This is a genomic window from Roseovarius indicus, from assembly GCF_008728195.1.
GTDB classification, from domain to species: Bacteria; Pseudomonadota; Alphaproteobacteria; order Rhodobacterales; family Rhodobacteraceae; genus Roseovarius; species Roseovarius indicus.
Map to the genome: position 1 here is coordinate 1,118,972 of NZ_CP031598.1, position 113,481 is coordinate 1,232,452.

Annotated in this window: 106 protein-coding genes and 1 pseudogene (1 of these 107 running past the window's edge); 42 read left to right on the plus strand and 65 right to left on the minus strand. The window is 64.5% G+C overall.

Annotated elements, in window-relative coordinates:
• The 4 genes in view from RIdsm_RS05265 to RIdsm_RS05280 are tightly spaced (each overlapping or abutting the next) and all read right to left on the minus strand, a layout consistent with a single transcriptional unit that may run on beyond the window.
• Positions 1-60 carry the beginning of a carboxymuconolactone decarboxylase family protein gene (locus RIdsm_RS05265; RefSeq protein WP_244955849.1) on the minus strand. Its footprint begins 291 nt before the window's first position, so only the first 60 of its 351 coding nucleotides appear in the window; the start codon lies at positions 58-60; its stop codon lies beyond the left edge, outside the window.
• Complete coding sequence (locus RIdsm_RS05270; RefSeq protein ID WP_057820069.1) at positions 57-1,223, minus strand: dihydrolipoamide acetyltransferase family protein; 1,167 nt, start codon at positions 1,221-1,223, stop codon at positions 57-59. Before RIdsm_RS05270 ends, RIdsm_RS05265 begins: the two co-directional genes overlap by 4 nt.
• Complete coding sequence (locus RIdsm_RS05275) at positions 1,220-2,212, minus strand: alpha-ketoacid dehydrogenase subunit beta (protein WP_057820067.1); 993 nt, start codon at positions 2,210-2,212, stop codon at positions 1,220-1,222. The genes RIdsm_RS05270 and RIdsm_RS05275 overlap by 4 nt, the downstream gene beginning before the upstream one ends.
• Positions 2,209-3,369 carry a thiamine pyrophosphate-dependent dehydrogenase E1 component subunit alpha gene (locus RIdsm_RS05280; protein WP_057820065.1) on the minus strand — a complete coding sequence of 387 codons (1,161 nt, stop codon included), beginning with the start codon at positions 3,367-3,369 and terminating at the stop codon, positions 2,209-2,211. The genes RIdsm_RS05275 and RIdsm_RS05280 overlap by 4 nt, the downstream gene beginning before the upstream one ends.
• A gap of 134 nt (positions 3,370-3,503) precedes the next feature.
• Between RIdsm_RS05280 and RIdsm_RS05285 the strand changes: the two genes are divergently transcribed.
• The 4 genes from RIdsm_RS05285 (at position 3,504) to RIdsm_RS05300 (ending at position 7,434) form a co-directional block, all read left to right on the plus strand.
• On the plus strand, positions 3,504-3,935 hold the full coding sequence (locus RIdsm_RS05285) for a cobalamin B12-binding domain-containing protein (protein WP_057820063.1): 432 nt from the start codon (positions 3,504-3,506) through the stop codon (positions 3,933-3,935).
• Positions 3,932-5,611, plus strand: coding sequence for an acyl-CoA mutase large subunit family protein (locus tag RIdsm_RS05290; RefSeq protein WP_057820061.1), 1,680 nt, complete (start codon positions 3,932-3,934; stop codon positions 5,609-5,611). The genes RIdsm_RS05285 and RIdsm_RS05290 overlap by 4 nt, the downstream gene beginning before the upstream one ends.
• Entirely contained in the window at positions 5,611-6,558 is a 948-nt protein-coding gene (meaB, locus tag RIdsm_RS05295; protein WP_057820060.1) for a methylmalonyl Co-A mutase-associated GTPase MeaB, read from the plus strand. Before RIdsm_RS05290 ends, meaB begins: the two co-directional genes overlap by 1 nt.
• 117 nt (positions 6,559-6,675) lie before the next feature.
• Complete coding sequence (locus RIdsm_RS05300; RefSeq protein WP_057820059.1) at positions 6,676-7,434, plus strand: GntR family transcriptional regulator; 759 nt, start codon at positions 6,676-6,678, stop codon at positions 7,432-7,434.
• A 125-nt stretch (positions 7,435-7,559) separates the two neighbouring features.
• Here RIdsm_RS05300 and RIdsm_RS05305 read toward each other — a convergent pair whose 3' ends face one another.
• The 9 genes from RIdsm_RS05305 to RIdsm_RS05345 form a co-directional block, all read right to left on the minus strand.
• Positions 7,560-8,360, minus strand: coding sequence for an alpha/beta fold hydrolase (locus RIdsm_RS05305; protein ID WP_057820058.1), 801 nt, complete (start codon positions 8,358-8,360; stop codon positions 7,560-7,562).
• Positions 8,353-9,873: a class I adenylate-forming enzyme family protein gene (locus tag RIdsm_RS05310; protein WP_057820057.1), complete on the minus strand. Its 1,521-nt coding sequence runs from the start codon at positions 9,871-9,873 to the stop codon at positions 8,353-8,355. The genes RIdsm_RS05305 and RIdsm_RS05310 overlap by 8 nt, the downstream gene beginning before the upstream one ends.
• On the minus strand, positions 9,870-11,054 hold the full coding sequence (locus tag RIdsm_RS05315; RefSeq protein ID WP_057820056.1) for an acyl-CoA dehydrogenase family protein: 1,185 nt from the start codon (positions 11,052-11,054) through the stop codon (positions 9,870-9,872). Before RIdsm_RS05315 ends, RIdsm_RS05310 begins: the two co-directional genes overlap by 4 nt.
• 5 nt (positions 11,055-11,059) lie before the next feature.
• Positions 11,060-12,337 carry a TRAP transporter large permease gene (locus tag RIdsm_RS05320; protein WP_057820055.1) on the minus strand — a complete coding sequence of 426 codons (1,278 nt, stop codon included), beginning with the start codon at positions 12,335-12,337 and terminating at the stop codon, positions 11,060-11,062.
• Positions 12,337-12,879: a TRAP transporter small permease gene (locus RIdsm_RS05325; protein WP_057820054.1), complete on the minus strand. Its 543-nt coding sequence runs from the start codon at positions 12,877-12,879 to the stop codon at positions 12,337-12,339. The genes RIdsm_RS05320 and RIdsm_RS05325 overlap by 1 nt, the downstream gene beginning before the upstream one ends.
• Positions 12,880-12,883: 4 nt before the next feature.
• Entirely contained in the window at positions 12,884-13,876 is a 993-nt protein-coding gene (locus RIdsm_RS05330) for a TRAP transporter substrate-binding protein (RefSeq protein ID WP_057820053.1), read from the minus strand.
• Positions 13,877-13,935: 59 nt separating this feature from the next.
• Positions 13,936-14,418, minus strand: a complete 483-nt coding sequence (locus tag RIdsm_RS05335) for a MaoC/PaaZ C-terminal domain-containing protein (RefSeq protein WP_057820052.1) — start codon at positions 14,416-14,418, stop codon at positions 13,936-13,938.
• A gap of 96 nt (positions 14,419-14,514) precedes the next feature.
• A complete protein-coding gene (locus tag RIdsm_RS05340) occupies positions 14,515-15,246 on the minus strand; it encodes an IclR family transcriptional regulator (protein WP_057820051.1) in 732 nt (243 codons plus the stop codon).
• A 326-nt stretch (positions 15,247-15,572) separates the two neighbouring features.
• Complete coding sequence (locus RIdsm_RS05345) at positions 15,573-16,337, minus strand: DeoR/GlpR family DNA-binding transcription regulator (protein ID WP_057820050.1); 765 nt, start codon at positions 16,335-16,337, stop codon at positions 15,573-15,575.
• A 157-nt stretch (positions 16,338-16,494) separates the two neighbouring features.
• Between RIdsm_RS05345 and RIdsm_RS05350 the strand changes: the two genes are divergently transcribed.
• Positions 16,495-18,918 (plus strand): GcvT family protein, encoded by a 2,424-nt coding sequence (locus RIdsm_RS05350; RefSeq protein ID WP_057820049.1) that lies wholly within the window; start codon positions 16,495-16,497, stop codon positions 18,916-18,918.
• A 27-nt stretch (positions 18,919-18,945) separates the two neighbouring features.
• On the plus strand, positions 18,946-19,878 hold the full coding sequence (locus RIdsm_RS05355; protein WP_057820048.1) for a choline/ethanolamine kinase family protein: 933 nt from the start codon (positions 18,946-18,948) through the stop codon (positions 19,876-19,878).
• A gap of 49 nt (positions 19,879-19,927) precedes the next feature.
• Here RIdsm_RS05355 and RIdsm_RS05360 read toward each other — a convergent pair whose 3' ends face one another.
• Both RIdsm_RS05360 and RIdsm_RS05365 read right to left on the minus strand, forming a co-directional pair.
• A complete protein-coding gene (locus tag RIdsm_RS05360; RefSeq protein ID WP_057820172.1) occupies positions 19,928-20,707 on the minus strand; it encodes an inositol monophosphatase family protein in 780 nt (259 codons plus the stop codon).
• Between the two features lie 16 nt (positions 20,708-20,723).
• On the minus strand, positions 20,724-21,530 hold the full coding sequence (locus tag RIdsm_RS05365; protein ID WP_057820047.1) for a DeoR/GlpR family DNA-binding transcription regulator: 807 nt from the start codon (positions 21,528-21,530) through the stop codon (positions 20,724-20,726).
• Positions 21,531-21,751: 221 nt separating this feature from the next.
• On the opposite strand from RIdsm_RS05365, the gene RIdsm_RS05370 reads away from it, so the two are divergent.
• The 11 genes from RIdsm_RS05370 to RIdsm_RS05420 all read left to right on the plus strand — a co-directional run bounded on the left by RIdsm_RS05370 (position 21,752) and on the right by RIdsm_RS05420 (position 35,579).
• On the plus strand, positions 21,752-22,690 hold the full coding sequence (locus RIdsm_RS05370) for an ABC transporter substrate-binding protein (RefSeq protein WP_143100483.1): 939 nt from the start codon (positions 21,752-21,754) through the stop codon (positions 22,688-22,690).
• Between the two features lie 115 nt (positions 22,691-22,805).
• A complete protein-coding gene (locus RIdsm_RS05375; RefSeq protein ID WP_057820045.1) occupies positions 22,806-23,837 on the plus strand; it encodes a quaternary amine ABC transporter ATP-binding protein in 1,032 nt (343 codons plus the stop codon).
• On the plus strand, positions 23,834-25,843 hold the full coding sequence (locus tag RIdsm_RS05380) for an ABC transporter permease (protein ID WP_057820043.1): 2,010 nt from the start codon (positions 23,834-23,836) through the stop codon (positions 25,841-25,843). Before RIdsm_RS05375 ends, RIdsm_RS05380 begins: the two co-directional genes overlap by 4 nt.
• Positions 25,840-26,727: a phosphotransferase gene (locus tag RIdsm_RS05385; RefSeq protein WP_057820041.1), complete on the plus strand. Its 888-nt coding sequence runs from the start codon at positions 25,840-25,842 to the stop codon at positions 26,725-26,727. The genes RIdsm_RS05380 and RIdsm_RS05385 overlap by 4 nt, the downstream gene beginning before the upstream one ends.
• Before the next feature lie 7 nt (positions 26,728-26,734).
• On the plus strand, positions 26,735-29,176 hold the full coding sequence (locus RIdsm_RS05390; protein WP_057820039.1) for a GcvT family protein: 2,442 nt from the start codon (positions 26,735-26,737) through the stop codon (positions 29,174-29,176).
• Positions 29,170-29,925, plus strand: coding sequence for an N-formylglutamate amidohydrolase (locus tag RIdsm_RS05395; protein WP_057820037.1), 756 nt, complete (start codon positions 29,170-29,172; stop codon positions 29,923-29,925). The genes RIdsm_RS05390 and RIdsm_RS05395 overlap by 7 nt, the downstream gene beginning before the upstream one ends.
• A complete protein-coding gene (locus RIdsm_RS05400; protein ID WP_057820170.1) occupies positions 29,922-31,283 on the plus strand; it encodes a glutamine synthetase family protein in 1,362 nt (453 codons plus the stop codon). Before RIdsm_RS05395 ends, RIdsm_RS05400 begins: the two co-directional genes overlap by 4 nt.
• A gap of 21 nt (positions 31,284-31,304) precedes the next feature.
• Positions 31,305-32,696, plus strand: a complete 1,392-nt coding sequence (locus RIdsm_RS05405) for an aldehyde dehydrogenase family protein (RefSeq protein WP_057820035.1) — start codon at positions 31,305-31,307, stop codon at positions 32,694-32,696.
• Between the two features lie 12 nt (positions 32,697-32,708).
• Positions 32,709-33,872, plus strand: a complete 1,164-nt coding sequence (locus RIdsm_RS05410; protein WP_057820033.1) for an iron-containing alcohol dehydrogenase — start codon at positions 32,709-32,711, stop codon at positions 33,870-33,872.
• Between the two features lie 68 nt (positions 33,873-33,940).
• The gene (locus RIdsm_RS05415) at positions 33,941-34,942 is read left to right on the plus strand and encodes a GlxA family transcriptional regulator (protein WP_160325885.1); all 1,002 of its coding nucleotides are present in this window, start codon (positions 33,941-33,943) and stop codon (positions 34,940-34,942) included.
• Positions 34,929-35,579, plus strand: a complete 651-nt coding sequence (locus RIdsm_RS05420; RefSeq protein ID WP_160325884.1) for an HAD family hydrolase — start codon at positions 34,929-34,931, stop codon at positions 35,577-35,579. Before RIdsm_RS05415 ends, RIdsm_RS05420 begins: the two co-directional genes overlap by 14 nt.
• Positions 35,580-35,588: 9 nt before the next feature.
• Here RIdsm_RS05420 and ggt read toward each other — a convergent pair whose 3' ends face one another.
• The 14 genes from ggt to RIdsm_RS05490 all read right to left on the minus strand — a co-directional run bounded on the left by ggt (position 35,589) and on the right by RIdsm_RS05490 (position 51,530).
• Complete coding sequence (gene ggt / locus RIdsm_RS05425) at positions 35,589-37,208, minus strand: gamma-glutamyltransferase (RefSeq protein ID WP_201455595.1); 1,620 nt, start codon at positions 37,206-37,208, stop codon at positions 35,589-35,591.
• A gap of 1 nt (position 37,209) precedes the next feature.
• Positions 37,210-38,229: an ABC transporter ATP-binding protein gene (locus tag RIdsm_RS05430; RefSeq protein WP_057820025.1), complete on the minus strand. Its 1,020-nt coding sequence runs from the start codon at positions 38,227-38,229 to the stop codon at positions 37,210-37,212.
• Entirely contained in the window at positions 38,226-39,257 is a 1,032-nt protein-coding gene (locus RIdsm_RS05435; RefSeq protein WP_057820023.1) for an ABC transporter ATP-binding protein, read from the minus strand. The genes RIdsm_RS05430 and RIdsm_RS05435 overlap by 4 nt, the downstream gene beginning before the upstream one ends.
• Positions 39,254-40,177, minus strand: coding sequence for an ABC transporter permease (locus RIdsm_RS05440; protein ID WP_057820022.1), 924 nt, complete (start codon positions 40,175-40,177; stop codon positions 39,254-39,256). The genes RIdsm_RS05435 and RIdsm_RS05440 overlap by 4 nt, the downstream gene beginning before the upstream one ends.
• A gap of 4 nt (positions 40,178-40,181) precedes the next feature.
• Positions 40,182-41,099, minus strand: coding sequence for an ABC transporter permease (locus tag RIdsm_RS05445; protein WP_057820021.1), 918 nt, complete (start codon positions 41,097-41,099; stop codon positions 40,182-40,184).
• Between the two features lie 21 nt (positions 41,100-41,120).
• Positions 41,121-42,638, minus strand: coding sequence for an ABC transporter substrate-binding protein (locus RIdsm_RS05450; protein WP_057820020.1), 1,518 nt, complete (start codon positions 42,636-42,638; stop codon positions 41,121-41,123).
• A 45-nt stretch (positions 42,639-42,683) separates the two neighbouring features.
• Entirely contained in the window at positions 42,684-43,388 is a 705-nt protein-coding gene (locus tag RIdsm_RS05455) for an IclR family transcriptional regulator (RefSeq protein ID WP_057820019.1), read from the minus strand.
• Between the two features lie 405 nt (positions 43,389-43,793).
• Positions 43,794-45,293 (minus strand): aldehyde dehydrogenase family protein, encoded by a 1,500-nt coding sequence (locus RIdsm_RS05460; RefSeq protein WP_057820018.1) that lies wholly within the window; start codon positions 45,291-45,293, stop codon positions 43,794-43,796.
• A gap of 88 nt (positions 45,294-45,381) precedes the next feature.
• Complete coding sequence (locus RIdsm_RS05465) at positions 45,382-46,113, minus strand: cupin domain-containing protein (protein ID WP_143100485.1); 732 nt, start codon at positions 46,111-46,113, stop codon at positions 45,382-45,384.
• Between the two features lie 79 nt (positions 46,114-46,192).
• Positions 46,193-47,221, minus strand: coding sequence for a flavin reductase (locus RIdsm_RS05470; protein ID WP_057820014.1), 1,029 nt, complete (start codon positions 47,219-47,221; stop codon positions 46,193-46,195).
• Positions 47,222-47,634: 413 nt separating this feature from the next.
• Positions 47,635-48,252: a TetR/AcrR family transcriptional regulator gene (locus tag RIdsm_RS05475; protein ID WP_082647506.1), complete on the minus strand. Its 618-nt coding sequence runs from the start codon at positions 48,250-48,252 to the stop codon at positions 47,635-47,637.
• A gap of 138 nt (positions 48,253-48,390) precedes the next feature.
• Positions 48,391-48,966, minus strand: a complete 576-nt coding sequence (locus tag RIdsm_RS05480) for a nuclear transport factor 2 family protein (RefSeq protein ID WP_057820010.1) — start codon at positions 48,964-48,966, stop codon at positions 48,391-48,393.
• A 39-nt stretch (positions 48,967-49,005) separates the two neighbouring features.
• Positions 49,006-49,971: an SMP-30/gluconolactonase/LRE family protein gene (locus RIdsm_RS05485; RefSeq protein ID WP_057820008.1), complete on the minus strand. Its 966-nt coding sequence runs from the start codon at positions 49,969-49,971 to the stop codon at positions 49,006-49,008.
• Positions 49,968-51,530, minus strand: a complete 1,563-nt coding sequence (locus tag RIdsm_RS05490; RefSeq protein ID WP_057820006.1) for a class I adenylate-forming enzyme family protein — start codon at positions 51,528-51,530, stop codon at positions 49,968-49,970. Before RIdsm_RS05490 ends, RIdsm_RS05485 begins: the two co-directional genes overlap by 4 nt.
• Before the next feature lie 250 nt (positions 51,531-51,780).
• Here RIdsm_RS05490 and RIdsm_RS05495 point away from each other — a divergent pair, with 250 nt between their 5' ends.
• Positions 51,781-52,578: a crotonase/enoyl-CoA hydratase family protein gene (locus RIdsm_RS05495; protein ID WP_057820004.1), complete on the plus strand. Its 798-nt coding sequence runs from the start codon at positions 51,781-51,783 to the stop codon at positions 52,576-52,578.
• A gap of 73 nt (positions 52,579-52,651) precedes the next feature.
• Here RIdsm_RS05495 and RIdsm_RS05500 read toward each other — a convergent pair whose 3' ends face one another.
• The 4 genes from RIdsm_RS05500 to RIdsm_RS05515 form a co-directional block, all read right to left on the minus strand.
• On the minus strand, positions 52,652-54,616 hold the full coding sequence (locus RIdsm_RS05500; RefSeq protein ID WP_057820002.1) for a flavin-containing monooxygenase: 1,965 nt from the start codon (positions 54,614-54,616) through the stop codon (positions 52,652-52,654).
• A 227-nt stretch (positions 54,617-54,843) separates the two neighbouring features.
• The gene (locus tag RIdsm_RS05505) at positions 54,844-56,028 is read right to left on the minus strand and encodes an acetyl-CoA C-acyltransferase (RefSeq protein WP_074940319.1); all 1,185 of its coding nucleotides are present in this window, start codon (positions 56,026-56,028) and stop codon (positions 54,844-54,846) included.
• The gene (locus RIdsm_RS05510; RefSeq protein ID WP_057821043.1) at positions 56,025-58,142 is read right to left on the minus strand and encodes a 3-hydroxyacyl-CoA dehydrogenase NAD-binding domain-containing protein; all 2,118 of its coding nucleotides are present in this window, start codon (positions 58,140-58,142) and stop codon (positions 56,025-56,027) included. Before RIdsm_RS05510 ends, RIdsm_RS05505 begins: the two co-directional genes overlap by 4 nt.
• 182 nt (positions 58,143-58,324) lie before the next feature.
• Entirely contained in the window at positions 58,325-59,182 is an 858-nt protein-coding gene (locus tag RIdsm_RS05515) for a LysR family transcriptional regulator (protein ID WP_057821045.1), read from the minus strand.
• A gap of 147 nt (positions 59,183-59,329) precedes the next feature.
• Between RIdsm_RS05515 and RIdsm_RS05520 the strand changes: the two genes are divergently transcribed.
• Positions 59,330-60,376, plus strand: a complete 1,047-nt coding sequence (locus tag RIdsm_RS05520) for an LLM class flavin-dependent oxidoreductase (protein WP_064261860.1) — start codon at positions 59,330-59,332, stop codon at positions 60,374-60,376.
• Positions 60,377-60,400: 24 nt separating this feature from the next.
• Here the strand turns inward: RIdsm_RS05520 and RIdsm_RS05525 are convergent, their stop codons facing one another.
• The 3 genes from RIdsm_RS05525 to RIdsm_RS05535 form a co-directional block, all read right to left on the minus strand.
• Entirely contained in the window at positions 60,401-61,423 is a 1,023-nt protein-coding gene (locus RIdsm_RS05525; RefSeq protein ID WP_057821049.1) for a hypothetical protein, read from the minus strand.
• A gap of 83 nt (positions 61,424-61,506) precedes the next feature.
• Positions 61,507-62,046 (minus strand): NYN domain-containing protein, encoded by a 540-nt coding sequence (locus RIdsm_RS05530; protein ID WP_057821051.1) that lies wholly within the window; start codon positions 62,044-62,046, stop codon positions 61,507-61,509.
• 42 nt (positions 62,047-62,088) lie between these two features.
• The gene (locus tag RIdsm_RS05535; protein WP_082647550.1) at positions 62,089-62,970 is read right to left on the minus strand and encodes an alpha/beta hydrolase; all 882 of its coding nucleotides are present in this window, start codon (positions 62,968-62,970) and stop codon (positions 62,089-62,091) included.
• 403 nt (positions 62,971-63,373) lie between these two features.
• Here RIdsm_RS05535 and RIdsm_RS05540 point away from each other — a divergent pair, with 403 nt between their 5' ends.
• The 5 genes from RIdsm_RS05540 (at position 63,374) to RIdsm_RS05560 (ending at position 67,946) form a co-directional block, all read left to right on the plus strand.
• Positions 63,374-63,982 (plus strand): NAD(P)H oxidoreductase, encoded by a 609-nt coding sequence (locus RIdsm_RS05540; protein WP_057821055.1) that lies wholly within the window; start codon positions 63,374-63,376, stop codon positions 63,980-63,982.
• A gap of 138 nt (positions 63,983-64,120) precedes the next feature.
• Complete coding sequence (locus RIdsm_RS05545) at positions 64,121-65,212, plus strand: acyl-CoA dehydrogenase family protein (protein WP_057821057.1); 1,092 nt, start codon at positions 64,121-64,123, stop codon at positions 65,210-65,212.
• Between the two features lie 42 nt (positions 65,213-65,254).
• The gene (locus tag RIdsm_RS05550) at positions 65,255-66,406 is read left to right on the plus strand and encodes an acyl-CoA dehydrogenase family protein (protein ID WP_057821059.1); all 1,152 of its coding nucleotides are present in this window, start codon (positions 65,255-65,257) and stop codon (positions 66,404-66,406) included.
• Positions 66,407-66,441: 35 nt separating this feature from the next.
• Positions 66,442-67,164, plus strand: a complete 723-nt coding sequence (locus RIdsm_RS05555; protein WP_057821061.1) for an NAD(P)H-dependent oxidoreductase — start codon at positions 66,442-66,444, stop codon at positions 67,162-67,164.
• Positions 67,161-67,946 carry an enoyl-CoA hydratase/isomerase family protein gene (locus tag RIdsm_RS05560; RefSeq protein ID WP_057821063.1) on the plus strand — a complete coding sequence of 262 codons (786 nt, stop codon included), beginning with the start codon at positions 67,161-67,163 and terminating at the stop codon, positions 67,944-67,946. Before RIdsm_RS05555 ends, RIdsm_RS05560 begins: the two co-directional genes overlap by 4 nt.
• Positions 67,947-67,975: 29 nt before the next feature.
• Here the strand turns inward: RIdsm_RS05560 and RIdsm_RS05565 are convergent, their stop codons facing one another.
• Entirely contained in the window at positions 67,976-68,248 is a 273-nt protein-coding gene (locus RIdsm_RS05565) for a hypothetical protein (RefSeq protein WP_143100486.1), read from the minus strand.
• Between the two features lie 189 nt (positions 68,249-68,437).
• On the opposite strand from RIdsm_RS05565, the gene RIdsm_RS05570 reads away from it, so the two are divergent.
• The 4 genes from RIdsm_RS05570 (at position 68,438) to ehuA (ending at position 71,810) form a co-directional block, all read left to right on the plus strand.
• Positions 68,438-69,343, plus strand: coding sequence for a transporter substrate-binding domain-containing protein (locus RIdsm_RS05570; protein ID WP_160325903.1), 906 nt, complete (start codon positions 68,438-68,440; stop codon positions 69,341-69,343).
• A 283-nt stretch (positions 69,344-69,626) separates the two neighbouring features.
• Complete coding sequence (gene ehuC / locus RIdsm_RS05575) at positions 69,627-70,301, plus strand: ectoine/hydroxyectoine ABC transporter permease subunit EhuC (RefSeq protein ID WP_057821067.1); 675 nt, start codon at positions 69,627-69,629, stop codon at positions 70,299-70,301.
• A gap of 1 nt (position 70,302) precedes the next feature.
• The gene (gene ehuD, locus RIdsm_RS05580) at positions 70,303-70,977 is read left to right on the plus strand and encodes an ectoine/hydroxyectoine ABC transporter permease subunit EhuD (RefSeq protein ID WP_057821069.1); all 675 of its coding nucleotides are present in this window, start codon (positions 70,303-70,305) and stop codon (positions 70,975-70,977) included.
• Positions 70,978-70,985: 8 nt separating this feature from the next.
• Positions 70,986-71,810, plus strand: coding sequence for an ectoine/hydroxyectoine ABC transporter ATP-binding protein EhuA (gene ehuA / locus RIdsm_RS05585; protein WP_057821071.1), 825 nt, complete (start codon positions 70,986-70,988; stop codon positions 71,808-71,810).
• 95 nt (positions 71,811-71,905) lie between these two features.
• Here ehuA and RIdsm_RS05590 read toward each other — a convergent pair whose 3' ends face one another.
• From RIdsm_RS05590 to RIdsm_RS05615, 6 genes are all read right to left on the minus strand, one after another.
• Positions 71,906-72,946 (minus strand): alcohol dehydrogenase family protein, encoded by a 1,041-nt coding sequence (locus RIdsm_RS05590; protein ID WP_057821073.1) that lies wholly within the window; start codon positions 72,944-72,946, stop codon positions 71,906-71,908.
• 65 nt (positions 72,947-73,011) lie between these two features.
• A complete protein-coding gene (locus tag RIdsm_RS05595; RefSeq protein ID WP_074940346.1) occupies positions 73,012-73,926 on the minus strand; it encodes an NAD(P)-dependent oxidoreductase in 915 nt (304 codons plus the stop codon).
• Positions 73,927-73,951: 25 nt separating this feature from the next.
• A complete protein-coding gene (locus tag RIdsm_RS05600) occupies positions 73,952-74,704 on the minus strand; it encodes an SDR family NAD(P)-dependent oxidoreductase (protein ID WP_074940321.1) in 753 nt (250 codons plus the stop codon).
• A gap of 65 nt (positions 74,705-74,769) precedes the next feature.
• Positions 74,770-75,309, minus strand: coding sequence for an NYN domain-containing protein (locus tag RIdsm_RS05605; RefSeq protein WP_160325904.1), 540 nt, complete (start codon positions 75,307-75,309; stop codon positions 74,770-74,772).
• Positions 75,310-75,338: 29 nt separating this feature from the next.
• Entirely contained in the window at positions 75,339-76,265 is a 927-nt protein-coding gene (locus RIdsm_RS05610; protein WP_057821079.1) for an alpha/beta hydrolase, read from the minus strand.
• A 305-nt stretch (positions 76,266-76,570) separates the two neighbouring features.
• A complete protein-coding gene (locus tag RIdsm_RS05615) occupies positions 76,571-77,431 on the minus strand; it encodes a LysR family transcriptional regulator (RefSeq protein WP_057821082.1) in 861 nt (286 codons plus the stop codon).
• Between the two features lie 234 nt (positions 77,432-77,665).
• On the opposite strand from RIdsm_RS05615, the gene RIdsm_RS05620 reads away from it, so the two are divergent.
• The 8 genes and pseudogenes from RIdsm_RS05620 (at position 77,666) to RIdsm_RS05655 (ending at position 86,162) form a co-directional block, all read left to right on the plus strand.
• A complete protein-coding gene (locus tag RIdsm_RS05620; protein ID WP_160325905.1) occupies positions 77,666-78,721 on the plus strand; it encodes an LLM class flavin-dependent oxidoreductase in 1,056 nt (351 codons plus the stop codon).
• 353 nt (positions 78,722-79,074) lie between these two features.
• Positions 79,075-80,177, plus strand: a pseudogene (locus RIdsm_RS05625) (ABC transporter substrate-binding protein); the annotation flags it as partial.
• Positions 80,178-80,204: 27 nt separating this feature from the next.
• The gene (locus RIdsm_RS30035; RefSeq protein ID WP_191908991.1) at positions 80,205-80,489 is read left to right on the plus strand and encodes a hypothetical protein; all 285 of its coding nucleotides are present in this window, start codon (positions 80,205-80,207) and stop codon (positions 80,487-80,489) included.
• Positions 80,490-80,636: 147 nt separating this feature from the next.
• Complete coding sequence (locus tag RIdsm_RS05635) at positions 80,637-81,581, plus strand: ABC transporter permease (protein WP_057821088.1); 945 nt, start codon at positions 80,637-80,639, stop codon at positions 81,579-81,581.
• Positions 81,582-81,583: 2 nt separating this feature from the next.
• Positions 81,584-82,474: an ABC transporter permease gene (locus RIdsm_RS05640; protein ID WP_057821090.1), complete on the plus strand. Its 891-nt coding sequence runs from the start codon at positions 81,584-81,586 to the stop codon at positions 82,472-82,474.
• On the plus strand, positions 82,471-83,460 hold the full coding sequence (locus tag RIdsm_RS05645) for an ABC transporter ATP-binding protein (protein ID WP_057821092.1): 990 nt from the start codon (positions 82,471-82,473) through the stop codon (positions 83,458-83,460). Before RIdsm_RS05640 ends, RIdsm_RS05645 begins: the two co-directional genes overlap by 4 nt.
• Complete coding sequence (locus RIdsm_RS05650) at positions 83,457-84,437, plus strand: ABC transporter ATP-binding protein (RefSeq protein ID WP_082647555.1); 981 nt, start codon at positions 83,457-83,459, stop codon at positions 84,435-84,437. The genes RIdsm_RS05645 and RIdsm_RS05650 overlap by 4 nt, the downstream gene beginning before the upstream one ends.
• 87 nt (positions 84,438-84,524) lie before the next feature.
• A complete protein-coding gene (locus tag RIdsm_RS05655) occupies positions 84,525-86,162 on the plus strand; it encodes a choline dehydrogenase (protein ID WP_057821094.1) in 1,638 nt (545 codons plus the stop codon).
• Positions 86,163-86,184: 22 nt separating this feature from the next.
• On the opposite strand, the gene RIdsm_RS05660 is transcribed toward RIdsm_RS05655, so the two are convergent.
• The gene (locus tag RIdsm_RS05660; protein ID WP_057821096.1) at positions 86,185-86,493 is read right to left on the minus strand and encodes a hypothetical protein; all 309 of its coding nucleotides are present in this window, start codon (positions 86,491-86,493) and stop codon (positions 86,185-86,187) included.
• 194 nt (positions 86,494-86,687) lie between these two features.
• On the opposite strand from RIdsm_RS05660, the gene RIdsm_RS05665 reads away from it, so the two are divergent.
• Both RIdsm_RS05665 and RIdsm_RS05670 read left to right on the plus strand, forming a co-directional pair.
• On the plus strand, positions 86,688-87,071 hold the full coding sequence (locus RIdsm_RS05665) for a VOC family protein (RefSeq protein WP_057821097.1): 384 nt from the start codon (positions 86,688-86,690) through the stop codon (positions 87,069-87,071).
• Positions 87,068-88,510 carry an amidase gene (locus RIdsm_RS05670; RefSeq protein ID WP_057821100.1) on the plus strand — a complete coding sequence of 481 codons (1,443 nt, stop codon included), beginning with the start codon at positions 87,068-87,070 and terminating at the stop codon, positions 88,508-88,510. The genes RIdsm_RS05665 and RIdsm_RS05670 overlap by 4 nt, the downstream gene beginning before the upstream one ends.
• A 175-nt stretch (positions 88,511-88,685) precedes the next feature.
• Here the strand turns inward: RIdsm_RS05670 and RIdsm_RS05675 are convergent, their stop codons facing one another.
• Entirely contained in the window at positions 88,686-89,702 is a 1,017-nt protein-coding gene (locus RIdsm_RS05675; RefSeq protein WP_057821102.1) for a zinc-dependent alcohol dehydrogenase family protein, read from the minus strand.
• Positions 89,699-89,869, minus strand: a complete 171-nt coding sequence (locus tag RIdsm_RS30040) for a hypothetical protein (protein WP_160325906.1) — start codon at positions 89,867-89,869, stop codon at positions 89,699-89,701. The genes RIdsm_RS05675 and RIdsm_RS30040 overlap by 4 nt, the downstream gene beginning before the upstream one ends.
• 501 nt (positions 89,870-90,370) lie before the next feature.
• Here RIdsm_RS30040 and RIdsm_RS05680 point away from each other — a divergent pair.
• Positions 90,371-90,712 carry a DUF4286 family protein gene (locus RIdsm_RS05680; protein ID WP_057821104.1) on the plus strand — a complete coding sequence of 114 codons (342 nt, stop codon included), beginning with the start codon at positions 90,371-90,373 and terminating at the stop codon, positions 90,710-90,712.
• A gap of 53 nt (positions 90,713-90,765) precedes the next feature.
• Here RIdsm_RS05680 and RIdsm_RS05685 read toward each other — a convergent pair whose 3' ends face one another.
• The 4 genes from RIdsm_RS05685 to RIdsm_RS05700 all read right to left on the minus strand — a co-directional run bounded on the left by RIdsm_RS05685 (position 90,766) and on the right by RIdsm_RS05700 (position 93,835).
• Positions 90,766-91,401, minus strand: a complete 636-nt coding sequence (locus tag RIdsm_RS05685; protein ID WP_057821105.1) for an NADPH-dependent F420 reductase — start codon at positions 91,399-91,401, stop codon at positions 90,766-90,768.
• A gap of 54 nt (positions 91,402-91,455) precedes the next feature.
• Positions 91,456-92,217: a carboxymuconolactone decarboxylase family protein gene (locus tag RIdsm_RS05690; protein ID WP_057821107.1), complete on the minus strand. Its 762-nt coding sequence runs from the start codon at positions 92,215-92,217 to the stop codon at positions 91,456-91,458.
• A 108-nt stretch (positions 92,218-92,325) separates the two neighbouring features.
• Positions 92,326-93,255: a LysR family transcriptional regulator gene (locus RIdsm_RS05695; RefSeq protein WP_236553398.1), complete on the minus strand. Its 930-nt coding sequence runs from the start codon at positions 93,253-93,255 to the stop codon at positions 92,326-92,328.
• A 115-nt stretch (positions 93,256-93,370) separates the two neighbouring features.
• Positions 93,371-93,835: a (R)-mandelonitrile lyase gene (locus RIdsm_RS05700; RefSeq protein ID WP_057821109.1), complete on the minus strand. Its 465-nt coding sequence runs from the start codon at positions 93,833-93,835 to the stop codon at positions 93,371-93,373.
• Between the two features lie 268 nt (positions 93,836-94,103).
• Between RIdsm_RS05700 and RIdsm_RS05705 the strand changes: the two genes are divergently transcribed.
• Both RIdsm_RS05705 and RIdsm_RS05710 read left to right on the plus strand, forming a co-directional pair.
• The gene (locus tag RIdsm_RS05705) at positions 94,104-94,559 is read left to right on the plus strand and encodes a cyclophilin-like fold protein (RefSeq protein WP_074940324.1); all 456 of its coding nucleotides are present in this window, start codon (positions 94,104-94,106) and stop codon (positions 94,557-94,559) included.
• An 85-nt stretch (positions 94,560-94,644) separates the two neighbouring features.
• A complete protein-coding gene (locus tag RIdsm_RS05710; RefSeq protein WP_057821115.1) occupies positions 94,645-95,508 on the plus strand; it encodes an aldo/keto reductase in 864 nt (287 codons plus the stop codon).
• A gap of 93 nt (positions 95,509-95,601) precedes the next feature.
• Here the strand turns inward: RIdsm_RS05710 and RIdsm_RS05715 are convergent, their stop codons facing one another.
• The 12 genes from RIdsm_RS05715 to RIdsm_RS05770 form a co-directional block, all read right to left on the minus strand.
• On the minus strand, positions 95,602-96,798 hold the full coding sequence (locus tag RIdsm_RS05715; RefSeq protein ID WP_057821117.1) for an acetyl-CoA C-acetyltransferase: 1,197 nt from the start codon (positions 96,796-96,798) through the stop codon (positions 95,602-95,604).
• A 23-nt stretch (positions 96,799-96,821) separates the two neighbouring features.
• Positions 96,822-97,736 (minus strand): SDR family NAD(P)-dependent oxidoreductase, encoded by a 915-nt coding sequence (locus RIdsm_RS05720; protein ID WP_057821119.1) that lies wholly within the window; start codon positions 97,734-97,736, stop codon positions 96,822-96,824.
• Between the two features lie 23 nt (positions 97,737-97,759).
• Positions 97,760-98,923, minus strand: coding sequence for an acyl-CoA dehydrogenase family protein (locus RIdsm_RS05725; protein WP_057821122.1), 1,164 nt, complete (start codon positions 98,921-98,923; stop codon positions 97,760-97,762).
• A 3-nt stretch (positions 98,924-98,926) separates the two neighbouring features.
• Positions 98,927-99,982, minus strand: coding sequence for an acyl-CoA dehydrogenase family protein (locus RIdsm_RS05730; RefSeq protein WP_057821124.1), 1,056 nt, complete (start codon positions 99,980-99,982; stop codon positions 98,927-98,929).
• A gap of 1 nt (position 99,983) precedes the next feature.
• On the minus strand, positions 99,984-100,844 hold the full coding sequence (locus RIdsm_RS05735) for a MaoC/PaaZ C-terminal domain-containing protein (RefSeq protein ID WP_057821126.1): 861 nt from the start codon (positions 100,842-100,844) through the stop codon (positions 99,984-99,986).
• A gap of 9 nt (positions 100,845-100,853) precedes the next feature.
• Positions 100,854-101,702 (minus strand): HTD2 family dehydratase, encoded by an 849-nt coding sequence (locus tag RIdsm_RS05740; protein WP_057821128.1) that lies wholly within the window; start codon positions 101,700-101,702, stop codon positions 100,854-100,856.
• A gap of 49 nt (positions 101,703-101,751) precedes the next feature.
• The gene (locus tag RIdsm_RS05745) at positions 101,752-102,555 is read right to left on the minus strand and encodes an enoyl-CoA hydratase/isomerase family protein (protein WP_057821130.1); all 804 of its coding nucleotides are present in this window, start codon (positions 102,553-102,555) and stop codon (positions 101,752-101,754) included.
• Between the two features lie 11 nt (positions 102,556-102,566).
• Complete coding sequence (locus RIdsm_RS05750) at positions 102,567-104,510, minus strand: AMP-binding protein (RefSeq protein WP_057821132.1); 1,944 nt, start codon at positions 104,508-104,510, stop codon at positions 102,567-102,569.
• Between the two features lie 213 nt (positions 104,511-104,723).
• Positions 104,724-105,719, minus strand: coding sequence for a LysR family transcriptional regulator (locus RIdsm_RS05755; RefSeq protein ID WP_057821134.1), 996 nt, complete (start codon positions 105,717-105,719; stop codon positions 104,724-104,726).
• 226 nt (positions 105,720-105,945) lie between these two features.
• Positions 105,946-107,136, minus strand: coding sequence for a CaiB/BaiF CoA transferase family protein (locus RIdsm_RS05760; protein ID WP_057821136.1), 1,191 nt, complete (start codon positions 107,134-107,136; stop codon positions 105,946-105,948).
• A gap of 190 nt (positions 107,137-107,326) precedes the next feature.
• A complete protein-coding gene (locus RIdsm_RS05765; RefSeq protein ID WP_057821150.1) occupies positions 107,327-108,580 on the minus strand; it encodes an acetyl-CoA hydrolase/transferase family protein in 1,254 nt (417 codons plus the stop codon).
• Between the two features lie 138 nt (positions 108,581-108,718).
• Positions 108,719-109,354 (minus strand): TetR/AcrR family transcriptional regulator, encoded by a 636-nt coding sequence (locus RIdsm_RS05770; RefSeq protein WP_057821138.1) that lies wholly within the window; start codon positions 109,352-109,354, stop codon positions 108,719-108,721.
• A gap of 340 nt (positions 109,355-109,694) precedes the next feature.
• Here RIdsm_RS05770 and RIdsm_RS05775 point away from each other — a divergent pair, with 340 nt between their 5' ends.
• The gene (locus RIdsm_RS05775) at positions 109,695-110,450 is read left to right on the plus strand and encodes an SDR family NAD(P)-dependent oxidoreductase (protein WP_057821140.1); all 756 of its coding nucleotides are present in this window, start codon (positions 109,695-109,697) and stop codon (positions 110,448-110,450) included.
• Between the two features lie 73 nt (positions 110,451-110,523).
• On the opposite strand, the gene RIdsm_RS05780 is transcribed toward RIdsm_RS05775, so the two are convergent.
• Genes RIdsm_RS05780 through RIdsm_RS05790 form a run of 3 tightly spaced genes read right to left on the minus strand, consistent with a single transcriptional unit; the run spans position 110,524 to position 113,390 of the window.
• Positions 110,524-111,450 carry an electron transfer flavoprotein subunit alpha/FixB family protein gene (locus RIdsm_RS05780; RefSeq protein WP_151175211.1) on the minus strand — a complete coding sequence of 309 codons (927 nt, stop codon included), beginning with the start codon at positions 111,448-111,450 and terminating at the stop codon, positions 110,524-110,526.
• The gene (locus tag RIdsm_RS05785; RefSeq protein ID WP_074940193.1) at positions 111,450-112,208 is read right to left on the minus strand and encodes an electron transfer flavoprotein subunit beta/FixA family protein; all 759 of its coding nucleotides are present in this window, start codon (positions 112,206-112,208) and stop codon (positions 111,450-111,452) included. The genes RIdsm_RS05780 and RIdsm_RS05785 overlap by 1 nt, the downstream gene beginning before the upstream one ends.
• An 18-nt stretch (positions 112,209-112,226) precedes the next feature.
• On the minus strand, positions 112,227-113,390 hold the full coding sequence (locus tag RIdsm_RS05790; protein WP_057814396.1) for an acyl-CoA dehydrogenase family protein: 1,164 nt from the start codon (positions 113,388-113,390) through the stop codon (positions 112,227-112,229).
• Between the last annotated feature and the right edge of the window lie 91 nt (positions 113,391-113,481).

The following is a 113,481-nucleotide window of genomic DNA, read 5'->3' on the forward strand; positions in this document are numbered from 1 at the left end:
GTTGCCCTGGTCGACGGTGCGTGCGGTGTCGCGATAGCTGTCCATGCCGGTTCCTTTCACGAGATAAGCGCGGTTTCGGGCGTCTCGACGATACGAGACAGATCGTTGATGAAGGCCATCGCGTCCGCCCCGTCGTGGCAGCGATGATCGAAACTCAGGCTCGCGTTCAGCACCGGCCGCACGACGGCCTGCCCGTCCTCAGCCCAGACCCTGTCACGCAGGCGCGAGACCCACAGGATGCCGGTTTGTGGCGGCACGATGATCGGCGTGCTGTACTCGATCATCGCACTTTCAAGATTGCCCGTGTTCGAGAGCGTGAAACTGCCCTCACGCAATTCCTCGGGCGTGAGAGTGCCATCGCGGCCCCGGTCCGTCATCCCGGCCAGCTCCGATGCGACGGTCGCGCCCGTTTTGCCGGCCACGTCCCTCAGGACCGGCACCAGAAGCCCGCGGTCGCTGGCCAGCGCAATCCCGAGATTCACCCGCTTGTGCAGTGTCAATGTCTGCGCCGCGTCATCGGTGGTCGCGTTCAGCCGTGGATGGCGGGTCAGCGCGGCTGCGAGGCATTTTACCAGAAGCGCCGTCAGCGAAATCTTCGTTCCGGTGAGCTCCACTGCTCCGCCAAGGCGGCGCTGCATCCCGGCAAGCGCGCTGCCATCCATCTGGAAGTGAATCGTCGAATGCACACTCGTACGTATCGATTGCGAAAGCCGGGCAGCCATGGCTTGCCGCAACGGGCTTTGTGGTTCGGTCCGGGTCTCTTCTGACGGGGCAGTGCTGCCGGGCGCAGTGGCCAATTCGACGTCTGGCCGCGTGACCGCACCGTCCGGTCCGCTGCCCACGATCGTGTCGAGGTTGACCCCGGTCTCGGCGGCCAGTTTGCGCGTCGCCGGGCTGGCGACAACGGGGCGTTCGGCGGTTGCAGGCGGTGGCTCGACTGTCTCTTCCACAAGGGCAGGCGCGGCCTGGATAGCGGGATAATGTGCCTCGCCTTCGAAGATCAACAAGACCTCGCCGACCTTCACAAGGTCGCCCGGCGTCCAGCACAGCTGCGCCACCGTACCACTCCTTGGAGACGCCAATTCGACATCGGCCTTGTCTGTGCTGACGACAGCGACGTCGTCGCCTTCCTCGACCGTGTCGCCTACGGCAACCAGCCACTCGACCAGCGACGCCTCGCTTATCCCCTCGCCGATATCCGGCAGTCGAAAATCCGAACTCAAAACGCAAACTCCGTCACGCGGGTGATGCCGGCGCGGATGTTGCTGGCCGTGGGCCGGTACATCTCGTCGCCTATGCTGAAATGATAAGGCACGTCGGGCGCGCCCACGCGGTCTATCGGCGCCCGCAGGTAACCGAACGCCTTCTCCTGAAGGACAGCTGCCAGCTCCGCGCCGAACCCCATCGTCACCGGCGCCTCGTGGGCAATCACAACGCGGCCCGTCTTGCGCACCGAGGCAAGGATCGTTTCGACGTCATAGGGCATGAGACTGCGCAAATCGATCACCTCGACCTCCGCGCCGCCTGAGGCCGCCAGCGTATCGGCCACCCTCTCACACTCATGCACGATCGGCCCGTAGGCCAGAAGCGTCGCATCGGCCCCCGGTCGTACAATTCGCGCCTCGCCGAATTCAGCCGGCACGCCATCCGTATCGAACTCCGCGCTCATCGACCGGTAAAGCGGCACCGGCTCCAGCAACAGCACCGGGTCCGGGTCCTGCACCGCCGCGATCATCATGCGATAGGCGTCCTCCGGCGTTGAAGGGCTCAGCACCTTGATGCCGCCATGATGAAAGAAATAGGCCTCGGCGCTCTGCGAGTGCCAGAACCCGCCCTTGATCCCCCCGAAGGACGGCGAGCGGATGACCAGCGGGCAGGAATACTGGCCACCCGACGCCCAGCGATACCGCGCGGCACAGAACATGATGTGCTCGAACGCGTCGTGGATGAAGCCCGAGAACTGCATCTCCACAATGGGCCGCAACCCGTACAGGGCCATGCCGATCGCATGCGCCACGATCCCCTTCTCGTCGAGCGGCGTGTCGATCACTCGGTTCCCGCCAAATCGCTGCGCCAACCCCGTCGAGGTCCGGAAGATACCGCCCGAACGCCCCACATCCTCGCCCATCAGCACCACGCTGTCGTCGGTCTCCAGCATATGCGCCATGCCCGCGCGCAGCGCCTCGAGCATCGTCAGCGTCTGCGGGCTCATGCGCGGGGCTCCAACTCGTCCAGAAGGCGTCGCTTCTGTTCCTCCAACAACCAGGTCGGCGTCTCGAACGTGTCGTCGAACATCGTCTCCGGGGCGGGGAAGGGCAGGGCCTCTGCCGCCGTGACGGCCTCCGCGATCTCGGCCCGCACGCGCTCCCACAAGGCCGCCTCGCGCGCCTCGTCCCAGAAGCCGCGCGCCTCGAGATATTTTCGTGTCCGAGGCAGCGGGTCCCATTGCTCCCATTCCGCCACGTCCGACCGGTCGCGGTATAGGTCGGGGTCGTCCGAGGTTGTATGCAGCCCCATCCGGTAGGTCACTGCCTCGACCAGGCTGGGGCCTTCCGAGGCGCAAAGGTCGTAGGCCTCCTTGACCACGGAATAGACGGCCAACGGGTCGTTCCCGTCGACACGCCGATTGCGGATGGCATAGGCATCGCCCTTCTCGGCAAAGGTCCGCGTCGCGGTCTGGGTGCTTGTGGGGGTCGACACCGCCCATCCGTTGTTCTCGCACAGGAACACGATGGGCGGGCGGTGTACGCCGGAGAAGTTCAACGCCGAATGAAATTCTCCGCGAGAGGTCGAACCATCGCCGAAAAACACCAGGAACCGCGTGTCATCTCCCCGAAGGCGCGCCGCCCATGCGGCCCCGGCGGCATGGGGAATGTAAGAGCCGACCTGCGTCGTCATCGGAACGACATTGACCCGCCGGTCGCCCATCAGCGTCGGCAGGCGTCGCCCCTTCAGCGGGTCGCCCTCGCGCCCGAAGAACTGCGCAAACATCTGCAGCAGCGGCACCCCACGCAACAGCATGCAGCCCGGATGACGGTAACCGAGGAAGATCCAGTCGCTATCGGCAAATGCCAGCGTCGCGGCGACGTGCACGGCTTCAAGGCCACGGTGCGGGATCCAGAACTCCACCCGGCCCGAGCGCTGAAGCTTGAACCCGCGCTCGTCGATGGCCCGGACAAGCACCAGCATTTCATACAACCGCACAAGCGTCGCCTCATCAAGCCCGGGGTCGGGCAGGGTGCCCGAGACATTCCCATCCCGGTCGAGCACCTGAAGGATGCCGTGTGCCTCCGCCTCTCCCAGCGGGCAGACCGATGACCGGGCCGGGCCCTCCTTCGCCCGACTGGTGCCCTTCGCCGTTCTTGCCATGCCGCCCTCCCATCGCGCAGTATGGAAATCATGATTGTCATGAATAACGTATAGTCGTATACTAATATAGTTATGAGTCAACGTCGGTTTTCCCGGCACCAAACGGCAAGGGCCCCCGGGCCCGGGAGGATTGCATGCCGGACAGCCCCGAACGGGTTCTCGTGACGAAGATCGGCTTCGACGGCCATGACCGTGGAAGCCGCGTGGTCGCCGCCTTCCTGCGCGATGCAGGAATGGAGGTGATCTACACACCCCCCTGGCAACGGATCGAGGCGGTTGTCCGGCTTAGCCAGCAGGAAGATGTCGACGTGATCGGCGTCAGCTCGCTGGCCACCGATCACCTGATCGTGCCCGACCTCATGAAAGCGCTGGCCGAAGCCGGCATGGGCCATGTCCGGGTGATCGTGGGCGGTATCGTGCCCAAACCGGAAGAGGCCGACCTCACCGGGGCCGGCGTCAGCGCGGTCTTCGGGCCGGGCGCCACGAGCGAGGAGATCGTGACGACCGTGCGCAGGCTGGCCGCCGAAGCGCGCGACACACGCGCCGAAATGGAGGAGATGGAATGACCGAAGACGCAAAGCCCGGGATGGATGGCACGCTGGACGCGGCCCTGTCGCGCTGGAAGGAACGCTATGATGGCGAGATCGGTACCGACCGCGACGTCGTCAACCGATCCGGCATCAGGATCAAGCCGATCTACACACCGAAAGACTGGTCGTCCGAGAATTACGACAAGGCGCTCGGCATGCCGGGCGAGGCGCCCTTTACACGCGGCATTTACGCCACCATGCACCGTGGCCGCACCTGGACCCAGCGCCAGCTGATCGGCTTGGGCACACCCTCGGATTACAACGGCCGCGTCCGCATCCTTCTCGACAAGGGCGCCACCGCGATCAGCCTTCTGCCCTGTAACTCCGGCTTCCGCGGCATCGATTGCGATGAAAGCCCCGTGCCACTACTCGGCACCTGCGGCACGGTCATCAACACGGTCGAACACATGGAAACGGCGCTCGACGGTGTGCCCATCGACAAGATTTCCACCGCGATGAACGACCCGACGCCGTTCACGCTCTTTGCCTTCCTTCTGGGCGTGGCCAAACGCCGGGGCGTGCCGCTCGACAAGATCACCGGCACCGCGAACCAGTCGGACTACATCTCGCACTTTGTCGCTAACCACATGTTCTATCGGCTGAGCCAGCCCGGCGCGCGGCGGGTTTTCGTCGATCACGTGAAGTATTGCCGCGACCGGGTGCCGAACTGGAACCCGGTCTCGGTGGTGGGTCAGCACATGCAACAGGCCGGCGCGACCCCGGCCGAAACCATGGGTTTCACGCTCTCGACCGCGATCCAGTACGCCGAAGACTGCATCAACGCCGGAATGGACCCCGATCACGTGCTGCGCCGGTTTACCTTCTTCTTCGACATCTCCATCAGCATGTTCGAGGAGGTGGCCAAATTCCGCGCCGGCCGGCGCATCTGGGCGCGCATCGCCCGCGACCGGTTCGGTTGCAAGGATCCTCGCGCCTGGCGGTTCAAGTTCCACGGGCAGACATCGGGCGTCGACCTCACACGTCAGCAACCTCTCAACAACATCGCTCGGGTCGCGGTGCAGGCCATGGCGGGGGTGATGGGCGGGCTCCAGTCGCTGCACACCGACAGCTATGACGAAGCCATCGCCTGCCCCTCGGAGGAACCCGCCAAGATCGCCGTGGCAACCCAGAACATCCTGCGGGAGGAGGCGCATCTGTGCGACGTTATCGATCCGCTCGGCGGTTCCTTCTACGTCGAATCGCTGACCGACGAGATGGAGGCCAAGATCCTCGAGGTGATGGAGATCATCGAGAACGCGGGCGGCATGTACGCCGCCGTCGACACCGGCCTCGTGCAACGGATGATCGGGCGCTCGGCGCTGGCCTTCCAGAACCGCGTCGAAGCTGGCGAGGAAGGTATCGTCGGTGTGAATGTCTTCACCTCGGCCAATGAAACCGTGGAAGAACCCGAACCCTACCGCCCCGATCGCGCGGCGATGGAAGAGCATGTCAGACGCTTCCGCGCTTTCAAGTCTGACCGCGATCAGCAGCAGGTGTCCCGGGCCCTCTCCGATCTCGCCCGCGCCGCGAACGGTGCCGAGAATGTCTACGAAAAGGTCGTCGATGCGGCGATGGCCGATGTCACCCATGGCGAAATCGTCACCTGCCTCCGCGCCGAGCTGGGTTTCGGACACCCGGTGATGGTGGCCTGATGGATGACGGGATCGCACGGCGCGCCGATCGCATCGCCGAGGCCGTGCGCCGGGGCGAGCCGGCGGCGCTCGGTCGTGCTCTGAGCCTGGTGGAAGGGGGCGGGGCGCTGGGCAACGCCCTGTCGGCCCGGTTCCGCGATAGCGCGGGCAGCGCCCGGCTCGTGGGTGTGACCGGCCCGCCGGGGTCGGGCAAATCCACCCTCGTCGACGCCCTGATCGGCGAATGGCGCAGCCGGGAAAAGCGCGTGGCGGTCCTTGCGGTCGACCCCGTCAGCCCCCGCACCGGCGGTGCAGTCCTGGGCGATCGCACCCGCATGGGTGAGCGCAGCCTCGATGACGACGTCTTCATCCGCTCCGTCTCGGCCCGTGGTCATCTCGGCGGGCTGTGCGCCGCCGCGCGCGGCATGGTTGCCGCGATGGAAGCCGCCGGATGGGACCTGATCGTGCTCGAAACGGTCGGTGCCGGCCAATCCGAAACCGAAGTTGCCGAGATCGCCGACTGCACCCTCGTGGTCTCGGCGCCCGGGCTCGGCGACGAGTTGCAGGCGATCAAGGCGGGCATACTCGAGATCGGCAATATCCTCGTGGTGAACAAGTGCGACCGGCCCGGCGCTGGCGAGACGGCGCGTGACCTGTCCGCCATGCTTAAACTGCGGCAGGGCGAGGCCGCCCGAGTGCCCGTGGTGCAGGTGTCCGCCACCACGGGCGAGGGGATCGGCACGCTCGCAGCCGAGATCGATACCCGTCTCGCCGCCACGCGTCGGGGACCCCCCGGTACAGTTCCGGCCAGACCCTCGCCGGATTTCGGCGGCTACGTCTGCGCGGGCCTCCCCGATACCGAAGACCCCGCGCTCGCCGCTCTTTTCCGCCGCGCCGCGTCAGACCCGGAGCTTGCGCAAAGGCTACTCGAACTTGCGGGCAGCCAGAAGAAGCCAAGCGGACGTTAGGGTACGGGCTTCAACCCTCCTCCCGCCTTGCCCCTGTCGAACCGAAGCGGCATGATGCCGGTCCGGCCACAGGCAGCACCCGGGGCGGCCGCAAAAGCACTACAACACAGGATCGGAATGGACACCCTCAACACATATCCCCAGTTCCGTCAGGTCGCAGATACGCTGCGCCGCCGGATCGAGACGGGTGAGTACCGCAAGGGCGAGACCATTCCCACCGCGGCCCAGCTTGAGGACAGCTTCGATGTCAGCAACATCACCATCCGCAAGGCGCTGTCGATCCTTTCGGGCGAAGGCCTGATCGAAAGCCAGCGGGGTCGCGGCACATTCGTTACCGGCAAGGCCGAGGACGCCCGCGTCCTCGTGGCTATGTCGCACGATTTCTCCGAATGGGCCGACACGGCCGGGGGCGGCAATCTCGAGATCAGCCAGAAGGTCCTCGACATCGCCGTCCGGCCCGGCCCGCCGGCCGTGGCTGCCCGGCTGGGCGTGGCCGCCGACACCGACCTCTGGCGCATGCGCCGCCTCCGCCGGATCAAGAACAACCCGGTCTCCTACCACATCAATTTCGGCACGGTCGCTCTGCTGGGCGGCATCAGCGAAGGCATGATGGACGGCAACCGCAAGTTCGTCGACGTCATCCGACAGGAATGCGGCCTCCGCCTTCACAAGATGGAGCAGACTGTCGAGGCGATCGCCGCCGACCGTGATCTCGCCCGCATTCTCGAAGCGGAGTTCGGCGAACCGACCTTCTTTGTCACCAACGTCTATTCCGATCCCGACGGCGAAGCCGTGGCCGTAAGCCACCTTTACCTTCGCGGACGGCACTATGCATATCAGACAACGATGACGCTCGACGACGAAGCCGGCTCCTAATAGTGTGCGGTCCCTTTCGCGCTCCCGAAAGGCACAACCAATCCTGCGATAGCGGAAAACGCCATATGGCACCGGACCGGGTAGGGTGAATCTACCGCGCAACCGGGCTGGCGCATCACTCGCGCCTAGCCCCCGGCATCGATCCTGCGCAGCCGGTCGCGCATCTGCGCGGCCTCCTGTTCGGCATGGGAATAGGGCAGCCCGTGACGCGTTCCCGGCACGACCTTCAGAGCAATGCGAGGGTTCACGAGGGTGGCGTCCAAGCCATGCGCCACCGGTACGAACGGGCTGCCGTCGGGCAAGACGAGCGTCACCGGAACGGTCAGCCCGGCAAGCCCCTCGGACAGGTCGGTATTCCGCAGCATCGCCCCCAGTGCCGAAGCGGTTGCCGGGTCCGTTTCCCGTTGCGTCCTCTCGAACCACTCCAGCGCCGGCGTCAATGGAATGTCAGGCGCAAACCGGTTCTTCATCATCCGTGCGGCCCACGCATCAACACCACCGGCGAACTGATCCGTCCAATTGCCCACCTCGCCCAGAGCATCGCCCCGGAACCCGGCATTGAACATCTGAACGGATGCAGTTCTTTCCGCGCGCGCAATGGCCGCGGCAAGTACCACTGTTCCGCCCAGCGACTCGCCGGCAAGGTGAACAGGGCCGGTCACGCCAGTTTCGTCGACCACGTCCCAAAGATCTTCCACAAGCAGGTCCAGATCGGCCTGCCCATCGGTCAGCACGTCAGACCGCCCCCAGCCGCGCATATCCAGCCGGATCACGGGGCGGTCTCCGGCCAGCACCGGAACCCAGTCGCCCCACGCATCGGAATGCGTTCCGATGCCATGCATCAGCAGCACGGGCCGGGCCCCCGAACGCCAAGGCGGCGTCAGGTCATCGACGCGATAGGCAATCCCTCGACTCGTTTCATGCATACTCGGTGTCTCCCGCCAGGTCGATCTCGCCATTCCGGTCTGCCTTGAGCGCCTCCCGTCTGATCTTTTCGGTCTCCGTGCGCGGAATTTCCGCAGCGAACTGTACGAAACGCGGGAACATGTGCCGCGCGATACGGCTCTCCAGGAACGCCGGGATCTCGGAGGGCGAAAGGTCATCGGCGACGATCACCGCCTTGATCTCCTCGCCGCGAATGGGGTCGGGCACCCCGAGACAGGCGACATCCCGAATTTTGGGATGATCAAGCAGCACGGTCTCGATCTCGGTGGGGGAGATGTTCTCGCCCCCCCGCCGAATGATTTCGCGCATCCGGCCATGAAATGTCAAAAAGCCATCGGCGTCGAAACTTCCAGCATCGCCCGTGTGAAACCAGAGGTTCCGCACCGATTTCCAGCTGGCCTCTGCATTGTTGAAATAGCCCGAGAAGATCACCTCGCTCTCTTTCGGGCGCACCACGATCTCGCCCCGCGTTCCGGGTGCACAATCGCGGTCGTTCCCGTCGACGACGCGCAACTCCATATCCTTCCGGGGCACGCCACAGGTGCCCCGCCGCATGGCATCGGCGCGGCTGCCGGTCACCCATCCACCGACCTCGGTCATCCCGTAAAGCTCGTGCGCCGTGATCCCGAACCGCGCCTGCAGCGTATCGAACACCTCCGGCGGACAGCCGCCGCCGACGCAGCGCGTGATCGCATGATCCCGGTCCTCTTCCTTCCGCCGCGCGCACAGCATCGACAACACGGTGCCCACATAGGTGAACATCGTGGCACCGAAGCGTTTCGCATCTTCGAAAAGCCGCGAGGCCGAGAATTTCGGCCGTATCACCAGCGCACAGCCTGTCTCCAGCGCCGAGGCGACGGCATACATCTGCGGGTTGGTATGAAACAGCGGCAGGAACACCATGATCCGGTCTTCCCGCGTGATGTCGAGAAACCTCGACATCCAATAGCCCGAAGCCACGAAAACCGACTGGCTGTTTATCACACCCTTCGGAAAACCGGTCGTGCCCGAGGTGAAGATGATCGAGAACGGCTCTGCCACGTCTCCATCGAAAACCGGCGCGCGGGGCAGGGAGGCCGCTTGCGCGGCAAGGTCGGCCTCATCCTCGAACGTGATGAGGCTCCGACCTTCCATCACCGGTTCGAGATCGCCGCGCTTCTCGTCGAAAAGGGCCTGCTCGGCGAGAATGTGATGGGTTTCGGAATTGACGATCGAGTGCCGCAAACCTTCGCCGATCAGCGAGGTGTTTACCGAAACCGCCACGGCACCGAGATTGGCCAGCGCCAGCCAGCAGATCACATAGGCCGGGCGGTTCGGACACAACAAGGCAACCCGGTCGCCGGCCTGCACGCCGGTCTCGCCAAACATCGAGGCACAGCGCAAAGCCTGATCGGCCAGGTCCTGCCAGTTCAGTTCATAGTCTTCGTCTATCAGCGCCGGCGCGTCCGGATGCGCCTCCGCCTGCCGCAAAAGGTTGTCGATGAGGCTTGTCATTTCGGCTTCTTCTTTTCGATGCCGGCCACCGGCATCAGGAACTTCCCGATTGTGTTCTTGAGGATCTCGTTCGAGCCGCCAGCCACTTCATAGGCTTTCGCATCGCGCAGGTATCGGCTGAACGGCGCGTTCTCGGTGATCCCGTAGGCACCGCAGATCTGTGCGGCCTTGACCGCCACCTGCGTGGCGACCTCTCCGGCCTTCAGCTTGGCTTCGCTGCCCCAGCGGATCACCTGGTGATCCTCGTCCAGAGCGCTCGCTGCCCGGAAGACCAGCAGCCTCGCACTGTCGATCTCGGTCAGCATCTCCGAAAAGTACCACTGGATTCCCTGGAACTCCAAAACCCGGCTGTCAAAGGCCCGCCGGTCCCGGGCAAAGGCGAGCGCATCCTCGTAGGCCGCGCGCGACACTCCGTTGCTGATGGCGCCGGCCAGCGTGCGCGAATGGTTCAGCACCGTCGCCGCCTGCCGCACCCCCTTACCTTCGGTCCCGACCATGTGATCGGCGGGCAGGCGCACCTTGTCGTAGACGACGTTCATGTGCGGCCCGTTGCGAAGCCCGAACGTGGCCGAATTCTCGCCGTCATAGATCGACACGCCCGGCGCATCACCCGGCACGGCAAAGACAGTCACACCAGCGTCGGTTTCGGCCAGCGTGATGTAGAACTCCGCCGCCGACCCGGAGGTGATGAAATGCTTCTCACCGTCGATGATCCAGTCGTCGCCGTCGCGCCACGCCTTCGTATCCAGCGTGCGGATGTCGCTGCCATGGTTCGCCTCGGTCAGCGCATAAGAGGCCAGCAGCCCCTCGCCGAACTTCGGCAGCCACTTCTTCTTCAGGCTCTCCTCGCCGTATTTCCGCAGCATGGTCTGCGCCTGGAAGATGGTGATCAGCGAGATCCCCACCGCGGCCGAGGCCACGGCGATCTCCTCGAAGATCGACGCGGCATCGGCATAGGTGCCGCCGCTGCCGCCATATTCCTTCTCGATGAGGTAATTGGTGTAGCCTGCACGCGACAGCTTCCGCACGATCTCAGTGGGGTAGTAATCCTCGCGGTCGATCCGGTCCGCCTCGGGCCGGATCTCCTTTGCCACGAAGTCGCGCAGATCGGCCAGCAGGGTTTCGTCGGAAAACGCCTGCCACAGGGCCTCGCGGTCGATTTCCTCTTTCAATGCGGTCATTCAGGTTACTCCATAGTGTTGGGGAGCCAGGTCGCCAGCCCCTGGAAGTAGGCGACGGCGTACATCATCAGGATCATCAGCAGCACGTAAGGCACGATCGACTTGGCCATCTGCTCGAACCGGATGCCGCCGATCTTGGCGACGGTGAACAGGTTGATGCCGACCGGCGGCGTGATCTGCGCCACTTCGATTGCCAGCACCACGAAGATGCCGAAGGCGATCGGGTCGATCCCGAGCGACATTGCCACCGGGAACAGGATCGGGATGGTGATCAGCATCATCGACAGTGCTTCAAGGAACATGCCCAGAACCAGGAACGCGAGGACCATCAGCGTGATCGTCCCGAAGAAGCCCAGGCCAGAGTCCGCGATCATCTCGGTGATGCCCTGCGGGATGCGCGTGAGCGTCATGAAATGGGTCATCAGCGCGCCGAACGCCACCAGCATCAGGATCATCACGGTTGTCTGCGCCGCATGAAGCCCGGCGCGGTAAAGCTTCTTCAGGCTGAGGTTGCCAAGCCCGTAGCCGAGCACCGTTACGTAAACGACAGCCAGCGCGGCAACCTCGGTGGCCGTGGCGATACCGGTGTAGATCATCACCAGGATCAGCGCGGGCAGTCCGAGAATGGGAAGCGCCAGCACAAATTCCCGCATCAGAGTGCGAAGGTCCGGCGCCTTCGCGGCTGGCGCGTTGCGCTGGGTCACGACCACGAAAAGCGCCATGATGATGACCAGCACCAGTCCGGGCATCAGGCCCGCAATGAACAGCTTGCCGATCGATTGGTCCGTCAGCACACCGTAAAGCAGTAGGCCGATCGACGGCGGGATAAGAATGCCAAGGGTCCCGCCACCTGCGATCAACGCTCCGGCCCGGGGCAGGCTGAACCCGTTCTTCGCCAGTGCCGGGATGGCCACCAGCCCGATCGTGGCGGCCGTGGCAACGCTCGAGCCCGAGATCGCGGCAAAGATCGCGCAGGCCAGGATCGTTGCAATCCCCAGCCCGCCGCGAAGCCCCGAGGTCACGGTCGTTGCAAAGGAAAACAACCGGTCCGAGAGGCCCGACTCTTCCGAAAGCGTGCCGGCGAGAATGTAAAGCGGCACCGCCAGCAGAACGAAACTGTTCAGCGCGTTGTAAGCGCCAAGTGCCATGTCCTGAAGGCCAAGCGTGCCTTCGGCGACCCATGTGCCAAGCATGGCCGTCAGCCCCATGCCGACGAAGACCGGCACGCTGGCCAGAAGACAGAAGGCGAAGAAGGCAAGCGCTGCCGTGGCTGCAACAACCATCAAGCGGTCTCCTCTTCATCGCTTTCGGGCCGTGGCCCCGCCGTTTCGCGCCGTCCATGAACGGCCAGCATGACAAGCTCCTGCAGCGCGGCCAGCGACAAAAATATGCCCCCGAGCAGCACGAAGGATTGCAGGATCCACACGGGGATCTGCAGAAGCGTGGAGGTCTTGAACCCCAGCGAGTAGGAAAAGCTCACCGCATAGAACGCGCCCAGCGTGAACAGCACGGCCAGCAGAAGGGTCATCGCCGCGGCCACCAGGTCGAAGGCAAGGCGCCAGCGCGGCGGGGAAAGGTCCCGCACGAACGTCACCCGGAAATGACCGTCCGCGTTCTGTGTCGCGCCCGCGCCGAGAAAGGCGAGGGCGATCATCGCGTAAACGCTGATCTCCGCGGCCCAGAGGACCGGCACGTTCAGCGTGCGCATGACGACATCATAAAGGATAAGTGCAGCCAGCGCCCACATCACGGCGGTCGTCAGGGCGGCGCTTGCGGCGGCGAGCTTGTCGCCCGTCGCCGCGATTGTTGTCAGGATGCGAGCCATGGCCTCAGTTCGTGACGATTTCCACGATGTCCGGGCTCAGCTGGCCTGTAACATCGTCGAGAAGCGGCTTGGTCGCGCTCTGCCATTGCTCGAATTCCGGCATCTCCGGCTCGAGGAAGGTGACCTCCATGCCGGCGTCCCGGTAATCCGCCGTGATCTCGTCGATCTCACCGACAATGGCCTCGCGGTTGGAATGGCTGGCTTGGTCCATCGCCTCGCTCAGGCCTTCACGCACGTCGTCGGGAAGGCCGTCAAACCATTGCTTGTTGGCCGCCCAGCCCATCATCGTCGTCCCGAGAAACGACGCCGGCACCAGCACGTGATCGCTCACTTCGTATAGCTTCTGGCTTTGAACCCCCTGGAAACCCACGACGGCGGCTTCGATCGTGCCGTACTGCATGGCCGAGTACACGTCGGCAAAGGGCAGGGTGACCGGCGAGCCGCCGAACGACCGAATGGCCGCGGCCTGACCTTCCGAGAATACCCGTACCTTCTTGCCCGCAAGGTCATCGGGTGAAAGGATCTTCTCGTTCGAGACGATGCAGGGCGGTCCAAGATCGGCCAGCCCCAGCAGCACGGTGTTCTTCTCCTCGAACTTGCCGGCCAGCGCGTCGAACAGGCCCTTGTCGTCGAGAAGCGTGTCGAGCTGCGCCATCGTCAGGCCTGTCGGCGCGTCCATCAGCCGGGTGTCGGGCACCGTGCCTGTCCAGCCGTTGACCGTGATCCAGCCCAGTTTCACCTGGCCCGACGGAATGCCCACCGGCATGTCCCGGTCCTGTGCGATCTGGCCGCCGGGGAAGTGCTGAAAATCGACCCGATCGGGGGCTTCTTCCTTCAGAGCCTCTTCGAAGGCCGGTACGAACTGGCGCACGCCGACATGCTCGCTGCCGCCCCAGGTGGCCAGCGGAATGGTGACCGTGTCCTGGGCCACGGCGCTACCGGCGATACTGCCGGCAACCAGCGCGGTAATCGCAAACGTTCTTGCACGAATATTCATGGGGTTCCTCCTCCCTTGGATTTCGGTTCGCCCCTGACAGTGTCAGCGGCCATGGTCGTTCAGTCCGCCTTGCGGGCTTTCACGAGCCTTTGGCAGGTGTAGGTAAGCGCCAGCTCCCCATCCTGCTTGACCACGTCACAGCGTGCCGTGACAATCCCGCGGCCCGGCTTGCTCGTCGGGCGCGTTTCGGTCACCTCGCATTCGACATGGATCGTGTCGCCGGCCAGAACCGGCGACTTCACGGTCAGCTCCATGCCGAGAAAGGCCAGGCCGGTATGTTGCATGACCGATTGCATCAACAGACCCTCGGCCATCGAGTAGACAAGCGCGCCCGGCGCCGGGCGCTGACCGATCAGCGAATTTTCCTTGAGGTATTCCAGATCCGTGAAAAGCACTTCGGTCATGCCGGTGGCGCCTACGAACAGGGTAATATCGGCATCCGTTACCGTGCGCCCGACGGTCTTGAACTTCCGGCCCACCGTCCAGTCCTCGAAGGGAATCCCCAGCCCGACGGTCTCGAGCGCTTGCGTGTCACGTGTCATGATGCCTCCTCCAAATGAGATATATGTGTATGGATCATACATATATATGTCAAACGCAAATGCGCACGGGTTCGGGGGGTATAGGCTGAGGCGATATCAGCTGCCGATGATCCGCTGCCTGCAGTCGCGCAGCATTTCAGCCAGCTCGGCGTGGTTGCCGGACATGCGATAGATCGGCCCGGCCACCAGAAGGCTCAGCTGCCGACCGTCCAGCCGCATGGGTATGGCAACGCCCACAAGGTCCTTGGCGTAACCGTCGCTGTTGACGTAGTAGCCGCGCTCTCGCCCTTCGGCGATCAGGGCCGTTACGGCCTCCGCCGACATCGGCGTGTTTTCGGAATAGCGAATATACTCTGTGCGTTTGAGAAGCGCTTGAAGCTGCTTTTCCGGAATTTGCGACAGCAATGCGCGTCCGGCCGCCGTGGCATGAAGCGGAATGCGCTGCCCGGCCTCGGCGAAATACCTGATCGGGTTTGTCGATTCCGCGGCATTGATGAAGAGGCCATGATTCCCCGCGATAGCCGCCACGGTCGCCGTCTCGCCGCTCTGCGCCGCCACGGCCTGCACGAGCGCGTCGAGATCCGAACCTCGGCTATCAGCCCTCACCAGCTCGCTGGCAAGATCAAGCAACCGCGACGTCGGCAGGTACCCCTGCCGATGCACAGGTTCGTGCATCAGCCCCAGATGGCACAGCGTTTCGACCTGGTTCACCGTACTCGACCTCGGCCAGCCGAAATGCTCGGCAATCTCGCTGATCGTCGCCGGCGCCTGGCGGTCTGCCATGAACTGCAGAAGGTCGAATGCAAACTTCACCTGACGAATGATCAAGAATGCAGCCTCCTCTCAGCCGCCCGCCGGAAAACCGGGTGTGTCTACGTGGGCGATTACGGATATTCGGCATGTCGTATCTTGAAACTCTGTCAATTCGCAAGCGATCTGCGCGACGTCGCCATATCGCGCCTCTTCGATCGCCGCCGCCCCTTATCTGGGAATTTTCATTCCGGCAGAGGGGGTTGCGACCTCACGGTCAAGAGGTAGCGTCAAACTGTTTGCACAGGAAAATGGTGTGATCCGTCAACTGCAACGACCTCGACCGCGGTGGAAATGCATCCGCTCTGTCCTCTGCAGGCGCCGTCTTGGGGCAGCGCTGGTCGTCAAGCGCCCCCGGCCACGACAAACCGCTGCGCATCAAGCAAGTCATCGAACGACTTGTGAGGGCGCTTGTCACATACGACCACGTCTTCCGGGTCAAGGGTCGGCAACCGCAACGACGCATTCCCACCCGATTCGTTGAACTTCGTGTGGTCCACCGCCATCACTGTCCGCGCCGAAACCTCCATCATCGCCTGCGCGATATCCACCTCGCACTGATCGAACGCCAGGAACCCCCGCAGCGGATGCGCCGACGAGGCCGAGAGAATGGAGAACTCCACCGACACGCTCGCGATCACGTCGAACGCCGCGCGGTCGAACGCCGCCCCGTCATGGTTGCGCAACTGCGTGCCGGCCATGAACACCCGGTTCCCCTCAATCAGCGCCAGTTTGCTCGCGATATAGGCCGAGTTAGTGACAACGGTCAGGTTCTGCTTGCTCTCCAGCGCCTGCGCCACAAAGGCCGAGGTCGAACCGGTGTCGATCATCACCGATCCGCCATCCTTGACCATCCCCGCCACCGCGTGGGCAATCGCCACCTTCTTGGCCCGGTTCTCGTTCATCCGCGCCAGGAAGGGTGGGTCGGTCACCTTTTGCGTGCTGATCAGCGCGCCATGCACCTTCCGCACCTCGCCCCGCTCCACCAGCGGCTTCACGATCCGCCGGATCGTCTGGTCGGAAACGTCGAGAATCCGTGCCAGCTCCGCCACCGAGACCGTGCCGCGCAGGTTTACCGTACTGATGATATCGTGCTCGTATTTTGACATGTCCGCCCCAGTCTACGCGGGTTTCTGTCGATGTTTGAGGGGAAATTGGCGATATTAATCAACAAAAAGCAACGCAATGTGTAAATAAATGTTGATTTATGTTGAAATTGGCTGTGTATTTTCGGCCAACGAAACCTCACGGGAAGGGCTGACCGGAATGACGGCGCACGCGGCGAAACATCTCATCATCGGGGGCGGCATCATCGGCTGCTCCGTCGCCTATCACCTGGCCAAGTCCGGCGAGACGGATATCGTCCTGCTCGAGAAAGCTTCCCTCACCGAAGGGGCCACATGGCACGCGGCGGGGCTCGTCGGTCAACTGCGCTCCTCGCGGAACACGACCCGGATGCTGAAGCGCTCCGTCGCCATGTACGATGCGCTCGAAGCCGAAACCGGCATGGCCTTCGACTGGAAGAAGGTCGGCAGTCTCCGCCTCGCCGCCACCCGCGAACGCCTGCTCGAAGCCCGGCGTCTGGCGACCATGGCCCGCGGCTTCGGCCTCGAGATGGAGATCATCACCCCGGCCGAGGCGAAGGAGCTCTTCCCCTATATCGACGCCGACGGGCTCGAAGGCGCGGCCTTCATCCCCTCCGACGGCCATATCGACCCGGCGAGCCTGTGCCAGGCCATCGCCGCCGGTGCGCGCAAACGCGGCGTGCAGATCCGGCAGGGCGTCAAGGTCACCGATTTCGAGATCACCGGCCGCCGCATCACCAAGGTGATGACCACCGAGGGCGATTACGAGGCCGAGAACATCATCCTCGCCGCCGGCATGTGGAGCCGCGAACTCGCCGCCAAGCTGGGCGTCACCGTCCCGGCCTGCGCGGTCGAGCACCAGTACATCGTGACCGAGCCCCTCCCGACGCCTGAGCTGGTCAAGGATCTGCCCACCCTGCGCGACCCCGAGCGGCTGGTCTACTACAAGCCCGACGCCGGCGGCCGGCTCGTCATCGGCGGCTACGAGGAAGGCACGCTGCCCTTCGGCGACAAGGGCATCCCCGGTGAATTCGTCCGCCAGCTCCTGCCCGACAACCTCGACCGTTTCGCGCCCCTGGCCGAAATGGCGGGGCAGGTCACTCCGGTCGTCAACGAGGTCGGCATCCGACAGGTCATCAACGGCCCCATTCCCTATTCCGCCGATGGCGATTTCGTCATGGGCTGGGCGCCCGAGCTCGACAACCTGATGCTCTCCACCGGTTTCCTCTACGGCATCGCCGCCGGGGGCGGCGCGGGCGAAATGATCGCCGAATGGATTCTCGAAGGCCGCCCCAGCCTCGACCTCTGGCCGCTCGACGTGCGCCGCTTCAGCCCGCACCACGCCACCCGCGCCTTCATGTATCCCCGCGCGGTCGAACACTACGCCCACCATTATAAAATGCGCTACCCGGGGCAGGAGGCCGAAACCGCCCGCAACCTCCGGCTCAGCCCGCTCTATGACAGGCTTAAGGAACACGGCGCGGTCTATGGCTCGAAAAACGGTTGGGAACGCCCGCTCTGGTTCGCTCCCGAAGGCGTCGAACCCGTCGACCAGCTCGATTTCATCAACCCCGGCTGGAAGAAATATGCCGCCGAGGAACACAAGACCGTCCGCGAGGGCGTGGCCCTCGTCGACCAGTCAAGCTTTGCCAAGTTCGAACTGATCGGCAAGGGCGCCCTCGACGCGCTTCAGGGCATGGCGGTGTCGAACATGGACAAGCCGGTGGGCAGCGTCATCTACACCCAGCTCTGCAACGAAACCGGGGGCATCGAGGCCGACCTTACCATCACTCGCCTCGCCGAAGACCGCTTCTACATCGTCACCGGCTCCGGCTTTGGCGTCCATGACAGCGACTGGATCCGCCGCGCCCTGCCGAAAGACGGCTCAGTCCACCTGATCGACATGACCTCGGCCCGCGCCGTCATCAACATCTGCGGGCCCAAATCCCGCGATGTGCTGCAATCGGTCAGCGAGATGGACCTCTCGAACGACGCCTTCCCCTTCGGCACCGCCCAGGACATCATCGTCAGCGCGGCCCATGTTCAGGCCGTCCGCATCGGCTATGTCGGCGAGCTCGGGTGGGAGCTTCACATCCCCACCGAATTCGCCCGCCACGTCTATGACTGCCTGTGGGAGGCCGGCCAGCCCCACGGCATCCGCGATGTCGGCTACCGCGCCATCGAGTCGCTCCGCCTCGAAAAGGGCTACCTCTACTGGAGCGCCGACATCACCCCCGATTACACCCCGATCGAGGCCGGCCTCGGCTTCCGCGTTCACCTGAAAAGCAAGGGCGACTACACCGGCCGCGCCGTGCTCGAAAAGCAGAAGCTCAACGGCACCGACCGCCGCCTCTGCACCTTCACCTGCGATGACAAGCTGCCCATCACCGGTGGCGAAACCATCCTGCTCGGCAACGAAACCGTCTCGCTTGCCTCCAGCGCGGGCTACGGCAATACCGTCGGCAAGACCATCATCCTCGGCTACCTGCCTGCCACGCTAGACGAGGAGACCGATTTCGAACTCGAGGTCTTCGGCGAACGCCACCCGATCCGGCGCGCCGACGGGCCACTTTACGACCCGGCCAACGAGCGGCTGAAAGCCTGATAAAAAACCAACAGAGGGGTAGAAAAATTGACAAATGACAACATCGAAAGGGTGCTGGACGTGCTGCGCAATGTCGACGGTTTCGCAGATGTCACGCCCGACACCGTCACCGTGCAACGGCTGGGCGGCCTCACCAACCTCGTCTACCGCGTCGAGTATGCCGGCCAAAGCGTCATCGTCCGCATCCCGGGCGAGGGGACCGAGGCCTATATCGACCGCGCCGTCGAGGTCCACAACACCAATGTCGCCGCCAGAACCGGCGTCGCCCCCCGCGTCCTCTGGGCCGACGCGGCCACGGGCAACCTCGTCTGCGACTGCATCGAGGGCATCGTCACCATGACGCCCGAGCTCTTCCATTCCCGCCCCGGCTCCCCCGCCCGCGCAGGCGCGGCCCTGCGCCAACTCCACGACGCGGGCGAGCCCTTTGAATTTCGGTTCGAGCTCTTCTCGATGATCGACGACTACCTCAAGGTGCTCTCCACCAAGGATATCGACCTGCCCGAAGGCTACGAAAAGGTCGTGGCAGAGGCCGAGCCGATCAAGACCCTCCTGGCCGAGAAAACCGGCGCCCTCGTGCCCAGCCATTGCGATCCGCTTTGCGAGAACTTCCTCGACGACGGCACGCGCATGTGGATCGTCGACTTCGAGTATTCCGGCATGAACGACCCGCTCTGGGATCTCGGCGATCTTTCGGTCGAGGCGGGCCTCACCGACGCGCAGGACATGGAAATGCTGACCGCCTATTTCGGCAGGGCCCCCACCGACGAACAGCTCGGCCGCACCGTGATCTACAAGGCCATGTGCGATCTGCTCTGGACTCTCTGGGGCCTTATCCAGCATGCCGACGACAACCCGGCCGAAGATTTCTGGGCCTACGCCATCAACCGGTTCGAACGTTGCAAGGCGCTGATGACCGATCCGGCCTTCCCCGGCCATATCGAGGCCGTGCGCAAGGGCTGACCCTTTCTCCCCGACTGGCGGGCGTGCGGACCTCCCCACGCCCGTTTTTTCATGCCAGCAGGGCCAGCACCTCGGCATGAAGCTCCGGCGTGGCCGCGCTCACGACCCGCCCGTCTGACTGGAACCCCAGCGGTTTGCCCTCCCAGTCGGTGATCACACCCCCGGCCTCTTCGACAATCGGCACCATCGCCAGAAAGTCATAGGGCTTCAGATCGTAGTCGACCACGGCATCGATCTGCCCGGCCGCCACCAGCGCATGCGGCTGACAATCATAAGCCAACCGCCGCAGCCGCCCGGCCTGCATCAGCCTCCCGAAAACATCGGGTTCCTCGGCATAGATCTTCTCACCCTCGTTCACGAACAGCATGGCCGCGTCCAGCGCCCGGCACCCCGAGGTGGCAATCCGGCTGCCATCCCGCGTCGCCCCCAGGCCCTTCGCGGCGGCATAAACCTGCCCCAGCGCCGGCAGCCGGCAAATCCCCAGCAGCGGTGCCTCCCGTGTGGTCATCGCCAGCAGCATCCCGAACAGCGGCACACCCGCGATGAACGACCGTGTCCCGTCAATCGGGTCCACGACCCAGACGGTCTCTTTCTCAAGCCCCTCGGTCCCGTATTCCTCGCCGAACAACCCATCCTCCGGAAAGGCCGTCTGCAATGCATCCCGGATAGACCGCTCGGTTTCCTGGTCGGCGATCGTCACCGGGCTCTCGTCCTCCTTGGTGACGATATCGAGCGCGCCGTTGAAATGCGCCAGCGAGATCCGGCTTGCGGCCTCCGTGATATCGAGCGCCGTCGCAAGGCGTTCGGAAAGGTCCGTGGGAGAAGGCATCGTCAGTCCATCCATGTCAGTCCGCCACGACAATCTCCGTGCCCCATGTCTGGGCCGCGGTCTGGATATCATCGGGGGGCGGAGCGTTTGTAATCAGAAGGTCAACGGTCGAAGGCGCCCCGATCGCAATCGGCGCCGCGCGCCCGAATTTCGAGCTGTCGGCCGCAAGGATACGGGTTTTCGAATTCGCCATGATGGTGCGGGAATAAACGGCCTCGTCCATGTCGAACAGCATGAACCCGGTCTGCGCATTGATCGCCGCCGCCGACAGCACCGCGAAATCGGTGCGGAACTGGCCCACGAACTCCAGCACCTGCGCGCCGAAGATTCCGGCGTCATGGCTGCGCAACTCGCCACCCGGCATGAACACCCGGTTGTTGTTGCGCGCCGCAAGGCTATGCGCCACGGCGACCGAGTTCGTGACCACCAGCAACTCCTGATGCCCTTTCAACGCCTCGGCAATGAAAGCCGTGGTCGACCCGATATCCAGAAACAAAGACGAGCCGTTCCCGATCAGCGCCGCGACATGCGCCGCGATGCGCTGTTTCGGGGCCGGGTTCTCGGCCATCCGCTGGGTAAAGCTCAGCTCGGTCGACCCGTGCTGAAGCAGAACCCCGCCATGCACCTTCCGCACGAGCCCTTCATCCGACAGCCGCCGCACGTTCCGCCGCACGGTCTCTTCCGACACTTCCAGCGCCTCGGCAATCGACTGGATGCGCATGCTGCCGCCCGACCGGGCGACAAGCTCGATGATCTCGGCCCCGCGCTGCGACAGGGGCAGCGTCTTGCCGTCCGGGGTAGGGGAGGTGGGGTCGTTTGGCATGTGGGATTCTGAGGCATCTCTGTGCGTTTGACTCAAAAAACCACAAAAATTCACAAATATCCATCAGAAAAGCCACAATAAACAAACAAAAATGTTGATTTATGTTGGGGAACGTCGGAAATTCAATGGCGCAAGAGGGCGAATCGAAGGCCGTTTCCGGCATTCGGTCGCAGACCAGATAAACGCGGAACCAAGATCCAACGGGGGATACGAAAATGCGCATGACAACACTTGCAGCGGCCACACTTGCCGGGCTCGGCCTGGCCGGCGCGGCCTTCGCCGAAGCGGAATCGCAGGAGCCGATCAAACTCACCCTGCACGACTGGAGCGGCCAGCTCCTCACCACCACCATCATGGGCAAGGTGCTCGCCGAGGCGGGCTACAACATCGAATACGTCCAGGCCGATTACATCGCTCAGTTCGCCGGCTTGAAAAGCGGCGACCTGCATGTCGCCATGGAAATCTGGGAAACCACCGGCCGCGAGGCGATGGACGAAGCCACCGCCACCGGCAATGTCGTCAACATGGGCGAAACCGGCATGAAGGCGATCGAGGAGTGGTGGTACCCCGCCTACATGGAAGAAACCTGCCCCGGCCTTCCCGACTGGCAGGCGCTCAACGATTGCGCGCGTGAATTCGCAACGCCCGAAACCTCGCCGATGGGCCGGTATCTCGGCGGCCCCGTCACCTGGGGCGGCTTTGACGAGGAGCGGGTCGAGGCGCTGGGCATGGATTTCGAAGTCGTCCACGCTGGCACCGACGCGGCGCTCTTCGCCGAGCTTGAAAGCGCCTACCAGCGCAAGGCGCCCATCGTGTTGTGGATCTATTCGCCGCACTGGGCCCCGGCCAAGTACGAGGGCAGCTTCGTCGAATTCCCGGCCTACACGCCGGAATGCTATGACGATCCCGCCTGGGGCAGCAATCCCGACATGGCCTATGACTGCGGCAAGCCGACCGGCCCGATCTGGAAGGTCGCGTGGTCCGGCCTGGCCGAAACGTGGCCGGGCGCGGCCAAGGCCGTCGAAGCCTTCACCATCAGCAACGAGGACATGGGTGCCATGGTGGGCGAAGTCGACCTCAACGGCAAATCCGTTGACGAGGTCAGCGACGCCTGGCTCGAAGCCAACAAGGACACCTGGTCGGCCTGGATCGTCGACTGACCGGTGCAACCTGACTTGGGGCGGCGCATCCGTCGCCGCCCCTGAACTCTTCCGATAGCTTGAACACACGCAGGCGGGTTTCGACCCGGTTGGCGGCGCAGTGCCCGAGGATGACATGGAAAAACCGATCTTGCTTGATTGCCGGGGCGTCTGGAAGCTCTACGGCGCCCATGCCGAGGATACCTTCGCCCGCAACAACGGCCATCTCACGGCCGAAGACATCCGCACCCACGGCCTCGTCGGCGCCGTCCGTGACGCCAGCGTCCAGATCCGCCAGGGCGAGATCTTCGTCATCATGGGCCTGTCCGGCTCCGGCAAATCCACCCTCGTGCGTTGCCTGTCCCGCCTGATCGAACCCACCGGCGGCGAAATCCTCTTCGAGGGCCGAAACCTCCTGTCGATGTCCGACAAGGAAATGATCGAGATCCGCCGCCGCAAGATGGGCATGGTCTTCCAGCATTTCGCCCTGCTGCCCCACCTCACCGTGCTCCAGAACGCCGCCTTTCCGCTCGAAGTGCAGGGCGTTCCCCGCGCCAAGCGCGAGGCGCGGGCCCGCGAGGTCATCGAACTCGTCGGCCTCAAGGGCCGCGAGGCCTATTACCCCCGCCAGCTTTCCGGCGGCCAGCAACAGCGCGTCGGCATCGCCCGTTCGCTCGCGGTCGAGCCCGACCTGTGGTTCCTCGACGAACCCTTCTCGGCCCTCGACCCCCTGATCCGCCGCGAGATGCAGGACGAATTCCTCCGTCTTCAGGGCATGCTGCACAAAACCATCGTCTTCATCACCCACGACTTCGACGAGGCGATCCGCCTTGCCGACCATATCGCCGTCATGAAGGATGGCGAGGTGGTGCAGGTGGCCACGCCCGAGGAACTTGTCCTCAACCCGGCCACCGACTATGTCGAGGAATTCACCCGCCACATCCCCCGCTCCAAGGTCCTGTCCCTGCGCAGCGTCATGACCCCCGGCGCCCCCTCGGGCGACACCGCGGGCGAGCTTCAGGCCGGCTTCCGGGTCGAGGCCGTCGCCGACCAGATCGAGGCCAGCGCCCTGCCGTTCACCGTCATCGACGACGACGGCAAGCCCATCGGCACCATCGGCCGGCAGGCCGTGATCGACGTTCTCATCGGCCGGAAACTCGCCTCATGAACCGCCTCCACGCCTACATACCGGGGCGGAGCGGCTGGTTCTGGCTCACTCTTTTCGTCGTGACCTGGGCGCTCTCCCACTATTCGTGGGATCTATACAAGGGGCTCGACGCCCGCTGGATCATCAAGTATCCCGCCGCCTACCTCCTCAAGGCGGAAACGGCGATCAGCCAGTTCATGCAATGGCTGGTCGAAGACGCCACGTTCGGCCTCTTCACCTTCCGCGAATTCACCCGCTTCATCGCCTGGCTGATCGAACTGCCCTACGATTTCATGCGCGACCTGCTGATCGACGGCTTCTCCGTCGGGCTCGGCAACCAGGCGGTCGAGATAGCCCCCTCGCTCAGCTGGATCGCCGTCATCGTCACCCTCACGGCGATGGCCCATTACGCCCGCGACTGGAAGCTCGCGGCCCTCGTCGGCGGCTGTTTCCTCTACCTCGCCGTCTTCGGCCAGTGGCAAAGCGCCATGGTCACGCTGGCCTCGGTGCTGATCGCGGTGCCCATCGGCTCGGTCGGCGGCCTGCTGTTGGGCATCCTCGCCTACCGCATGCCCGCCTTCGAGGCGATGCTCCGTCCCATCCTCGACCTGATGCAGACCGTGCCGGTCTTCGCCTATCTCGTGCCGATCCTCTTCCTCTTCGGTTTCGGGCCCGTTGCGGCGCTGGTGGCCACCATCATCTACGCCATGCCGCCCATGGTGCGCGTCACCATCGTCGCCCTCCACGGCGTGCCCTCCGAGATCCGCGACGTCGGCGTCATGGTCGGCTGCACGAAACGCCAGATGATGTGGAAAGTGATCGTCCCCTCTGCGGCCCCGACCCTGATGGTGGGCGTCAACCAGGTCATCATGCTGACCCTCAACATGGTCATTATCGCATCGATGATCGGGGCAGGGGGGCTGGGCTTCGACGTGCTCAGCGCCCTCCGTCGGCTCGACATCGGCGGCGGCATCGAGGCGGGGCTCGCCATCGTCGTCATGGCCATCGCCCTCGATCGCCTCAGCCAGGCCTTCGCCAGCCGCACCGCCGACACCCACCCGGTCGACCCCGACCGCAACGTCGTCGCCCGCCACCCGTGGCTCGCCACCGTGCTGCTGGTCGCGATCTGCACCTACCTGATCTCCGGCATCCTCCCGGCGGTCCAGAGCTACCCCGACGCCGCCACCATCTCGACCGGCTCGATCTGGTCCGATCTGATGGGCTACATCAACGTGCATTTCTTCGACACGTTCGAGGCGGTGAAGACCGTGTTCCTCACCTATCTCCTCCTGCCCATCAAGCGCTTCTTCACCGGCATCCCCTGGGCCTGGGGCATCATCGCCATGACCTTGATCGGCTGGCGCATGGGCGGCATCCGCCTGGCACTCCTCACCGGCGCGATGACCGCGCTCATCGCCGCCGTCGGCCTCTGGGACAAGGCGATGATCACCGTCTACCTCTGCGGCGTCTCGGTGCTGATCGCCTCGGCCATCGGCATCCCCTTGGGCATCTTCGCCGCCCAGAACGACACCACCAACCGCGTCGTCGGCTCATTCATCGACACGCTGCAGACGCTGCCCAGCTTCGTCTACCTGATCCCCGTGGTGATGCTGTTCCGGGTCGGTGACTTCTCGGCGATGATCGCGGTGGTCCTCTACGCCATGGCGCCCGCCGTGCGTTACGCTGCACACGGAATACGCAACATCGACCCGCAACTCATCGAGGCAGGGCTCGTTTCTGGCTGTACGCCCCGCCAGGTGCTATGGCGGATCAAGCTGCCGATGGCCGTGCCCGAACTGCTGCTGGGGTTGAATCAGACCATCATGCTGGCCCTCTCCATGCTCGTGATCACCGCGCTCGTCGGCACCCGCGACCTTGGCCAGGAGGTCTACATCGCCCTGACCAAGGCCAATTCAGGGCAGGGCATCGTCGCAGGCCTCGCCGTCGCCTTCATCGCCATCATCGCCGACCGCACCCTCTCCGCGGCGGCAAACCGGGTACGCAAAAACATGGGGCTGGAAAGATGACAACCGCAGACCAAGCCGCCCTCGACCGGGCCACCTCCCTCTCGATCTGGACCGCGCCGGAAGACGCCGTGCTGCTGGGCGGCGGGATCACCAATTTCAACGTCGCGCTGAGCGACGGGGGCCGCCGCTACGTGGTCCGGGTCGGGCAGGATATCCTGTTGCACCAGATCATGCGCTTCAACGAACAGACGGTGCACCGCGCGGCCGAGGCCATCGGAATCGCCCCCGCCATCCGCCATACGGAACCGGGCATTCTCGTGCTGGAATACATCGAGGCCACCACCCTCGACGAGGCCGGCGTGCGCGACGACGCCATGCTCGAACGCATCCTGCCGGTCCTGAAGAAATGCCATCGCGAGGCGCCGCTGCACCTGCGCGGGCCGGTGCTGACCTTCTGGGTCTTCCACGTCCTGCGCGATTACGCCGCCACCCTCCGCGCTGACCAGTCGCGCCACGTGCCGAAGCTCGACGACCTTCTGAAAACCGCCGAAACGCTCGAACGCGCGGTGGGGCAGGTCGATATCGTGCTCGGCCATAACGACCTCCTCGCCGCCAACTTCCTCGACGCGGGCGACAAGCTCTGGCTGCTCGACTGGGAATATGGTGGCTTCAACTCGCCGCTCTTCGACCTGGCCGGCCTCGCCTCCAACAACGAGCTCGCGCCCGCACAGGAAAACTGGCTTCTCGAAAACTATTTCGAGACCCCACTCACCGACGAGCTGAACCACCGTTATCACGCCATGAAATGCGCATCCCTCCTGCGAGAGACGATGTGGAGCATGGTTTCCGAAATCCACTCGGACATCGACTTCGACTACGCCGACTACACCGACAAGAACCTGACGCGTTTCGAATCCGCCCTGTCCGATTTCCAATCCATGTGAGGACAAGATGAGCACATTTCCGACCAGCGCCAAGGCGGTCATCATCGGCGGCGGCATCGTGGGATGCTCCACGGCCTACCACCTTGCCAAGATGGGCTGGACAGATGTCGTCCTGCTCGAGCGCAAGAAACTGACCTCGGGCACCACCTTCCACGCGGCGGGCCTCGTGGGCCAGCTCCGTTCCAACGCGAACATCACTCAGCTGCTGGGCTATTCTGTCGACCTCTACAACAAGCTCGAGGCCGAGACCGGGCAGGCCACCGGCTGGAAAATGAACGGCGGCCTTCGCCTTGCCTGCAACGAGGAACGCTGGACCGAGGTCAAGCGCCAGGCCACCACCGCCCATTCCTTCGGCCTCGACATGCAGCTCCTGACGCCCTCCGAGGCCAAGGAACTCTGGCCGCTGATGACCACCGACGATCTCGTCGGCGCCGCCTACATGCCCACCGATGGGCAGGCCAACCCCTCCGACATCACCCTGTCGCTCGCCAAGGGCGCGCGGCAGGCCGGGGCAACCATCATCGAGGACACCAAGGTCACCCAGATCGAGCTCGAAGACGGCGTCATCAAGGGCGTCACCACCGAGAAGGGCTTTATCGAATGCGAGAAGGTCATCCTCTGCGGTGGCCAGTGGACCCGTACCTTCGCCAAGACCGTGGGCGTCAACGTCCCCCTCGCGCCGATGGAGCACCAGTACATGGTGACCGAGCAGATCGACGGCGTCACCTCCGACATGCCCACCCTGCGCGACCCCGACCGCCTGACCTACTACAAGGAAGAGGTGGGCGGCCTCGTCATGGGCGGTTACGAGCCGAACCCCATCCCCTGGGCCGTCGACGGCATCCCCAAGGGCTTCCACTACACCCTGCTCGACTCCAATTTCGACCATTTCGAACAACTCGTCGAACTGGCGCTGGGCCGCGTGCCCGCTCTTGAAACGGCCGGTATCAAGCAGCTGGTCAACGGGCCCGAAAGTTTCACCCCCGACGGCAATTTCATCATCGGCGAGGCGCCCGAGTTGAAGAACTTCTTCGTGGGCGCGGGCTTCAACGCCTATGGCATCGCCGCCGGCGGCGGTGCCGGCATGGCGCTCGCCGAATGGGTCGCCAAGGGAGAGCCGCCCTTCGACCTCTGGCCCGTCGACATCCGCCGCTTCGGCCGGCCCCATTTCGACACCGACTGGGTCCGCACCCGCACGGTCGAGGCCTATGGCAAGCACTACACCATGGCGTGGCCCTTCGAGGAACACAGCTCCGGCCGCCCCTGCCGCAAGTCGCCGCTCTACGACAAGCTGGCCGCCAAGGGCGCCTGCTTCGGCGAAAAGCTGGGTTGGGAACGCCCAAACTGGTTCGCCACGGATGGCGTGGAAGCCAAGGATATCTACAGTTTCGGCCGCCAGAACTGGTTCGACACCGTGGGCGAAGAGCACAAGGCCTGCCGCGAGGCTGCCGTGGTCTTCGACCAGACCTCCTTTGCCAAGTTCACCCTCAAGGGCCCCGACGCCGAAGCCGCCCTTAGCTGGATCGCCGCCAATGACGTGGCCAAGCCGGTGGGCTCGATCATCTACACCCAGATGCTGAACGACCGCGGCGGCATCGAATGCGACCTCACCGCCGTGCGCGTCGCGAAAGACGAATACTACATCGTCACCGGCACCGGCTATGCCACGCACGATTTCGACTGGATATCGCGCAACATCCCGGAGGGGATGAACGCTCAACTGGTCGATGTCACCTCCTCCAACGCGGTCCTCTCCCTCATGGGCCCGAAAGCCCGCGACATCCTGCAATCCATCACCCGCGACGATATCTCGAACGAGGCGTTTCCCTTCGGCACTGCCCGCATCATCGGTATCGCCGGCTGCCCGGTCCGGGCCATGCGCGTGACCTATGTCGGCGAGCTCGGCTGGGAGCTTCACCTCCCCGTCGAATATGCCACCACCGTCTATGACGCCCTGATGCAGGCGGGCCAACCCCACGGCCTCCGCGACGCCGGCTACCGTGCCATCGAAAGCCTCCGCCTCGAAAAGGGCTACCGCGCCTGGGCCTCCGACATCGGCGCCGACCACACACCGGCCGAGGCCGGCCTTGGCTGGGCCGTGAAGCTGAAGAAGAACATCGACTTCAAGGGCCGCAAGGCCGCCGAGGCCCAGCGTGACCAGGGCGTCAAGAAGATCCTCGCCTGCTTCACCACCGACCCCGACGTCGTGCTCTCCGGCCGCGAGACCATCTACCGCGACGGCGAACGTGTCGGCTGGCTGACCAGTGGCGGTTTTGGCTACACCGTCGGCAAATCCATTGGCTATGGTTATGTCCGCGCCAACGAGGTGATCGACCGTGATCATGTTTTGAGCGGTGAGTACGAACTCGAGGTCGCAACCGACCGCGTGCCGTGCAAAGTTCAGCTCGGCCCGCTATACGACCCGAAAATGGAACGGGTGAAATGCTGACAGGCGCAGCCTCCGACGATGACGACGACCTGCCAGCGGTCTCGGCCGAGCGGCTGACCGGCGCGGGGGATTGGGTCGTGATCTGCGATCACGCCTCCAACCGGATCCCCGCGCGCTACGCCGGTCTCGGCCTGTCGGAGGAGGCGCGCGCCTCCCACGCCGCCTGGGATCCGGGCGCCGCCGAGGTCACCCGCCGCCTCTCGGCCTCCATCGACGCGCCCTGCGTGCTCTCGAACGTCTCGCGCCTCGTGGTCGACTGCAACCGCGCGCCCGACGCCCCCGACATCATGCGCGGGCAATCGGAAATCTACGACATCCCCGCCAACCGGACCCTCGATCAGGCGGGCAGGGACGAGCGGATGCGCACCGCCTACGACCCGTTCCACACCCGCCTTTCCGAGGTGATCGCGGCCCGCCCGCGTACCCCCTCGCTGATCGCGGTCCACAGCTTCACGCCCGTCTACAATGGCATCACCCGGCCGTGGGAAATCGGTGTCCTCTTCGACGCCGACCGCCGGCTTGCCGACCACATGCTGACCCGCCTGCGCGCCCGGGGCGACCTCAATGTGGGCGAGAACGAACCCTACGCCCCCTCCGACGGGGTCTACTGGACCCTTGACCGGCACGGCACCCGCAGCGGCCTGCCGACCGTAATGATCGAAATTCGCAACGACCTGATTTCCACCGAGGCGGACTGCACCCGCTGGGCCCGCATCCTGATGGAAGCGATAGAAGGATGGACACCATGACCACCCCCAAGACCACCGAAGAGGCCATCGCCTATGTCCGCGACAGCGGCGTGAAACACGTGAAACTCGCCGTCGTCGATGTCGACGGCGTGATGCGCGGCAAATATGTCAGTGCGTCGAAATTCATCTCCGCCGCCGAAAAGGGCCTCGCCTTCTGCGATGTCGTCCTCGGCTGGGACAGCAACGACCAGCTCTACGACAACGTCGAGATCACCGGCTGGCACTCCGGCTACCAGGATGCCGACCTCCGCGTCCTCCCCGACAGCATGCGCCACATCCCGTTCGAGGAGAACACGCCGCTCTTCCTCTGCGAATTCGCCGGCAAATGGGAAGAGGTCTGCCCGCGCGGGGCCCTCCGCCGTGTCCTGAGCCAGGCCGAGGAAATGGGCTACGATGTCTCCGCCGCGGCCGAGTTCGAATTCTTCGTTTTCGACGAAACCCCCGACTCGGTGCGCGAAAAGAACTACCGCGACCTCAAGAACATCACGCCGGGCTTCTTCGGCTATTCGATGCTGCGCAGCACGGTGCATTCCGATTTCTACCACGAGCTCCTGCAACTCGGCCTCGACATGGATTTCGAGATCGAGGGCCTGCACACCGAAACCGGCCCGGGCGTACTTGAAGCGGCTCTCGCCGTCGACGGGGCGCTCTCTGCCGCCGACAAGGCCGCGATGTTCAAGACATTCGTCAAGGCGCTGGCCCAGCGGCGCGGCTGGATGGCCTCCTTCATGGCCAAGTGGTCGCCCGATTGGCCCGGCCAGTCTGGCCACCTGCATATGTCCCTGACCCGCAAGGATGGCACGTCCGTCTTCCACGACCCCGACAAACCCGACACCATGTCGGACGAGATGCGCTGGTTCATCGGCGGTCAGCAGAAGCTGATGCCCGAACTCCTCGCCATGGTCGCCTGCACGGTCAATTCCTACACCCGCCTCATCCCCGGCTTCTGGGCGCCCACCGATGCCAGCTGGGGCGTCGAGAACCGCACCTGCGCCCTTCGCGCCATCCCCGGTTCGCCCAAGTCGCAGCGGGTCGAATACCGCATCGCCGCGGCCGACATTAACCCCTACGTCGCGCTTGCCGCCTCCATCGGCTCGGGCCTCTGGGGCATCCGCAACAAGATCGAACCCTCCGAGGCGGTCGTGGGCAGCTCCTACGACATGACCTTCCCGCCGGAACTGCAACTCCCCCGCACCCTGATGGAAGCAGCCGAGCGCCTGAAGGCCTCCGATCCGGCGCGCGAGCTTTTCGGCGATGCCTTCGTCAACCACTACGCCGCCACCCGCGAATGGGAGGAACGCGAGTTCCGCAAGGCCATCACCGACTGGGAAATGGCGCGATACTTCGAAATCATCTGATCTGACCAAGGGACAACTCGAATGACGAAATTCACCTGCACCTCGCCGGTGGACGGAAGCGTGTACGCCGAACGCGCCGTGACCACCGATGCCGACGCCCGCACGGCCTTCGCCGCCGCGCGCCGCGCCCAGGCCGACTGGGCCGCGCTCCCCATCGCCAAACGCGCCGAATACTGCACCGCCATGGTCGATGCGATGCTCTCGATGAAAGACGAGATCGCCACCGAGCTCGCCTGGCAGATGGGCCGCCCGATCAGCCAGGGCGCCGGTGAACTCGGCGGGTTCGAGGAACGCGCCCGCCACATGATCGCCATCGCCGAAGACGCGCTTGCACCCATCGACGTCGGCCCCAAGGAAGGCTTCACCCGCGCCATCAACCGCTTGCCGCTGGGCGTCGTCTTCGTCCTCGCCCCGTGGAACTTCCCCTACCTCACTGCGGTGAACTCGATCATCCCGGCGCTCATGGCGGGTAACGCCGTCGTCCTCAAGCACGCCGAGCAGACCTTCCTTACCGGCGAACGCTTCGCCCGCGCGGCCGAAATGGCGGGCCTCCCCGACGGCCTCTTCGCCAACATCGCCGTCACCCATGACCAGACCGCCGGCCTCATCCGCGAACGCCTCGCCGACCAAGTGAACTTCACCGGCTCGGTGGGCGGAGGCGCGGCCATCGAAACCGCCGCCGCCGGCACCTTCGCCGGCGTCGGGCTGGAACTCGGCGGCAAGGATGCGGCCTATGTCCTCGCCGATGCCGACCTCGATTTCGCCATCGAGAACCTCGCCGACGGCGCCTTTTTCAACTCGGGCCAGTCCTGTTGCGGAATCGAGCGGATCTATGTCCATGCCGATTTGCACGACGCCTTCGTCGAAGGGCTCGCCGCTTTCGTCCAGCGCAGCTTCACCCTCGACACGCCCCTCGACCCGGCCACCAATCTCGGCCCTCTCGTCCGCACCTCCGCCGCCGACTTCGTTCGCGGCCAGATCGACGCGGCCGTTGCCGCCGGCGCCCGCGCCTGCGTCGACACCTCCGCCTTCAGCCGCGACGCAAAGGGCACGCCTTACATGGCCCCGCAGGTGCTTTCGAATGTCGATCACTCCATGTCGGTTATGACCGACGAAAGCTTCGGCCCGGTCGTGGGCATCATGAAAGTCGCCGACGACGCCGAGGCCATCCGCCTCATGAACGACAGCGAATTCGGCCTCACCGGCTCTCTCTGGTCCCGCGACCTGGCCCGCGTCGAACAACTCGCCCCTCAGGTCGAGGCCGGCACGATCTTCATGAACCGCTGCGACTACCTCGACCCGGCGCTCGCCTGGACTGGCATCCGCCACTCGGGCCGCGGCACCACGCTCAGCCGCGTCGGCTACGAAGCCCTGACGCGCCCCAAGTCCTACCACTTCCGTCACGCAATCTGAGGCACCACGATCATGACCACCTTCACGGCCAACTGGTCTTACCCCACCCAAATCCACTTCGGGCCCGGTCGCATCGCCGAGCTGGGCGATGTCTGCAAGGCGGCGGGCATGTCGAACCCGCTGCTCGTCACAGACCCCGGCATCGTCGACCTGCCGATCACCAAGGCGGCGCTCGCCGCACTCGAAAAGGCCGGGCTCAAAACGGCGGTCTATTCCGATGTCCGCCCCAACCCCGTCGCCTCCAACGTCACCGCCGGCGTCGACGCTTACCGCTCCGGCAGCCATGACGGGGTCGTCGCCTTCGGCGGCGGCTCGGCGCTCGACGTGGGCAAGGTCATCGCCTTCATGTCCGGCCAGACCCGTGAAATGTGGGATTTCGAGGATATCGGCGACTGGTGGACCCGCGCCAACCCCGACGGCATCGCCCCGATCATCGCCGTGCCCACCACCTCCGGTACCGGCTCCGAGGTCGGCCGTGCCGGCGTCATCACCAATGAAGAGACCCACACCAAGAAGGTCATCTTCCACCCCCAGATGATGCCGAAGGCCGTGATCTGCGACCCGGAACTCACTATCGGCCTGCCGCCCGCGATCACCGCCGGCACCGGGATGGATGCCTTCGCCCACTGCCTAGAGGCCTATTGCGCCCCCTCCTACCACCCGATGTCCGAAGGCATCGCCGTGGAAGGCATGCGGCTGGTGAAAGAGCACCTCGCCACCGCCGTCCGCGACGGCAGCAATATCGAGGCCCGCTCGGCCATGATGTCCGCCGCCGCCATGGGTGCGGTCGCCTTCCAGAAGGGGCTGGGCGGCATCCACGCCGTCTCCCACCCGATCGGCGCGCTCTACGATGCGCCCCACGGGCTCACCAATGCGGTCGTCATGCCCTACATGCTGCGCCACAACCGCGACGTCATCGAAACCCGCATCGAACGGCTCGCCGCCTGGCTGCAACTGCCCGAGGCCAGCTTCGACGGCTTCCTGCAATTCGTCCTCGACCTGCGCGAAGAGGTCGGCATCCCCTCCGGCATCAAGGCGCTGGGCGTCACAGACGACAGCCGCTTCGACACGCTTGCGGCCATGTCGGTGGTCGACCCCACCGCCTCCGGCAACCCCAAGAAACTCAGCGAGACCGACATCAAGTCGGTCCTCCGCGCCGCCCTCGACGGCAGCTGACAGGACAGAAGGAAAGGGCAGGGGCGATGGGACAGATGCACAGATCCTTCAGGAATTCCCACATTTCTGTGGACAAGGCATCGCGTCACATCGCCTTTCTGCTCCTTCCCGGCTTTTCGCATTACTCTTTCTCCGCCGCGCTGGAACCGCTGCGCAGCGCCAACATCATCACTGGGCGCCAGCACTTCACCTGGACCCTCGTCGGCACCACCGACCGTCAGGTCACGGCCTCCAACGGCGTCACCACGCTCGCCGACCTCACCCTCGACGAACTCGATACCCCCGACGAAGTCGTGCTCTTCGCCGCCACCAATGCCGACCCCGTAACCACCGCCCCCGCCGAGAAATGGCTCCGCTTCCACTACCGTCAGGGCGGCAACATTCGCGCCGTCTCCTCCGGCGTCATGGTCCTCGCCCGCACCGGCCTGCTCGACAACCGTCGCTGCGCCGCACACTGGGAAGACACGCCTCGACTGCGCGAAACCTTCCCGCGCCTCACCGTCACCGACAGCATCTTCGAACCGGGCGATCGCATCTCCACCTGCGCCGGCGGCGCGGCCAGCGCCCACATGATGCTCGCCATGCTCGAGCACTCCCTCGGCCCCGCCCTCGCGCTCGACGTTGCCACCCGCATGGTCATCGACCGCATCCGCGACGGCCGCGACAGCCTCGACGTGCTCCCGCATATCCGCTACGGCACCTCCAACCGGCTTCTCCTTCAGGCCATCGCGCTGATGAACGACAACATCTCCGAACCCCTGCGCATCCGCGAAATGGCCGCCAAGGTCGGTGCCAGCGTCCGCGCCCTCGAACGCCAGTTCAAATCCGAGCTCGGCGCCACCCCCGACAGGTTCTACCGCCGCATCCGCCTCTCCCGCGCCCGCCAGCTTTTACGCTACAGCGATCACAGCCTTGTCGAGGTCGCGGCCTATTGCGGGTTCGGCAACACCCAGCTTCTGAAGAAGCATTACGAAACCGTCTACGGAACCTCCCCCCGCGCCGAGCGGCAACGCAGCCGGTCCGCCCACGGTCCGGCCCCGATCCTGCATGAAGTCAATGCCGATTACTGATCCTCTCCCCGGCTTGCCCGTGCTGGCCTTCGATTTCGACGGCGTCATCGCCGACAGCCTCGGCCTCTGCACCGCCGCCTGCCGCACCGTCGCGGCCGATATGGGCTGGCCCGGCATGCTCCCCGACAACCCCTTTGGCGAACTCGAACCCGTCACCTTCGAAGCTCTCGCCGAAACCTGCGGCCTCGATCCCCATGCCTTCGCCGCCGGTGTCACCGATCACGTCGCCACGACCGATCAGTGCGCCCCACTCGTCCTCGGCATGGATCACCTCCTCGGAACGCTCTCGACCCACGCCCAGATCCACATCCTCAGCGCCTCCGCCTCAACCGTGATCCGCCGCTTCCTCGACCATCACGGCCTCACGCCCCACGTCACCGAAATCCACGGCCGCGATCACGCCGGCAGCAAGACCGAGAAACTCAAAGCCATCCTGAAATCGCACGACCTCCGCGCCATGATCGGCGACGCCACCAGCGACATGACCGCCGCCATCGCGGCGGGCGTCCCATCCGTCGGCGTCGCCTGGGGCTGGCAATCGGAAGACCGCCTCACGGCCCACGGCGCAAGCATCGTGGCTCACAGCCCCGAAGAGCTGTCAGACCACCTGCACCGCCTTCTGCAGCCCACGCGCTGACCGGCAGGCTCAGCCCGCCAGCGTCACGCCATCCGCACCGGGGTCCGCGCCCCCATCAAGCCCGTCTTCGGTGATCCGGATGCCATGCACCCACGCAATCCCGAAGCTGTGCGGGTTGCGGATCACCTCGTAGCCCATCCCCTCAAGCTCGTCCGTCACGAAATGCGGAATGCGGTTCGTCACGTCGATGGCGTTGCTTGTGGCCGAGAAGCGCGGCCGCCACACGGCCTCCTGCATGGTACAGCCGAAATCGAGCACGTTCAGCGTCGCCTGAAGCACCCCCATGGCGATCTGCGTCGCCCCGGGCGCGCCGATCACCACGTAAGGCGCGTCGCCGTCGAAGATGATGCTCGGCACGATCGAGCTGAACCGCGCCTTGCCCGGCGCGATCGACCCGGGCTGGTTCGGCCGCGGGTCGAAGACCCCCATGCAGCCGTTATACATGAAGCCCAGCCCCTCGGTCACAACCCCCGACGGCATTCCAAGAGAATGGGTCATCGACACGCAAAGACCGTCCTTGTCGACCACCGTGACCTGCGTCGTGTCCTTGCATTGCGACGCCGGGTCGAACCGCGGCACCTCGGCCTTTTCGCCCTGCTTGATGCGCTCGGCGCACTCGGCGGCGTACTCCTTCGACAGCAGCTTCTCCGCCGGTACATCCATGAAATCCGGGTCGCCGATACCCGCGTCCTTGTCGATCGTCGCGCGTTTCATCGCCTCCGACACGACCCGCAGATACTCGACGCTGTTATGGCCCATTGCCGCCAGGTCGAAATGCTCGAGGATATTCAGCATCAGCGACAGCATCAGCCCGCCGCCCGGCGGCTGGTTCGTTGTGACCCTGTACTGGCGATAATCCGACACGACCGGCTCATGAATCTGCGGCTCGTACCCCGCCAGGTCCTCAGCACTGACAAGCCCGTCATTGGCCCTCATGTCCGCCACGATCTTCTCGGCGATCTCGCCGGTATAGAAGGCGTCGGCCCCCTTCTCGGCGATGATCGACAGCGTATTGGCCAGGTCCGGGTTCACCACCCGGTCGCCCACCTTCTTGGGCGTGCCATCCTCGCGACAGTAAAGCGCCTTGGCCGCCGGCGTGTAGGACAGGCGTTCGTAGTTGGCGACACGCCCCATGATGGCGGGCTGCGACCAGAAGAACTCCACATGCGGCCGCACTGTCCAACCCTCACTGGCCCAGCGGATCGCCCGGCTCAGCAAATCCTTCCACGGCATCGAGCCATGCCGCTCATGCGCCGTCGCATAGGCCTTGAGCGAAGCCGGCACACAGATCGACTTGTAGCCGATATCGTTCACCCGGCCCTTCAGGATGAACCCGTACCCGTCGCGCGCCTCGCCCTCGATCAGGTCTTCCCACATGTCCCCCGTTGCGGCGCCGGGCGCCGGCGAGTGGAAATCGATGTACTCGTGCTTGCCCGTGTTCGGGTCATAGACGGCCATGCTCCCGAAGCCCGAAATCCCGCACATCATAGGGTCGACGACGCCCTGCACGAAGGCCATGGCGATGGCGGCATCCACCGCATTGCCCCCCGCGCGCAGGATCTCGAGACCGGCCTCCGATGCCTCGGGCTGTGGCGACACGACCATTCCGTTACCATAGGGGTGACTCATCTCAAATTTCCTCTGTCATCGCAGGTTCTTGTTGGGCGCCGGCATCCGGCGTTTCGAAAAGACGGCATTCCACGTGGCCCCCGCCGTCGCGCGGCACCGGGCTGGGCGCAATACGGTCACAGCCCTCGAACCGCTTGGCACAGCGCGGGTGAAAGGCACAGCCCGATGGCGGGTTGGCCGGGTCGGGAAAGGCGGTGCCAAGGCCAAGCTCGGGAATGCTCAAGCTGGTATCGGGTGTCATCACCGATTTCAGAAGCGCCTGGCTATAGGGGTGCTGCGGGTCGTCGAAAAACCGCCCCGTCTCGGCACGCTCGACCACCCGGCCAAGGTACATCACGGCGATCTCCGTCGCCAGGTGCTCGATCACCGCAAGGTCATGGGTGATCACCACGTAGGTTAGGTTCAACTCGTTCCGCAGATCCTGCAGCATGTTCAGGATCTGGCTCTGTACCGACACGTCGAGCGCCGAGGTGGGCTCGTCGCAGATCACGATATCGGGCCGGGTGATCAGCGCACGGGCAATCGACACCCGCTGCCGTTGCCCGCCCGAAAGCTGGCTGGGATATCCCCGCGCCACCCGGCTTGGCAGGCCCACCCGCTCCATCATCTCGCGCACTTCCCTTTTGCGCGATGCCGCATCGCCGATCCCGTGCAGCCGCAGCGGCAGGGATATGATCGACTCGATCGTCTTGCGCGGGTTGAGCGACGAGAACGGATCCTGAAAGATCGGCTGCACCTTCCGCGACAGCGCCGCGCGCCCGATCTCCTCGATGGGCTGACCGCCGATCTTCACCTGTCCCGCCGTCGGCGCCTCCAGCCCCAACAGCATCCGCGACAGGGTGGATTTCCCGCAGCCCGACTCGCCCACGATCCCCAGGATGTCGCCCTGCCGGATATCGAGATCGACCCCGCGCACCGCGTGCAACTCCCGCTTCTTCGCGAACATGCCCGAGGACAGCATGTAGGTCTTCGTCAGCCCCTCCGCCTCGAGGATCGGCTGACCGCGTTCTTTACCGCTCATCGTGCCACCTCCTCGTCATCGAAACGGGGCTGGCTCGCCCGCATCTCCTCCAGTGCCCGCACACAGCGCACACAATGCGCTTCCGCCGGCTCCGTCAGCGGTATCCGCGTCCGGCACGCCTCATGCGCAAAACCGCAGCGGTCGAGGAAATGACAGGTGCCCATCTCGCCCACGAGGTTCGGCACCATCCCCTCGATCGTGCCCAGATGCGCGCCCCGCTTGGTACGTCCGGGCACAGGAATACACCGCAACAAGCCTTGCGTATAAGGGTGCAGCGGATCGCTAAAGATCTGCGACGCAGAGCCGTTTTCGACGACCTGACCGGCATACATCACCGCCACGTTGTCGGCGATCCGGCTGACCACCCCAAGGTCATGGGTGATCAGCATGATGGCGGTGCCCAGCTCATCCTGGATCTTCTTCAACAGGCCCAATATCTGCGCCTGGATCGTCACGTCGAGCGCCGTCGTCGGTTCATCCGCGATCAGCAGCTCCGGGTCGCACATCAGCGCCATCGCGATCATCACCCGCTGCCGCAGGCCCCCCGACAACTGGTACGGATATTGCCGCAGCCGTCGCTCGGCCCCGCTGATCCCCACAAGTTCAAGCAGCTCCACCGCCCGCTCCACCGCCTGCCGGCGGGTGACCTTGCGATGCCGCCGCAGCGTCTCGGTCAGCTGGTCGCCAATGGTGAACACCGGGTTGAGCGAGGTCATCGGCTCCTGGAAGATCATCGCGATGCGATCACCCCGCAGCGTCGCCATCTCGCGCGGGCCGAGCTCCAGCAGGTTCGTCCCCTTGAAGCTGATCCGGCCCTGCGGCACCTTTGCCGCCTTTGGCAAAAGCCCCATGATCGCAAGCGAGGTCATCGACTTGCCACAGCCCGATTCCCCCACCACGCACAGCGTCTCGCCCGGCGTGATCTTCAGGCCCACATCCTGCACTGCCTGCAGCGGCCCGGTCGCCGTGGGCAGCTCCACGCTGAGGTTCTCCACCTCCAGCACCGGTTCTGTCGTCTTGCCGCTCATGCCCGGCCCTCCGGTGCGGTAATGTCGCGCACGCCGTCGCCCAGCAGGTTCACGAACAGCACCAGCAGGAACAGCGCGATCCCCGGCAGCGTGATCATCCACGCCGAAAAGAAGATCTCCGGCCGCGCCTCCGCCAGCATCAGCCCCCACGAGGGCAGGGGCGGCTGAATGCCCAGTCCCAGGAAGGACAGCGACGCCTCGTAAATGATCGCCACGGCCATCTCGATGGTGGCCACGATGATCAGGGAATTGGCCACGTTCGGCAAAATCTCGGTCAGGATGATCCGCAGGTTGGAACAGCCCACCGCCCGCGCGGCGGTCACGAATTCCTGGCTCTTGATCTGCAGGGTCACCGACCGCATCACCACCGCGAACCGATCCCACAACAGGAACCCAAGCACCAGGATCACCACCTTCAGCGACCCGTCGAAGATCGACACCACCGCCAGCGCCACCAGCACCACCGGCATCGACAGCCGCGTCGTCACGATGAAGGAAATGGCCGCGTCGATCTTGCCCCCGAAATACCCGGCCACCACGCCCAGCGTCGTCCCGATCAGGCACGACACCGCCACCACCGAACCGCCCACGAACAACGAGATCCGCGCACCGTAAATCAACCGCGTCAGGTAATCCCGCCCCAGCGGGTCGGTGCCCAGCGGATGCAGCCATCCAGCCTTCTCGTTCCCGTAGAACCACGCGTGCCAGATCGGCGGAATGCGCCGGCTCGTCAGGTCCTGCATGTAAGGGTCATGCCATGTCAGCAGCGGCGCGAAGAGCGCGATCAGCACCAGCAGCAACAGCCCGCCACCGCCAATCATCAGGCTCCGATGGCCCAGGTAGCGCGAGATCGCACTTCGCCGCCGGGCGATGTTGTCGTCCCGCTCGCTCTGTGCCGCGCTGTCGAGTGCGTTGGCCATGCGCTCACCCTCCCCGCAGGCGCGGGTCGAGCCACGCGTTGATAATATCCGCCGTCAGCGTCAGCAGAACATAGAAACAGGCGATGGTCAGCACGATGGCCTGCACCACCGGCGGGTCCGACATTGTGATCGACTCCCACGCCAGGTAGCCGATGCCCTGCATCGCAAAGATCGTCTCGATCACGACCGAGCCGCCCAGCATCATGCCAAGCTGCACCGCCGAGACCGACACCAGCGGCAGGATCGCATTGCGCAGCGCATGTTTCAGCACCACCTGCGGCGGCAAAAGCCCCTTGGCCCGCGCGGTGCGAATGTAATCCGATTGCAGCGTATCGATCATCCCTGCCCGCGTCAGCCGCATCAGCGTCGGCATCGCGTAATAGGCCAGCGCGACCGAGGGCAGTATGAAGCTCTGCCACGTCCCCGAGCCCGAGGCCGGCAACAACCGCAACTGCACCGAGAAGATCACGATCCCCATCAGTGCCAGCCAGAAATTCGGAATGGCCTGCCCCAGAACCGCGATTGTCAACGCACAGCGGTCGATCCACGAGTTGGGCTTCAACCCGGCCAGGATACCCAGCGGGATCGCCACGATCACCGCCAGAAGGAAGGCCGACGCGCCAAGGATCATCGTCACCGGCAGCCGCTCCAGCACGACCTCGGAAACGGGGCGGCGCTGGCGATAGGACTGGCCCAGGTCGCCCTGAAGGATGTCCTGCGCCCAGGCCAGGAATTGTATGTGAAGCGGCCGGTCGAACCCGTAAAGCTCGCGGATCGCCTGGATGTCGTCCGCCGTCGCGCTGTCGCCGGCAATGGCGCGCGCGGGGTCCACGGCCGCGTTGGTCAGGGCGAAGGTGAGGATGGCCACCGCCACCAGCACCAGCACCCCGACCGCGGCGCGTCTAAAGATGAAACGAAGCATGCTTCAGACCCGCCCCTTGCCTTACTCGTCGGCCCATTTCGCCATGAAGAAGCGCGGGTTCTCGTCCGGATGGCTCTCGAACTCCAGCTCCGAGCTGTAGGCATAGATCGTCGGGTGCGTCCACATCGGGTACCAGTAGAGCTTGTCCGCAATCTCGTTCACCGCGAACTGGTACTGCTCCATCCGGGCGTCCGGATCGGCGGTCTCCGCCGCGGTCTTCAACGCTTCGGCCACCGCTTCATCCTGCGCCATGTCGTCCTCGGACAGGGTGAAGAAGTTGTTCAGCAGCGCCGAGACGTCGTTGACCCCGTAAGACCCCCAGTCGCCCAGCATCATGTTGACCTGGTTGTTGACCACCCGCTCGCGGGCATTGGCGTAATCCAGCACGCTGGCGCTCACGTCGATGCCCACATTGGCCAGGTAGCCAGCCACGGCCTCGGTCCATTCCCGGCTGCGGTACGAGGTCATGCGCACCTCCATCCCGTCTTCATAGCCGGCCTCGGCCAGAAGCGCCTTGGCCTTCTCGGGGTCAAACCCGATATCCGTCGCATCCTCGATACAGCCGAACTGCGTCCGGAAACAGGGCGAGTTGATGACCGTGGAGCCCTCGCCGATCACCTGGTCGACAATGGTCTGCCGGTCGATGGCCCAGGCCACGGCCTCGCGCACCTTCATGTCCTGCATCGGGTTGCCGCCGTCCATGTCCCGCAGGTTCATGGAAAGGAAGCTGATCCGCATGGTCTCGTCGGCCGACACGGTGATCCCCGGCACACCCGACATCGGTTCCGCCTGGTCCGGCGGCACGCGCCAGATCCAGTCGACCCCGCCACTCAGCAGCTCGGCAATCTGGGTCGAGACATCCGGAATGGTCCGGTACACCACGGCGTCAAACGTCGGCATCCCCTTGGGGCTGTCCGCGAAATACCCGTCGAACGCTTCCACGCGAATGCGGTCGCCCTGAACGAACTCGGCCAGCTCGTAAGGGCCTGTGCCCACAAGACGCCCGTTCGCACCCGCCTGGCCGGTATCGCCAAAGAACCCTTCCGGCAAGATCGCGTGCAGCGTCGAGATATACTCCATCGCCGCCGGGAACGGCTTCTTCAGGTTCAGCCGCAGCGTGGTCTCGTCGACCGCCTCGGCGCTGTCGATCCAGTTGACGTTGCTCTGCACGTTCACGCCGTTCTCGGGGTTCGAGATGTAGTTGAACGTGTAGATCGCATCGTCGATCGTGAACGGCTCGCCGTCATGCCACTGCACGTCATCCCGCAGCTTGAACTCGAGCGTCTTGTCGTCGACCCATTGCCACTCCGTCGCCAGAAGCGGCAGGTAATCGCCTTCCGAGGTCTTGTAGACCAGCGTGTCCCAGACAAGCTGCCCGTTCAGCAGCATCGCCTCGCGGTGATAGTTGAAATAGGGGTCGATCGTCGTCAGCGGCGCGGTGCTCGTCCAGCGCAGCGTGTTTTCCGATTGCTGGGCCAGCGCGGGGGCGGCCTGAAGTCCGGCCGCGAGCGCAGCCGAAAGCAGAAGCTTGAAGTGCATTCCTAGTCTCCCTGTCATGGTTGCTTTGGTTGGATTTTCCTTCGGTCAGTAGCGCCCGATCTCCTCGATCAGGATGTCTCTGACTTCTTCTATTCTTTCAGGGGGATAGCGCTGGGTGATGTTCCCCACGCTGATCGCCCCGGAAAGCCTGTTCCGGTCGTCGAAAACGGGCGCGCCCACCGCGACGACATATTCGAAAAGATCCTCCTGGCTGACGGCATAGCCCTGCGCCCGGATCTGCCCCAGAAGCTCGCGGATCTTGCCCGGGTCGGTGCATGTATGCGGCGTCCGCTTCTCCAGCGGGCGGCTGAGATAGTCGTCGATGAACGCCTGGTCGGAAAACGCCAACAGAACCAGCGGCGCCCCACCGCAATGCAGCGGCAGGTTCATGCCCACCTGCGAGCCATAGACCTTGATATGCGAAATACCCTCGGCCCGCCGGATCACCAGCGCGTGCTGGTCGCGCTTGATCATGAACAGCGCGTTGTCGGTGGTGCGGTTCGCGATATGCCGCATGATCAGGTCGACCCGGTTCAGCAACGGGTCACTGCTCAGCGCCTTGTTGACGAGGTGCAGCGCCCGCGGGTCCACGGTGTAGAGGCCCGTATGCTCCTGCCGTTCGATGAAGAAATGATGCACCAGCGTCGCCATCATCCGGTTGACCACGGTCCGCGGATAGCCGGTGCCCCGCACGATCTCGGCAATCGAAACGGGCTCTCCGCGTTCGCACATCAAGGTGAAAATCGTCATGGCCTTGCTGGCTGAAAGGCTGATTTCCGAGCTCACGGCACCCTCTGGCTTGACGTATGTCCGATTATCGGACACAATAACCGATAAAAGGATGATTCCACGCTGTCACGATTCTGTCAACCTGGCGCGGCCAAGGTGGCCGTGCCCGGCAGTTCGACGATCTACCGTGGACGCAAAGGCACCATGCCGCGCAACGCGCCCCATGTGCCTGGCCAACCGTCAAACGGCGCACGACCCCGCAATCCCGCGCAGGCCATGTCCTTGTGATGTGAAGAAAAAGATCGGCGATTTTCCCGTCGGGGCCGCCCGAGCCGTCAGTGGCTCACCCGTCCGAAACGCTTCGACGTTTCGCTATCCTGGCAAAGGGGTCCGTGCCCCAGGTCGAGGGCACGGACGTATCTTGTATCACAGCATCGCTGCGATGGTCTTGGTCTCGGTATAGGCGTCCATCACCTCGCGGCCCATCTCGCGGCCCCAACCGGACTTCTTGTAGCCGCCGAATGGCGCGGTCGCGTCGGCAAAGTTGTGCACGTTGATCGACACCGTGCCCGCCTTGATCTTCCGGGCCAGCAGATGCGCCTTGCTCAGGTTCTGGGTCCAGACACTGGCCGCCAGACCATACTCCGTGTCGTTGGCGATTTTCGCGATCTTGTCGAGATCGTCATCGTCGAACGCCTGCACGCAGACGACCGGGCCGAAGATCTCCTCGCGCACGACCCGCATGTCCGGGCTCGTCCGCGCCAGGACCGTTGGGGCCATGAAGTGGCCCTGGTTGCCCACGGTCTTACCCCCGGTCACCACGTCGGCGCCTTCTTCCCGACCGATTTCGACATAGGACGCCACCCGTTCCCGATGGCTTTGAGAGATCAGCGGCCCGTGGTTCACATTCGGGTCCAGCCCGTGCCCAAGGGTCAGCGAGTCGGCGATCTTGGCCACGCCCTCGACCACCTGGTCATAGATGTCCTTGTGGGCGTAAAGCCGCGAAGCCGCGGTGCACACCTGCCCCTGGTTGAAGAAGATCGCGTTCGCGGTCCCTTCGATCGCCATCTGCAGGTCGGCATCCGGCAGCACGATGGCCGGGGACTTCCCGCCAAGCTCCAGCGACACCCGCTTCAGGTTGCCGGTTGCGGCCCGCGCGATCATCTTGCCGACCTCCGTCGAGCCGGTGAAGGCGATCTTGTCGACATCCTCGTGCTCGGCCAGCGCGGCGCCGGCGGTCTCGCCATACCCGGTCACGATATTGATCACGCCATCTGGGAACCCGGCCTCCTGCGCCAGCTCGGCAAAGCGCAGCGCCGTCAGCGGCGTCTGCTCGGCGGGCTTCAGCACCACGGTACACCCGGCCGCAAGGGCAGGGGCCACCTTCCACGACAGCATGTTCAGCGGGAAGTTCCACGGGATGATGGCGCCGGCCACACCCACGGGCTCGCGGGTGGAATAGACATGCCAGTCACCCGGCGTCGTCACCGGGATCTGCTCGCCGCACAGGCGCGTGGGCCAGCCTGACATGTAGTGGAACATGCTGGTGGCAAAGGGAATGTCGACCGTCTGCGCAAAGGCCAGCGGCTTGCCGGTGTCGATCACTTCCAGCTGGGCCAGCTCGTCGGCGTGCTTCTCGAGCAGGTCGCCCAGCCGCCAGATCATCTTGCTGCGCTCCAGCGACGTCAGGTTCGGCCACGCGCCTTCCTCGAACGCCTTGCGCGCCGCCTTGACGGCCGCGTCGATATCCTCCTTTTCACCCGCCGGCACATGGGTCACGACCTCCTGCGTCGCCGGGTCCTCGACCGGAATGCTCTTGCCGGCTTTCGACTCGACCCACTTGCCGCCGATGAACAGCTTGTGCTCCTTGGCAAGAAAGCTCGTATTGGCAGGGAAAAGATCCTGCTTGTTGATGATGACGTTCATGTTCTCCTCCTCTTTTTCTCGATTGCGCCTTGATGGCTCCCGCCGCACCCGCCCTCCTGCGGGCGCGGCGGGTTATGTGTTCACCCCGTCAGGCCTTCGGTCTGAACGAACAGAAGACCTTCGTGACCTTGTCCGTGCTGGCCCATACGCACTCGGCGCCCTTGGGCACGAAAGCGGCCTCGCCTGGGGCGAAGGTGTGTGTCTCGCCGTCGCCCTTCAGGGTCATGGTGCCCTCGAACGGCAGCATCAGCTCGGCATGGTCGATCGGCGCCGGTTTCATCTCGAATGGCGTCGCTTGCCAAAGGCCGAACGTGTACTGCCCGGTCGGATCCTCGAAGATCTTCTTCGCCTTCCACTCGGGTGTCTCACCGATGATCTCCAGCTCGCCCGGCACCGGAATGCTCTGCATCTCCTCCGACTGGTCGATCTTGAAGGCCCGCAGGCTGTCAGGGTCGTCCGCCTCGGCGCCCGACGGGTCGGGGAAGATCATGAAGTACTTGCGCACCTCGCCCGACTGCGTCCATTGCCGCATCGTGCCTTTCGGAATGAAGAACTGCTCACCCGCCGTCGCCGTCAGGGTCGAGCCGTCGCCATGCACGATGGTGACCGTGCCGGAAATCAAGTGCATGAACTCGTGAACCGCGTGCGGCTCCATCTTCGACTTGAACTCGGTGCAGTTCCAGATCCCCACCCGCAGGCCGGTCACATCATCCTCGTAATACTTGTAGCCGGTCTGAACCGGGTCGCCCTCGTCCACGACCTCGGGCGGCAGCTTCGGCCACGCGTCGAGGCCCTTGCCGCCGGGGCCGTCGGGTTCCATGCGTGTGATCTTGGTAACGTTCACTTTTCTAACCTCGTGTGATGGTTTCTCTGTTTCCCCGTGCACGCCGGCACGGGGTCTAACCGCCCGAGCGGGGCTTCTTCTGCGCGCTCAGCGTCGATGCGTTCCAGTCCTGCCAGGAATGCAGCTTGTCCCCGAGGGCGACGACACCGCCGTCCTCCATCATGTCGAAGTAGACACCGAAACGGCCGATCGCCATTTCATCGAAGAACCGCTTGATCATGGCCTGCTTCAGCTCGCCATGAACAAGCGTCCAGGGCTCGTCCTCTGCGTCGAACAGCGCGCTTTCGGCCTCGCCGACCGTGCCGGTCTCCGGCTCGTCCTCGGTCTGAACCCAGAAATAGAACGTGGTCGATTTCTCGCCCGGCTCCTGGAACAGCGAATAGGGCACCGATGCGCCGATCTCGACGTCCAACTCCCGGAACCGCCTGTGCAGTGCCGCGCCGTGGCGTTCGCCCGACGCCAGCTTGGTCGACGGAACGTCCCACGTCTCCGACCCGGGCTGCCGGCACAGAAGCACCTTGCCGCCATGCGACAGGATCCCGCCGACGATCAGCGGGTCGCGCAGTTGCTCGATCTCCCGCACATCCGGCCCGATCCCGACATAGGCCCCCCGATAGAACCCCAGCGGCTGGCTTTCTCCGGCTGTGAACCGCTCGACCCGGCCGATAAGAATGATGTGATCCCCGGCATCGACCACGTTGTGCCGCTCGCAGATCAGCACGGTCAGGCTGCCCTCCACGTAAGGGCAGTCGTCCCCCACGAGGCTGGCGATGGCGGGCCCTTTCACCTCGGGGTCACGCGAGGCAAACGCGCTCGACAGGTCGCGCTGCGGCTCGCCAAGGAAACTCACCGAGAACTTCTCGCAATTGAGGAAATTGTCGATGCTCGTATAGCTCTTCCCGAGACAGACAAGGATCAGCGGCGGGTCCAGCGACACCGAGGTGAAAGAGTTTGCCGTGAACGCGCTGCCCGCGCCATTCGCGTCATAGGTCGCAACCACCGTCACGCCGGTCAGGAATGACCCCAGCGTGTTGCGGAACTCACGTGCGTCGCACTCGTCGGTTCTGATCCACGGTTCAGCCATAGTAAGCATCTCGAACGATTTGAGCCTTTCAACGGCGACGAAAGGGGGCACTGGCAACTGTGCCGGGCGGCACGTGCCTGAGCGCGTTGCGTCGTAGCGCCGGACCTCCCGAGGGCCTTTTTGATCCTGTTCGCATCGCCCGCCTGCATGAGACCTGTTCCAGGTCTCCGGCGGACGGATGTTTCTCCCGCGTGCGTCAGCCCCGGCGTTTCAGAGCGGCAACATGACGCAGCAAGGCCAAGACTAGCACAACGTTGTGTTCATACAATTGAATGGTTATCGACTTTAATTTAGGAAAATTGACATAAGTGCAGCCGTCGCGTGCCTGCTTGCTCGGCCGTTGTCACGCACCGAACGGCCGGTATCCGGCTCGCTCCCGAAGCGGAAAAAGACAGGGCGCACGCCCTGGAAAGTCAGGCCGCGGCCCCGTTCCGGAAGCACACCAGGTTCAGCGCCGCATCCGCCATCCGGTCGCATACCTCGTCGGCCGTCAGCCGCCCGTCGGCGCGGTACCAGCGATGCACCCACCGCACCATGCCACTGATGCACAACGACGCGATCTTGGCATCGGCCACGTGAAACACGCCCGCGTCGATCCCTTCCTGGATCAACTCCGCCAGCAGGCTGTCGAATTCCCGCTGGATCTTCCGGATCCGCTCCTGCGCGTCCTCCGACAGGTGCTTTTCCTCCTGAAGGAAAACCCCGCTCGACACCTGGTGCGTGATGTTGTCCTCGACGAACAGCCTGACGAACCCTCTCAGCCGCTGCTCGGGCGGTCCGGCGGTCTTCTTGGCTTCCTGCAGCGCATCCAGCAGCCGCGCCGCCTGCCGTTCATAGATCGCCTGAAGGATCGCGCCCTTGTTCTTGAAATAGCTGTAGACGAACGGTTTCGTCACCCCGAGCCCCTCGGCGATCAGGTCGACGCTCGTCGCCTCGTACCCCCGCGCGTAGAAAAGCGTCGACGCTTCCTCGATAATTCTCGAGCGCTTGTACTCCCGAAGCTCGTCCCTCATGCCCGCTGGATCCTTCATTCCTTCAAATCGGACGGTGTACCCCGTCCTTCCCTCAAAATAGATCGCCCGGGGCGTATTTGAAAACCCGCCACGTTGCGCCGGGCCCCGGGTGTGACGCCGGGGCAGGGCGCCTTGTGCTCAGAATGTCGGCATCGCTCACAAACCAAGCTGCGCGCGCAACGTGTAAAGGATGTCGCCGCCGTCGCGCTGTCCGCGGATCTGGTCGTCCACCGTCACGAACCCGGCCTTCGGCACTTCGATCATGTTGGTCGAATCGAGCGCGACGTTCCGCGTCTGGATGCGCCATTCCCCGTTGCGCCGGGTCACGTGGTCGACATAGCGGGCATTCACGATCAGGTCGACCGCCGTATCCTTGTCGCCCGGCACGTCCCCCAGCAGCGCCTCGAGGCTCGGCCGCGCGTCGGCCGGGTAGCGCTGGAAGGTGATGTTGTAGGTTTCCACCACCGCGTCGTCGGGCCCCGAGAACTCGATCAGCATGTTGCCAAGAAGATGCTGCGAGAACGGGATCGTCTTGTGCCGGTTGCGCACCCAGTCATAAAACCCCTCGGCGGTCCCGTTGTAAGGGCCGTGATTGTCGATGGCGTCTTCGTGGTAGGCGCTGCGCAGGGTCTCGAAATCCAGCCGGTCGACGCCCCGGCAATAGCGGCACATCACGTCGTAGATCTCGGCCCGATCGGCCAGCCTCTGGGGCGAATAATTGTCGTTGGCCATGATGAAACCTCCTCTAGCCTGTGTCACTGTCGGGCGGGCTCACCCCCCGGTCATCTCGCTCCGTTCGATACCCGTGTTCAGGGTCACCTGCCGGCGCTGATGCCATTGCGGCATCCCGGCGACGGGCGCCCGGAACCTCGGTATCGTCTTCATCTTCAGCGACCCCACGAACACCGTCCGCCCGTCCGGCCCGCCAAACGCCAGGTCGGTGGGCTTCTTCAGCGTCTCTCCCTCCGGGTCCTCGAAGACCGTGTGCATGTGCCCGGCCGGGTCGATCACCAGAATGGCGTTCCGGGCCAGCTCGGTCAGCCAGACATTCCCGTCCACGTCGATCGCCAGCCCGTCAAGGAAAGCCCCCTCGTAAACAGGCTCCGGCCCGAACCGCTCCATCGGGCCAAGCGTTCCGTCCTCGTTGATCTTCGCCCGGGCCACGGCCCCGGCGGTCGTTTCGGCGACGTAAAGCTCCCGCGTTTCGGTGTTGATCTGCATCGCGTTGGGGAAATACAGCCCGTCCGCCACAAGCCGCGCATTCCCGCCCTCGAGCCGCAAGATCCGCCCGTCGGGTCGCGGCTCGCTGATCGCATCCCAAAGGTTGGGCAACTGCGTCGAGACCGTCAGCCAGAACTCCCCCGGGGCCTCGCCACCCAGAATATAGTTCACCGCCCCGATCGGCCCGCCCTCGAACGCATCCAACACCACGGAAGCCCCGGCCTCATCGCATTTCACCACCGTCCGCCGCTCTAGGTCGGTCACGAACAGGTTGCCCTCCCCGTCCAGTGCAAAGGTGTTGGGCAACTCCACCCCGTCGCCAACCCGCTCCTGTCGGCCGTCCGCCCCGATGCGTGCAACCACGGCATGGCAGTCAGAGGCCAGAATACTGCCGTCCGACAGCGCCACCACGCATTCGGGTCGCTGGATATCCTCGCCGAGAAAGGTGAAATCCCCCTGCGTCAGCCTGAAGCCGGCCGGATCGAACCCCGCCTCACCGGTTGCGGCCTCGGTCATTGCGTTTCCTTCTGGCGGTCGAGGAAGCTCGCACGCAGCGGCGCCTTCTGAATCTTGCCTGTGGCCGTCCGCGGCAACTCGTCGATGACCTCCCACAGTTCAGGCACCTTGAACCCCGCCAGCTCCCGGCGGCACAGATCCTTCAACTCGCCGATCAGGTCGTCCGGAACCGTGCCACGCGTCACGACGATCCCGCATATCTTCTCGCCCAGCACCGTGTCCGGCACGCCGATCACGGCACAGGAGTCGATCGAGGGATGGGTGATGAGAACGTTCTCGATCTCGACGGAATAGACGTTCTCGCCGCCCCTAATGATCATGTCCTTCTTCCGGTCGACGAGATAGATGCAGCCGTCCTCGTCGAGATACCCAAGATCCCCGGTATGCAGCCAGCCCCCGGCCAGCGTCTCCTCGGTGGCCTCGGGCCGGTTGAAATACCGCGACATCACCGCCGCCCCGCGCGCGAGCACCTCGCCATGCGCGCCGGTCGGCACCTCCTGTCCCCGGTCATCCACGATCCGAACCTCGAACCCCGGAATGGGAAAGCCCGTGCTGCCGTTCTTCTCATAGGCCAGCTCGGGCGGGAGCACGCTGATCGTACCGCCCGACTCGGTCTGCCCCATGCCATGCAGAAGCTGCGCGTTCGGGAACAGCTCCTGAACGGCCCGCAGCTTCTCCGGCGGCATCGGCGACGCGCCGAACCGGACATTGGTCACCGACGTGGTGTCATACCGGTCCCGCAGATCCGAATTCACCATCATCAAGAGCGTCGCCGGCACCGCGTTCAGCCCCTCGATCTTGTGCTTGTCGATCAGTTCGAAACACCGCTCGGTGCTGTAGGTGTCGACCACCAGCGTCCCGTTGAACGCCAGCAACGGATAGAACCACCCGTGAGAGGCGACGTGGAACATCGGGATCATGTCGAGCTGGCTGCACGGAAAGGCATACTGCCACCCGGCCGAGCTCTGGAAAGCGTTGTAAATGAAGGTTTCATGCGTATGCACCACGCCCTTCGGTGCTCCGGTCGTGCCCGACGTATAAAAGATCGTCGCATCCATGTCCGATGTCACCTCCGGCAGCGGCACATCGCCCACCTGCGTGCGGATGACCTCTCCGATCTCCGCGACCTTCACCGGGTAGTCGCCCGTCAAGCTCTCGATGATCGGCAGGTTCGACGGATCGCACACATAGGCGCTGGGCGTGCAATCTCCCAGCACGTGGGCCACCTCCCGCTTGGTCAGTTTCGGGTTGATCGGCACCGAAACCGCGCCCGCCCGCTGGATCGCGAAATACAGGATCATCGTGTAATCGCTGTTGTCGAGGTTCATCACGACCCGATCACCGGGGCTCACCCCCAGGTCGGCAATCAGCGCCTGCGCCGTCGCATCGATGGCGTCATGCAGCTGGGCATACGTATAGCTCCGGTCGCGGTGGATCAGCGCCGTCTTCTCCGGCTCCACCACCCGCGCCCGAAAGAAGCCGGGCAGGCTGCCCCCCATGTGCGGGGCGACACAGGCCTCCAGCCATTTCTTGCTCTCCTCCAGCGTTTTACGCTCCATTCACGGCTCCCCCCTGAACGTGGCCGATCCGCGCGACAAACCTCCTGCGGCCGCAATTTTACCGTCGCGCGCTCGGCAAATACCTTGCAGTAGCCACAGTATACCTACTAGTATAATTTCGACAAGGGCGTACTGCCATGTCAACAACGGGGTGGAGTGCTCCGCGGTCGGCGGGCGCCGTCAGATGGCACTGACAGGCGGCCGGCGACCTTGTTTTGAGCTGATTTCTTGAAAAACCGAGGAGAAATGAATGTCGGATATCGTGCTGTACGAAAACAACGACGGGATCGTTACGATAACCCTCAACATGCCTGACAAGCGCAACCCGATCTCCGAGATCGAGATGGTCGAGGCGGTGCTCGAGGCGCTGCACAGGGCCGACAACGAGCCCGACGCCCGCGTCGCTATCCTGACCGGGAACGGCACGGTCTTTTCGTCCGGCGGCAACCTGAAGAAAATGTACCCGGGCGAGGGGCTGGTCGACCACGAATCCCACAAGACGCGGGTCAACTACAAGCGCGGCATCCTGCGCCTGCCGGTGGCCTTCGAGGCGCTCGAAATCCCCATCATCGCCGCGGTCAACGGCCCGGCCATCGGCGCAGGCTGCGACCTTTCCCTGATGTGCGACATCCGGATCGCCGCGAAGAGCGCGAAATTCGCCGAAAGCTTCGTCAAGATCGGCATCATCCCCGGCGATGGCGGCTCTGGCCTCCTGTCCCGCGCGGTGGGCTACTCCAAGGCCGCCGAGATGATCCTCACCGGCGACGCGATCTCGGCCGAGGAAGCGCTTGCCTGCGGCCTCGTCTCGAAAGTAGTCGAGGATGAAGACCTCCTCGCCGCCGCCACCGAACTGGCCAAGCGTATCTCCGCCAACCCGAACTACGCCGTCCGCATGGCCAAGCGCCTGCTGAAGACGGCCCAGACCGCCTCGCTCAACGAGGAGCTCGAACTCGCGGCCTCCATGCAGGCGCTCGCCAACGCGACCGAGGACAACCAGGAAGCGCTCAACGCCTTCTTCGAAAAGCGCAAGCCGGTCTTCAAGTCCTGAACGAAAAAGCGGCCGCCGAAGGGAGGGTCGGCGGCCGCGTCCGAGCGTTCCGAACGCTCTCTTTCCAGTCCGGTCAGCCGGTCGCTGTCGCCTTCTCCGGCGCGCTTTCCAGCTTCTCCGTCCTGTAAACCTCCGGGTCCGCCTCCCGCGTCATCGACCAGTAATCGATCAGCCGCCAGGGGCAGGCCGACGTTACCCGACCGTGCTTGTTGCGGTAATAGCTGTTCAGACCCTCCGCAGACCACACCAGCGACTCGTGCTCGGCATCGACCCGCGCGGTGTACTCGTCGGTCGCCTCCTGCGTCGCTTCCACCACCTGCAGATCGTCCTCGACCATCCGCACGATGAAATTGGCGATGTACCGCCCGCCGCATTCGTTCATGAAGATCGAACTGCCGCCATGCGCAAGCCCGGTATTGGGCCCGTAGACCACGAACATGTTGGGAAACCCCGGAACGGTGATGCTCTTGTACGCCTTCGGGTCGTCCTCGCCCCAGACATCCTCCAGCTTCACGCCGTCCCGGCCCGTCACGTTGAGCCGCGCGGTCATCCGGTTGATGCGATAGCCGGTGGACACGACGATGATATCGGCCTCGCGGCGCTCGCCGTCCTTGGTGACGATCGCGTTTTCCTTGATATGGTCGATCCCTTCCGTCACCAGTTCGGCGTTCGGTTTCTTGATCGCCTTGAACCAGCCGGCATCCAGCAGGATGCGCTTGCCATAGGGCGGATAATCCGGAATGCACTTCTCGATCAGGTCCGGCCGGTCGGCCAGCTCCGACTTGATATAATCCTCCATCTCGACCCGGTGCCGCTCGTTGATCTTGTTGACCGACCGCGTCGGTGTCGGCCAGTTCGGATCCTTCCGAAGCGTCGGGTGCAGCCCGTCGCCATAACGCCACAGCATCGTCAGGCGGAACCAGTCCGCATAGAACGGCACGGTATCTAGCAGCCATTGCTGGTCTTCGCCGATCGGATCATGGAACCGCGGAATGGGCCGCGCCCATTGCGGCGTCCGCTGGTAGACCTGCAGCTCCTCCACCTCGTCGACGATTGCCGGAACGATCTGCATGGCCGAGGCGCCGGTGCCGACCACCGCAACCTTCTTGCCCGATATATCCAGGTCATCCGGCCAGTCGATCGGGTGGAAGATCTCGCCCTTGAAGCTCTCCTCGCCCTTGAAATGCACCTGCATCGGATCGTTGAGCTGGCCCACGCCGCTGACGAACACGTCGACCGCGACGGTCTCGCGCTCCCCCTTCGAGGACACCGTGATATCCCACTTCTTGCGCGTCTCGTCCCATGTCACGGCCTCGACCGTGGTGTTCAGCCGGACCTTGTCCCAAACGCCGGTCTCCTTGGCGATGCCAATGACGTAATCCTCAAGCTGCTCGCGCGGCGAGAAATACCGCGTCCAGCGATAGCGCGACCCGAACGAGAAGGAATAGGCATGGTTCGGCGTATCCACCGCGCAGCCCGGATACCGGTGCACGTGCCACGTCCCGCCAACCTCGTCGGCCTTGTCGAATATGACGTAATCGACCCCCAGCCGCTCCAGGTGGTTGGCCAGGATGATGCCCGCGGTACCGGCCCCGACAATGCCGACCAGCATCTCGCGGTCCGCCGCCTTTTCCTTCGCGACGGCCGCGTCGGTCCACTTCGCGAAGCGCGAGGCGAACCCGACCTCCTCGCGCATCATCGTCGCATAGCCCGGCTCGATCTTCCGTTCGCCCAGGCACTTGCTCATCATCTCGTGCATCAGGTCGTCGCCCGGGTCCCGGACGGCGGGGGCCTGCGTGCCCGTCAGGATATCCAGCGCCGCGGCGCGGATCTCGGCCTGGGTCACCTCGTCGAACCCGGCATTCCGGTCGGGGATCAGGGCGACGTCGCGCTTGGGCAGATAGGGCTCTTCAAGCCATGTCCTGTCACCGGTCATGTGGAACATCACCATCAGAAGAACGCGAAGGTCGGCCGAGGCCAGCGCCTTTTCAAGCTTCGAGGGATCGATGGGTTTTGCGGTCTCAACTGTGTCGGTCATGTCAATCCTGCCATGTCGTCTGTCGTGAAAGGGAGCAGGCCATCTGATGCCGCTCCGGGGATGGGGCAGGGCAGGGGAATCCGCCCGCTCCGTACCTATTGGTAAAAAAATATACTAGTGAGTAGATTTTGGCAAGAGGTCTCTCCCGCCTGCGGCGAAACGCCAGAAGGGAACGCGGGTTTTGCCCTTATTTCAGGCCTTTACGCCCCCGCGTTCCCGATCCTTGTTCAGCAGATCTCGAACAGCGCCGCGGCGCCTTGGCCGCCGCCCACGCACATCGTCACGACCGCGTATTTCACGCCGCGGCGCCGCCCCTCGATCAGCGCATGCCCGGTCAGCCGCGCCCCCGTCATTCCGAACGGGTGCCCCACGGCGATCGAACCGCCGTCGACGTTCAGACGGTCATCCGGGATACCCAGCTTGTCGCGGCAATAGATCACCTGCACGGCAAACGCTTCGTTCAACTCCCAAAGCCCGATATCGTCGACCGACAGCCCGTGCCGCTCCAGCAGCCGCGGAATGGCATAGACCGGCCCGATCCCCATCTCGTCAGGCTCCAGCCCCGCCACGGCCATCCCGCGATAGACCCCCAGCGGCTCCAGCCCGCGCCTTTCCGCCTCGGCCCGATCCATCACCACGCAGGCCGATGCCCCGTCCGACAGCTGGCTCGCATTGCCCGCCGTGATGAACTTCTCCGGCCCCATCACCGGCGCCAGCTTGGCCAGACCCTCCAGCGTGGTCGACGGCCGGTTGCCCTCGTCCTGCGCCAGCGTCACCTCTTCCTGCGTGACCTCGCCGGTCTCCTTGTTCTTGACGTCCTTCACCGTGGTCAGCGGCACGATCTCGTCATCGAACCGGCCTGCCTCCTGCGCCGCCGCGGTGCGCTGCTGGCTCTGCAACGAATACTCATCCTGCGCCTCGCGGCTGACGCCATAGCGCGCGGCCACCACGTCGGCGGTGTCGATCATCGGCATGAAAAGGTCGGGCTTGTTGGCCATCATCCAGGGCTCGTCCTTGAAGCCCTGGCGGCGGTTATGCGTCACCAGCGAGACATGCTCGATCCCGCCCGCCACGATCGGCCCCGTGCCCTCCATCGCCACCATCCTTGCGGCTACGGCAATCGCCTGCAAACCGGAGGCGCAATGCCGCGACACAACCATGCCCCCCGCCGTCACCGGAACCCCGGCCCGAATGGCCGAGGCCCGCGCGATGTTGAACCCCGCCGGCCCCTCGGCCACGCCACAGCCAAAGACCACGTCCTCAATCTCCCCCGGCTCGATCCCGGCGCGCTCCACGGCGTGCTTCACCACGTGGCTGCCCATCACCTGCGGATGCGTCGCGTTGAACGCCCCCCGAAAGGCCTTGCCGATCGGCGTCCGCGCGGTCGATACGATAACGGCATCTCTGGTCATTGTGCATTCTCCTTGTCCCATTCGGCGAACGTGCCGCCCTCGGCCGCCATCCGCACAAGCAACTGCGCCGGCTCCCAGAAATCGTGGATTGTGTTGAAATAGTTGATCCCGCCAAGAACCCGGCGCGGCCCGATCGTGTCGGCCCAGAACAGCGGCCCGCCCCGCCAGCGCGGAAACCCATAGCCGTTCATGTAGGTCAGGTCGATGTCGCTCGACCGCAGCGCCACACCCTCTTCGAGGATCTTCGCCGCCTCGTTGATCAGCGCATAGATACAGCGCTCGATGATCATCTCATCACTCACCGTGCCCCGCGTGATCCCCGCCTCCTTGGCCGACGCGTCGATGATCGCCTCGAGGTCGGGATTGGGCAGCCGCTTGCCATCCTCGTAGACATAGAACCCCTTGCCGTTCTTCTGCCCGTACCACCCCTCTTCACAGACCAGATCGCCGACCTTCGAATAGCGCTCCTTCGGGTCGCGCAGATGCGCCGTCGATTTCCGCATCGCCCAGCTGATATCCAGCCCGGCCATGTCGCGCACGGTGAAGGGGCCCATCGCCATGCCGAAATTCGTCAGCGCATTGTCGACCTGCTCGACCGTCGCGCCTTCCTGCAACAGGAACTCAGACTCGCGGTTGTACTTGGCGAACATCCGGTTGCCGATGAACCCGTGGCAGACACCCGCCACCACCGCCGTCTTGCCCAGCTTCGTGCCCAGCTCCAGCGCGGTTGCCAGAACCTCCGGCGCGGTCTTGTCGGCCCGCACCACCTCCAGCAGCTTCATGATATGCGCGGGGCTGAAGAAGTGCATGCCCAGCACATCGGCCTCGCGCCCCTGCGTCGCCGCCGCAATCTCGTTCACGTCGAGATACGAGGTATTCGTCGCCAATATCGCCCCCGGCTTCGCGACCGACCCCAGCGTGCCGAAGATCTGCTTCTTCACGTCGATATCCTCGAACGCGGCCTCGACCACGATATCGGCCGTGCCCAGGTCCTCCATCGCCAGCGTCCCCGAAATCAGCCCGGTCCGCTCCGCCGCGGCCTCAGCGCTGATCCGGCCCTTCTTCGCCATCCCCTCGTAAAGCGACTTGATCCGCGCAAGCCCTCGCTCCAGCGCCGCCTCTTCCCGTTCGTAAAGCCGCACGGGGATGCCCGCATTGGCAAAGCACATGGCAATCCCGGCGCCCATCGTCCCGGCCCCGATCACCGCGCCCTGCGCGATCTGGCGCTTCTCGATGTCCCGGCTGATACCGGGGATTTTCCGCGCCTCCCGCTCGGCAAAGAACGAATGCCTGAGCGACTTCGCCTGGTCCGAGGTCACGCATTCCAGGTAGCGCTTGCGCTCATAGGCCATGCCCACGTGAAACGGCATCGTCGTCGCCGCCTCGACACAGTCGATACAGGCCACCGGCGCCAGCTGATGCCTTGCCCTTTTGGCGGCCCGCTCCCGTGCCTCGGCAAAGATGCCGGGGTTTTGCACCGTCGCTTCCATCTCCCGCACGCGCGGGCGCGCGACGCCTGCGTCGAGATCCTTCACGATCACCGCCGCGGCCTCGTCCACCGCCGTCGCATCGTCGAAGATCGCGTCGATCCAGCCATACTCGATGGCCTCTTCCACCCGGATCGGATCGCCCGACACGATGATCGGCAACGCCCGGTCCGCCCCGATCAGCCGGGTCAGCCTTTGCGTCCCCCCGGCCCCCGGCGGGATGCCGATCTTCGCCTCCGGCTGCCCCACCTTGGTGCCCGGAATGGCGAACCGGTACCGGCAGGCCAGCGACAGCTCGATCGCCCCGCCAAGCGCCACGTTCCGGTGCAGGATCGCAACCGGCTTTTCGATCTCGGTATCGATGGCCTCGATCAGGTCGTTCAAAATCGGCTGACCCTTCGGCCAGGCGATGCCCTGCACCCGGATATCGGCGCCGCCCATGATCCCCTTGCCGCCCGGCACCAGAAGAACCGCCCCGATCGCAGGGTCGGCCTCGGCCTGCCGGATCGTTTCCAGCATCTCCTTCGGCGCCCCGATGCTGAACGCGTTCACCGGCGGGTTGTTGAAATGCATGAGCAGGATACGCGGGTCCTTCGCCCACGGCTCGGATGTAATGAATTCTCCCATGACGGCGCTGTCTCCTCTGTCGGTCCGAGTTTGCGCAGGCAACTCCGGCCTGCACCGGGGCCGCACGCAACCGCGGCGCACCCGTCATGGCATCCAGAATCGCGCTCCGCGATTTCCTATACCATAAGGTACACAGAGTTTACTTGGTAGTAGGTTTTTGCCCCGCCGCCCGGAACCCGACCTTACAACAGGCCCAGGATACCTTCCTTCACCGTGTCGATCCCGAGCTTCTTCGACGGGTTCCGGCGATACTCCTCGGGGTACATGATATACACCTGCCGATCGAGCAGCGGCTGCCCCTCCAGCTCGTAAAGCTTCATCGGCAGATTGCCCTTGTCGTAACATCGCTTCGGCACGAGGATCGACCCGCCGAAACGCTCCATGAACCTGATGCCAAGCGCCTTGTTGTCCACCCAGACCCCCGGCGTCTCGTCCACGTCACCCCAGTGCCGCACGATCTGGTCGCGAATGCCCTCGTCCCATTCCACCTCGACATATTCCGGGTCCCAGTGCCCCTTCACCTCGCGCTGTTCCGAGGTCAGATAGATGATCTGGTCGTTGAACAGCGGCTCCGACACGAACCCCCCGCGCGATTTCACCTCGTAGACGACGCAGAAATCGAGCCATCCGTGAAACAGCCGCTCGATCAGCTGGTCAGATGTGCCCGATTCACACCGCAGCGCGATCTCGGGCCGCTCTTCCCGCGTCTGGCAGGCCCAGTCGAACATCAGGTCGTCCCAAAGCGACGTGTCCGCCCCCACCGACAGGATCGACTCGTAGCCCGACGCCAGCGAAAGCTGCCGCCGTGTCATCTGCCATGTCCGCACCAGCGTCTCGGCATAGGGATGAAACTGCGCCCCGGCGGCCGTCATCGTCACGCCGCTCCGGTTCCGGTTCAGAACCTTCCGCCGCAGGATATCCTCCAGCGACTTGATCCGCATCGTGACCGTCGAATGGGTCACGTGAAGCCGCTCCGCAGCCCCCGCAAGGCTTCCCGCGGCGACAACCTCAAGGAACGTCCTTGCCAGTTCTATATTCATGCCTCCCCCCGTTTTAGTTCAGTTATTTTGACTTAGGATATTAAAACATTCGATTGTTATCAATTAGCGCAGATGTAGGATGGTCGCAAAGCCGTTTCGGGGCCCCCGAAACTTCAACTCATCGTTGTGACCGCAAGGACGAAAACCATGCTATTCGGTTTGGAACTGCCCGGCCACTGGCCGGACCCCACGAAAGACATCAACAACCTCTTCCCCGAGCTGATCGAGTGCGTGAAGCTCTCCGATCAGATCGGCGTCGACGCCTTCATCATGGGCGAACACCACTTCATGGATTACAACGCGACGCCCGATCCGATCGCGCTCGCCTGCTACCTTGCGCCCATCACCAGCAATCAGAAGCTGATCCTCTCGGTGCTCTGCCTGCCGTGGCACGAGATCGAGATGCTCGCGGGCCGCATCGCCCAGGCCGATCAGCTCACCCGCGGCCGGCTCGAGCTGGGCCTCGCCCGCGGCGGCAGCACCTATGAACCCTCGAAGATGTTCATGGATCTCGACCCCGAGGCCAACCTCGAGAAGTTCAACGAACAGATCGAGGCCCTCAAGCGCCTCTTCACCGAGAAGGACATCTCCTTCGACGGGAAATACACCAAGTTCCGTGACGTGACGATCGTGCCGCCGGTCTACCAGCGGCCCTATCCGCCGATCTGGCAGGCCTCCATGCGCCCGGAATCCGCCTTCCACATCGCGAAGAACGGTTACCACGTGCAAACCTCGCAACTGCGCCAGCCCATGTCCTTCGTCCAGGAGGTGATGGACAGCTTCCGCGCCGGGGTCGCGGAATCCTCGCAGCCCCAGGGCAAGCAGAAGATCTCCATGCTGCACTGGGTCTACATCGCGAAGGACGAGGACGACCGCCGCGAAAAGGTCGAGATGGCCTACCAGAAGCACCGCAAGTTCATGGGCCTCCTGCAGAACACCTCGAACGTCAAGGAAGGCGTCGTGCACGGCGTCGATGTCGAGGGCACGGCCGAGGAATATGCCGAAACCCTGCTGATCGGCTCGAAGGATTACGTGCTCGAACGGATCATGGAGTTCAAGGAAATGGGCTTCGACGAATTCGGCATGAAGCTCCATATCGGCCCCGACCACAAGGACATCATGGAAAGCCTCGAAACCTTCGGCGACTACGTCCTGCCGAAGGTACAGACCAAGCATTCCGCCGCGGCCGAGTAACCCGCCAGCTTTCCGGCGCGGCCCCTACCTGGGGCCCGCCACCCCCCGGAACCGCGGCGCGGGCAGGTCCACCACCGTGATCAGCCCCGCCGGCGCCGCCGGCATATCGGCCACCCGGTTCACCAGGCATCCCGTCGTCCATTCCAACCCGTAAGCCGGCGTCAGCCGAAGCTCATACGGCGCCGCCCCGCCGAAGCGGCAGGCGTAATACTCGGTCTCTCCTGCCGCGAACAGTTTCGCCGTCAGCCGCCCGACAAGCTCGATCCCCTCGGGCGTCGTCGCCGTCACCACCTCTTCCATCCCGATGATGTGCCTCGGCGCGATCTCGTCCCCGGTAAACGGATTCGGCGTCACCGCCTCCGCCACCACGGGCCCGAGGTAATAGGAAAGCTCCGCCCGCCCCAGCCCAATGTAGTCGCACAGCGCATCCAGAACCTGCCCCATGGTCGAGGCCGGCCGCGTCGCATCCGCCGCCGCCGAAACGCTCTCCTCCACCGGAAAGGCCTCCCGCGCCATGCCCAGCCCCAGCCGCTCGGTCGAGCTTTCGCCCAACCGGCTGAAATCGCTGAAGCAATCCATCTCGATCCGCGTCAGGTCGGTCGTCATCGACGTCGCCGTCCCGGTCAGGTGCACCATCACCCCGTCCTGATACCCGCAGCCCAGGATCGTCGCATTCCCCCGCTTCGCCGCCTTGTCCAGCCTCTCGGCCACTTCCGGCTGAAACGTCCACGGGTAAAGCGCATTGCCCGCAATGCTCAGCACGTTGATCCCCGCCTCGGCACAGGCCATGGCATCGCCCAGCAACTCGTCGAACGCGTTCGTCGTGCAGAAGATCGCCACGTCTGCCATCCCCGGCCTGGCCTCGAACGCCGTCACCGGCTCCACGTTCACCCCTATCGGCGCCCGCCCGATCACCGTGCCCAGATCCTCGCCCACATGGCTCGTCCGGCTATAGGCGCCGGAGATCGTCACGCCATAATCTAGCAACCCACGCGCCGCGTCCTGCCCGACAACGCCAAGCCCGAAGAAAATGCAGTTCAATGCCATGCGACACGCTCCCTCCATTGGCGCGGGGCGCATGCCGCCGCGCGTGAATTAGTGACACCCTGTTGCGATATGCCGGCGCGGCGTCAGAATGCGGGCTTCGGCCCGCCTTTCCTCACCTCGAGTATCCGCGCCCGATCGATCTTGCCGTACCCGTCACAGGCCTTGCCCAGCGGGTTGCCCGGGTCGGTCTCATACTCGACCGACGCGATCTCGACCGTTTTCCCCGTCTCCCGCACAGCGTCCACGATCGCGGCGAAATCCACCCGCCGGCTGACCAGCAGCGCCTTGTCGAACCGCCCGGCTACCGCGTCGGGGATCATCTGCGCCGCCAGCGCCGCTTCCATGCCGCGCTCCACGAAAATGCTGCCGACAATCTGCGTCCGGCAGGCATGCACATGCACCCCCTGCGCCTCGAACTTCGCCATCACCGCCTTCTCGTTCCGGTGCTTGGTGGGGTAGGGGTGCTCGGGGAACGGGCAGTAGTAGAAATGCACCGCCGCAACCTCGTCATCCCCCGCCAGCCCCTTGGCCAGCGCCATCATGTCCATGTCCAGCGACGCGCCCATCCCCCGGACGGCGTCGATCAGGTGGCCCCCGTCAATGTAAACCGCGACTTGCGCCATGCGTTCTCTCCGTATTCCTGTCCGGTGCCGTAGTGCCGCGCGTCAGCAGCTTTCGAAAAACTCGACCATCGCCTTGCAGGCGGGGCTGTCCGGGTCGCCCGCCGCGAAGATGCTCGACGAATGGTCCTCGTTCTCCATCGCCATGAACTCCGCCCGGTGCCCCTTGGCCCGCCACGCCTCGGCAAAGACCTCGGCCTGCCGATGAAACTCGATCGATTCCTCGTCGCCCAGGAAAACCATGATCGGCGGCGCCACGTCGGGAATGTTGAACAGCGCGCTCTCCGTCCGCGCCGTATCCCCGGTCAACTGGATATAGGGTTGCAGAAAGCCCGACTGCATCACCCGCATGTCGAACACCCCGCTCATCGGCACCACGCCTTTGACCGCATCCGCCGGCAAGCCATACTTCGTCCAGTCCGTCACCGCGATCATCCCCGCCTGCTGCCCGCCGGCGGAATGGCCGCACACGAACAGCCGGTCCTTGTTGCCGTTGATCGTCTCGGCATGCTCGTAGGCCCATGCCACTGCCGCGCGGCTGGCCTGGGTGATGTCGGGGATCGTCACTTTCGGGCACAGCGTGTAGTCGGAAATCACCACCGCATAGCCCAGCTGGTGAAACCCGTAGGCCATGTAGCTCCATTCCTTGCGCGTCGTCCCGCGCCACCACCCGCCATGGATGAACATCACAACCGGCGAGTTGGGCGCCTTCGCCGGGAACACGTCGATCCGCTCCTCGTCGCGCGCGCCGACCCGGATATCCTCGATACACTCCAGCATCTCGCGGGTCTGGCGCGACTTCGTCACCACGAATTCCGTGTAAGCGGCGCGTTCCCACTGGTGATTGGCCAGGTCGAACTGAAGGTCGACCTCGACCGGAAGTTTGTACGGCGTGCCGTCGAGCATGAGACCTCCGAAATACGTCATTAGGGGTGCCGTCGCCGCGCCACCGGCGCACCCGCGCCGACACGGCGAACGCAGCGGCCAGCCGAGCGTTTTACGCCGGCACCTGTTCGCCACATGCCGCGAGAGTAGCACCGGGTGCCTCTTGGTAAATCGAATTATGTTCACAGTTATCTTAGTTATTTTGAAGTATTGGTCGAGCGCCGCCAGCACGGCTTGGCCAGATTACCCATTATTAATCAAATAGATAGATCGAAGCCGACCGCCCTTTCCCTCCCTCTGACGCAGTCCTTCGGCAGGCCCGGGCCCCCAAACCGCCCGCCGAACACCTGTCAGGCATATTGACCCATGTGACCATCGGTCGCCATCCTCGCGCGTAGGCCGGTTCTCGGCAGCTCCTCCAACCTAGATACATGGGATTCTCAGCATGAAAGTTCTTATCGTCCTCGACCACCCGCGTCGGGATTCGCTCACCGGCGCGGTCGCCGACAAGCTCGCCGAAGGGCTCAAGGCCGGCGGCCACATCCCCGAAATCGCCGACCTTCACCGCGAAGGCTTCGACCCCCGGATGAAGGTGGAAGACGAACCGATCTGGGGCGATCGAACCCAGACCTTTTCGCAGGAACTGCTCGACCAGCAGGCCCGCGTCGATCGCAACGACGCCATCGCCTTCGTCTTCCCGGTCTGGTGGTGGGGTTTCCCGGCCATGACCCGCGGCTGGATCGAACGCGTCTGGAACCAGGGCTGGGCGCATGGCTGGGGCCGCATGAAGCAATCCAAGGGTCTGATCCTCGGCGTCGCCGCCGACAACGCCCCCAGCTTCGCCAAGCGCAATTACGAACCGTCGATGAAAACCCTGATGCTCACCGGCATCGTCCATTACTGCGGCATCGAGGAAGGCCGGTTCGAACTGCTCTACGACAGCCTCACCAGCCCCGAACACCAGAAGATCCTCCTCGACCGGGCCTTCGAGCTGGGCGAAACCTTCGAAACCTCGGTGACCGAGAAACAGGCCTACAACCCGCTCAAATCCTGAGACCGGCCCCGGCCGGCTGATTGCCGCAGGGGAAATCCACTCTGGACAAAACGTGCTGGTATCATAATATACCCGTCAGTATGAACGCGGCCGGTCGGGGAAAATCCCCGGCCGCCGCGCCAAATCTGGAAGGGGACCATGGACAGCAACGTGGGGCAAATCGCGGTTTCGACGGCCGAGCGAATCTTCAGCCAGACCGTCACCAGGCAATCCCTCGACAGCGCCGCCGAGGGCGACTGGCTCGCCGATCTCTGGCAGGTCATCTCCGACAACGGCCTCCCGCTCGCACTGGTCGACGAGGCCTCGGGCGGCTTCGGTCTCGACATCGACCACGGCCTCATGATCGTCCGCCTCGCCGGCCGCTACGCCGTCCCCCTGCCGCTGGCCGAAACAATGGCCGCCAACCACCTTCTCGCCCGCTGCGGGCTCGAGCCCGCCGAGGGCCCGCTTTCCATGATCGTCTCCGGCCCGGCCGCGCCCCTTGCGCTGACCCGCAAGGACGACACGACATGGCATGTCGAAGGGCAGGGCGCCCACGTCCCCTGGCCCGATCAGGCCGAAAGCGTCGTCGCCCACGCCCACCTCGACGGGGCCAACCACCTCGTCCGCCTGCCGCACGGCGCCTGGACCATCGCGGAAACCTTCACCTCCACAGCCGGCCACCCGGCGGCCCGCGTCACCATTGACACCGATCTCGCCGCCGAGAACGTGGCGCCGATCCCCGCCGATCTTGGCCCCGATCCCGTCATGCTCGCCGGCGCCGCCATCCGCACCATCGCCATGGCCGGTGCCGCCCAGAAGGTCTTCGACCTGACCAGCGAGTACGCCACCACGCGCAAACAGTTCGGCCGCCCCCTCTCGCGCTTCCAGGTCATCCAGCATGACCTCGCGCGCATGGCCAGCGCCGTCGCCGTCACCTCGGCCTGCGCCGACATGGCGGCCGCCGGCTTTTCCACCCCCGACGGCGCCGCCGCCATCGCCGCGGCCAAGGCCCGCACGGGCGAGGCGGTTGGCCTCATCGCCGGCCTCGCGCACCAGATCCACGGCGCCATCGGCGCCTCGCAGGACTACGAGCTTCAGCACTTCACCCGCCTGCTCTGGTCGCTGCGCGACGATTTCGGCACCGAACGCCATTGGCAGGCCCGACTCGCCACCCTCGCGCTCGACCACGCCGATCAGGGCCCCTGGGCCTTCATCACCGGCATGGAACCCGTGCGCGAAGCCGTCTGAGCGCGCCCGGCCCACCCAAGACATCACCAACGGAAGACCGGAATGACCGAACTCACCTTCGCCACGCCCAAGACCTCCGAGGCCCTCGACAGCCTCCGGGCCGAGGTCCGCTCATTCCTCGCCACCGAGATCGCCGACCGCACCCCGCTGCAAAAATCCGACTCGTGGAATGGCCTCGACACAGAATTCAGCCGCAAGCTCGGCCAGAAGGGCTGGCTCGGCATGACATGGCCCACCCAGTACGGCGGCCACGCCCGCACCGAGATGGAGCGTTACGTCGTCATCGAGGAACTCCTCGCCGCCGGCGCGCCGGTTTCCGCCCACTGGATCGCCGACCGCCAGACCGGCCCGCTGATCCTGAAATTCGGCACCGAGGAGCAAAAGCAGACCATCCTCCCCCGCATCGCAGCGGGCGAATGCTTCGCCTCCATCGGCATGAGCGAACCCGACGCAGGCTCCGACCTCGCCTCCGTCCGCACCCGCGCCGAACCGGTCGACGAGGGCTACCGCATCAACGGCACCAAGGTCTGGACGACCAACGCCCATGTCGCCCATTACATGATCCTCTTCTGCCGCACCCACGGCACCACCGAAGACCGGCAAAAGGGCACCAGCCAGCTTCTCATCGACATGTCCACCCCCGGCATCGAGGTCAAACCGATCATCGACCTCGCGGGCCAGCACCATTTCAACCAGGTCGTCTTCAATGACGTGCTGGTCCCCAAATCCGCCCTTCTGGGTGAAGAGGGCAACGGCTGGGCCCAGGTCATGAGCGAGCTCTCCTACGAACGCAGCGGCCCCGAACGCTTCCTCTCCTCCTTCGAACTTGTCGTCGAGCTCGGACGCATCCTCGCCGCCGCCCCGCACTCGGAATCCGCCGCCATCGCCTATGGCCGCCTCCTCGCCCACACCGCCGTGCTCCGCCGCCTCTCGCGCAGCGTCTCGGTCATGCTGGAGGACGGCGAAGACCCGCTCGTGCACGCCTCCATCGTCAAGGATCTCGGCGCCACGCTGGAACAGGAAATCCCCGAAATCGTCCGCCAGTTCGCCGACCTCGCGGCCGACCCGGCCTCCGCCCGCCAGTTCCGCGAAGTCACCTGCAACGTGCTCCTCAACGCGCCCACATTCTCGCTCCGCGGCGGCACCCGCGAAATCCTCCGCGGCATCATCGCCCGCGGCCTCGGCCTGCGCTGAGCCCTGAAACACCAACCCGGGAAGGCCCGTCTCACATGAAAACCCTCGTGGTTCACGCCCACCCCGAACCCCAGTCCTTCAACAGCGCCATGGCGGCCCGCCTTGTCGATGCCTTCAAGGCACGCGGCGACGAGGTTGCCACTTCCGACCTCTACCAGATGGGCTTCAACCCGGTCGCCAGCGCCGCCGACTTCACCGAGCGCGGCAACCCCGAGTACCTCAACTACGCCCTCGAACAGCGCCACGGGGTGAAAACCGAAACCATCGCCCCCGACATCCGCGCCGAGCTGGACAAGCTCCTGTGGTGCGACACGCTGGTCCTCAACTTCCCGATCTTCTGGTTCTCCACCCCGGCCATCCTCAAGGGCTGGATTGACCGGGTCTTCGTCTCCGGCGCCGTCTATGGCGGCCGCGCCTTCTACGACAAGGGCCGTCTGCGGGGCCGCCGCGCCATGGTCTCCGTCAGCCTCGGCGGCCGCACCAACATGTTCGGGCCGGGCGCCGTCCACGGCCCCCTCGAAGACATGCTCCGCCCCCTCCTGCGCGGCACGCTCTACTACGCGGGCTTCGACGTGGTCACGCCCTTCGTCGCCCACCACGTCCCCTATATCGACGATGCCGCCCGCGCCGCCCTTCTCGAAGAGCTCGACGCCCATGTCGCCCGCTTCGACAGTCTCGAAACCCTCAGCTTTCCCAGCCTTGACGACTTCGACGACCAGATGAACCCGATCGCCGCGGGGCAGGGGGCCTCCACATGACCGCCTACTCCGAAATCGAGCTGGAAACGCAGGACGGCATCGCCACCATCCGCCTCAACCGCCCGCAGAAATACAACGCCATCACCCGCACCATGCTGACGGAACTGGTTGATGCTTTCGAAACGCTCACCCGGTCCGACGACATCCGCGTCGCCGTCCTCACCGGCAACGGCAAGGCTTTCGCCGCCGGGGTCGACCTGACCCAACTCGAGATCGACCCTGACAGCCTCGCCAGGGGCGATATCGGCGATGCCATGAACATCCCCGCCCGGCGCCTCAACACCCTCATCGAAGACGCGCGCTTCCCGGTCATCGCCAAGGTCAACGGCGCCTGCTTCACCGGTGCCCTCGAAATCGCGCTGGCCTGCGACTGGATCGTCGCCGCCGACACGGCCCTGTTCGGCGACACCCACGCCAAGCTCGGCATCCGCCCCACCTGGGGCATGACCGCCCGGCTCGCCCAGGCCGTGGGCCTGCGCCGCGCGCGCGAGCTGTCCTTCACGGCCCGCACCTTCAACGCCAAGGAAGCCGCCGACTGGGGCCTCGTCACCACGGTCGTCGCCCCCGATGAACTCGACGCCGCCGTCGACGCCACCTGCGCCATGATCGCCGGCAACAGCCCCGGCTCGCTCGCCGCCTACAAGTCGCTCTACCGCGCCGGCGGCCGCCATCTGAAAGACGAAATGACCGCGCTCGAGGCGCAGACCGACTTCCCCTGCCCGGACGCCCCCGCGCGCATCGAGGCCTTCATCGAAACCCTCACCCGGGGGCGCAGGACATAGCCGCGACAGGGGCCGCCGAAACAGGCGGATCAGGGGCAAAACACGGCCCGGATCGCGGCTTTCGGCCCCGGTCCGGCACGATCCGGCGTCTCAAACGCTCTTCCGGCCGCCACTGGCCAGACCGCAATCTCCGCCGCATTTGGCAATAACAGACTAACAACCTGAAAGTGAACGATAAAACATGGTTCAAGAAAATCAAAAATCGCCAAATCAGCTGCCTGAAAGGCCCGTCGCGGGCCTAACATCAATTCAACATTCATCAATCTACTGGTCGAAAAATTAAATATAATGATCGCATACATTCGATTACACTCAATCATGATGGGCAGCCTGTCGTCAGAATGGGTCCATCGGTTTCGAGGCTCCGCCCCGGGTGCGAGAGCGGTCAGATACCGGCCCGCGACATGGGCCAGGCACACCGCCGACCGCCAGCCATCGGCCTTGGGTCAAGGCTTTCGAAGCTTCAAAATTCAACCAACCGGGAGGTCGTCATGACAAACGACTACGATACACTGAACCAAGAAAAAGCCCCGAGGTTTCGTGGCGTGAAAAGTTTCGCCATGGGGATGGCGGCGGCTCTCGTTACCGCCACGGGCATCGGCACCGGCGCCGCCAAGGCGGGCCCGCTGATGGACCGGATCGAGGCCGGCGAACCGATCCGCCTCGGCTACATCTCCGCCCCGCCGTGGTGCGGGCAGGGCCCCGACGGCACGCCCAACGGCTTCGCCAACGAAATCGTCGTCGGCTCGCTCAAGGCGGCCGGGTTCGACAACATCGAATCCATCATCCTGACCGACTGGGCCGGCGTCATTCCCGCGCTCAACGCCGGTCAGTACGACATCGCCTCCTGCGGCCTCTACATCCTCGGCGAGCGCTGCCAGAACATGGCCTTCGCCAACCCGCTCGGCGTGATGGGCATGGCCTTCGTCGTGCCCGCCGGCAACCCGCAGGGCATCAACACCGTCGAGGACGTCATCGAGAAGGGCATCAAGCTCAGCACGACGGCCGGTTCCGCCGGGCAGAAATACGCCAAGGAAGGCAACGTGCCCGAAGGCCAGATGACCATCCTGACCAGCGACGCCGAGGTCTTCGCCGCGATGAACTCCGGCCGGGTCGATGCCGCGCTCTACAACTACTTCACCTCGAAAGAGCTGGTAGACCGCAGCAACGGCAAGTTCGAACTGAGCGATATGTCGAAAATGCCGATCGACACCAAGAACTGGCCGGCCGCGGGCTTCCGCCCCGACGATGCCGACTTCGTCGAGCTCTACAACGAGGGGCAGAAAAAATACCTCGGCTCCGAGGAGATGCTGGCCGTCGTCGAGGATGACGGGTTCACCGAGATGAACATTCCCGATCCGTCCGTGACCGCCGACTGGGTCTGCGAGAACCGCTGATCCCGCAACGACGTCTCGACATGCGAGGGGCCTGAGACGGGCCGGTACATGCCGGCCCGCGGTGGCCCGGCCCTGGGGCATCCCAAGGGGCGGGTCACGGGCCCCTCCGCCACGAGACACACCGGGCACATAAATAAGTCAATCCGCGGAATGGTCAGCCAAGGCACGGGAAATCCGTGCGCGGGCAAGCGGGCAGGGCGCATCAAGGCCTTACTCAGCCGCGACCCGCGGTGCTATCCTTCCTTTCAGCTGGTCACAATTTCCGCGAAGGCGTCGGTGAGAAATGCCATACTTTGAATTCCTCGAGACCTACTCCGACTTCTTCATCAGCGGAACCTGGATCTCGATCCAGATCTACCTGGGCTCCGTGGTGGTCGGCACCGTGTTTGCCTTGGTCTCGGCGCTGCTGCGCCTGTCTCCCTACAAATCCGTCCGCACGATCGCCGCGGCCTATATCGAGGTGTTCCGCGGCGTGTCGATCGTGGTCCAGCTCTTCTGGATGTTCTACGCGCTGCCGCTTTTCGGCCTGCAGCTCGAGAAATACTTTACGGGTATTCTCGTGCTCGGCCTGACGATGGGCGCCTACGGCGCGGAAATCGTCCGCGGCGGCATCCAGTCAGTACCCAGGGGGCAGTCGGAGGCGTCCGTCGCCCTCAACCTGTCGGCCCGCACGAGGATGCAGCGGATCATCCTTCCCCAGGCGGTTCTGATCATGCTGCCCTCCTGGGGCAACCTGATGGTCGAGATGTTCAAGTACTCCTCGCTGGTCTCGATGATCGCGATCTGGGACCTGATGTTCCGGGTCAAGCAGATCAACCTCGACACGTTCGGCTCCGTCGCGATCCAGAGTTTCGGAACCGCTATGATCATTTACTACCTGCTCAGCCGCCTCGTCATCTCGCCCGGGATGCGCTGGTTCGAAAAGGCCTGGGCCAGGAAAATAGGGATGGTGCGCTGATATGGGTTTCACTTGGCAATGGGATTACATGTTCGAGGTGCTCCCGCGGCTGCTGGGCGCCACGGGCAACACGCTTCTGGCCGCGATCGGCGGATACGCCATCGCCGTGGTCATCGGCCTCGTCTTCGCCCTGGGACAGCGCACGCCCTTCTGGCTCGTCAACCGGATCGTCCGTGAATGCGTCGAATTCATCCGCTCGACGCCGCTGCTCCTGCAGATCTTCTTCGTCTTCTTCGTCGGGCCGCAGTTCGGCATCTTCCTGTCGCCGTGGGTGGCGGGGCTGCTCGCCATCGGCGTGCATTACGGCTCCTACCTCTCCGAGGTCTACCGTGCCGGTCTCGAAAGCGTGCCGAAGGGCCAGTGGGAAGCCGCCAAGGCGCTCAACCTCAGCACATGGCGCACCTACACGCGGATCATCATTCCGCAATCGCTGCCGCCTTCGGTGCCGGCCATGGGCAACTACCTCGTGTCGATCTTCAAGGATACGCCCATGCTCTCGGCCATCGGCGTGCCCGAACTGGTTCTTCGCGCCACCGAGGTCGGCTCCGAGGTCTACCGGTTCCTTGAACCCTTCACCCTTGTCGGCATCATCTTCCTGGTGATCTCTCTGGTCGCCGCCGCCGGGGTCCGCAAATTCGAGCAGAAGGTCCGCCGCGCGATGGGCCTTAGTCAATAGAGGAACACATGACCGATACACTCACCGACAAGCAGAAATTCCCGCTCAAGCTGAGTGAACCCTGCCCGATGGTGCGCATGGCAGGCGTTCGCAAATGCTATGGCGATCTTGTCGTGCTCGACGATCTCGACCTCGACATCGCGGCCAACGAAACCGTCTCGATCATCGGGCCCTCCGGCTCGGGCAAGACGACGGTGTTGCGCGTCCTGATGACGCTCGAGGAAATCAACGGCGGCGTCGTCTATGTCGACGGAGAGCCGCTCACCCACATGGACAAGAACGGCCAACTCGTCCCCGCCAGCACCAAGCACCAGCGCAAGCAGCGCTCGAACATCGGCATGGTGTTCCAGCACTTCAACCTCTTTCCCCACATGTCCGCGCTGGAAAACTGCATGGAGGCGCCCGTGCAGGTGCTGGGCCTGTCCAAGGCCGAAGCCAAGGACCGCGCCGAAGGCCTGCTCGACATGGTCGGCCTCGCCGACAAGATGGGCGAACACCCGCTCCGCCTTTCGGGCGGCCAACAACAGCGCGTCGCCATCGCCCGCGCGCTTGCCATGCGCCCCAAGGTCATGCTCTTCGACGAGGTCACCTCCGCCCTCGACCCCGAGGTGATCGGCGAGGTGCTCTCGGTCATCCGCAAGCTCTCGGAAGAGTTCAGCCTGACCATGGTCATGGTCACCCACCAGATGGGCTTCGCACGGGAAATTTCCGACAGGGTCTGCTTCTTCGACAACGGCAGCATCGCCGAAATGGGCGAGCCCGAGCAGATATTCACCGAACCCCAGAACCCCCGCACCCAGCAATTCCTCTCCGCGGTGCTCGAGGCCGGCTGAGCCGCCCCATTCACCGGGCAAAGAAAAACCGGGCAGGTCGCTCACCTCTGCCCGGTTTCCCGCACGCGCCGGCCGAAACCGGCCCGGGCGTTGTCCTACAGTTCAAGCACCAGCTTGCCGACGTGCTTCTTCTTCAGGAAATCCTCCTGCGCCTGCGCGATATCGGTCAGCTTGTAGGTCCCCGAGATCACCGGCTTGATTTCGCCCTTCTCGATATAGCTCACGAGGTTCTTGAACACCTCCGGCTCGAACGCCGTGCAGCCGAACAGCGACAGGTCCTTGAAATACATCGTCCGCAGGTCGAGCGTGACCACCGGCCCGGCAATCGCCCCCGACGTCGCATACCGCCCGCGCGAGCGCATCACCGTCAGCAGGTGCGGCCATTCCTCGCCGCCCACCAGGTCGATCACCACGTCGACACTGTTGATCCCCAGCGTCTCGACAAGGTCGGCGTCGCGGTCCACGGTCCGGCTGGCGCCGATCGCCTTCACCTTGTCGGCCTTGTCGTCGCGCACCACGCCGATCACCTCGGCGCCCCGCCGCGCGGCCAGCTGCACCGCGGCCGAGCCCACGCCGCCCGACGCGCCCGTCACCAGCACCACGTCGCCCGCCGACACACCGGCCCGGCTGACAAGGTTCTCCGCCGTCGAATAGGAGCACGGGAACGAGGCCAGTTCGACATTGCTCAGATCGCTCTCGACCTTGTGCGCGTTCTCGGTTGGCGCCACCGTGTACTCGGCAAACGCCCCGTCGCATTCAGCCCCGAAATACTTCACCGGGTTCCGGAACAGCGGTTCCACGATCACCCGATCACCGATCCGGCTTTCGTCCACGCCTTCCCCCACGGCGACGATCTCGCCACAGGCATCCGCGCCCTGGATCCGCGGGAAATACACCCCGCCGCCTTCCCAGACGCCCTCGGCCAGCTGCTGGTTCTCTTCTTCGCTGTCCTCGTCCTGCGCGTACCACGCCAGCCGCACGTTGATTTCCGTGTTGTTGACGCCCGCCGCCAGCACCTTGATCAGCACCTCGCCCTTGCCGATCTCGGGCACGGGCACGTCCTTGTATTGCAGCTTGTCGTAATCCCCCTGTCCGGTCAGGACCATGGCTTTCATCGTCTCGGGAATATCGGTCATATGTCTCGTACCCTCCTTGGGAGTTTGAATGTGTCACCTGCCGCCCGCCGGGCGACCCGGTCTCGTCACGAACCGGGCAGGCCCGCCGCCGCCGTCAGACGCGACAGGGCGACCCCGTTCCTCTCTTCCAGAAGCCGGATCGCCTGAAGGCACCCGACATTTTCGCCGTAACTCTCGCGCGCCTCGTTGAAGACCCGCCCGCTCAGCTCGGTGGCCGGCAGCTCCAGACCCATCTTGCCCGCCAGCTCCAGCGTCAGCCGGATATCCTTGCATGCCAGAGACATCACGAAATCCGACGCGTAATCGCCCGACATGATCTTTCCGCCATCGGTCTGCGCCACGAAACTGTCGGCATAGCTCGACTTGATCGCCTCCAGCGCATGCCCGGTATCGATCCCGTACTTGGTGGCAAAGATCATCCCCTCGCCAAGCGCCACCGCGTTCACGAAAGCCACGAAATTTGTCACCAGCTTGATGACCGTGCCGCTGCCAAGCGCGCCGAAGTGAAACACCTCCGCCGCCATCGCGTCCAGCACCGGCCGCACCGTCTCGAACGCCGCCTCCGGCCCCCCGGCAAAGACCGTGATCTTGCCCGCATGGGCGTTCAGAACCCCTCCCGTCACCGGCACGTCCAGCGTCTCGGCGCCTTTCTCGGCCATCAGCGCGGCAAGCGTCCGGATCACCTCGATCTCGTTGGTGGTCAGGTCGACCCAGACGGCACCCGCCCCGATCCCTTCCAGCACACCGCCCTCACCGGCAATCACCTCTTCCACCTGCGCCGGGCCGGGCAGGGAGGTCAGAACCACCTCCGCCCCCTGTGCCGCCTCCGCCGGGCTCTCGGCCCACTCGGCCCCCAGCGCGATCAGCGCATCGGCCCGCGACCGGTCGATATCGAAGACACGCAGCGCATGCCCGGCCTTCAGCAGGTTGGTCGCCATGGGCGTTCCCATCGTGCCCAGGCCGATAAACCCAAGTCTCATCAAGCAGCTCCCTGTTATCTTGTCGTCAACCGGCCGCCACGCCGCCATCGACGGGAAGGATCACCCCGTTCACATGCCTTGCCGCGCCCGAGACAAGGAAACCGATCGTATGCGCGATATCCTCCGGCGTGGCGACCCGCCCGCTGGGGCTCTGGCTGGCCCATCTCTCCAGCATCACGTCCTTCGCGATACCCTGCCGAAGCCCGAGATCCTCCAGCATCGGCGTATCCACCGAGCCGGGGCACACACAATTGACGGTGATCCCTTCCTTGGCATGCTCCAGCGCCATCGCCTTGGTCATCATCACCATCGCGCCCTTGCTGGCACAATAGGCGGCAAGGTAAGGCGCCCCGTCGAACCCGTAGGTCGAGGCGACATTGACGATCGACCCGGCATGCCCGGCCTCGTGAAACTGCCGCACGGCGGCACGCGACAGGTAATAGGCGGAATCGCAGTTGATCGCGAAATGCCGCCGCCAGAAATCGTCGCTCGTCTCGGTCGTCGGGCAGCGTTCGCAGATGCCCGCGTTGTTCACCAGCGCATCCAGCCGCCCGAACCGCTCGACCGCCGCCGCCACCAGCCTGTCGGCCACCGTCGGATCTTCCAGGTCGGCACTCTCGAAATGCACCTTCTCCTGGCCCAGCTCACCGATCAGCGCCTCGGCCGCCGCCGCGTTGCGCCCGCAGATCACCACCTGCCAGCCCTGCGAAACAAGAACCCGCGCCGTTGCGGCGCCGATGCCCGAGGTGCCCCCAGTGACCAAAGCGACAGATGACATGTGACCGGACCTCCACGTAAAAAAACCGGGCGATCATCGATCGCCCGGGTCCAGGGACGGAGAATTCAGAAATTCGGCTGCGGGCCTTCGATCTTGTGACGGATGACCTGCTCGTTGGTCAGAACCGCGTAATTGTCACAGCACTCTTCCAGCTCGTTGGTCGGGTCCACGACGAAACGGAAAAAGCTCACGTTGACCGTCTTGCCGGCCTCACGCACCGCCGTGATGGCCGGTTCCAGGTCGGGCCGCCGGCTGATCACCAGCGCGGTGTCGAACTTGTCGGCATAGGCATCCGCCATCATCTTCGCCGACAACCGCGTATCGACACCCCGGTCGACGAAAACCTGCGCCTTCTGTTCGGTCCGGCCGATATGCACGGTCAGCCCCTGGTCCTCGTAGCGGGCCATCAGCTTCTCGTCGTTCTTGCGCCGGTTGGGGTATTGCACCTCCGATGACAGGTTCATGAAATAGTGGATTTCGCCCACCTCACCGTCACCGGCCAGCTCCTCGACCAGCGCCTTGAGGTTCATCCGCATGGACATGCCCTGGCCCCGCACACCATCCTGGAAGAAGGCGCCGTCGATATATGCGTTAACTTTGCTCATCATATGCTCCGTATCTCGTCGCCAGGGCGTCAGTGTTTCTTGAAGAAATCAACGACCGCGTTGCAGGTCGGGCTGTCCGGGTGGCCCATCTCGAAGATGTAGGTCGAGTGATCCTCGTCCGGGATGATCACCAGGCTGCCGTCGAGCTTCTTCGCCTTCCACGCCTCCAGGAACTCTTCCGCCTGTCGGTGAAACTCGGTCGACTCCTCCTCGGCCACCATCAACTGAATGGGCGGCGCGCTGTCGGGAATATGCAGGATCGCGCTCTGCGTCTGCACCGACTCGCCGTTCAACTGCACGAACCCGTTGAGATAGGAATGTTGAATCACCCGCATGTCGAAGATCCCGCTCAGCGGCACCACCGCCTTCAGCACATCCGCCGGCAGGCCGTGCTGCACCCAGTCGGTCACCGCCATCATCCCGGCCTGCTGCCCGCCGGCCGAATGGCCCGCAAGATAGATCCGGTCGCGGTCGCCATTGATCTCGTCGGCATGCTCATAGGCCCAGGCCACGGCGGCCCGGTTCGCCTGCGTGATATCCGGAATACGGCCCTTGGGGCACAGCGTGTAATCGCTCACGATAACCGTATAGCCATGCTGCACAAAACCGTAGGCGGTATAGCTCCAATGCTTCCGCGTGGTCTTCAGCCACCAGCCGCCATGCACGAAAATCAATATCGGCGCCTTCGGATTGGGGTTCGGGAAGACGTCGATCCGTTCCTCTTCCCGTGCGCCCACCCGGATATCCTCGATGCAGTTCATCGCGTCGCGGGTCTTCATGCTCTGCGTCAGGCAGAACTCGAAATACGGCATCATGTCCGCATAGCTGCGCGTCAGGTCCAGCTCGGCGCCGATCTCTTCGGGGTTGTTGAACGGAACACCGGGCAACATCGGCGGCTGCGGCACGGCCGCGGCCTGCCCCGGCAGGTTTACTTCGATCGAGTTCTTCGTTGACATGAATGCGTCCCCAGAATGGAAAAACCGACGCGCTGCGTGACGCGCACGCGCCTTCGTTACAAGGGCCGGCGGGAATGCTGTCCTGGCCCGTGGTGAGTGTGTCCTGTTCAGGCGGTCAACCGCCTCGCGCTCCCTGATGCGGCATGACGAAAGGGTGACGAACCGCCAGGTTCACCCCCCGATACGACGTACCGCACCGTTAGCGTATCATCGCCCCCGCTTCGGGCAATTGAAAATAAACGCATTTTAATTCGAGTTTTTTCAATACCGGCGATGGCGCCCGCCACCGCCCGGCGTGACCGCCCCTACATCTTGCTGCAGGCCAGGATCGCCGACTTGATATCCTTCGGCGTCAGCTTCGGCACCCGCTCCTTCAGCGACTTCTCCGAATACATCAGGTAGGCCTTCCGCTCCAGCGCCGGCTCCCCGTCGATCGGATACAGCGGCCTTGAGATCAGCCCCGCATTCAGAAGCCGCTGCGGAATCACCGTCGAGCCTCCGAACTCCTCGATGATCTTCAGCGCGATCCACTGGTCCGAGGCCGAAACCTTCGGCGTCTCGTCGATCTCGCCCCAGCGCATTTCCGACTGCCGGGTGATGCTCGCGCCCCAGTCGACCTCGACGAATTCCGGGTCCCACGGCATCGTCTCGCGCCGCCGGGTCGAGACCGTCACGATCGGGTCGTCGAACAGCGGTTCGATCGAAAACCCGCTGCGCGACTGCACCTCGTGCACCACGCAAAAGTCGAGCCAACCCGAGAAAAGCCTGTCCACAAGGAACTCGTTCGTCCCGCTTTCACAGCGCAACGCCACGTCCGGCCGGTTGTGCCGCATGTCGCTCGCCCACCGCAGCATGATGTCCTGCCACAGGCTCGATTCGGCCCCCATCGACAACAGCCCGGCAAAGCCCGAGGCCAGCGACATCTGCTTCCGCGTCATCTGCCAGATCCGCACCAGGTCTTCCGCGTGCCGCTGAAACCGCACCCCGTCGGCGGTCAGGGATATGCCGCTGCGGTTCCGGTTCAGCACCCGACGCCGAAGGATATCCTCCAGCGTCTTGATCCTGACGGTGACGGTCGAGTGGGTCACGTTCAGCCGGTCCGCCGCACGCGACATACTGCCGGTCGACACCACTTCGAGGAAGGTTCTCGCGAGTTCGATATTCATGAATTGGGGCCCTACAAGTCTCTGTTCGCTGGAGGTTTTCGGGGCAACGCGCGGTGCCCGGCACCGCCTGTTCGCGTTGCGTGTCGGCCGTCCGGGCTGGACATCCCCTCGGGCCATGATTTGATTTTGTAAACATATAATATGAAATAATTTTATTGAGTGCAATAAACTTGCATGCGAGCCTCAAGCCAATGGTTACTTCCCCGTACATCAATTCTGTTTAAGGAGGCCTCTATGAAAGTGGGAATGGAAATGGGGGGCTACTGGCCCAGCCATGACAGGCATATCGACAATCTCGTGCCTGAAATGATCGAGATGGCAAAGCTGGCCGAAGAGGTCGGTCTCGACGAAATCGCCATCGGCGAACATCACTTCATGGATTACGGCGCCACGCCCTCTCCGCTGGCTTTCGCCGCCTATATCGGCGCGATCACCACGCGCGTGCGGCTGATGCTCTCGGTCCTGCTGCTGCCGGTCCACAAGATGCCGATCCTCGCCGGCGAAGTCGCCTTCGTCGACCAGGCGATCGGCGGCCGGCTCGACCTCGGCGTCGGCCGCGGCGGCGGCCCCTACGAGTTCGAGCGTCTCGCCATGACCACCAATATCGACGAGATGCGCGAGATCTTCGACGAAAAGCTCGAGCTCCTGCACAAGCTCTTCGAAGAGAAGGACGTGCATTTCGACGGCAAGTACGAAAGCTGCACCAAGACCAACATCATGCCGCCGCCGCGCCAGCGGCCGCACCCGCCGATGTGGCTCTCCTGCATGCGCCCCGAGGCAGCCTACCACGTCGCCCGCAAGGGCTACAACGTCGCCACCACCAGCTCGCGCAAGCCGCTGGCCTGGTCCGAGGGCATGCTCAAGGCCTTCCGCGACGGGGTTGCGGAATCCTCCGGCCGCCAGGGTCCGCAGAAGATCTCGAACCTGCAATGGGCCTATGTCGCCAAGGATGACGACGACAAGCGCGAAAAGCAGGCGATGGGCTATCACAAGCAGCGCCAGTTCCAGGGCCTGCTGATGAACACCTGCCAGGCCCCCGGCGGCATCGTCGAGGGGGTCGATATCGACGAGACCCCCGAACAGGTGGCCGACGGCCTGATGATCGGCACCATCAACGAGGTCAAGGAGAAGATGCTCGAGGTCAAGGAGCTCGGCTTCGACATGCTCGTGCTGAAGACGAACATCGGTCCCAACATCGACGACGAGAAAGCCGGCCTCGAACGCTTCGCCGAGCACATCCTGCCGGAACTGCGCGACGAAGAGGAGAAGGCTGCGCTCGAGACGGCTTGAGTTCAATATTCTTGACTTAACGGACAAGAAAATTCGATTGAGGGCAATGATAGCCGCGCTTAGCATCGAAGTTGCTCGAGATCGGATTTGTCCCAAGTCCGCGCTCGAAAACAATTGGCGACCCAGCGAACACGCACCGGGGGCATAGGAAAAACCGCAACACTCACGCGGATGCCCCCGGGGCGCGCTTCGACAGAAAACAGAAAATGAAAACAGGGGGAAACATGGCTAACAAGATCGATCGCCGGCAAATGCTGCTCGGAACGGCAGCGCTCGGAACAACACCGTTGTGGATGTCCAACCTCGCCTTCGCCCAAAGCGGCGACACGCTCTACATGCGTATGCTCGAGGAAATGAAGGCCTTCGACCCGCCGTTTTCGGTGGGCGAGTCCGATACCTGGGTGATCAAGACCGTCCATTCGGGCTTGATCGACAACAAGACCGGCAATGAATGGGATTGGGAGCTTCTGCTCGCCGAATCCATCGAACAGACCGACGAGACGACCGTCACCTTCAAGCTCAGGGAAGGGCTGCAATGGTCGAACGGCTATGGCGAGGTCACGGCCGAGGACGTCAAGTATTCCTACGAGCGCTACCGCGACGAAGATCTCGCGGCGCCCAACGCGGTGTCCTGGGCACCGCTCGACCATGTCGAGGTGACCGGCACCTATACCGGCATCATCCACCTGAAAGAATCCTTTTCCGGCCTCTTCAGCTATCTTCTGCCGCGGGATCCCGGCTCGATCATCTGCAAGAAGGCCTGGGAAGAAGCGGGCGGCGCACCCGGGCTCGAAGTGCCCGCCGGCCACGGCCCCTACCAGATCGTCGAATACCGCCCCGGCGACCGCATCATCTTCGAACCGAGCCCCGTCTGGAGCGGCGAAGAGCCCGCGTTCAAGCGCGTCGAGATGCTGCCCATCACCGACACCAAGGCGGCCGAGAACGCCGTGCTTTCCGGGGATCTCGACTGGGCCATCGTCTCGATCAGCGCGGTGCCGTCGATGCAGGAAGGCCTGCCCGACAACCTCGCCCTCGACATCCGCTCGACGCCGAACTTCATCTGGATCGGCTCGAACATGAATAACCCCGATCTAGCCGACGAGCGGGTGCGGAAGGCCATTCACATGGCCATCGACCGCGAAACCGTGCTCGAAGGCGCCTATTTCGGGGTGATGGAGCCCTCCTACGGCGTCGCCGCCAAAGGGGCGCCCGGCTACATGGACAGCCCGCCCGTCGAACGTGACGTCGAGGGGCCAAGGCGCTTCTGGAAGAAGCCGGCGCCACCGGCCTCAGCCTGCGCCTCGACGTGCCGGCAGAGCCCGACAAGGTCACCGCCGCCCAGATCGTGCAGGCCAACCTCGCCGAGGTCGGAATCAACGTCTCGATCAACCAGCACGAGGCCGGCGCCTTCTGGGGCCTGCCCGAAACGCTGGGCCAGGACCTGCAGCTCTTCTTCACCGAGTGGACGCTGGTGCCCCCCGACATGAACTGGGTCACCCAGTGGTGGCTGCCGGAACAGGCGGGCGTCTGGAACTGGCAATATCTCCAGGACGAAGAGATGGAGCGCCTGCACTACGCCTCCGCCGCCGAGATCGACCCCGAGAAACGTGGCGAACTGCTCAAGCAGCTGCAGACCGTCGTCGACGAGTCCTACACCTGCTTCATGCTCGGCCACCTGCCGCGCCCGGTGCTCTACGACAAGACAAAGGTCGTCCCGGCCATGCTTCCGAACGCCGAACCGCGCACGGAAAAGTTCAAGAAAGCATGACACGGCCCCGCTCTTGACAGGGTCGCGCCGCCATCCGTCCGAACCGGGGTGTCCCGGGCCGTATCCCGGCCCGGGCCTCCGGTCCGGCACCGGCCGGCGCGCCCGCTCTCGCCCTGTCCCGCTGATCCGTCTCAAATGGTTTAGGCAATGTTGGCATTCCTGATCCGGCGAACCTTCGTCGCGGCGATCATAATATTCTGCGCGATCACGCTACTCGTGATCATGATCAACTCCGTTCCGGGCGATCCGGCCAGTATCCTTCTCGGGCCCCGCGCCACCCCCGAGATGAAGGAGGTGCTGCGCCGCGAGATGGGGCTCGACGCCTCGATCCCGCAGCAGGTGGTGATCTTCATCTGGAACGTCTTCCAGGGCGATCTCGGCACAGACGTCTTCTCGAAACGCCCCGTGCTCGACGTCGTCATGGATCAGCTTCCCTACACGCTCATCCTGATTTCCGTCTCGATGGCCGGCGCGGCCCTCATCGGCATCCCGCTCGGCTGCTACTCGGCCCTCCACCGCGGAAGCTGGCTCGACAACATCGTTGGCATCCTCTCGGTCAGCGCCATCACCATCCCCGCCTTCGTCATCGCCATCTACTCGGTGCTGATCTTCTCGATCTCGCTCAAGTGGCTGCCCGCCATCGGTGTGGGCGAGCGCGGCGACTTCTTCGATCAGGCCACGCACCTCATCCTGCCGGCCGTCTCCATCGGGCTGAACTGGGTCGGGTATCTCTCCCGCTTCGTCCGCTCCTCGATGCTCGAGGTGCTGGGCGAACAGCATATCCGCACCGCCCGCGCCCACGGCCTGTCGGAAACCAAGGTCGTCTTCCAATACGCCCTGCCGCTCGCCGTACTGCCCACCATCACCATCATCGGCATCGGCATCGGCTACCTGCTCTCGGCGGCGGTCCTGACCGAGATCGTCTTCGCCCGACCCGGCGTCGGCAAGCTGCTCTACGATTCCGTCACCCAGCGCAATTTCCCGGTGGTCATGGGCACCGTCCTGATCACCACGATCCTCTTCGTCGTCACCATGACGCTCGCCGATCTGGTCAACGGCATCATCGACCCCCGCGCAAGGGACCAGGCCTAGACATGGACACCCACGCCACCAGCCCCAGCCCCGTCCGCCGCGCCACCGCCGGCACCCTCACCATCCTCCGCAGGCTCATGCGCACGCCGATGGGCGCGGCCGGGCTCGTCATCGTCGCGGTCGTTCTCTTCGCCGGCATCTTCGGCGACCTGATCGCGCCGCATGACCCCATCGCCCTCAACATCCGCGAACGGCTCACCTCGCCCAGCCTCACCCATATCCTCGGCACCGACCAGCTCGGGCGTGACAACTTCTCCCGCATGCTGAACGGCACGCAGGTCGCGCTCACCGTCGCCTTCATCTCGATCTCGCTGTCACTCGTCACCGGCGTCATCGTCGGGCTTGCGGCGGGCTACGGGCCGCGCTGGCTCGACCAGATCCTGATCGTGCTCTTCGACACCGTGCGCTCCTTCCCGACGCTGATGTTCGGCATCGCCATCGTCGCGCTCATCGGGCCCAGCCTCGAGACGATCATCACCGTGATCGTCATCACCACCTTCCCGATCTACGCCCGCGTCGTGCGCACCCAGACCATCGCCATCAAGAACAACGAATTTTTCCTCGCCGAGCGTTCCATCGGCGTGGGCTCGCTGCGCATCGTCTTCACCCACGTCCTGCCCAACATCCTGGGCCAGCTCCTGATCCTCGCCAGCATGGACGTCCCCGTCGTCATCACCATCGAATCCGGGCTCAGCTTCCTCGGCCTCGGCATCCGACCGCCCGAGGCAAGCTGGGGCACCATGCTGGCCGACGGCTACGCCTATATCCGCAACTCGCCCTGGCCGGTGATCGCCGGCGGCGGGCCCCTCATCATCGCCACCATCGGCTTCACCTTCCTCGGCGAGGCGATGCGCGACATCCTCGACCCCAAGACAAGGACCAATTCCCAATGACCGCTGAAGCAAGCGGATTGCAGGTGCGCGGCCTGACCGTCGATTACCGCTCCGAAGGTGGCCGCATCCATGCCCTGCGCAATGTCGATATCGAGGTGCCCGCCGGCTCGATCGTCGGCGTCGTCGGCGAAAGCGGCTGCGGCAAATCCTCGGTCATCAGCTCGATCATCCGCCAACTGCCCGAAAACGCCGATGTCACCGGCGGCACCATCGGCTTCGGCGGGAACAACCTGCTCGACCTGTCGAAACCCGAGATGCGCCGCATCATGGGCGACCGCATCTCGGTGGTCTTCCAGAATCCGATGACCAGCCTCAACCCGATCCGCTCGATCGGCAAGCAGATGATCGACATCCAGTACCGCTCCGGCCGCTCCAAGGCCGAAAAGCGCAAGGTCGCCATCGACATGCTCAACCGCGTCGGCGTGACCGACCCCGAGGCCCGGCTCGACCAGTATTCCTACCAGTTCTCCGGCGGCATGTGCCAGCGCATCGCCATCGCCATGGCGCTGATGGCCGAACCCAGCCTGCTCATCGCCGACGAACCCACCACCGCGCTCGACGCCACGCTCGAGGTCCAGATCGTCGACCTTCTCAAGAACATGCAGCAGGAGCTCGGCTGCTCCATCCTCTTCGTCTCGCACCACTTGGGCGTCATCGCCGAGCTCTGCGACCATGTCGTCGTGCTCTACGCGGGCGAGGTGGTCGAACAGGGCGCCGTGCGCGACATCTTCCACCGCCCGGCGCACCCCTACACCCGCCGCCTGATGGAATGTGAACCCGGCATGATCGAAACCGTCACCCGCCGCCTGCCCAGCATCGCGGGCGAGGTGCCGGGCCTCGTCAACCTGCCCAAGGGCTGCATCTTCGCCGACCGCTGCACCGAACGCTTCGCCCGCTGCGAGGCCGAGCACCCGGAACTTCAGCAGATCAGCGACAGCCACCGCGTCGCCTGCCACCTCGCAGACGAGAACGGGGGCCGCCCATGAGCACACTTCTCGAAGTCCGCGACCTTCAGGTCGAGTTCCAGATCGGCACCCGCCTCGGCAGGCTCACCGGCGCCGGCGCGCCCAGCCGCATCGCCGCGGTCGCGGGCGTCGACCTCGACCTCGAAGAGGGGCAGACCTACGCGCTGGTCGGCGAAAGCGGCTCCGGCAAATCCACGCTCGCCCGCGCCATCAACGGCCTCGTCGAGGCCGAACCGGGCAGCAGCATCCGCTTCGGCGGCGAGCAGCTGGTCGGCCTGTCGCATGCCGGTTTCCAGAAACACCGCCGCCGCATGGCGATGATGTTCCAGGACCCGATCGGCAGCCTCAGCCCCCGCCTTTCCGTCCGCTCGCTCCTGACCGAACCCTTCAAGGCCCACGGTCTGACCGACCGCGACCTCAACGCCGAGTGCGACAGGCTCCTGCAGATGGTGGGCCTGCCCACCGCCTTCGCCGACCGCTACCCGCACCAGCTCAGCGGCGGGCAGGCCCGGCGCGTCGGCGTTGCCCGCGCCCTCGCGGTCGATCCGAAACTCATCATCGCCGACGAGCCCACCGCCGGGCTCGACGTCTCTGTCCAGGGCGAGGTGCTCAACCTCCTCGACGAGTTCCAGCAGCGCCTCGGCCTGACGATCCTGATCATCACCCACAACCTGCACGTGGTCCGCCACGTCTCGCACCGCACCGCGATCATGTATCTCGGCCGCTTCGTCGAAGAGGGCCCCACTGAAGACATCTTCAGCGACCCCCGCCACCCCTACACCAAGTCGCTCCTCTCGGCCGCGCCGAAGCCCGACCCCGACGCCCGGCACAACCGCGTCGAGCTCAAGGGCGAGGTGCCCAGCCTCAAGAACCGGCCCTCGGGCTGCGAATTCCATCCCCGCTGCCCCTTCGCACAGGAAGACTGCAAGACCATCGCCCCCGACTACACGGTCGAGCCCGGCGGCCACCGCTACACGTGCCTGCACCCTCTCGCCTGAGGGCGGGGCACAGACCCAATAGAAACCGATGACCCAAAGACCGGCCCCGGCCGGCCCCCGCCCCCGGAACAGGACAGGAGACGCGCGATGACCAAGACCAGAACCACCGACTACCTCGTCATCGGCGCAGGCTCCGCAGGCTCGGCCGTCGCCGCCCGCTTGGCCGAGGACGAAAACACCACCGTCACCCTGCTCGAGGCCGGCCCCACCGACCGCCACCCCTACATCATGATGCCCGCCGCCATGGGCTACAATCTCGTCTCCGACCGCCGCAACTGGTTCTACCGCACCCAGCCGGAACCCCATCTCGACAACCGCACCGTGATGCAGGCGCGGGGCAGGGTGCTCGGCGGCTCCTCCTCGATCAACGGCATGAACTGGGTCCGCGGCAACCCGCTCGACTACGACGAATGGGCGAACATGGGCCTGAAAAGCTGGGGCTACGAGTCCGTCCTGCCCTATTTCAAACGCGCCGAAACCTTCGACCGCGGCGGCAACGACTACCGCGGCGACAGCGGCCCCATGCGCGTCCAGTCCTGCGCCGGCAAGAACCCCCTTTACGAGACCTTCCTCGAAGCCGGGCAGGAAATGGGCCTGCCCTATCTCGACGACCACAACGCCTACCGCCAGGAAGGCGTCTTCCACGGCCAGCGCAACGTCCATGACGGCATCCGCTGGAACACCTACCAGGGCTTCGTCCGCTCGCAGGCCGCCAAGCCCAACCTCACCGTCGAGAAGAACGCCCGCGTCCTCAAGATCGAAACCTCCAACAAGCGCGTCGTCCGCATCCAGGCGAAAATCGACGGCATCCGCCAGACCTTCGAGGTCGAGAAGGAAACCATCCTCTGCGCCGGCGCCCTCAACTCGCCCCAGCTGCTCAACCTCTCCGGCATCGGCCATGCCGACGATCTCAAGGCCGCCGACATTCCGCTCACCCACCACCTTCCCGGCGTCGGCCGCAACCTTCAGGATCACCTCTCGATCGACATCCAGTACCACACCACCAAGAACGTCTCGATCGCCCATGATCTCAACCTGCTCGGTCAGGCCAAGGCCGGCCTGCAATGGCTCCTCTTCAAGAAGGGCATCGGCGTGTCGAACTTCTTCGAGGTGGGCGCCTTCATCCGCACCCGCGAGTCCGAGAAGATCGCCAACATGCAGGTCGAATTCATCCCCATGATGGCCGAATTCACCGACGACAACTTCGCCGCCCTCCCGGGCTTCCAGGGCTACCTCACCCTTCAGCGCCCCGGCTCCCGCGGCCGCGTCTGGGTTGATAGCGCCGACCCGATGGCGTCACCGAAATTCCGCTTCAACTACTACGAAGACCCCGACGACCTCGAACAGGCGCTCGAAATGGTGAAGACCATGCGCACCCTCATCAAGCAATCCGCCTGGGACGAGCTGCGCGGCGCCGAGGTCATGCCGGGGCCGGATGTCCAGACCGACGACGAAATCCGCGCCTGGCTGCGCACCATCACCGCCACCAACTACCACCCCTGCGGCACCTGCCGGATGGGGCATGACGACGATGCGGTGGTCGATGAAGAGGGCCGGGTTCACGGTCTCGAGGCGCTGCGCGTCGTCGACGCCTCGATCATGCCCAAGATCGTGACGGGCAACCTCAACTGCCCGACCATCATGATGGCGGAGAAGATCTCCGACAGCATCCGGGGCCGCGCCCCCCTCCCGCCCGAGCCGCAGCCCTATTACACCGCCCACTGAGGGGGCGGTGCGCATGGCTGCCTCACTCCTTGACGTGGGCCTTGATCACGCCTTTCGACAGGTCCGAATAGCCGTATTTCTCGACCGCCTTCAGCATGTCGTGAAACTTGCCCTTCCACACCGGGTCATCCGCATGCGCCGACAGCCCGACAACCTTCTCCGCGTCGATCCAGTAATGCCCCGGCTCCTCCGCGGGCTCCGCCATGCCGGCAAAGCCCTCGTTCTCCATCGGGTCCGCCGGCCCGTGCTCGGCAATCTGGATGTCGAACGCCCGAAAGTTTTCCGCGTCCTCGAGAGTCAGGGATTGGCTCTGACCGCAAAGAAGTATCATGCTTTGTCACCTGTTCGTTTCACCGGTTCAGAATACCACCTGACCCCGCCGCGCACCACAGCACAAAGCCGAAATATCTCAATTACTTGCCTCCAATTTTGCTGGGCCCGCCGATTGCCCGAGAAACCGGCTCCCGGCTCTGCTATCCTGACCGGGGCAGGGCGCCCCGAACCCCGCGTCAGAAGGGCCACGACATGACCGTCACCTTGAACCACACCATCATCCACGCCAGCGATCCGGCCGCCACGGCCGACTACTACACCGAGATCCTCGGCCTGCCGCCGTCCTTCCGCTATGGCCCGTTCATCGTCGTGCAGGTCGGCGAAACCTCCCTCGACTTATCCGCCGCCGAGGGCGACATCGCCTCGCGCCACTTCGCCTTCCTCGTCTCCGAACCCGAATTCGACGAAATCTTCGCCCGCATCACAGGCCGTGGCATCGACCATTGGGCCGACCCCTACCGCCGCCAGCCCGACAAGATCAACACCCGCGACGGCGGCCGCGGGGTCTACTTCCCCGACCCCGATGGCCACCTCCTCGAAATCCTCACCCGACCCTATGGAAGCGGAAGCGCATGACACCCGAAGATTACGCAAAGCTCGACGCCGTCGAAATCGGCACGATGGTCCGCGAGGGCCGCACCAATTGGCAGGCCGTCGCCGAGGCCGCCAGCCACGCCATCGACGCCCTCAACCCCACGCTCAACTTCATGGTCATCGACGACCGCCCCCGCGCGCTGGCCACCGGCCCCGAAGGCCCCGCCACCTCGCCCATCCACGGCGCGCCTTTCCTGCTGAAAGACGCCAACCAGCAGACGGCGCACATGCCCACCACCTACAGCTGCGCCTTCTTCGACGGCGCCGAACCCACCGAGGACGGCACCCTCGTCCGCCGCTGGCGCGACGCCGGGCTCGTCATCCTCGGCAAGACCAACACGCCCGAGTTCGCCGCCGACTCCACCACCGAGCCCACCTTCCGCGGCCCCACCCGCAACCCGTGGAACACCTCCATCACCGTCGGCGGGTCTTCCGGCGGGGCAGGGGCGGCGGTCGCTTCCGGCGCCGTGCCCATCGCCCACGGCACCGATCTCGGCGGCTCGATCCGCATCCCCGCCGCCTGCTGCGGTACCTTCGGCCTGAAACCAAGCGCCGGCCTCAACCCGCTCGGCCCCTCCATCGAGAACATCGCCCTCGGCCTCAACTCCGACCATGTCCTCAGCCGCACCGTCCGCGACAGCGCCGCCGCCCTCGACGCGGGCTGCGGCCCCGAACCCGGCCAACGCTACCCGGTCCGCCCCTCCGTCGCCTCCTACCTCGCCGCACTCGAGGAAGAACCCGGCCCGCTCCGCATCGGTATGGCGCTCGAAGAACCCAATGCCGGCGCCGTCGACCCCGAAATGGCCGCCGCCACCGAACGCATGGCCCGCCTGCTCGAAGACATGGGCCACACCATCGCGCCCTTCACCTTCCCGGCCATCGCCGCCGACACCGACTGGTACGACCTTCTTTGGTTCTTCGACGTCTCCACCGAAATCCGCGCCCGCACCCACCAACTCGGCCGCGCCCCCCGGCCCGACGAGCTCGAAGCCATGACCCGCCACATCCTCGACCGCACGTCGACCTGCACCGGGCAGGAGCTCTACGACGCCCAACGCGCCCTCCACGCCCACGCCGTCATGCTCGACCGCGCGCAGGAGGGGTTCGACCTCATCCTCACCCCCGCGCTCGGCTCCGACCCGGTGCCCATCGGCCTGCTCGACAGCCGCACCGAGGCCTTCAACTACGACCAGTGGATGACCGACACCCTGCGCATGGTCCCCTTCGCGATCCAGTTCAACATAACCGGCCAACCGGCCGCCTCGCTCCCGGTCGAAATCTCGAAGGCGGGCCTGCCCCTCGGCATCCAGCTCGCCGCCCCGAAAGGCCGCGACGACCTGCTCCTGTCGCTCGCCCACCGGATCGAGGCCCGCACCGGATGGCGTGACAGCCACCCGCCGCACTGGGCCGGAACGCTCTGAGCCTCCGCCGCAAGGGTAAAGATATCGCCACCCCCACCGCCCGGCCCGTTAAAGGGCCGAATGGCGGTGCGGGGCACCGACGCAATACCGACAAAATACCGACGTTATACCGACGTCGCAAAACGCCGAAATTTCGCTTGTTAACCAGATATTTGACCCATGATTCGGGCCAAACTCAGATCGTCACGCAAATCTTCCCGAAATGCCGTGCCTCGAGCTGGTATTCGAACGCCTCCGCCAGCTCCGCCAGGTCGAAACTCCGGTCGATCACCGGCTTCAACCCGGTCGCGTTCAGCGCCGCCACGAACTCCCGCTGATGCTGCGGCGAGCCCACCAGAAGCCCCTGCACCCGCACCTGCCTGACCAGCACGGCGGCCAGCATGAAATCCCCGGTAAACCCGCTCATCACGCCGATCACGGCCACATGCCCGCCCGGCTTCGCGGCCTGCACAGACTGGTTGATCGACCCGATCCCGCCGGTCTCGACCACGTGATCCGCACCAAGCCCGCCGGTCAATTCGCGCACCTTCACGCCCCATTCCGGCGTGGTCTTGTAGTTGATCACCTCGTCCGCCCCCAGCGCCCTCAGCTTCTCCAGCTTGGCATCCGAAGACGACAGCGAAATCACCCGGGCCCCCAGCGCCTTGGCCAGCTGCACGGCATAGACGGCCACCCCGCCCGTGCCCAGAGTCACCACCGTCTGACCGGCCTTCAGCCCGCCATCCACCACCAGCGCCCGCCACGCCGTCAGCCCGGCGGTGGTGATCGTCGCGGCCTCCTCGTGGCTCCAGCCCTCGGGGCTTTTCGTGAACCAGCTTGCCGGCAGCGTCACCTCGCTCCGCGCGAACCCGTCGATCCCGTCACCGGGCGTCTCGGCGTTGTTGCTCGGCAAATCGGCGGCATTGGTCCAGGTCGGAAAGAAGCACGACACCACGCTGTCGCCCACGGCGAAACCCTCCACCCCCTCGCCGACCTCAAGCACCTCGCCCGCGCCATCGGCCATCGGGATGCGCCCGTCGGCCGCCCGGCCCTCGATCGCACAGACCATGTAATCATGGTAGTTGAGCGAGCTCGCATGCACCCGCACGCGAATGTCTCCCGGCCCCGGCGTCGCCGCGGCAGGTTCGGTTTCGGACAGGGCAAGGTTTTTGAGACCGCCCGGGGCGGTCACACGAAGCAGGCGTGATGTCATCGGATATTCGCGTCTTTCAGGTTGGGTCGGTTGGCCTTGTCGGCGCGCGGCGCATACCCGTCGCGGTGCCGGTCTCCGAGCGAGAGCCAAAGCTCGGCAAGCTCTTCGAGGGCGTCGCCCGGCGTCGGGTCGAACGCCGCGCAGGCGGTGCTGGGATCGTCTTTCATGTCGCGCGTCCTGACTGTATGTCGGTCTCTTTCGTCCACGGGGCCGCGCCGGGCCCGTGAACCTCCCCTCATGCGTAACGGCCCGCGCTTCGGATGGGGATTCAAAATTCTTCAGCGATGGTTTCACGTCCTGATCATCCACAGGCGCCGTGACAGGCACTTTTGGGATCTTAACGGAATTTTAAATTCGTTTCAGTAGGTTGCGCTCTGCCAGGGGCTCTCCGCCTGTCCGGCCGCCGCGCGCTGGCTTCACGTTTTCGAACCGAAGGCCGAAGAATTCTCAACCCCGGGTGCCTCATTGTCGGGCATTCCCGCACGGGGCCAACCGCACCCATTCCCCGCGGTTCAAGATATCCGAACGTAACGACGAAAATATTCGTTTGTCGTTAACCTTTCCGCATGCAACCTTTTTCCCGCCCGCCGCATCCACCGCGGGCCCGGCGGCCAACAGGCGGCCCAGAACAATCACCGAAAGACCGGACCACAGGAAGGCTGCACGCAATGGCGAAATACAAGCTCATCGTTCTGATCAACGCGATCGAAGGCCGCGAGGACGAATTCAACGACTGGTTCACCAACCAGCACATGCATGACGGCCTCAAGGTCCCCGGCATGAAGACCGCGCAGCGTTTCGAACTGACCGATGACCAATGGCCCGAAGCCTCCCGCCAGTGGCGCTACATGACCCTCTACGACGTCGAAACCGACGACATCGCCGGCGTCATCGCCGAACTGCGCCGCCGCGGCGGCACGGAAGAGATGCCCAGCACCGACACGATCCAGCCGCCGGTCTACATCCACGTCTACGAGCCGATCACCGAAATGGTGGAATCGTCCGAATAACGCCGGATTTCAACATCTTGGTCCACAAACCCTGACCGGCCCCAAGGGGCCCGTCAGCCCAGCTTGTCGAACCGGTAGGTCAGCGCCGGGCCACCGGGCTGCGCATAGGCCAGCTCGGCCGTCACCATCGCGAAGGGCTCGACGAACCGCGCCGTGCGCAGCGGCCCCGCCTCCAGCGGATCAAAGCCCACATCCCGGACCAGCCCGCCCGCAACCTCCTTCGCCCCGGCATCGTCGCCATAGGTCAGCACCTGCGGCCGCGGGCTGTCCTCCCGCCGCTCGAACACCGGCAGAAACGCCTCCGACGGCACCGTGTTGAAGCACGACACCCACCGCGTGTCCGGCCGCATGTTGGCCAGCTCCTCGGCGCCCGAGGTGGTCGTCCCGACAACCAGGTCGGTGTTGCTGTCATCCAGCGGAACACAGCAGTTCAGAACGATCTGCCCGGCCATGTCACCGGCCCGGTCGAGCACATCGGCCACATTCGACCAATGCACCGACAGCAGCACCGCATCGGCCCCCTGCACGGCATCCGCAACCGAGCCATGCGCCGCCCCGGCCTCCTGCGAAAGCCGCGCCAGCTTCGCATCGCTCCGCGAATACGAGAACGTCACATCATGCCCGCACCGGGCCCAGAGCAGGCCGAGTTTCGAGCCCATCAACCCCGATCCGAGAATTCCGATCTTCATCCTGCACCTCTCAAAACAACAAGGGCGGCGGGGTCGCCCCCGCCGCCGCTGATCTTACTGCGAACGGTCCTCGAAGACATCCTTCGCGACCGGCATCGCCGAGAACACCTTGGGCCACCCGGCATAGAACGCCAGGTGCGACAGCATCGCGCCGGCTTCCTCCTGCGTCATGCCGTTATCCATCGCTCGGTTGAGGTGGAAGGTCATCTGTTCCGGCTGCCCGGCCGCGATCAGCGCCGCCACCGTCACAAGGCTCCGGTCCCGCGGCTCCAGCGCCGGGCGCAGCCACAGGTCGAGGAACAGCATCTGCTCGGTGTTGTCCACCACGCCCTGGCTGACGTTGCCATAGGTGCTCGACACGAAGTCCTGCCGGCTCGCCTCGGCCTCTTCGTCAAGCGGCAGCAGCTCGGCATCGACGGCGGGCAGGTCGTCCTCGCTCACACCCCGCTCCTCGAAGACCGGCGCGGCGGCCTCGGCGGCGGCGGTCGCATTGCCCCAGCCGGTGTAGAAGGCCAGATGCGTGATCGTCTCGGAAATCTCGGCCGGCGTCACACCGGCATCCAGCGCCAGCGCCACGTGCTCGCCAAGGTTGCCCGTCTCGTGCCGCGTCATCAGCGCGGCGAAGGTGACAAGCGCCCGGTCGCGCATCGACAGCTCTTCCCCGGTCCACACCGTGCCGAACAGTCCATCATTGGAATAGGCTTCAAGCGCGGGGGAAACTTTGCCGACCGCATCGGGCAGGGTGGCGGCCATGTCCTGCGCGGCGGCAGAGGTCGTCATCAGCGCAAGCGCCGAGGCGGTAAGATAGGTCTTCATCGGGATCTCCTTGGAGTGAGTGTCGGTTACCCCCCTGATATGGACGCAACGTCCGGTCACTTAATGACCGGGACACTCAATCCACTCATGATCGATCCTCATGAATGCTCAGCGCCGCTCGCGCAGCGCGTCCAGCACCACCCCGAACGCCGAAGAGGGCCTCTGCCGACTGGGGTAATACAGGTGAAACCCGGGGAAGTAGGGAGACCACTCATCCAGACAGATCCGCAACTCGCCAGTGTCGAGATGCGGCTGCGCCAGCCTCTCGGGGATCAGCGCCAGCCCGTGCCCGTCGATCGCCGCGCGCATCACCGGGTTGACGGTGTTGAAAATCGCCTGTCCCTGAACCTTGACGCGGATCTCGTTGCCGTGCTCGTCCTCGAACTCCCAGGCGTAAAGCGCGCCATGGGTCGAGAGCCGCAGGTTGATGCACTTATGTTCTGTTAACTCTTGGGGAACTTGCGGCGTCCCGGCCTCGTCGAAATAGGCCGGGGCACCGATGCAAACCATGCGCTCGTCCGGCCCGATCCGCATCGAGATCATCCCGTCGCTGACCTGGTCGCCATAGCGCACGCCCGCATCGCATTGCGCCTCGGCAAGATCGGTGTAGCCATAGTCCATCACGAACTCGACCTTCACCGCCGGGTACTGTTTCAGCACCGGGGAAAGCTTGGGCCAGAGCAGCGACTCGATGGCATATTCCACGCCCACGATCCGCACCGTCCCCGACGGCTCGTCGCAGCTGTCGTTCAGCGCCTGAAGCCGCGCCTCGATGGTTTCGAAACAGGGGTTGAGCGTCGCCAGAAGGTCTTCGCCTTCAAGCGTCGGCGCCACCGACCGGGTCGTTCGCGTCAGCAATCGCAGCCCGAGCCTTTGTTCCAAGCCCTTGATTGTATGGCTTAAAGCGGATTGCGACACGTTCAGCCGGGCCGCGGCGCGGGTAAAGCTGCGCTCTTCGGCGACGGCCGCCAGCGCGATAAGGTCGTTGATATTCTCTCGGAGCATGAGGCCAGCCCTGATCTGCCGTTCCAGGATCATCTTGGGTTTGCCTCTCGATATATGGGCCCGGCTCATGTGTCGATGGATTGTGCATCACGATGTCGTCAGGTGCCGGGCGGGGCGCGGCCCGCCGGGGCGGGCCACGCAGCATGGCTCATTCGGCGCCATATTCCTCGTCGGTGACATGCTCGCCCCAGACGACGTTCTCGCCGTTTTCCAGCTGCTGGATGGCGATATGCGTCACGGCCGTGCTGTCGGTCGCCCCGTGCCAATGCTCGACATCCGGCGGGCACCAGACCACGTCGCCGGTCTGCATCACGTGCTTCTCCTCGCCGCGTTCCTGCACCCAGCCGGTGCCCGAGGTCACGACCAGCATCTGGCCGGCGGGGTGGGTATGCCAGGCCGAACGGGCGCCGGGCAGGAAGGTCACCTGGCCTGCGTTGACGGCGAACGGGTCATTGGCCGGAAAGACCGGTTCGATATAGGCGGTGCCGGTGAAAAGGTCTTCACTGCCGATCGTCCCTTCACGGTCTTCCGCCTTGGTGATTTCCATGGATTGCGCGAAGGCCGCCGGGGCGGCCAGCGCGAAGGCCAGAGCGGGTGCGAGAATTCGTTTCATGTCAGGTCGTCTCCTTGGTTGATAGAGGCGGCCATGTGGCCAGCGGCAGGGCGTGCTTCGCCTTGCCTGCGACATCACGTAAGGGCAGCACCCGGCCGTATCATGGGGGCATGTCAGGATGCGTCCATGAGCCCGGCTCATCAATCCGAGCGCTGACAGGGCCGACGGGATTGATGAGCCACTTTCATGACAGGTAGTATTCAACGGCCGGTTATCCTTCGCCGGAAGACCACTTATCTGGGCTGTAACCGCAGAGGAGAGCACGCGCATGACCAGACAAGCACCCCTGGCACGGGCACTGGCCGCGGCGCTTCTTCTTCTCGGCCCGGCCACCGCCGGAACCGCAACCGAACCAGGGAACGACACAGCCATGACCAGCATCCGCGTGATCGTCGGAGACGAAACAATGCAGGCCACGCTCGACACCACGACCGCGGCGCAGGACTTCGCCGCGATGCTGCCACTCGAGCTGACCCTGACCGACTATCACGGCATCGAGAAGGTCGCCGACCTGCCGCGTACGCTCGACACCTCCGATGCGCCGGACAGCTACAAGCCCGAGACCGGTGACATCACCGTCTTCGCGCCGTGGGGCAATCTGGCGATCTTCTACAAGCCGTTCGCGAACTCCCGCGGCCTTGTCCGGCTGGGGCAGTTCGACGGCCCGATCGACGCGCTGGTTCAGGACGGTGGCATCCCTGTCCGCATCGAAGCGGCCGACTAACGACAATCGAAAACGCGGCCCGACCTGCCGTGCCGCCCGCAAGGGCCGCGCGCCGAGGTCCCGCTGCCACACGAAGGAGAAGACCATGATACTGAACGAAACCTACACCCTGCCCAATGACGTCAAGATCCCCAAGCTGGGCCTTGGCACCTGGATGATCGACGACAGCGACGTCGCCGAGGCGGTCAAAAAGGCCGTCGAACTCGGCTACCGCCACATCGACACCGCGCAGGCCTATGAAAACGAGCGTGGCGTCGGCGAAGGTGTCCGCAACTGCGGCGTCTCGCGCGACCAGCTCTTCGTGACCACCAAGCTCGACGCCGGCATCAAGAGCTACGAGGAGGCCAAGAAAGCCATCGACGGCTCGCTCGAAACCATGGGGCTGGATTACATCGACATGATGATCATCCACAGCCCGCAGCCGTGGGACGATTTCGGCAGCGACAACCGCCATTTCGAAGGCAATATCGAAGCCTGGCGCGCCCTTGAAGAGGCCTACGAGGCCGGCAAACTGCGCGCCATCGGCGTGTCGAACTTCCAGAAGGAAGACCTCGACAACCTGCTCGAGAATTCCAAGGTGAAGCCGATGCTCGACCAGGTCCTCGCGCATGTCAGTAACACCCCGTTCGAACTGATCGACTACATCAAGGAAAACGGCATGATCGCGGAAGCCTATTCGCCCGTCGGTCACGGCAAGATCCTCGACAATGCCGAGATCGCCGACATGGCCACGAAATACGGCGTCAGCGTTCCCCAGCTCTGCATCCGCTACACGCTGCAACTGGGCCTGCTGCCACTGCCGAAAACCGGCAACCCGGACCACATGCGCAGCAACGCCGATGTCGATTTCGAGATTTCCGAGGCCGACATGGAAACGCTCAAGAACGCCGAGCCGATCAAGGATTACGGCGACGCGAGCGTCTTCCCGGTCTACAGCGGCGCCGCATAAGGCGGCCCGAGTTTATCGACAGAATGCCCTGCCAGCAGCAGGGCCAAAGGAAGAGGGCGGCACCGCCCTCTTCTTCGTTTCAGGCGCCGAACCTCACGCGCCTTCGAACACGGCCGCCATCCCCTGGCCGCCGCCAATGCACATGGTCTCCAGCCCGTAACGCACCCCGCGCCGCTTCATCTCGTGCAGCAGCGTCGTCATGATCCGCACCCCGGTGGCGCCGATGGGGTGGCCCAGCGAGATGCCCGAGCCATTCACGTTCAGCTTGTCGCGCTCGTCCCAGTCGAGCCCCTTGAGGCAGGAAAGCACCTGCGCCGCGAAGGCCTCGTTGATCTCCACCAACCCCATATCCGAAAGGCTCAGGCCGGTTTTCTGCATCACCTTCTGCGTCGCCGGCACCGGGCCGATACCCATGCGCGACGGGTCACAGCCGACGGCGGACCAGCCGGACAGAAAGGCCAGCGGCGTCAGCCCCAGCTCCTCCAGCTTGTCCTCCGCCACGATCAGGCAGGCGGCGGCGGCGTCGTTCTGCTGCGCCGCGTTGCCGGCGGTCACTGTCCCGTCTTTCATCAGTACCCGCAGCTTGGCCAGCTTCTCGGGCGTGCTGTCCGGCCGCACGCCCTCGTCACGCTCGAACAGCAACGGGTCGCCCTTGCGCTGCGGCACCGACAGCGGCACCACCTCGTCGGCAAACCGCCCATCCTCCCACGCCGCGGCGGCGCGGCGGTGGCTCTCGGCGGCAAAGGCATCCGCCTCCTCGCGGGTGATGCCGTAATCCTTCGCCAGGTTCTCGGCCGTCTCGATCATCCCCGAGATGTACCCGAACCGGTGTTCCGGCTGCGACCGTTCGCGCCCCCGGTCGAGCCGGTCGTAGAACTGCGTCGTCCCCGACCGTTTCCCCCAGCGCATGTCGGTCGTGTAGAACTCGATATTCGACATGCTCTCCACACCGCCTGCCAGCACCACGTCGCAGGCGCCGGTCTGCACCATCATCGCGGCCGTCGTGACGGCCTGAAGCCCGCCACCACAGCGCCGGTCGGTCTGCAGCCCCGGCACCTCGATCGGCAGCCCCGCATCCAGTGCGATCCACCGGCCCACACAGGGCGTTTCGGAATTGGCATAGGACTGGGCAAAGACCACGTCCTCGATCCGCGCAGGGTCGAGGCCGGTCTGCTCCAGCACGGCCTTGGTGACCGTCCCGCCCAGCACCTCGACGGGAACCGGGCGCAGGGCGCCGCCAAAGGCGCCCACGGGCGTGCGAAGGGGGTTTACGATAGCGGCGCGGCGCATGGCGTGCTCCTTGGCTTGCGGGATCAGCAGGGATCCCAGGTAAAGACATCCTGGCTGCGGTCGAGCGGGTAGAAGTTCGAGCGCAGGGCGGGAATGGCGTGGTCACGCACGGTTTCCGGCGTCCAGTCGTCACCGGTATGGACGGAACGCAGCGGGCGGCTTTGACCCATCAGGAAGATCTCGTTCTTCCGGACCGAGAAGATCTGGCCCGACACGTCCTTCGCATCGTCCGACCCCAGGAAAACCGCCAGCGGCGCGTTCTTCTCGGGCGTCATCTTCTTCAGCCCTTCGACGCGCGCCTTCTGATCGGGCGTATCGGCCGGAATGTTCGAGGTCATCCGGCCCCAGGCAAACGGCGCGATGCAGTTTGAGCGCACGTTGTACCGCTGCATGTCGAGCGCGATGGATTTCGACAGGCCGGCCACCCCCATCTTGGCCGCCGAATAATTCGCCTGTCCAAGGTTGCCGATCAGGCCGGAGGTCGAAACCATATGGATATACGACCCGCTCTCCTGCGCCCGGAAATGCTCGGCCGCCGCTCGGCTGACATAGAAGGCGCCATTGAGGTGGACGTTGACCACAGATTGCCAATGCTCGATCGACATCTTGTGAAACATCGCATCCCGCAGGATGCCGGCGTTGTTCACCACGATGTCGATCCGGCCGAAACTGTCGATGGCCGTCTGCACGATCTTCTGCGCGTTCTCCCATTCGGAGACGGAGTCGGTGTTGATCGCCGCCGCGCCGCCGAAGCCTTCGATCTCGGCCTTGGCCTCCTCCGCCGGGCTGGCAGAGCCGCCTTCGCCCGACAGCGAGACGCCGATATCGTTGATCACCACCTTCGCACCGGCCTTCGCCATGGCGACCGCGATGGCCCGGCCGATGCCATTGCCGGCGCCGGTGACGAGGGCGACCTTGCCGTCAAGTATGTTGCTCATTGCGTGTGTCCTTTCGGTCTTGGTCAGGGCAGGTCGAGGACCGCCTTGGCGAGAATGTTCTTCTGAACCTGCGATGTGCCGCCATAGATCGTGGCGGCGCGGGCGTTCATGAACTGGCTCATCATCGCGAGGTTCCGGTTGCCCTCGAGCGGGTCGAGCCACGCGCTGTCACTGCCCATCAACTCAAGCCCGTATTCGGTGATCCGCTGGTAAAGCGAGGTCTGGTTCAGCTTGAGGAACGACACCTCGGCGCCCAGCTTCTCGCCCCGCCGCAGCTTGTCGGCGATTTTCTCGAAGAGGCAGAGATGATCCTCCAGCTCCATCCGGAACCCGGCATAGCGGTCGACGAAAACAGGGTCGCTCAACAGGCCGTAATGCTCCCCCAGCCCACGCAGTTTCGAAAGCGCGTTCGACGCCTGCCGCGGCGAGCCGAGGAAGATCCGCTCGAACCCCAGCAGGTTCTTGGCCATTGTCCAGCCCTGGTTGACCTCGCCCACGATATTCTCTTTCGGCACGCGGACGTCGTCGAAGAACACCTCCGAGAATTCGTCATCCATCTCGAGGTTGATGATCGGGCGGGTGGTCACGCCGGGCGTGTCCATCGGGATCAGAAGAAAGCTGATGCCGGCCTGTTTCTTCGCCTCCTTGTCGGTGCGCACGAGGCAGAAGATCCAGTCGGCGTCACCGGCCAGCGTGGTCCAGATCTTCTGGCCGTTCACGACCCATTCGTCGCCGTCGAGCACCGCCTCGGTACGCAGGTTGGCGAGGTCGGAACCGGCATTGGGTTCGGAATAGCCCTGGCACCAGATATGCTCGCCCGAGATGATCTTGGGCAGGAAATGCGCCTTCTGTTCCTCGGTGCCGTAGTTGATCAGCAGCGGCCCAAGCAGCATCATGCCGTGGTCGGGGGTGCGGGCGGCGCCGAACTTCTCGAACTCCTCGACATAGATCAGCTGCTTCGACGCCTCGAGCCCCATGCCGCCATGCTCACGCGGCCAGGCCGGCGCAAGCCAGCCCGCCTCGGACAGGATCATGTACCACGGCTTGGCCTCCTTCCAGTGCAAACGCTTGGCCGGATAGCGGATATCCTCGGGGTGGTTTTCCCGCAGGAACCGCCGCACCAGCGCCCGGAAATCCGCATCGCTCAGCGCGTTGAAGTCCTCGTGTTGATAGGCGTCATAGGCCATCGCTCAGGCCTCCTCTTCGATGGGCTTGAGGGCGGCATAGGCGCGGCGGTGACACTCGGCGCTGCCGTACTGTGCCGCCATCACGATTGCCTTGCGCAGGTAAAGCCCGATATCGTACTCGTCGGTGAAGCCGATGCCCCCATGCAGCTGGATCGTCTCCCGCGTCAGCCTGAGGGCCGATTGCGTGGCGCGGGCCTTGGCCCTCGAGATTGCGGCATAGGTCTCCGGCGTGGGGCCGTCGCGATCCCAAAGCTGGGCCGCGTCCTCGACGCTGGCGCGCGACACTTCGAGCTCGAGCTTGAGGTCTACCGCCATGTGCTGAAGCACCTGGAACGAGCCGATGGGCCGGCCGAACTGAACCCGCTCCTTGAGATAGGCCACGGTCATGTCGAGCGCGCTGTCCATCAGCCCCAGCAGGTAGGCGGCCGTGGCAAGCGCCGCTTCGGCAAAGGCGGGGCGGGGGTCGGCCGCGATCACCTTGCCTCGGGCCTTGTCGAACGTGACCCGGGCGAGCGTTGTCCCATCCTGCGCCTTCTCCGCGGCAACGGTCACACCCTCGGCATCCGCCTGAACCAACGCCGCACTATCGGTGCCGATCACCAGAAAGGCGTCGGCGCCGCCCGCCACCGGAACATAAAACTTGGTGGCGCTGACCTTGTCGCCCTCGGCACCCAGCGGTTTCTCCGGTCCGATGGCATCGCGGCTGTCCTGCCACGCCGGCAGAACAAGCGTGTCGCCCGCCAGGTGCGCGGCAAGCGTGTCGCCATCGAGCAGGGCAGCCGTCAAGGCCCCCGGCACCAGCGGTTCCGGCATAAGCCCGCGCCCCACTTCCTCGGCCAGCGCGCAATAAGGCAGCAGGCCAAGCCCGACACCGCCTTTGTCTTCGGGCAGGCGCAGCGCCGGCCATCCCATATCGCACATCTCGCCCCAGACCGCCCGGTCAAAGCCCGGATCGGTGAAGCGCAGCTTCCGCACGCGCGACAGATCCCCGTGAGACACGATGCCCCGGGCGCTTTCCCGGATCATGTCGATCGAGGATTGTACGTCTTCCGATATCATCTCACCCTCCCGTCCCGGTGGTTTCGACCTGTCCGCCGTCGATGACGATGACGTCCCGCTCGACCACGCGGGCCTGGAAACGGCCATCGTTCCAGATCTCCGTGCGGATCGTCTCGCCCGGGAAAACCGGCTTGGAAAAGTTCAGCCGGATCGAGCGCAGGCGCTCGGGCTGATACCCGGCAAGGCTCTTGAGGATGGCGTGATAGGCCACACCCATGGTGCAGAGCCCGTGCAGGATGGGCCGGTCAAAGCCCGCACGAATGGCAAGGTCGGGGTCGCTGTGCAACGGGTTGAAATCGCCATTCAGGCGATAGAGCAACGCCTGCTCGGGGTGGGTTTTCATGTCGATGCTGTGATCGGGCGCCGTCTGGGGCGCCTCGGCCCGCGGCATCTTCTCACCCGGAGATCCCCCGAACCCGCCGCCGCCCCGGATGAAGAACGTGCGGTTCAGCCGGGCGAAGAACACCCCGTTCTCGTCGCGAAGCTGTGTCTCGGCCTGCACCAGCGCCGCCTTGCCTTCACCCTTGTCAATGATGTCGGTGATATGTGTCCGGCTTTCCACCTCGCCGGACTTTGGCAACTCGGCCAGGATCTCGAAGGCCTGCGAGGCATGCAGCACGGCTTTCGGGTCGACGCCTGACGCCGGGTCGCCCATCCAGAACCCGGGATGCGCCATCACCAGAACCATCGAGGGCACCACCTCCGGCCCCTGCAGGGGGTCGACAAAGCGCAGCTGCTCCCGGTCAAGCGGGTCGCGGCCCAGCCCGATCGAAAGCGCGTAGAGCGCGATATCGTTCGGCCTCAGGGTCTCGCGCACGTGGGGAACCGGAAAAGCCTTCAGTTTTTCGATGTCGATGGTCATGCCGTCGCCTTACGTCGTTGATATCGTGGCCGTCATTGCGGTGTACCCGCCCGGCCCCTCGGCCCAGAGCGCGTGCGACTGGTCTTCGTCCCGCCGCCCGCGCAGGGCGACGTCGCCGCCCGAGAACAAGGGCGCGCGCCCGCGAAACGAAAAGCTCCGCGGCGCGGCGCCAACATGCTCGCGAAACCCCTTCATCAGCAGCGTCGCGGTCAGGGGCCCGTGCATGACAAGCCCCGGATAGCCCTCGTCCTGCGTGGCATAGGGCAGGTCGTAATGAATGCGGTGGGCGTTGAAGGTCAGCGCCGAGAACCGGAACAGCACGATCGGGTCAGGCCGGAACATGTCCTGCCAGTCATGCGCCGGGGTCTCGGCGCCGGGGTCGGGTTCCGGCTGACGGGTCGTCGAATGCCCGCGATAGACGATGTCCTGCTCTTCCTCCACGGCCAGCCCGTCATGGCCGGACAGCCGGTGTTTGAGCGTCAGAAAAACCAGATCGCCCTGCTTGCCGGATTTCTCCTTCACCGAAAGGATCTCGGTCTCCCGCGTCACCGTCTCGCCAACCCGCAGCGGGGCGTGAAACACCAGCCGGCCACCGGCCCACATGCGGCGGGGCAGGGGGATCGGAGGCATGAAGCCCGTGCGCTCGGGGTGCCCGTCGGGGCCGAGCCCCGACCGCGCGGTCGTCGGTGCGAAGTAGAACCAGTGCCACAGGGGCGGCAGCGGGTCGCCATCGCCGAAAGCCGCGCCATCGTCGTATAGCGCGGCAACGCGTCGGGCGTGCTCGGCGTGGAACCTGTCCTGTGCCGTCTCCGTGCGGCCGATCCAGTCCTGCAGGTCGGGATCATGGGTGCTGGTCAAGCCGGAACCTTCTCGTTGCTTCTGGTGGTCACGATGGGATGCCCCTGTGTCAGGTCGCGGGCTTGAGAAAATCCGGCCGCCGCTTTTCTTTGTGAGAGGCCAGCCCCTCCTTCACCTCCGGTCCGGTGAAGCCCAGAAGCTCAAGCGCGAGCGAGGCGTCGAAGGCCGGCCCGGCGCTGCGCATCCAGTTGTTCAGCGCGTGCTTGGTGAAGCGGATCGCGGTCGGCGCCCCCGCCGCCAGCTTGATGGCCGCCTCCATCGCCTTGTCCTGAAGCTCGTCATCCTCGACCGCGGCCGAGACGAGCCCGATGCGCTCGGCCTCTTCGCCGGACATGGGCTCACAGAGCAGCAGGTGATATTTCGCCTTCGCCACCCCGCACAGCAGCGGCCAGACGATCGCGGCATGATCGCCCGCCGCCACGCCCAACCGCGTGTGCCCGTCGACGATCTTTGCGGTCTTCGCGGCGATCGAGATGTCAGCCATGAGAGCGGCCACAAGCCCCGCGCCAACCGCCGGGCCGTTGATCGCCGACACGATCGGCTTCTCGCAATCGAGGATGTTGTGAACCAGGCTGCGCGCCTCGTGCCAGACCCGGACGCGCGCCTCGTAACTGTCGATCATCTCCTCGACCAGGGCGAAGTCGCCACCCGCTGAAAAGGCGCGGCCCTCGGCCTTCAGCAGAACCGACCGCACGTCGGGATCCGAGTGGATCTCTGGCCAGATCTCGGCAATTTCGGCATGGCCGACGCTGTCGAGCGTGTTCAGCCGGTCAGGGCGGTTGAAGGTGATGCGCAGCACGCCGTCTTCCGGCATGTCGACACTGAACGCGGTGTAGCGGGAATAGTCTTTCATCGGTTGCTTCCTCAGCTTGCGGAGGTTTCGCTCAGGGCGCCGATCTCTTGCAGCGCCGATGGGTTGTCGAGCGACGACAGGTCGCCCGGCGTCTCGTTGCAATAGCTTTGCCGGATCAGGCGCCGCATGACCTTGCCGGATCGGGTCTTGGGCAATTGGCGCACGATATGCACCTTGCTGGGCCGGAAGGGTTTGCCAAGACGGTCGGCCACTGCGGTGGCACAGGTGGCGGCAAGGTCTTCCGGATCGCCATTGAACTCGGGCTTGGGGATCATGAAGACCACGAGCTTCTGCCCCTTCACCGGGTCGGCCACGCCCACCGCGGCGGCCTCGCTGACACCTTCCAGCTCGAGCACGACATCCTCCACCTCGGCGGGGCCGAGGCGTTTGCCGGCCACCTTGATGGTGTCATCCGACCGGCCCATCATCAGGAACGAGCCATCCTCGGTCTTGAGCGCAAGGTCGCCATGCACCCAGCACCCGGGAATGGTCGACCAGTAGCTGTCGAGATAACGCGCGTCGTCCTGCCAGAAAGAGGCCGTCATGCCGATGAACGGCTCGCGGATCACCAGCTCGCCGATCTCGCCCTCAACCGGCTTGCCGGCATTGTCGGTGACGGTGACGTCGATGCCCGGCGTGGCGGTATTGAACCCGCCCGGCGCAATCGGCCTCACCTGCACCGAGGAGAGCAGTGCACCGGAGACCTCGGTGCCGCCGGTGTAGTTGATCAGCGGGCTGCCGGGAGACGCGAAATGGTTCTGGAACCATATGAAGTGTTCGCGGTCGATCACCTCGCCCGCCGTGATCAGCAACTCGACACTCGAGACATCATGTTTGAGCGCAAGGCTCTCATTCGCCGCCAACCCGCGGATCAGGGTCGGGGCCGAGCCGTAATGGGTGATCTTGTGGTCCTCGATCAGCTTCGACATCCGCGACCAGTCCGGGAAATCGGGCGCGCCGTTGTATAGCACCAACGTCGCCCCGCGCATGAGCGCCGTGGCCAGTACCAGCGTCCCGGCAATCCAGCCCATGTCGGCGGGCCAGCAGAACGTGTCGCCCTGGCCCACGTTGAAATGCACCGCCGAGTCGTGCGCGATGCGCAGCGGGAAGCCGCCATGAGTGTGCACGGGCCCTTTCGGCTTGCCCGTGGTCCCGGAGGTGAAGATCACCATGAACGGATCCATCGGCTCCATGATCTCGACCGGTTTGCCGTCGTCGGCTGTAGCAACAAGATCGTTCCAGTTGACGCCGGTCTCCGGCGTGGCGACGCCGGGGGCACATTTCCAGATTACCGTCTCGAGCGAGGGCAGCGCTTCGGTGACCGCATGCACCACGGGCTGCATGTCGACATATTTGCCCCGTCTGGTGAAGCCGGTCGTGGCGATGATGGCCTTGGCCTTGCTCGGTTCCAGCCGCGAGATGACCGCCTCGCTGCCAAAGCCGGAAAAGAGCGGCACGACGATGGCACCGATGGCCGCCAGCGAAAGAACCGACACCGTGGCCTCGATCCCGTTGTCGCAGAGAAGCCCCACCCGGTCGCCCCGCGTGATGCCGCGGGCCCGCAGCCCGGCCGCGAACCGGCGGACCTTGTCCTTTAGTTCGGCATAGGTGGCCCGGGCGACGCTCCCGTCTTCCTCTTCGGCGACAAGAGCCAGCTGATCGGCGGTTTCCGGCGCTTCGCCAAAGCCCAGTACGGTATTGACCCAGTTCAGTTTTCCGCCGGGAAACCAGCTGGGAAACTCCTTGCCTCGCGAGAGATCGACATATGACACGGGCGGGGTGTCCCACTTGATGCCGAGATAGTCGATGGCAACGAACCAGTACCGTTCCGGCTCCTCGATCGAGAGCTTCAGAAGGCTGTCGTAATCCTGAAGCCCCATGGAGGCAGCCAGCTTCAGGGCATGCGCCTTCTCGAAATGGCGCGGCTCGGGATGCCAGGTCTTTGCGTCGGTCATGTTCCGGTCTCCGAATTCTTTACCGGCCATCGAAGTGCAGGGGCAGCGGACCGCGGGCCGCGCCCCTGCGAGAGGGTTCGCCGGCCCGTTGCCTCGCTGGTTCGGAGAGGCCACGGGCCGGCGACTCCTAGCTACCTAACATATGTTCGAATGGCCAGTCAGTGGATGCCAATGCTGCTAAAGGGCCAGCCTATGCCGGCTGTGGCCCTCTTGTCAGGCATCGCAATGGCTTGGCGCACCGCCGATGTAAGTCGCATCGAGATCGTATTTTCCGATCATTTCCCGCACGATGTTCAGCACGGTCTGCTCCACCTTCATGCTCGCCAGAGACGCCGTGCGCGTCTGCTTGCGGGCAAGGTAGGTGGTGCGCAGGAAGGTGGGCGCAACGATCCGGGTCAGCGCAAGCTTGTTGCTGGCCAGACCGTTTGCCACCGCCGCACGCGGCAGGATGGTGCAGGCGCTCGCGCGGCTCACCAGCTCGATGATCTGCGACAGCGAGTTCAGCTCGACCACCACGTCCAGGTCGATTCCGTTGGCCTGGGCGAAGCTATCCATCGCGCGCCGCGCACTGTGCGGGCGGCTGGGCAGAACCAGGGGAACCTTGCCGAGCTCTTCCACCCGGATGGTCGCGTTACCTTCGGCATCGGGCGCGACGGGCATGTCGTCGGGGGCCGAGACAAGGAACATCTCTTCCTCCATCACCGGGGTGATCTGGATGTCCTGGTTCTGGGGGTTGGCATAGACGAACCCGAAATCGATTGTTTCGTCGGCGAGCCATTCCTGGATATGACCTGACAGCCCCTCGGTCAGCTCAAGCTTGATGCTCGGCAATTCGAGGCGGCTGGTTTCTGCCAGCGGCACGCTGGCGATATGGCTGAGCGAGGGCGGCAGCCCGATGGAAACCGTGCCGCTCATGTCATGGCCAAGCTGGCGCAGGCTGTTGGTGATCTTGTCCGCCACGTCGACAAGCGACTTGCCTTCGAGCGCGAGATACCGTCCGGCCTCGGTCAGGGTGACGCCGCGCGGGCTGCGGATGGCCAGGCGCGTGTTCAGTTTCTTCTCCAGCCGGGTGATGTTCTCCGACAGCGACGGTTGCGCAACGCCAAGAGCGTTGGCCGCCTTGGAAATCGACCCGAGCTGGTCGAGCATCATCAGGTAATAGACATGCTTGATGTCTATGGCGGGTGCTTGGAACTTGGTGTGAATCATTGCGGCTCCTCCCTAAAAAGCCATGACCGCCATTGGCGATCATCTCCCATAGGGAAACCTGATAGGGCATCGCGCGATTCGAATCCACGAAAAAATAACAACCGTTAGGTAGGTAGCGTTCAGGGCCGTCGCATGCCCGCCAATCCCCTTTGAAACAAAGGATGAATGCATGCAGAAAACGTAATCGGGGAAGTGCGGAAGCTGCACCGACGGCCGTTGCGCCGGTTCAGACGATGCCGTCGGCCTTGAGCCTCTTGATGTCGTCTTCGCCCATCTCAAGCGCCTTCAGAAGGTCGAAGGTGTCGGCCCCAAGTTCGGGCGCCATGCGCCGGTCGGTGCTGTCGGCGCTGCGGGTGTGGATCGACCGGGCGACAAGCGGAAGAGGCTTGCCATCGTCCGAGACCGAGAGATCTTCAACGTAGTCGTCGAACCCCTTGAAGTTCAGCGTGTCCGCCGGTGTAAGGCACCGGCACGCGGGCACACGGTTGGCGGATAACTCGTCAAGGCATTGGCGGAAGGTGCGTGTCTTGCACCAGTCGGCCATGATCCTGCTGAGTTCCTCGCCATTCTCGCCGCGGTCGCTGTCTGTCGCGTAACGCGGGTCGTCGACCAGCTCGGGCATCCCCATGAGGTTGGCCCAACGGCGGAACATCGCATCGCCGATCACCTGCACCATCACCCATCCGTCGGTGGCGGCGTAAAGGTCGGAGGGCCCGGCGATGGGGCTGCGGTTGCCCATCGGCTTGCGAGACCGATAGCCCGAAGCCTCTTCCATCAGCATCGGGTTCATCATCGTCAACGCGGTGCCCATCAGCGAACAGCTGACATGCTGGCCCTGGCCCGTCTTCATACGCTCGATTACGGCCGTCATCGTGGCAAACGCGGCTGACATGGCCGTGGCGTAATCGACATAGGAGACCGCCGCGCGCGTCGGGCGCTGGCCATCGCCGGTCAGGTACATGCTGCCGCTCAGGGCCTGACCCGTGCCATCGAACCCGACGCGATCACGATCGCGCCCCGAGGCATCGAAGGCCGAAATGGACGTCAGGATGATGTCCGGCTTGATCTTGCAGAGGCTTTCGTAATCCAGCCCCAACTTGTGCAGAGCGGCATGCGGAACATTGACGACAACGATATCCGTGGTGGCGATAAGCCGTTCCAGCACGGCGCGCCCGGCTTCGGTCGAGAAATCCAGCGTCAGCGATTTCTTGTTGTTGTTGACTTGAAGGTAAAGCCCGCCGCGCCCCTCGATGCCGACAGGCATGACGACCCGGTCAGTCGCGCCTTCGGGCGGTTCGACGCGGATCACCTCGGCGCCCTCGTTCGCCAGCAGGTGAGAGCAATAGGGCGCCGCGATGTAACGGCCGAAATCCAGAACGCGGAGCCCGGAAAGGACCGGCCCGGTTGTCTTTTGCATCCCTGCCGTCGCGTCTGCCCGCAAGTCGTCCTCCTGTCGCCGATGCTGGCAAGGCCATGGCATCGAAGCGAAAAATCCTTCTAACAAATGTTAGATTTATTTGCCGCCGGCAAGACGGTCAACAAGACAGTTTTTTGCGGTAGGCATTCCGGGTGGAGCTAAAAGAAAAACCTTTCGCTCCAGTGCGGGCTCAAAGCATCCCCCCGTCCTTCGCGGCCCGTTCCAGGGGCTCTCGATGGTCTGGATGGGCGACGGCGATCATGGTGCCGACGCGCTGCTTGAGAGAAAGTCCACGCAGGTCGGCGATGCCGTGCTCGGTGACGATCACGCAACTGTCGGCACGAGGCACCGAGACCGGGCCGGATAACTGCGCAACGATACGACTGCGGTCACGCGCCGTGGAGGGCAGGGCGACGATCGGCACGCCGCGTTCCACGGAACCGGCTGCCCGCAGGAAATCGATGATTCCCCCGACGGCGCCGACGTATCGCCCGCCGGCAACCTCGGAATTGATCTGCCCTGTCAGGTCGACTTCGACCGCCGAATTCACGGCGACGAAGTTCCCGAGCTGCCCCAGGATCATCGGGTCGTGCGTGTATTCCGTTCCGCGAAGCTCCAGGGTCGGATTCCGGTGCGCAAAGGCGCGCAGTTCGGCGCCGCCCATCAGCACGCCGCCGATGCTGAGACCTTTGTCGACGGCCTTGCGGGCATTGGTTACGGCGCCCGACCTGTGCAGGCAGGCCATACCATCGCCGATGCTGCCCGTATGCACCCCGAGGTCGCGCCGGTCGGACAGCTGGGCCATGACCGCGTCTGGGATGGTGCCGATACCCGTCTGCAAGGTTGCGCCGTCCTCGATGAGGCTAGCGGCGTTCCGGCCGATCGCATCGGCCACCGGGTCGATCTTGATTTCTGCGTCGGCAGGCAAGTCCTCGTCGGACGCAAGGAGCAGGTCGAAATCGCCCTTTGCAAGATAGGGCCCGCCGTGGGTCCAGGGTACATCGGGATGAACTTCGGCCAGCACCACGCGGGCATGTTTGAGCGGCTCGGTCAGGTATTCCCGCGCCATGCCGAGGCTGTAGCGCCCCGCGTCATCAGGCGGAGAAACCTGAAGCATCATCACATCGACCCGCAGCGCGCCGGAGCGCACCAGATGAGGCAGCCGCGAATAGTGAACAGGCAGGATATCGAGCGCGCCGCTCGGGGCGAGCTTGCGGGTGGTGCCGCCCCCGCCATAGGCGAGGAAATCCATCGCGTCGGCATGCTCGGGCTGCAATTGCCCGGAAAGCCCGATACCAAGGAAAACGCGGACGCGGCCGACCTCGTGGCGCTGCTCCACAAGGTTTCGGATCAGGCGGCGGGGCTCTGCGTGGGATTGCCCCCACATGATCGTGTCGCCGGGTCTGATGAAAGAAGACAGATCGGGGTCTGGTGACTGGGGCATCCGGAAGCCGGCCTTTCCTTCATCGTGGCGCGCCGGCACACTAGGCGGGGCACGTCATGCCCGGAACAGCGATTTCCCGCGAGTGGCCAAAGGGTCAGCCTTTGCCGGAGAGCGCAGGTGTAATGGTGTGGTGCTGGCTCAGCCGTGGGGCTTGGGCGAAATGCCGTTCATGGTGGTTTCGACGACCATGTCGACCACGTGCTCGATCTTCATGTGCTCGATATTCGCCCATTCCGGCGCCCGGTTCAGACCGCTCAGAATGTACGGCGCAAAGAGATCGAGATCGAGGTCGGCGCGGATTTCGCCCGTGGCCTTGCCCTGGGCAATCAGGTCTTTCCAGAAATCGGCATATTTCTTGCGGACGATCCGCCCCTGCCGCTTGATGACCGGTGTGAGGTGTTCATAGACCTGCATCAGGGGCAGTTCGCGGTCGACCTTGCAGGAGATGTGCACATGCACCGCGCGGCGCAACCGGTCGACGAACGGCGTGGACGCCGGCAGGTCTTCGACCGCGCTGCGCACCTGTTCCAGCAGCGTTTCAGTGCCCTTGTTCATGATCTCGACGACAATCTCGTCCTTCGAGGCGAAATGGTAATAGAGGCTTCCGGCCTTGATGTTCACCCGCTGCGAGATCGAACGCATCGTGCAGGCGTTGAACCCCTCGCTGACGATCAACTGCGCTGCCGCTTCGAGGATGCCTTCCCGGGTTGCATTTTCCTGGCCCGTGGCGCCGCGGCCTTTCCTGGGTTTTCTGGCGGAAGCAGCCTGGTTCATCTGCAACTTATCCTTTTTCGTTCCTGCGGCCTGTCAACCATTAGGTATGTGATCCGGCTTTGGATGTCCATGTTGCCACGGTGCCGCGGCGCGTCTGTCCTTCAACTTGCCTCCGCCTCTGCAGCGGGCGATTTGGGTGCCGGATGCCGGCAAACCGCGAACCCCTGTGCGGTTCACAATATTGGCGTGGAGCGCACCGTTCCTGCAAGGTCTCCTGTCCAGAGCGTCAATCCTCCTATGCCCCCTATGGCAAATCGTGCATCCACGCCCCTTGGCGTGGACATGTACACGATCGATCAGGATATACAAACAGACGTTAGACAGGATGAACGGAGGCAGGATGACCGGAAGACTCGACGGAAAAGTGGCGCTCGTGACCGGGGCCGGCGGCGGCATCGGCGCGGCGATCTGTGACAGGTTCATCGCTGAAGGCGCCCGCGTGCTGGCAGCCGATATCTCCGACGAGGCGATCGCGCGTGCAGTCAAGGCCGCGGAAGGAAGCGAGCGCCTTCTGCCGATGACATGCGACATTACCGAGCCCGGTGATGTGCAGGCCGCCGTCACCCGCGCCGTCGAGGTCTTCGGCAAGCTCGACACGCTCGTCAACGCCGCCGGAGGCTCGACCCCTCATGATGGCCGCGTGACGGAAGCGCCGGACGAGGAATTCTGGCGGGCGATCCGGCTCGATCTCTACGGCACATTCCTTGTCTGCAAGCATGGCGTTCCCGAACTGGTGAAGGCCGGGGGCGGAGCCGTCGTCAATTTCTCGTCGATGGTTGCCAAGATGGCCCTGCCGGAGCGTGATTGTTACACCGCCGCCAAGGGCGGGGTTTCGGCCCTCACCCGTTCAATGGCGCAGGAATATGCCCAGGACGGGATCCGCGTGAATGCCATCGCGCCCGGGCTTACACTCTCCGAACGCGTGCGGGGTCTCGTGGAGGAGCGGGACGAACTCAGGAAGCTTGCCGATCAATGCCTTCTCGGCCCCAACGACCCATTGGACATGGCATACATGGCGGTCTACCTCGCGTCCGACGAGGCACGGCGGACCACTGGCCAGATCTTGTCGGTCGACAGCGGCGTGACCATCTACTGAGGCATGGCCCAAGGTTCAATCGGCAAGCGCCCCGCACAGGTTGGGGCGCTTGCTTTCGACCTTTCTGCTCCGCTCACAGCTTCTCGGTGAGTTCCGGCACGACGGTGAAGAGGTCGCCCACGAGGCCGTAATCGGCCACCTGGAAGATCGGCGCCTCTTCGTCCTTGTTGATCGCGACGATGATCTTGGAGTCCTTCATCCCGGCAAGGTGCTGGATGGCCCCCGAGATGCCGACCGCGACATAGAGGTCCGGCGCCACGACCTTGCCGGTCTGACCGACCTGCCAGTCGTTTGGCGCGAAGCCCGAGTCGACGGCCGCGCGCGACGCGCCGACGGCAGCGCCCAGCTTGTCGGCCAGCTTCTCGATGATCGCGAAGTCTTCCTGGGAGCCAACGCCGCGGCCGCCCGAGACGACGATCCCCGCGCTGGTCAGTTCCGGACGATCGCTCTCGGCCACCTTGTCCTCGACCCATTCCGACAGGCCGGGGTTCTCGGCCGCCGAGGTGGTCTCGATCGGGGCGGCCGATTGCTCGCCCGCGGCGTCGAAATTGGCGGTCCGGATCGAGACGACCTTCTTGGCGTCCTTCGATTTCACCGTCTGGATGGCGTTGCCCGCGTAGATCGGGCGCTCGAACGTGTCGGCGTCGACGACGCCCGAGACATCCGAGATCACCATCACGTCGAGAAGCGCGGCCACCCGGGGCAGCACGTTCTTGGCGTCGGTGGTGGCGGGCGCGACGATGTGGTCGTAATCGCCAGCCAGCGACACGATCAGCGCGGCGGTGGACTCGGCCAGCCGGTGCCCCAGCGAGTCGTCCTCGGCCACCAGCACCTTCGAGACGCCCTCGATCTTGGCGGCCGCTTCGCCCGCGGCGGCGGCGGAGCCCCCGGCGCAGAGCGCGGTCACGTCACCGAGGTTGGCACAGGCGGCCACGGCCTTGGCGGTGGCGTCCAGCGCCAGTTCGCCGGAATTCACTTCGGCAAGAAGAAGAACAGCCATTACACGACTCCCTTTTCTTTGAGTTTGGCAACCAGCGTATCCACGTCCGGCACGATCTCACCGGCCTGGCGCGCTTCCGGCTCGTCGGTCTTGACCACCTCGAGGCGCGGGGAAACGTCGACGCCGTAATCCTCGGCGGTCTTCTCGTCGAGCGGCTTCTTCTTCGCCTTCATGATATTCGGCAGCGACGCGTAGCGCGGCTCGTTGAGGCGCAGGTCGACCGTCACGATGGTCGGCATCTTCACCTTGATGGTCTGCAGACCGCCATCCACCTCGCGGGTGATCTTGGCGTGATCGCCCTCGATGTCGAGCTCGGACGCAAATGTGCCCTGGCTCCAGCCCAGCAGCGCCGACAGCATCTGCCCGGTGGCGTTCATGTCGTTGTCGATCGCCTGTTTCCCGGCGATCACCAGGCCCGGCTGCTCTTCCTCGACCACTTTCGCGAGGATCTTGGCCACCGAGAGCGGCTCGATATCGGTATGGACGTCATCGGCAGCCACGACCAGGATCGCCCGGTCCGCGCCCATCGCCAGCGCCGTGCGCAGCGTCTCCTGCGCCTGCTTCACGCCGATCGAAACGGCCACGACCTCGTCGGCCTTGCCCGCTTCCTTCAGACGGATCGCCTCTTCCACGGCAATCTCGTCGAACGGGTTCATCGACATCTTGACGTTGGCGAGATCGACACCCGATCCATCCGCTTTCACGCGGACCTTCACGTTGTAGTCGATCACGCGCTTGACAGGTACCAATACCTTCATCGCGTATCTCCCTGGGGTTCAGAACGACCTTGGCATGCCGAGGACATGCTGGCCGATGTAACTTAGGATCATGTTGGTCGAGATCGGCGCCACCTGGTACAGCCGCGTCTCCCGGAACTTGCGCTCGACATGGTATTCCTCGGCAAAGCCGAAGCCGCCGTGGAACTGGATGCAGGCATTCGCCGCTTCCCAGCTTGCCTTTGCCGCCAGGTATTTCGACATGTTGGCCTGTGCGCCGCAGGGCTCGTTCGCGTCGTAAAGCCGGCACGCCTCGAACCGCATGAGGTTGGCCGCCTCGGTCTCGATATAGCTTTCGGCGATGGGGAACTGCACGCCCTGGTTCTGCCCGATGGGCCGGCCAAAGACGACACGTTCGGTGGTGTAGGCAGTGACCTTGTCGAGGAACCAGTAGGCGTCGCCGATACATTCGGCGGCGATCAGCACGCGCTCGGCGTTCAGCCCGCTCAGCAGATGCTTGAAGCCCTGGCCTTCAGTCCCGATAAGGTTCTCCTCGGGTACCTCGACGTTGTCGAAGAAAAGCTCGTTGGTCTCGTGGTTGACCATGTTGGCGATGGGGTTGATCGTCAGCCCGTTCTTCTGCGCCTCGGCGATGTCGAGAATGAAGATCGACATGCCGTCCGACGGCTTCTTGCATTCCTCTATCGGCGTGGTCCGGGCCAGCGCGATCATGATGTCGGAGTGTTGCACCCGGCTGATCCAGACCTTCTGGCCGTTGAGGATGTACTTGTCGCCCTTCTTGACCGCGGTGGTCTTGATCTTCGTCGTATCCGTGCCGGTCGTGGGCTCGGTCACGGCCATGGATTGCAGGCGCATCTCGCCGGCTGCGATCGCAGGCAGGTATTTTTTCTTCTGCGCCTCCGAGCCGTATTTGATCAGCGTATTGATCACGTACATCTGACCGTGGCAGGCGCCGGAATTGCCGCCCGAGCGGTTGATCTCTTCCATGATCACCGATGCCTCGGCCAGGCCCAGACCGGACCCGCCGAATTCCTCGGGGATCAGCGCGGCAAGCCAGCCTTCCTTGACCAGCGTATCCACGAACTCCTCGGGATAGGCGTTTTCCTGGTCGACCTTGAGGTGGTAATCGTCGGGGAAGTTGGCGCACAGCGCGCGAACCCCGTCGCGAATGTCCTGATACTGGTCTGGGCTCTGCTGGATCATGGTCTCGTCCTCTGCTGGCCACGCGTGATGTCGGTTGGCCTTGAGCAGCTAACAAATGTTAGGTGCCAAGGCAATCTCGTGGCTCCCCGTA

Bases quoted from the DNA above. Each gene is read 5' to 3' on its own strand.
- RIdsm_RS05275 (WP_057820067.1), bottom strand. From the start codon at position 2,212: ATGAGCCCGCAGACGCTGACGATGCTCGAGGCGCTGCGCGCGGGCATG.
- RIdsm_RS05280 (WP_057820065.1), bottom strand. From the start codon at position 3,369: ATGGCAAGAACGGCGAAGGGCACCAGTCGGGCGAAGGAGGGCCCGGCC.
- RIdsm_RS05285 (WP_057820063.1), top strand. From the start codon at position 3,504: ATGCCGGACAGCCCCGAACGGGTTCTCGTGACGAAGATCGGCTTCGAC.
- RIdsm_RS05290 (WP_057820061.1), top strand. From the start codon at position 3,932: ATGACCGAAGACGCAAAGCCCGGGATGGATGGCACGCTGGACGCGGCC.
- meaB (WP_057820060.1), top strand. From the start codon at position 5,611: ATGGATGACGGGATCGCACGGCGCGCCGATCGCATCGCCGAGGCCGTG.
- RIdsm_RS05300 (WP_057820059.1), top strand. From the start codon at position 6,676: ATGGACACCCTCAACACATATCCCCAGTTCCGTCAGGTCGCAGATACG.
- RIdsm_RS05305 (WP_057820058.1), bottom strand. From the start codon at position 8,360: ATGCATGAAACGAGTCGAGGGATTGCCTATCGCGTCGATGACCTGACG.
- RIdsm_RS05310 (WP_057820057.1), bottom strand. From the start codon at position 9,873: ATGACAAGCCTCATCGACAACCTTTTGCGGCAGGCGGAGGCGCATCCG.
- RIdsm_RS05315 (WP_057820056.1), bottom strand. From the start codon at position 11,054: ATGACCGCATTGAAAGAGGAAATCGACCGCGAGGCCCTGTGGCAGGCG.
- RIdsm_RS05320 (WP_057820055.1), bottom strand. From the start codon at position 12,337: ATGGTTGTTGCAGCCACGGCAGCGCTTGCCTTCTTCGCCTTCTGTCTT.
- RIdsm_RS05325 (WP_057820054.1), bottom strand. From the start codon at position 12,879: ATGGCTCGCATCCTGACAACAATCGCGGCGACGGGCGACAAGCTCGCC.
- RIdsm_RS05330 (WP_057820053.1), bottom strand. From the start codon at position 13,876: ATGAATATTCGTGCAAGAACGTTTGCGATTACCGCGCTGGTTGCCGGC.
- RIdsm_RS05335 (WP_057820052.1), bottom strand. From the start codon at position 14,418: ATGACACGTGACACGCAAGCGCTCGAGACCGTCGGGCTGGGGATTCCC.
- RIdsm_RS05345 (WP_057820050.1), bottom strand. From the start codon at position 16,337: ATGTCAAAATACGAGCACGATATCATCAGTACGGTAAACCTGCGCGGC.
- RIdsm_RS05350 (WP_057820049.1), top strand. From the start codon at position 16,495: ATGACGGCGCACGCGGCGAAACATCTCATCATCGGGGGCGGCATCATC.
- RIdsm_RS05360 (WP_057820172.1), bottom strand. From the start codon at position 20,707: ATGCCTTCTCCCACGGACCTTTCCGAACGCCTTGCGACGGCGCTCGAT.
- RIdsm_RS05365 (WP_057820047.1), bottom strand. From the start codon at position 21,530: ATGCCAAACGACCCCACCTCCCCTACCCCGGACGGCAAGACGCTGCCC.
- RIdsm_RS05370 (WP_143100483.1), top strand. From the start codon at position 21,752: ATGACAACACTTGCAGCGGCCACACTTGCCGGGCTCGGCCTGGCCGGC.
- RIdsm_RS05375 (WP_057820045.1), top strand. From the start codon at position 22,806: ATGGAAAAACCGATCTTGCTTGATTGCCGGGGCGTCTGGAAGCTCTAC.
- RIdsm_RS05380 (WP_057820043.1), top strand. From the start codon at position 23,834: ATGAACCGCCTCCACGCCTACATACCGGGGCGGAGCGGCTGGTTCTGG.
- RIdsm_RS05385 (WP_057820041.1), top strand. From the start codon at position 25,840: ATGACAACCGCAGACCAAGCCGCCCTCGACCGGGCCACCTCCCTCTCG.
- RIdsm_RS05390 (WP_057820039.1), top strand. From the start codon at position 26,735: ATGAGCACATTTCCGACCAGCGCCAAGGCGGTCATCATCGGCGGCGGC.
- RIdsm_RS05395 (WP_057820037.1), top strand. From the start codon at position 29,170: ATGCTGACAGGCGCAGCCTCCGACGATGACGACGACCTGCCAGCGGTC.
- RIdsm_RS05400 (WP_057820170.1), top strand. From the start codon at position 29,922: ATGACCACCCCCAAGACCACCGAAGAGGCCATCGCCTATGTCCGCGAC.
- RIdsm_RS05405 (WP_057820035.1), top strand. From the start codon at position 31,305: ATGACGAAATTCACCTGCACCTCGCCGGTGGACGGAAGCGTGTACGCC.
- RIdsm_RS05410 (WP_057820033.1), top strand. From the start codon at position 32,709: ATGACCACCTTCACGGCCAACTGGTCTTACCCCACCCAAATCCACTTC.
- RIdsm_RS05420 (WP_160325884.1), top strand. From the start codon at position 34,929: ATGCCGATTACTGATCCTCTCCCCGGCTTGCCCGTGCTGGCCTTCGAT.
- ggt (WP_201455595.1), bottom strand. From the start codon at position 37,208: ATGAGTCACCCCTATGGTAACGGAATGGTCGTGTCGCCACAGCCCGAG.
- RIdsm_RS05430 (WP_057820025.1), bottom strand. From the start codon at position 38,229: ATGAGCGGTAAAGAACGCGGTCAGCCGATCCTCGAGGCGGAGGGGCTG.
- RIdsm_RS05435 (WP_057820023.1), bottom strand. From the start codon at position 39,257: ATGAGCGGCAAGACGACAGAACCGGTGCTGGAGGTGGAGAACCTCAGC.
- RIdsm_RS05440 (WP_057820022.1), bottom strand. From the start codon at position 40,177: ATGGCCAACGCACTCGACAGCGCGGCACAGAGCGAGCGGGACGACAAC.
- RIdsm_RS05445 (WP_057820021.1), bottom strand. From the start codon at position 41,099: ATGCTTCGTTTCATCTTTAGACGCGCCGCGGTCGGGGTGCTGGTGCTG.
- RIdsm_RS05450 (WP_057820020.1), bottom strand. From the start codon at position 42,638: ATGCACTTCAAGCTTCTGCTTTCGGCTGCGCTCGCGGCCGGACTTCAG.
- RIdsm_RS05455 (WP_057820019.1), bottom strand. From the start codon at position 43,388: ATGACGATTTTCACCTTGATGTGCGAACGCGGAGAGCCCGTTTCGATT.
- RIdsm_RS05460 (WP_057820018.1), bottom strand. From the start codon at position 45,293: ATGAACGTCATCATCAACAAGCAGGATCTTTTCCCTGCCAATACGAGC.
- RIdsm_RS05465 (WP_143100485.1), bottom strand. From the start codon at position 46,113: ATGGAACCCGACGGCCCCGGCGGCAAGGGCCTCGACGCGTGGCCGAAG.
- RIdsm_RS05470 (WP_057820014.1), bottom strand. From the start codon at position 47,221: ATGGCTGAACCGTGGATCAGAACCGACGAGTGCGACGCACGTGAGTTC.
- RIdsm_RS05475 (WP_082647506.1), bottom strand. From the start codon at position 48,252: ATGAAGGATCCAGCGGGCATGAGGGACGAGCTTCGGGAGTACAAGCGC.
- RIdsm_RS05480 (WP_057820010.1), bottom strand. From the start codon at position 48,966: ATGGCCAACGACAATTATTCGCCCCAGAGGCTGGCCGATCGGGCCGAG.
- RIdsm_RS05485 (WP_057820008.1), bottom strand. From the start codon at position 49,971: ATGACCGAGGCCGCAACCGGTGAGGCGGGGTTCGATCCGGCCGGCTTC.
- RIdsm_RS05490 (WP_057820006.1), bottom strand. From the start codon at position 51,530: ATGGAGCGTAAAACGCTGGAGGAGAGCAAGAAATGGCTGGAGGCCTGT.
- RIdsm_RS05495 (WP_057820004.1), top strand. From the start codon at position 51,781: ATGTCGGATATCGTGCTGTACGAAAACAACGACGGGATCGTTACGATA.
- RIdsm_RS05500 (WP_057820002.1), bottom strand. From the start codon at position 54,616: ATGACCGACACAGTTGAGACCGCAAAACCCATCGATCCCTCGAAGCTT.
- RIdsm_RS05505 (WP_074940319.1), bottom strand. From the start codon at position 56,028: ATGACCAGAGATGCCGTTATCGTATCGACCGCGCGGACGCCGATCGGC.
- RIdsm_RS05510 (WP_057821043.1), bottom strand. From the start codon at position 58,142: ATGGGAGAATTCATTACATCCGAGCCGTGGGCGAAGGACCCGCGTATC.
- RIdsm_RS05515 (WP_057821045.1), bottom strand. From the start codon at position 59,182: ATGAATATAGAACTGGCAAGGACGTTCCTTGAGGTTGTCGCCGCGGGA.
- RIdsm_RS05520 (WP_064261860.1), top strand. From the start codon at position 59,330: ATGCTATTCGGTTTGGAACTGCCCGGCCACTGGCCGGACCCCACGAAA.
- RIdsm_RS05525 (WP_057821049.1), bottom strand. From the start codon at position 61,423: ATGGCATTGAACTGCATTTTCTTCGGGCTTGGCGTTGTCGGGCAGGAC.
- RIdsm_RS05530 (WP_057821051.1), bottom strand. From the start codon at position 62,046: ATGGCGCAAGTCGCGGTTTACATTGACGGGGGCCACCTGATCGACGCC.
- RIdsm_RS05535 (WP_082647550.1), bottom strand. From the start codon at position 62,970: ATGACGTATTTCGGAGGTCTCATGCTCGACGGCACGCCGTACAAACTT.
- RIdsm_RS05540 (WP_057821055.1), top strand. From the start codon at position 63,374: ATGAAAGTTCTTATCGTCCTCGACCACCCGCGTCGGGATTCGCTCACC.
- RIdsm_RS05545 (WP_057821057.1), top strand. From the start codon at position 64,121: ATGGACAGCAACGTGGGGCAAATCGCGGTTTCGACGGCCGAGCGAATC.
- RIdsm_RS05550 (WP_057821059.1), top strand. From the start codon at position 65,255: ATGACCGAACTCACCTTCGCCACGCCCAAGACCTCCGAGGCCCTCGAC.
- RIdsm_RS05555 (WP_057821061.1), top strand. From the start codon at position 66,442: ATGAAAACCCTCGTGGTTCACGCCCACCCCGAACCCCAGTCCTTCAAC.
- RIdsm_RS05560 (WP_057821063.1), top strand. From the start codon at position 67,161: ATGACCGCCTACTCCGAAATCGAGCTGGAAACGCAGGACGGCATCGCC.
- RIdsm_RS05565 (WP_143100486.1), bottom strand. From the start codon at position 68,248: ATGTATGCGATCATTATATTTAATTTTTCGACCAGTAGATTGATGAAT.
- RIdsm_RS05570 (WP_160325903.1), top strand. From the start codon at position 68,438: ATGACAAACGACTACGATACACTGAACCAAGAAAAAGCCCCGAGGTTT.
- ehuC (WP_057821067.1), top strand. From the start codon at position 69,627: ATGCCATACTTTGAATTCCTCGAGACCTACTCCGACTTCTTCATCAGC.
- ehuD (WP_057821069.1), top strand. From the start codon at position 70,303: ATGGGTTTCACTTGGCAATGGGATTACATGTTCGAGGTGCTCCCGCGG.
- ehuA (WP_057821071.1), top strand. From the start codon at position 70,986: ATGACCGATACACTCACCGACAAGCAGAAATTCCCGCTCAAGCTGAGT.
- RIdsm_RS05590 (WP_057821073.1), bottom strand. From the start codon at position 72,946: ATGACCGATATTCCCGAGACGATGAAAGCCATGGTCCTGACCGGACAG.
- RIdsm_RS05595 (WP_074940346.1), bottom strand. From the start codon at position 73,926: ATGAGACTTGGGTTTATCGGCCTGGGCACGATGGGAACGCCCATGGCG.
- RIdsm_RS05600 (WP_074940321.1), bottom strand. From the start codon at position 74,704: ATGTCATCTGTCGCTTTGGTCACTGGGGGCACCTCGGGCATCGGCGCC.
- RIdsm_RS05605 (WP_160325904.1), bottom strand. From the start codon at position 75,309: ATGAGCAAAGTTAACGCATATATCGACGGCGCCTTCTTCCAGGATGGT.
- RIdsm_RS05610 (WP_057821079.1), bottom strand. From the start codon at position 76,265: ATGTCAACGAAGAACTCGATCGAAGTAAACCTGCCGGGGCAGGCCGCG.
- RIdsm_RS05615 (WP_057821082.1), bottom strand. From the start codon at position 77,431: ATGAATATCGAACTCGCGAGAACCTTCCTCGAAGTGGTGTCGACCGGC.
- RIdsm_RS05620 (WP_160325905.1), top strand. From the start codon at position 77,666: ATGAAAGTGGGAATGGAAATGGGGGGCTACTGGCCCAGCCATGACAGG.
- RIdsm_RS30035 (WP_191908991.1), top strand. From the start codon at position 80,205: ATGAACTGGGTCACCCAGTGGTGGCTGCCGGAACAGGCGGGCGTCTGG.
- RIdsm_RS05635 (WP_057821088.1), top strand. From the start codon at position 80,637: ATGTTGGCATTCCTGATCCGGCGAACCTTCGTCGCGGCGATCATAATA.
- RIdsm_RS05640 (WP_057821090.1), top strand. From the start codon at position 81,584: ATGGACACCCACGCCACCAGCCCCAGCCCCGTCCGCCGCGCCACCGCC.
- RIdsm_RS05645 (WP_057821092.1), top strand. From the start codon at position 82,471: ATGACCGCTGAAGCAAGCGGATTGCAGGTGCGCGGCCTGACCGTCGAT.
- RIdsm_RS05650 (WP_082647555.1), top strand. From the start codon at position 83,457: ATGAGCACACTTCTCGAAGTCCGCGACCTTCAGGTCGAGTTCCAGATC.
- RIdsm_RS05655 (WP_057821094.1), top strand. From the start codon at position 84,525: ATGACCAAGACCAGAACCACCGACTACCTCGTCATCGGCGCAGGCTCC.
- RIdsm_RS05660 (WP_057821096.1), bottom strand. From the start codon at position 86,493: ATGATACTTCTTTGCGGTCAGAGCCAATCCCTGACTCTCGAGGACGCG.
- RIdsm_RS05665 (WP_057821097.1), top strand. From the start codon at position 86,688: ATGACCGTCACCTTGAACCACACCATCATCCACGCCAGCGATCCGGCC.
- RIdsm_RS05670 (WP_057821100.1), top strand. From the start codon at position 87,068: ATGACACCCGAAGATTACGCAAAGCTCGACGCCGTCGAAATCGGCACG.
- RIdsm_RS05675 (WP_057821102.1), bottom strand. From the start codon at position 89,702: ATGACATCACGCCTGCTTCGTGTGACCGCCCCGGGCGGTCTCAAAAAC.
- RIdsm_RS30040 (WP_160325906.1), bottom strand. From the start codon at position 89,869: ATGAAAGACGATCCCAGCACCGCCTGCGCGGCGTTCGACCCGACGCCG.
- RIdsm_RS05680 (WP_057821104.1), top strand. From the start codon at position 90,371: ATGGCGAAATACAAGCTCATCGTTCTGATCAACGCGATCGAAGGCCGC.
- RIdsm_RS05685 (WP_057821105.1), bottom strand. From the start codon at position 91,401: ATGAAGATCGGAATTCTCGGATCGGGGTTGATGGGCTCGAAACTCGGC.
- RIdsm_RS05690 (WP_057821107.1), bottom strand. From the start codon at position 92,217: ATGAAGACCTATCTTACCGCCTCGGCGCTTGCGCTGATGACGACCTCT.
- RIdsm_RS05695 (WP_236553398.1), bottom strand. From the start codon at position 93,255: ATGATCCTGGAACGGCAGATCAGGGCTGGCCTCATGCTCCGAGAGAAT.
- RIdsm_RS05700 (WP_057821109.1), bottom strand. From the start codon at position 93,835: ATGAAACGAATTCTCGCACCCGCTCTGGCCTTCGCGCTGGCCGCCCCG.
- RIdsm_RS05705 (WP_074940324.1), top strand. From the start codon at position 94,104: ATGACCAGACAAGCACCCCTGGCACGGGCACTGGCCGCGGCGCTTCTT.
- RIdsm_RS05710 (WP_057821115.1), top strand. From the start codon at position 94,645: ATGATACTGAACGAAACCTACACCCTGCCCAATGACGTCAAGATCCCC.
- RIdsm_RS05715 (WP_057821117.1), bottom strand. From the start codon at position 96,798: ATGCGCCGCGCCGCTATCGTAAACCCCCTTCGCACGCCCGTGGGCGCC.
- RIdsm_RS05720 (WP_057821119.1), bottom strand. From the start codon at position 97,736: ATGAGCAACATACTTGACGGCAAGGTCGCCCTCGTCACCGGCGCCGGC.
- RIdsm_RS05725 (WP_057821122.1), bottom strand. From the start codon at position 98,923: ATGGCCTATGACGCCTATCAACACGAGGACTTCAACGCGCTGAGCGAT.
- RIdsm_RS05730 (WP_057821124.1), bottom strand. From the start codon at position 99,982: ATGATATCGGAAGACGTACAATCCTCGATCGACATGATCCGGGAAAGC.
- RIdsm_RS05735 (WP_057821126.1), bottom strand. From the start codon at position 100,844: ATGACCATCGACATCGAAAAACTGAAGGCTTTTCCGGTTCCCCACGTG.
- RIdsm_RS05745 (WP_057821130.1), bottom strand. From the start codon at position 102,555: ATGAAAGACTATTCCCGCTACACCGCGTTCAGTGTCGACATGCCGGAA.
- RIdsm_RS05750 (WP_057821132.1), bottom strand. From the start codon at position 104,510: ATGACCGACGCAAAGACCTGGCATCCCGAGCCGCGCCATTTCGAGAAG.
- RIdsm_RS05755 (WP_057821134.1), bottom strand. From the start codon at position 105,719: ATGATTCACACCAAGTTCCAAGCACCCGCCATAGACATCAAGCATGTC.
- RIdsm_RS05760 (WP_057821136.1), bottom strand. From the start codon at position 107,136: ATGCAAAAGACAACCGGGCCGGTCCTTTCCGGGCTCCGCGTTCTGGAT.
- RIdsm_RS05765 (WP_057821150.1), bottom strand. From the start codon at position 108,580: ATGCCCCAGTCACCAGACCCCGATCTGTCTTCTTTCATCAGACCCGGC.
- RIdsm_RS05770 (WP_057821138.1), bottom strand. From the start codon at position 109,354: ATGAACCAGGCTGCTTCCGCCAGAAAACCCAGGAAAGGCCGCGGCGCC.
- RIdsm_RS05775 (WP_057821140.1), top strand. From the start codon at position 109,695: ATGACCGGAAGACTCGACGGAAAAGTGGCGCTCGTGACCGGGGCCGGC.
- RIdsm_RS05780 (WP_151175211.1), bottom strand. From the start codon at position 111,450: ATGGCTGTTCTTCTTCTTGCCGAAGTGAATTCCGGCGAACTGGCGCTG.
- RIdsm_RS05785 (WP_074940193.1), bottom strand. From the start codon at position 112,208: ATGAAGGTATTGGTACCTGTCAAGCGCGTGATCGACTACAACGTGAAG.
- RIdsm_RS05790 (WP_057814396.1), bottom strand. From the start codon at position 113,390: ATGATCCAGCAGAGCCCAGACCAGTATCAGGACATTCGCGACGGGGTT.